General features: G+C 32.2%; 108 protein-coding genes, 9 pseudogenes, 2 riboswitches and 1 other annotated feature (2 of these 120 cut by a window edge). Of the genes and pseudogenes, 28 read left to right on the top strand and 89 right to left on the bottom strand.

The genetic code is table 11. The features are described 5' to 3' along the window. Window positions 1-1604 carry the 5' portion of an ABC transporter ATP-binding protein gene (locus AABL52_RS14155; RefSeq protein WP_341517728.1) on the bottom strand. Its footprint begins 97 nt before the window's first position, so only the first 1604 of its 1701 coding nucleotides appear in the window; its start codon is at window positions 1602-1604; its stop codon lies off the left edge, out of view. 10 nt (window positions 1605-1614) lie between these two features. Then, window positions 1615-2163 (bottom strand): ECF-type riboflavin transporter substrate-binding protein, encoded by a 549-nt coding sequence (locus tag AABL52_RS14160; protein WP_340420072.1) that lies wholly within the window; start codon window positions 2161-2163, stop codon window positions 1615-1617. 140 nt (window positions 2164-2303) lie between these two features. Continuing rightward, window positions 2304-2419: riboswitch (SAM riboswitch) on the bottom strand. A 150-nt stretch (window positions 2420-2569) separates the two neighbouring features. Here AABL52_RS14160 and AABL52_RS14165 point away from each other — a divergent pair. Beyond that, window positions 2570-3253 (top strand): aspartate/glutamate racemase family protein, encoded by a 684-nt coding sequence (locus AABL52_RS14165; protein ID WP_341517729.1) that lies wholly within the window; start codon window positions 2570-2572, stop codon window positions 3251-3253. Between the two features lie 49 nt (window positions 3254-3302). Here AABL52_RS14165 and AABL52_RS14170 read toward each other — a convergent pair whose 3' ends face one another. From AABL52_RS14170 to AABL52_RS14200, 7 genes are all read right to left on the bottom strand, one after another. Next, window positions 3303-4481: a macrolide family glycosyltransferase gene (locus tag AABL52_RS14170; protein ID WP_341517730.1), complete on the bottom strand. Its 1179-nt coding sequence runs from the start codon at window positions 4479-4481 to the stop codon at window positions 3303-3305. A 390-nt stretch (window positions 4482-4871) separates the two neighbouring features. Further along, complete coding sequence (locus tag AABL52_RS14175) at window positions 4872-6998, bottom strand: peptidoglycan D,D-transpeptidase FtsI family protein (RefSeq protein ID WP_341517731.1); 2127 nt, start codon at window positions 6996-6998, stop codon at window positions 4872-4874. Between the two features lie 221 nt (window positions 6999-7219). Further along, entirely contained in the window at window positions 7220-9007 is a 1788-nt protein-coding gene (locus tag AABL52_RS14180) for an ATP-binding protein (protein ID WP_341517732.1), read from the bottom strand. 413 nt (window positions 9008-9420) lie between these two features. Next, complete coding sequence (locus AABL52_RS14185) at window positions 9421-10272, bottom strand: Cof-type HAD-IIB family hydrolase (protein ID WP_341517733.1); 852 nt, start codon at window positions 10270-10272, stop codon at window positions 9421-9423. 204 nt (window positions 10273-10476) lie between these two features. After that, complete coding sequence (gene tnpB, locus AABL52_RS14190; RefSeq protein WP_341517734.1) at window positions 10477-11604, bottom strand: IS200/IS605 family element RNA-guided endonuclease TnpB; 1128 nt, start codon at window positions 11602-11604, stop codon at window positions 10477-10479. A 412-nt stretch (window positions 11605-12016) separates the two neighbouring features. Continuing rightward, entirely contained in the window at window positions 12017-12595 is a 579-nt protein-coding gene (locus AABL52_RS14195) for a cysteine dioxygenase family protein (protein ID WP_340420067.1), read from the bottom strand. A 112-nt stretch (window positions 12596-12707) separates the two neighbouring features. Continuing rightward, window positions 12708-13922: a cytochrome P450 gene (locus AABL52_RS14200; RefSeq protein WP_098259286.1), complete on the bottom strand. Its 1215-nt coding sequence runs from the start codon at window positions 13920-13922 to the stop codon at window positions 12708-12710. A gap of 140 nt (window positions 13923-14062) precedes the next feature. Here AABL52_RS14200 and AABL52_RS14205 point away from each other — a divergent pair, with 140 nt between their 5' ends. Beyond that, window positions 14063-14560, top strand: a complete 498-nt coding sequence (locus AABL52_RS14205; protein WP_341517735.1) for a PadR family transcriptional regulator — start codon at window positions 14063-14065, stop codon at window positions 14558-14560. 101 nt (window positions 14561-14661) lie between these two features. Here AABL52_RS14205 and AABL52_RS14210 read toward each other — a convergent pair whose 3' ends face one another. The 7 genes from AABL52_RS14210 to AABL52_RS14240 form a co-directional block, all read right to left on the bottom strand. Continuing rightward, the gene (locus AABL52_RS14210; protein WP_000046092.1) at window positions 14662-14817 is read right to left on the bottom strand and encodes a DUF1540 domain-containing protein; all 156 of its coding nucleotides are present in this window, start codon (window positions 14815-14817) and stop codon (window positions 14662-14664) included. A 70-nt stretch (window positions 14818-14887) separates the two neighbouring features. After that, window positions 14888-15520: a Vat family streptogramin A O-acetyltransferase gene (locus AABL52_RS14215; protein ID WP_341517736.1), complete on the bottom strand. Its 633-nt coding sequence runs from the start codon at window positions 15518-15520 to the stop codon at window positions 14888-14890. Next, the gene (locus tag AABL52_RS14220) at window positions 15510-16793 is read right to left on the bottom strand and encodes an MFS transporter (protein WP_341517737.1); all 1284 of its coding nucleotides are present in this window, start codon (window positions 16791-16793) and stop codon (window positions 15510-15512) included. Before AABL52_RS14220 ends, AABL52_RS14215 begins: the two co-directional genes overlap by 11 nt. Before the next feature lie 267 nt (window positions 16794-17060). After that, window positions 17061-18296, bottom strand: coding sequence for a cytochrome P450 family protein (locus AABL52_RS14225; RefSeq protein ID WP_341517738.1), 1236 nt, complete (start codon window positions 18294-18296; stop codon window positions 17061-17063). Window positions 18297-18454: 158 nt separating this feature from the next. Next, on the bottom strand, window positions 18455-18859 hold the full coding sequence (locus AABL52_RS14230; RefSeq protein ID WP_000282697.1) for a hypothetical protein: 405 nt from the start codon (window positions 18857-18859) through the stop codon (window positions 18455-18457). Between the two features lie 148 nt (window positions 18860-19007). Next, window positions 19008-19319: a hypothetical protein gene (locus tag AABL52_RS14235; protein ID WP_098873246.1), complete on the bottom strand. Its 312-nt coding sequence runs from the start codon at window positions 19317-19319 to the stop codon at window positions 19008-19010. A gap of 146 nt (window positions 19320-19465) precedes the next feature. Next, entirely contained in the window at window positions 19466-20467 is a 1002-nt protein-coding gene (locus AABL52_RS14240; RefSeq protein ID WP_340420062.1) for a DUF1835 domain-containing protein, read from the bottom strand. Between the two features lie 228 nt (window positions 20468-20695). On the opposite strand from AABL52_RS14240, the gene AABL52_RS14245 reads away from it, so the two are divergent. Continuing rightward, a complete protein-coding gene (locus AABL52_RS14245) occupies window positions 20696-20908 on the top strand; it encodes a hypothetical protein (RefSeq protein ID WP_048560963.1) in 213 nt (70 codons plus the stop codon). 247 nt (window positions 20909-21155) lie between these two features. Here the strand turns inward: AABL52_RS14245 and AABL52_RS14250 are convergent, their stop codons facing one another. The 5 genes and pseudogenes from AABL52_RS14250 to AABL52_RS14270 all read right to left on the bottom strand — a co-directional run. Then, complete coding sequence (locus AABL52_RS14250; protein ID WP_000878362.1) at window positions 21156-21359, bottom strand: hypothetical protein; 204 nt, start codon at window positions 21357-21359, stop codon at window positions 21156-21158. Window positions 21360-21498: 139 nt separating this feature from the next. Beyond that, a complete protein-coding gene (locus tag AABL52_RS14255) occupies window positions 21499-21915 on the bottom strand; it encodes a DUF3995 domain-containing protein (protein WP_098190388.1) in 417 nt (138 codons plus the stop codon). Window positions 21916-22036: 121 nt separating this feature from the next. After that, a complete protein-coding gene (locus AABL52_RS14260) occupies window positions 22037-22810 on the bottom strand; it encodes a DUF3959 family protein (RefSeq protein WP_341517739.1) in 774 nt (257 codons plus the stop codon). A gap of 209 nt (window positions 22811-23019) precedes the next feature. Continuing rightward, window positions 23020-25407: an RNaseH domain-containing protein gene (locus AABL52_RS14265; protein WP_341517740.1), complete on the bottom strand. Its 2388-nt coding sequence runs from the start codon at window positions 25405-25407 to the stop codon at window positions 23020-23022. A gap of 331 nt (window positions 25408-25738) precedes the next feature. After that, window positions 25739-25957, bottom strand: a pseudogene (locus AABL52_RS14270) (thiaminase II); the annotation flags it as partial. 376 nt (window positions 25958-26333) lie between these two features. Between AABL52_RS14270 and AABL52_RS14275 the strand changes: the two are divergent. The 4 genes and pseudogenes from AABL52_RS14275 to AABL52_RS14290 all read left to right on the top strand — a co-directional run bounded on the left by AABL52_RS14275 (window position 26334) and on the right by AABL52_RS14290 (window position 28154). Continuing rightward, window positions 26334-26834 (top strand): YxiF family protein, encoded by a 501-nt coding sequence (locus AABL52_RS14275; protein WP_199713912.1) that lies wholly within the window; start codon window positions 26334-26336, stop codon window positions 26832-26834. Between the two features lie 226 nt (window positions 26835-27060). Further along, window positions 27061-27324: pseudogene (locus AABL52_RS14280) on the top strand (pre-toxin TG domain-containing protein); the annotation flags it as partial. A 162-nt stretch (window positions 27325-27486) separates the two neighbouring features. Then, window positions 27487-27726 carry a hypothetical protein gene (locus AABL52_RS14285; RefSeq protein WP_232289217.1) on the top strand — a complete coding sequence of 80 codons (240 nt, stop codon included), beginning with the start codon at window positions 27487-27489 and terminating at the stop codon, window positions 27724-27726. Further along, the gene (locus tag AABL52_RS14290; RefSeq protein ID WP_341517741.1) at window positions 27726-28154 is read left to right on the top strand and encodes an SMI1/KNR4 family protein; all 429 of its coding nucleotides are present in this window, start codon (window positions 27726-27728) and stop codon (window positions 28152-28154) included. The genes AABL52_RS14285 and AABL52_RS14290 overlap by 1 nt, the downstream gene beginning before the upstream one ends. A 92-nt stretch (window positions 28155-28246) precedes the next feature. Here the strand turns inward: AABL52_RS14290 and AABL52_RS14295 are convergent. From AABL52_RS14295 to AABL52_RS14325, 7 genes and pseudogenes are all read right to left on the bottom strand, one after another. Further along, window positions 28247-28504, bottom strand: a pseudogene (locus tag AABL52_RS14295) (GH25 family lysozyme); the annotation flags it as partial. After that, window positions 28504-28929: a phage holin family protein gene (locus AABL52_RS14300; protein WP_341517742.1), complete on the bottom strand. Its 426-nt coding sequence runs from the start codon at window positions 28927-28929 to the stop codon at window positions 28504-28506. The gene AABL52_RS14300 and the pseudogene AABL52_RS14295, both read right to left, overlap by 1 nt. Before the next feature lie 74 nt (window positions 28930-29003). Beyond that, window positions 29004-29228, bottom strand: a complete 225-nt coding sequence (locus AABL52_RS14305; protein WP_151630523.1) for a hypothetical protein — start codon at window positions 29226-29228, stop codon at window positions 29004-29006. A gap of 879 nt (window positions 29229-30107) precedes the next feature. After that, window positions 30108-30302 carry a hypothetical protein gene (locus tag AABL52_RS14310; protein ID WP_080000129.1) on the bottom strand — a complete coding sequence of 65 codons (195 nt, stop codon included), beginning with the start codon at window positions 30300-30302 and terminating at the stop codon, window positions 30108-30110. A 220-nt stretch (window positions 30303-30522) separates the two neighbouring features. Then, on the bottom strand, window positions 30523-30675 hold the full coding sequence (locus AABL52_RS14315; protein WP_157639288.1) for a hypothetical protein: 153 nt from the start codon (window positions 30673-30675) through the stop codon (window positions 30523-30525). Window positions 30676-31229: 554 nt separating this feature from the next. Beyond that, the gene (locus AABL52_RS14320; RefSeq protein ID WP_000122592.1) at window positions 31230-31826 is read right to left on the bottom strand and encodes a hypothetical protein; all 597 of its coding nucleotides are present in this window, start codon (window positions 31824-31826) and stop codon (window positions 31230-31232) included. 445 nt (window positions 31827-32271) lie between these two features. Beyond that, window positions 32272-32421 carry a hypothetical protein gene (locus AABL52_RS14325; protein ID WP_170968880.1) on the bottom strand — a complete coding sequence of 50 codons (150 nt, stop codon included), beginning with the start codon at window positions 32419-32421 and terminating at the stop codon, window positions 32272-32274. A gap of 847 nt (window positions 32422-33268) precedes the next feature. On the opposite strand from AABL52_RS14325, the gene AABL52_RS14330 reads away from it, so the two are divergent. Together AABL52_RS14330 and AABL52_RS14335 are read left to right on the top strand one after the other, a co-directional pair. Beyond that, window positions 33269-34006, top strand: a complete 738-nt coding sequence (locus AABL52_RS14330) for a collagen-like protein (protein WP_341517743.1) — start codon at window positions 33269-33271, stop codon at window positions 34004-34006. 404 nt (window positions 34007-34410) lie between these two features. Then, window positions 34411-34857: a hypothetical protein gene (locus tag AABL52_RS14335; protein WP_033656246.1), complete on the top strand. Its 447-nt coding sequence runs from the start codon at window positions 34411-34413 to the stop codon at window positions 34855-34857. Window positions 34858-35120: 263 nt separating this feature from the next. On the opposite strand, the gene AABL52_RS14340 is transcribed toward AABL52_RS14335, so the two are convergent. The 7 genes from AABL52_RS14340 to AABL52_RS14370 all read right to left on the bottom strand — a co-directional run bounded on the left by AABL52_RS14340 (window position 35121) and on the right by AABL52_RS14370 (window position 42597). Next, complete coding sequence (locus tag AABL52_RS14340; RefSeq protein WP_341517744.1) at window positions 35121-35600, bottom strand: homoserine dehydrogenase; 480 nt, start codon at window positions 35598-35600, stop codon at window positions 35121-35123. 362 nt (window positions 35601-35962) lie between these two features. Beyond that, window positions 35963-36292 (bottom strand): heterocycloanthracin/sonorensin family bacteriocin, encoded by a 330-nt coding sequence (locus AABL52_RS14345; RefSeq protein ID WP_098201564.1) that lies wholly within the window; start codon window positions 36290-36292, stop codon window positions 35963-35965. A 449-nt stretch (window positions 36293-36741) separates the two neighbouring features. Further along, on the bottom strand, window positions 36742-37431 hold the full coding sequence (gene tenA, locus AABL52_RS14350) for a thiaminase II (RefSeq protein ID WP_000144497.1): 690 nt from the start codon (window positions 37429-37431) through the stop codon (window positions 36742-36744). A gap of 124 nt (window positions 37432-37555) precedes the next feature. Beyond that, a riboswitch (TPP riboswitch) is annotated at window positions 37556-37661 on the bottom strand. A 72-nt stretch (window positions 37662-37733) separates the two neighbouring features. Further along, window positions 37734-38648: a D-alanine--D-alanine ligase gene (gene ddlB, locus AABL52_RS14355; protein WP_341517745.1), complete on the bottom strand. Its 915-nt coding sequence runs from the start codon at window positions 38646-38648 to the stop codon at window positions 37734-37736. 4 nt (window positions 38649-38652) lie between these two features. Further along, window positions 38653-40101 carry a PLP-dependent aminotransferase family protein gene (locus AABL52_RS14360; RefSeq protein ID WP_341517746.1) on the bottom strand — a complete coding sequence of 483 codons (1449 nt, stop codon included), beginning with the start codon at window positions 40099-40101 and terminating at the stop codon, window positions 38653-38655. 123 nt (window positions 40102-40224) lie between these two features. After that, the gene (locus AABL52_RS14365) at window positions 40225-41268 is read right to left on the bottom strand and encodes a homoserine dehydrogenase (RefSeq protein WP_341517747.1); all 1044 of its coding nucleotides are present in this window, start codon (window positions 41266-41268) and stop codon (window positions 40225-40227) included. An 87-nt stretch (window positions 41269-41355) separates the two neighbouring features. After that, window positions 41356-42597: an esterase/lipase family protein gene (locus tag AABL52_RS14370; protein WP_341517748.1), complete on the bottom strand. Its 1242-nt coding sequence runs from the start codon at window positions 42595-42597 to the stop codon at window positions 41356-41358. Window positions 42598-42866: 269 nt separating this feature from the next. On the opposite strand from AABL52_RS14370, the gene AABL52_RS14375 reads away from it, so the two are divergent. After that, complete coding sequence (locus AABL52_RS14375; protein ID WP_242250537.1) at window positions 42867-43208, top strand: DUF3914 domain-containing protein; 342 nt, start codon at window positions 42867-42869, stop codon at window positions 43206-43208. Between the two features lie 65 nt (window positions 43209-43273). Here AABL52_RS14375 and AABL52_RS14380 read toward each other — a convergent pair whose 3' ends face one another. From AABL52_RS14380 to abc-f, 5 genes are all read right to left on the bottom strand, one after another. Beyond that, window positions 43274-43945 carry a lipoprotein BA_5634 family protein gene (locus tag AABL52_RS14380; protein ID WP_341517749.1) on the bottom strand — a complete coding sequence of 224 codons (672 nt, stop codon included), beginning with the start codon at window positions 43943-43945 and terminating at the stop codon, window positions 43274-43276. A 66-nt stretch (window positions 43946-44011) separates the two neighbouring features. Next, window positions 44012-45943 (bottom strand): ABC transporter permease, encoded by a 1932-nt coding sequence (locus AABL52_RS14385; protein WP_341517750.1) that lies wholly within the window; start codon window positions 45941-45943, stop codon window positions 44012-44014. Further along, window positions 45918-46688, bottom strand: coding sequence for an ABC transporter ATP-binding protein (locus AABL52_RS14390; RefSeq protein WP_341519723.1), 771 nt, complete (start codon window positions 46686-46688; stop codon window positions 45918-45920). The genes AABL52_RS14385 and AABL52_RS14390 overlap by 26 nt, the downstream gene beginning before the upstream one ends. Before the next feature lie 274 nt (window positions 46689-46962). Next, window positions 46963-47556: a GNAT family N-acetyltransferase gene (locus AABL52_RS14395; protein WP_341517751.1), complete on the bottom strand. Its 594-nt coding sequence runs from the start codon at window positions 47554-47556 to the stop codon at window positions 46963-46965. A gap of 20 nt (window positions 47557-47576) precedes the next feature. After that, window positions 47577-49205 carry a ribosomal protection-like ABC-F family protein gene (gene abc-f, locus AABL52_RS14400; RefSeq protein ID WP_340420036.1) on the bottom strand — a complete coding sequence of 543 codons (1629 nt, stop codon included), beginning with the start codon at window positions 49203-49205 and terminating at the stop codon, window positions 47577-47579. Between the two features lie 509 nt (window positions 49206-49714). Between abc-f and AABL52_RS14405 the strand changes: the two genes are divergently transcribed. Further along, window positions 49715-50704, top strand: a complete 990-nt coding sequence (locus tag AABL52_RS14405) for an aldo/keto reductase family protein (protein ID WP_341517752.1) — start codon at window positions 49715-49717, stop codon at window positions 50702-50704. A 72-nt stretch (window positions 50705-50776) separates the two neighbouring features. Here AABL52_RS14405 and AABL52_RS14410 read toward each other — a convergent pair whose 3' ends face one another. After that, complete coding sequence (locus AABL52_RS14410; protein ID WP_341517753.1) at window positions 50777-51676, bottom strand: LysR substrate-binding domain-containing protein; 900 nt, start codon at window positions 51674-51676, stop codon at window positions 50777-50779. Between the two features lie 366 nt (window positions 51677-52042). Here AABL52_RS14410 and AABL52_RS14415 point away from each other — a divergent pair. Next, a pseudogene (locus AABL52_RS14415) lies at window positions 52043-52668 on the top strand (DUF6518 family protein). A 470-nt stretch (window positions 52669-53138) separates the two neighbouring features. On the opposite strand, the gene AABL52_RS14420 reads toward AABL52_RS14415, so the two are convergent. From AABL52_RS14420 to AABL52_RS14430, 3 genes are all read right to left on the bottom strand, one after another. After that, the gene (locus tag AABL52_RS14420) at window positions 53139-54122 is read right to left on the bottom strand and encodes a sensor histidine kinase (RefSeq protein WP_000593187.1); all 984 of its coding nucleotides are present in this window, start codon (window positions 54120-54122) and stop codon (window positions 53139-53141) included. Then, window positions 54119-54826, bottom strand: a complete 708-nt coding sequence (locus AABL52_RS14425; RefSeq protein WP_341517754.1) for a response regulator transcription factor — start codon at window positions 54824-54826, stop codon at window positions 54119-54121. The genes AABL52_RS14420 and AABL52_RS14425 overlap by 4 nt, the downstream gene beginning before the upstream one ends. A gap of 126 nt (window positions 54827-54952) precedes the next feature. Further along, on the bottom strand, window positions 54953-55867 hold the full coding sequence (locus tag AABL52_RS14430) for an acetamidase/formamidase family protein (protein WP_341517755.1): 915 nt from the start codon (window positions 55865-55867) through the stop codon (window positions 54953-54955). 156 nt (window positions 55868-56023) lie between these two features. Between AABL52_RS14430 and AABL52_RS14435 the strand changes: the two genes are divergently transcribed. Then, entirely contained in the window at window positions 56024-56452 is a 429-nt protein-coding gene (locus tag AABL52_RS14435) for a cell wall hydrolase (protein ID WP_001128407.1), read from the top strand. 57 nt (window positions 56453-56509) lie between these two features. Here AABL52_RS14435 and lysS read toward each other — a convergent pair whose 3' ends face one another. Then, entirely contained in the window at window positions 56510-58063 is a 1554-nt protein-coding gene (gene lysS, locus AABL52_RS14440; RefSeq protein ID WP_341517756.1) for a lysine--tRNA ligase, read from the bottom strand. Between the two features lie 82 nt (window positions 58064-58145). Continuing rightward, window positions 58146-58402 (bottom strand) — a binding site (T-box leader). A 66-nt stretch (window positions 58403-58468) separates the two neighbouring features. Then, window positions 58469-58639: pseudogene (locus AABL52_RS14445) on the bottom strand (DUF2197 domain-containing protein). Window positions 58640-58781: 142 nt separating this feature from the next. Between AABL52_RS14445 and AABL52_RS14450 the strand changes: the two are divergent. Continuing rightward, window positions 58782-59684 carry an SMP-30/gluconolactonase/LRE family protein gene (locus AABL52_RS14450; protein ID WP_098342410.1) on the top strand — a complete coding sequence of 301 codons (903 nt, stop codon included), beginning with the start codon at window positions 58782-58784 and terminating at the stop codon, window positions 59682-59684. Beyond that, the gene (locus AABL52_RS14455) at window positions 59681-60382 is read left to right on the top strand and encodes a class I SAM-dependent methyltransferase (protein ID WP_098342411.1); all 702 of its coding nucleotides are present in this window, start codon (window positions 59681-59683) and stop codon (window positions 60380-60382) included. The genes AABL52_RS14450 and AABL52_RS14455 overlap by 4 nt, the downstream gene beginning before the upstream one ends. Before the next feature lie 158 nt (window positions 60383-60540). Here AABL52_RS14455 and AABL52_RS14460 read toward each other — a convergent pair whose 3' ends face one another. The 4 genes from AABL52_RS14460 to AABL52_RS14475 all read right to left on the bottom strand — a co-directional run bounded on the left by AABL52_RS14460 (window position 60541) and on the right by AABL52_RS14475 (window position 64666). After that, on the bottom strand, window positions 60541-62019 hold the full coding sequence (locus AABL52_RS14460) for a UDP-N-acetylmuramoyl-L-alanyl-D-glutamate--2,6-diaminopimelate ligase (RefSeq protein ID WP_341517757.1): 1479 nt from the start codon (window positions 62017-62019) through the stop codon (window positions 60541-60543). Window positions 62020-62296: 277 nt separating this feature from the next. Next, entirely contained in the window at window positions 62297-62929 is a 633-nt protein-coding gene (locus tag AABL52_RS14465) for a class I SAM-dependent methyltransferase (RefSeq protein WP_341517758.1), read from the bottom strand. A 235-nt stretch (window positions 62930-63164) separates the two neighbouring features. After that, complete coding sequence (locus tag AABL52_RS14470) at window positions 63165-63662, bottom strand: DUF421 domain-containing protein (RefSeq protein WP_341517759.1); 498 nt, start codon at window positions 63660-63662, stop codon at window positions 63165-63167. A 77-nt stretch (window positions 63663-63739) separates the two neighbouring features. Then, window positions 63740-64666 carry a zinc-binding dehydrogenase gene (locus AABL52_RS14475; RefSeq protein WP_341517760.1) on the bottom strand — a complete coding sequence of 309 codons (927 nt, stop codon included), beginning with the start codon at window positions 64664-64666 and terminating at the stop codon, window positions 63740-63742. 110 nt (window positions 64667-64776) lie between these two features. Here AABL52_RS14475 and AABL52_RS14480 point away from each other — a divergent pair, with 110 nt between their 5' ends. Then, entirely contained in the window at window positions 64777-65019 is a 243-nt protein-coding gene (locus tag AABL52_RS14480; RefSeq protein ID WP_088096447.1) for a hypothetical protein, read from the top strand. A gap of 27 nt (window positions 65020-65046) precedes the next feature. On the opposite strand, the gene AABL52_RS14485 is transcribed toward AABL52_RS14480, so the two are convergent. The 3 genes from AABL52_RS14485 to AABL52_RS14495 all read right to left on the bottom strand — a co-directional run bounded on the left by AABL52_RS14485 (window position 65047) and on the right by AABL52_RS14495 (window position 67165). After that, the gene (locus tag AABL52_RS14485) at window positions 65047-65250 is read right to left on the bottom strand and encodes a hypothetical protein (protein WP_088096446.1); all 204 of its coding nucleotides are present in this window, start codon (window positions 65248-65250) and stop codon (window positions 65047-65049) included. Window positions 65251-65426: 176 nt separating this feature from the next. Then, a complete protein-coding gene (locus tag AABL52_RS14490; protein WP_341517761.1) occupies window positions 65427-65774 on the bottom strand; it encodes a carboxypeptidase regulatory-like domain-containing protein in 348 nt (115 codons plus the stop codon). A gap of 11 nt (window positions 65775-65785) precedes the next feature. Further along, window positions 65786-67165: a PLP-dependent aminotransferase family protein gene (locus AABL52_RS14495; protein ID WP_098342414.1), complete on the bottom strand. Its 1380-nt coding sequence runs from the start codon at window positions 67163-67165 to the stop codon at window positions 65786-65788. Window positions 67166-67292: 127 nt separating this feature from the next. Between AABL52_RS14495 and AABL52_RS14500 the strand changes: the two genes are divergently transcribed. Together AABL52_RS14500 and AABL52_RS14505 are read left to right on the top strand one after the other, a co-directional pair. Beyond that, window positions 67293-68231 carry a DMT family transporter gene (locus AABL52_RS14500; protein WP_341517762.1) on the top strand — a complete coding sequence of 313 codons (939 nt, stop codon included), beginning with the start codon at window positions 67293-67295 and terminating at the stop codon, window positions 68229-68231. A gap of 17 nt (window positions 68232-68248) precedes the next feature. Next, window positions 68249-69940 (top strand): M3 family oligoendopeptidase, encoded by a 1692-nt coding sequence (locus AABL52_RS14505; protein ID WP_341517763.1) that lies wholly within the window; start codon window positions 68249-68251, stop codon window positions 69938-69940. A 14-nt stretch (window positions 69941-69954) separates the two neighbouring features. On the opposite strand, the gene AABL52_RS14510 is transcribed toward AABL52_RS14505, so the two are convergent. After that, window positions 69955-71043, bottom strand: a complete 1089-nt coding sequence (locus AABL52_RS14510) for a helix-turn-helix domain-containing protein (RefSeq protein ID WP_341517764.1) — start codon at window positions 71041-71043, stop codon at window positions 69955-69957. Between the two features lie 192 nt (window positions 71044-71235). Between AABL52_RS14510 and AABL52_RS14515 the strand changes: the two genes are divergently transcribed. Further along, window positions 71236-72183, top strand: a complete 948-nt coding sequence (locus AABL52_RS14515) for a phosphotransferase enzyme family protein (RefSeq protein WP_341517765.1) — start codon at window positions 71236-71238, stop codon at window positions 72181-72183. Between the two features lie 40 nt (window positions 72184-72223). On the opposite strand, the gene AABL52_RS14520 is transcribed toward AABL52_RS14515, so the two are convergent. The 4 genes from AABL52_RS14520 to AABL52_RS14535 form a co-directional block, all read right to left on the bottom strand. After that, window positions 72224-73018: a VOC family protein gene (locus AABL52_RS14520; protein ID WP_341517766.1), complete on the bottom strand. Its 795-nt coding sequence runs from the start codon at window positions 73016-73018 to the stop codon at window positions 72224-72226. Window positions 73019-73213: 195 nt separating this feature from the next. After that, entirely contained in the window at window positions 73214-73966 is a 753-nt protein-coding gene (locus tag AABL52_RS14525) for a class I SAM-dependent methyltransferase (RefSeq protein ID WP_341517767.1), read from the bottom strand. 59 nt (window positions 73967-74025) lie between these two features. Further along, window positions 74026-74889: a serine/threonine protein kinase gene (locus AABL52_RS14530; protein WP_226545321.1), complete on the bottom strand. Its 864-nt coding sequence runs from the start codon at window positions 74887-74889 to the stop codon at window positions 74026-74028. Between the two features lie 237 nt (window positions 74890-75126). Further along, window positions 75127-75465 carry a winged helix-turn-helix transcriptional regulator gene (locus tag AABL52_RS14535; RefSeq protein WP_226545322.1) on the bottom strand — a complete coding sequence of 113 codons (339 nt, stop codon included), beginning with the start codon at window positions 75463-75465 and terminating at the stop codon, window positions 75127-75129. A gap of 185 nt (window positions 75466-75650) precedes the next feature. On the opposite strand from AABL52_RS14535, the gene AABL52_RS14540 reads away from it, so the two are divergent. After that, window positions 75651-76367 (top strand): SDR family oxidoreductase, encoded by a 717-nt coding sequence (locus AABL52_RS14540; RefSeq protein WP_341517768.1) that lies wholly within the window; start codon window positions 75651-75653, stop codon window positions 76365-76367. 42 nt (window positions 76368-76409) lie between these two features. Here AABL52_RS14540 and AABL52_RS14545 read toward each other — a convergent pair whose 3' ends face one another. Next, complete coding sequence (locus AABL52_RS14545; protein WP_341517769.1) at window positions 76410-76985, bottom strand: NUDIX domain-containing protein; 576 nt, start codon at window positions 76983-76985, stop codon at window positions 76410-76412. A gap of 226 nt (window positions 76986-77211) precedes the next feature. Between AABL52_RS14545 and AABL52_RS14550 the strand changes: the two genes are divergently transcribed. Both AABL52_RS14550 and AABL52_RS14555 read left to right on the top strand, forming a co-directional pair. Further along, on the top strand, window positions 77212-78438 hold the full coding sequence (locus AABL52_RS14550; protein ID WP_098342420.1) for an MFS transporter: 1227 nt from the start codon (window positions 77212-77214) through the stop codon (window positions 78436-78438). A gap of 17 nt (window positions 78439-78455) precedes the next feature. Further along, window positions 78456-79112, top strand: coding sequence for a hypothetical protein (locus AABL52_RS14555; RefSeq protein WP_341517770.1), 657 nt, complete (start codon window positions 78456-78458; stop codon window positions 79110-79112). Between the two features lie 115 nt (window positions 79113-79227). Here AABL52_RS14555 and AABL52_RS14560 read toward each other — a convergent pair whose 3' ends face one another. The 5 genes and pseudogenes from AABL52_RS14560 to AABL52_RS14580 form a co-directional block, all read right to left on the bottom strand. Then, complete coding sequence (locus AABL52_RS14560) at window positions 79228-79860, bottom strand: type 1 glutamine amidotransferase family protein (protein WP_226545324.1); 633 nt, start codon at window positions 79858-79860, stop codon at window positions 79228-79230. Window positions 79861-79934: 74 nt separating this feature from the next. After that, complete coding sequence (locus AABL52_RS14565; protein ID WP_088096434.1) at window positions 79935-80897, bottom strand: helix-turn-helix transcriptional regulator; 963 nt, start codon at window positions 80895-80897, stop codon at window positions 79935-79937. A 63-nt stretch (window positions 80898-80960) separates the two neighbouring features. Further along, window positions 80961-81197: pseudogene (locus AABL52_RS14570) on the bottom strand (helix-turn-helix domain-containing protein); the annotation flags it as partial. 317 nt (window positions 81198-81514) lie between these two features. Further along, window positions 81515-82429, bottom strand: coding sequence for a phosphotransferase family protein (locus tag AABL52_RS14575; protein WP_336181619.1), 915 nt, complete (start codon window positions 82427-82429; stop codon window positions 81515-81517). Window positions 82430-82507: 78 nt separating this feature from the next. Continuing rightward, the gene (locus AABL52_RS14580; RefSeq protein ID WP_341517771.1) at window positions 82508-83677 is read right to left on the bottom strand and encodes an MFS transporter; all 1170 of its coding nucleotides are present in this window, start codon (window positions 83675-83677) and stop codon (window positions 82508-82510) included. A gap of 205 nt (window positions 83678-83882) precedes the next feature. Between AABL52_RS14580 and AABL52_RS14585 the strand changes: the two are divergent. Continuing rightward, window positions 83883-85312: pseudogene (locus AABL52_RS14585) on the top strand (IS4 family transposase). A 173-nt stretch (window positions 85313-85485) separates the two neighbouring features. Here AABL52_RS14585 and AABL52_RS14590 read toward each other — a convergent pair. The 11 genes from AABL52_RS14590 to AABL52_RS14640 all read right to left on the bottom strand — a co-directional run bounded on the left by AABL52_RS14590 (window position 85486) and on the right by AABL52_RS14640 (window position 99509). Next, window positions 85486-86295 carry a MerR family transcriptional regulator gene (locus AABL52_RS14590; protein WP_088096433.1) on the bottom strand — a complete coding sequence of 270 codons (810 nt, stop codon included), beginning with the start codon at window positions 86293-86295 and terminating at the stop codon, window positions 85486-85488. A gap of 115 nt (window positions 86296-86410) precedes the next feature. Continuing rightward, complete coding sequence (locus tag AABL52_RS14595) at window positions 86411-87862, bottom strand: serine hydrolase domain-containing protein (protein WP_341517772.1); 1452 nt, start codon at window positions 87860-87862, stop codon at window positions 86411-86413. Next, on the bottom strand, window positions 87862-88374 hold the full coding sequence (locus AABL52_RS14600) for a hypothetical protein (RefSeq protein ID WP_140392463.1): 513 nt from the start codon (window positions 88372-88374) through the stop codon (window positions 87862-87864). The genes AABL52_RS14595 and AABL52_RS14600 overlap by 1 nt, the downstream gene beginning before the upstream one ends. Continuing rightward, a complete protein-coding gene (locus AABL52_RS14605; protein WP_308015527.1) occupies window positions 88371-88676 on the bottom strand; it encodes a PadR family transcriptional regulator in 306 nt (101 codons plus the stop codon). The genes AABL52_RS14600 and AABL52_RS14605 overlap by 4 nt, the downstream gene beginning before the upstream one ends. Window positions 88677-89133: 457 nt before the next feature. Next, on the bottom strand, window positions 89134-92304 hold the full coding sequence (locus AABL52_RS14610) for an ATP-binding cassette domain-containing protein (RefSeq protein ID WP_341517773.1): 3171 nt from the start codon (window positions 92302-92304) through the stop codon (window positions 89134-89136). Between the two features lie 79 nt (window positions 92305-92383). Continuing rightward, window positions 92384-92863 (bottom strand): SRPBCC family protein, encoded by a 480-nt coding sequence (locus tag AABL52_RS14615; RefSeq protein WP_088096429.1) that lies wholly within the window; start codon window positions 92861-92863, stop codon window positions 92384-92386. A 93-nt stretch (window positions 92864-92956) separates the two neighbouring features. After that, a complete protein-coding gene (locus AABL52_RS14620; RefSeq protein WP_341517774.1) occupies window positions 92957-93694 on the bottom strand; it encodes a hypothetical protein in 738 nt (245 codons plus the stop codon). Between the two features lie 118 nt (window positions 93695-93812). Next, window positions 93813-94376, bottom strand: coding sequence for a class I SAM-dependent methyltransferase (locus AABL52_RS14625; RefSeq protein ID WP_341517775.1), 564 nt, complete (start codon window positions 94374-94376; stop codon window positions 93813-93815). Window positions 94377-94563: 187 nt separating this feature from the next. Next, window positions 94564-96798, bottom strand: coding sequence for an MSCRAMM family protein (locus AABL52_RS14630; protein WP_341517776.1), 2235 nt, complete (start codon window positions 96796-96798; stop codon window positions 94564-94566). A gap of 153 nt (window positions 96799-96951) precedes the next feature. Then, on the bottom strand, window positions 96952-97755 hold the full coding sequence (locus AABL52_RS14635; RefSeq protein WP_341517777.1) for a class C sortase: 804 nt from the start codon (window positions 97753-97755) through the stop codon (window positions 96952-96954). A 92-nt stretch (window positions 97756-97847) separates the two neighbouring features. Beyond that, window positions 97848-99509, bottom strand: a complete 1662-nt coding sequence (locus AABL52_RS14640; protein WP_341517778.1) for a SpaA isopeptide-forming pilin-related protein — start codon at window positions 99507-99509, stop codon at window positions 97848-97850. A gap of 574 nt (window positions 99510-100083) precedes the next feature. On the opposite strand from AABL52_RS14640, the gene AABL52_RS14645 reads away from it, so the two are divergent. Further along, a complete protein-coding gene (locus tag AABL52_RS14645; RefSeq protein ID WP_341517779.1) occupies window positions 100084-101310 on the top strand; it encodes an AraC family transcriptional regulator in 1227 nt (408 codons plus the stop codon). Window positions 101311-101602: 292 nt separating this feature from the next. Here AABL52_RS14645 and AABL52_RS14650 read toward each other — a convergent pair whose 3' ends face one another. The 6 genes from AABL52_RS14650 to AABL52_RS14675 form a co-directional block, all read right to left on the bottom strand. Then, window positions 101603-104257 carry a M4 family metallopeptidase gene (locus tag AABL52_RS14650; RefSeq protein WP_341517780.1) on the bottom strand — a complete coding sequence of 885 codons (2655 nt, stop codon included), beginning with the start codon at window positions 104255-104257 and terminating at the stop codon, window positions 101603-101605. A 199-nt stretch (window positions 104258-104456) separates the two neighbouring features. Beyond that, window positions 104457-104831 carry a hypothetical protein gene (locus tag AABL52_RS14655; protein WP_341517781.1) on the bottom strand — a complete coding sequence of 125 codons (375 nt, stop codon included), beginning with the start codon at window positions 104829-104831 and terminating at the stop codon, window positions 104457-104459. A 106-nt stretch (window positions 104832-104937) separates the two neighbouring features. Next, complete coding sequence (locus AABL52_RS14660; RefSeq protein WP_341517782.1) at window positions 104938-105786, bottom strand: GNAT family N-acetyltransferase; 849 nt, start codon at window positions 105784-105786, stop codon at window positions 104938-104940. A 102-nt stretch (window positions 105787-105888) separates the two neighbouring features. Then, entirely contained in the window at window positions 105889-106524 is a 636-nt protein-coding gene (locus tag AABL52_RS14665) for an SDR family oxidoreductase (protein WP_341517783.1), read from the bottom strand. Between the two features lie 15 nt (window positions 106525-106539). Next, a complete protein-coding gene (locus tag AABL52_RS14670) occupies window positions 106540-107280 on the bottom strand; it encodes an S-adenosylhomocysteine nucleosidase (protein WP_341517784.1) in 741 nt (246 codons plus the stop codon). Beyond that, window positions 107277-107537: a DUF3885 domain-containing protein gene (locus AABL52_RS14675; protein WP_016087788.1), complete on the bottom strand. Its 261-nt coding sequence runs from the start codon at window positions 107535-107537 to the stop codon at window positions 107277-107279. Before AABL52_RS14675 ends, AABL52_RS14670 begins: the two co-directional genes overlap by 4 nt. 133 nt (window positions 107538-107670) lie before the next feature. Between AABL52_RS14675 and AABL52_RS14680 the strand changes: the two genes are divergently transcribed. The 3 genes from AABL52_RS14680 to AABL52_RS14690 all read left to right on the top strand — a co-directional run bounded on the left by AABL52_RS14680 (window position 107671) and on the right by AABL52_RS14690 (window position 110711). Continuing rightward, window positions 107671-108366: a response regulator transcription factor gene (locus AABL52_RS14680; protein ID WP_016087789.1), complete on the top strand. Its 696-nt coding sequence runs from the start codon at window positions 107671-107673 to the stop codon at window positions 108364-108366. Then, window positions 108356-109513, top strand: coding sequence for a sensor histidine kinase (locus tag AABL52_RS14685; RefSeq protein WP_016087790.1), 1158 nt, complete (start codon window positions 108356-108358; stop codon window positions 109511-109513). The genes AABL52_RS14680 and AABL52_RS14685 overlap by 11 nt, the downstream gene beginning before the upstream one ends. 181 nt (window positions 109514-109694) lie before the next feature. Then, the gene (locus tag AABL52_RS14690; protein WP_341517785.1) at window positions 109695-110711 is read left to right on the top strand and encodes a D-alanyl-D-alanine carboxypeptidase family protein; all 1017 of its coding nucleotides are present in this window, start codon (window positions 109695-109697) and stop codon (window positions 110709-110711) included. Window positions 110712-110769: 58 nt separating this feature from the next. Here AABL52_RS14690 and AABL52_RS14695 read toward each other — a convergent pair whose 3' ends face one another. The 5 genes from AABL52_RS14695 to AABL52_RS14715 all read right to left on the bottom strand — a co-directional run bounded on the left by AABL52_RS14695 (window position 110770) and on the right by AABL52_RS14715 (window position 113572). Next, complete coding sequence (locus AABL52_RS14695) at window positions 110770-111228, bottom strand: DinB family protein (protein ID WP_016087792.1); 459 nt, start codon at window positions 111226-111228, stop codon at window positions 110770-110772. Window positions 111229-111230: 2 nt separating this feature from the next. Next, a complete protein-coding gene (locus AABL52_RS14700; protein WP_341519724.1) occupies window positions 111231-111878 on the bottom strand; it encodes an alpha/beta fold hydrolase in 648 nt (215 codons plus the stop codon). Window positions 111879-111963: 85 nt separating this feature from the next. After that, entirely contained in the window at window positions 111964-112524 is a 561-nt protein-coding gene (locus AABL52_RS14705; protein ID WP_341517786.1) for a hypothetical protein, read from the bottom strand. A 51-nt stretch (window positions 112525-112575) separates the two neighbouring features. Beyond that, window positions 112576-113097 (bottom strand): GNAT family N-acetyltransferase, encoded by a 522-nt coding sequence (locus AABL52_RS14710; RefSeq protein ID WP_341517787.1) that lies wholly within the window; start codon window positions 113095-113097, stop codon window positions 112576-112578. Between the two features lie 118 nt (window positions 113098-113215). Beyond that, a complete protein-coding gene (locus AABL52_RS14715; protein WP_000535579.1) occupies window positions 113216-113572 on the bottom strand; it encodes a hypothetical protein in 357 nt (118 codons plus the stop codon). A gap of 714 nt (window positions 113573-114286) precedes the next feature. Here AABL52_RS14715 and AABL52_RS14720 point away from each other — a divergent pair. Continuing rightward, window positions 114287-114544 (top strand): hypothetical protein, encoded by a 258-nt coding sequence (locus AABL52_RS14720; RefSeq protein WP_341517788.1) that lies wholly within the window; start codon window positions 114287-114289, stop codon window positions 114542-114544. 107 nt (window positions 114545-114651) lie between these two features. On the opposite strand, the pseudogene AABL52_RS14725 reads toward AABL52_RS14720, so the two are convergent. From AABL52_RS14725 to AABL52_RS14730, 3 genes and pseudogenes are all read right to left on the bottom strand, one after another. Continuing rightward, window positions 114652-114931: pseudogene (locus AABL52_RS14725) on the bottom strand (N-acetylmuramoyl-L-alanine amidase); the annotation flags it as partial. Continuing rightward, window positions 114924-115101: pseudogene (locus tag AABL52_RS27145) on the bottom strand (terminase large subunit); the annotation flags it as partial. The pseudogenes AABL52_RS14725 and AABL52_RS27145, both read right to left, overlap by 8 nt. Before the next feature lie 57 nt (window positions 115102-115158). Then, window positions 115159-115343: the end of a hypothetical protein gene (locus AABL52_RS14730; protein ID WP_341517789.1), read on the bottom strand. Its footprint extends 196 nt past the window's final position; 185 of the gene's 381 nt are visible here — the last part of the coding sequence; its start codon lies off the right edge, out of view; the stop codon is at window positions 115159-115161.

Genomic DNA, 115343 nt, shown 5'->3' on the forward strand with positions numbered 1-115343 from the left:
CTTTCCCTTAGGTTCGCTCTTTGTAACGTTTTTGAATGACCTAATACGATAGACGCAGTATTATTTGCAATAATTTCCCCTTCATGTAAAACGATTGCTCTATCTGCGTATTCTAATGCGAGATTCATATCGTGTGTGATAAAAATAAAAGATATTCCCTTTGCAGCTAGTTTTTTAACAAACGACATAAACTGTTTATAATGATAATAATCTTGTCCCGCTGTCGGTTCATCTAAAATGATCAGTTTCGGATTTGTTGTTAGTACAGATGCAATCGTTACTCTCTTTTTTTGTCCATAACTTAATGCCTGAATTGGCCAATTACGAAATGGATACAAACCACAAATTTTTAATGTGTCTTCCGCTCTAAGCTTAATTTCTTCCTTTGAAACCTTTTTTAATTTTAATGAAAATGAAACCTCTTCTATAACAGTGGGTTGCGTAATCATATGATTTGGATTTTGCATCACATAAGATATAATCTCTCCACGTTTACGAATAGACCAAGAATTAATATTTACTCCATCAAATAAAATCCTATCATTTTTTGTTTTGTTTATCCCTATAAGACTATGAGCTAGTGTTGATTTTCCAGCTCCATTATGACCTAAAAGTGCTACAATTTCCCCTTCTTTTATTGAGAAATTTACATTTTCTAATACTTTTTGTTTATTAGGATAGGAGAAAGACAAATTTTCTACTTTCAATAATTCTTTGTTTGTAGGAGTGCTTTTACAAAAAACTTGCTTCTCCATCCACTCAGTTATTGCGTTACTTACATTTTCTCTTTGAAGATTTTCAAGTGGATATATTATTGAATTATTACCACCAAAAGGTAATCTCTTTAATCCTTCTATGTACATAGGTTCTCTTAAGCCGATAGATGGTAATATATTTGACGTTAAAATCTCTTCTGGAGTTCCTATCGCAACAATTTCCCCGTCATCCATTAAAATGATTTTATCTAAATCTAGATTTAATATTTCTTCTATTCGATGTTCAATAATTACAATTGTTTTATTATATTGTTTATGTATACCTTTAATAAGTTCTACTGTATGTAAGCTACTTACAGGATCTAGATTCGCTAAAGGTTCATCAAATAATAATATATCGGCATTCGTTGTTAACAACCCTGCTAGAGAAACAGTTTGTTTTTGTCCCCCTGATAATTGATGTGGACTTTGTTTATGAAAAGAATGCATCTTTACCTTTTTTAATGAATCTGAAACAATTTTTTTCATAGTGTTTTGATTTACACATTCATTTTCTAAATAAAAAGCTACATCTTCTTCTACTGTAAGACCAATAAATTGAGCATCTTGATCTTGCAAAATTGTTCCTACCTGTTTACTCTGTTCAAAAATACTCCCTTTCCTCGGGTCTTTTCCGGCAATTAAAATATTACCAGTGCTAATCCCCCCATAAGAAAACGGGATTAGCCCATTGATACAATGAGCTAACGTTGACTTCCCTGAGCCACTACGTCCAGCGATTAATACTTTTTCCCCAGGATATATATGAAAAGTAATGTCTTTTACAGTAGTCTGCGCCGCATGCTCATATTGAAAGCTAAATTGTTCAAAAGATATAATTGGTTGCATGTTAACATCCCTACTTTTCAATTTTTAAATGTGTATGTTTCTTATTAGACTTAGCTAGACCTATTGTAATTGGTAACCCAAGTACTAAAAATACAATAACATCCGCAATTGTTGCTCCTAATACTTGTATAACAATTTTGTCAAACGGTTCTCCCATCACAATAATATCGAATGCACCAGCAAATATAATAGCAAAGACAATACCAAGTAATCCAGCGATAGCTAAATAAGAAATATCACCCTTATTATACGTCCCGTTTTTCACACTAAAGCCAACTCTTTTTTGTATGAGTCCCATTGCAAATCCGATAATGCCTGAACTAATAACCCATCCCCACCAAATACCCCAACCAGCGATTGTATCCGTTACGGTATGACCGATAACTCCTATTAACAGTCCTGCCACTGGGCCAAATAACGCTCCAAAAACAGTTAAAATAGCTAATGCAGGTTTAATAAATGTATTTGGTGCAATAGAAAATCCCCAAAGTCCTAATATCCCATATAATGCTGCTCCAATTCCGATTGCCACTACTAACTTCGTTGATAATTTGTTCATTACAATTCCCCTCTCATATTAGTCAACTTTTATTACTCTATATTTATTTTGAAAATGAATTATGCATCGACACTCCCTTTCTATACAACAAAAAAATGACCCCTTATATAAGAGGTCATTTTCTTTCACGTTCAAGAATCCTCTTATCTTCCAAAAAACACATCGTGTCCTCTGCGGAATTAGCACCTTCCTATAAATGTACATAGGGGTTGCTGAGGTTTCATAGGGCCGTTCCCTCCACCTCTCTGGATAAGTATTAATTTGTAATTCGTATTATGGCACTAAGAAGAATAAATATCAACACTTTTCTAATTATTTTTATTTTTTGTTAAATGCCACATTTAAATCATTGTATTCTTATCGGAATTATGAAATAATGAACTCAAAATTGTTTCAGGAGGTATATATGATGAAAGTAATTGGTTTAATTGGTGGACTAAGTTGGGAATCTACATCGTTATACTATAAACATATTAATACACTTACACTCTCTCAATACGATCAAAATGCAAAGCTTGTTTTATATAGCATGGATTTTGGTGAGGTAACTACCTTACTACAAAATCATCAATATGAAGAAGTGAAAAACGAATTGGTCACCGTTGCAAAAAAGGTTGAAAATTCCGGGGCAGAATGTTTATTAATGTGTTCCAATACAGTACATTTATTTGCTGAAGAAGTAGAACAGGCAATATCAATACCGCTCCTTCACATCGGTGATGTAAGTGCAAAGGAAGTGGTAGAACAGAATATAAAACGTATCGGACTATTAGGAACGAGACAAACGATGGAACAAGACTTTTATAAATCTCGTCTAGCGAATTATAACATTGAGACAATTATCCCAATTAAAGAAGATAGAGATTTTATACATCATGTTATTTTAAATGAATTAAGTAAAGGAATTATTTCAGAATCATCCAAAGAAAAGCTATTACAAATTGCAAAATCATTAATTCAAAATGGTGCAGAGGGTATATTACTTGGATGTACTGAAATTCCTTTGCTTATTTCTCAAAACGACCTTACTGTACCTGTTTTTGATACTGCTTTAATACATGCAAATACTGCTGTGCAGTTTGCGGGATAATAATATAAAAGCATAAAGGTAGCATCTCTATGCTTTTATATTGCCCAAACTATTTATTTAAAAGAGCTTTAATAACTTCGATTGCTTCTTTTGAACCACCGCATTCTAAAAAACTATCATTCAGTTTTCGTATACCATGTTTATACTTTTCATTTGAAAGAACGTCTATTACCGCTTCATTTAGAGTTTGCACATTAACATGCTCTTTCAATAATCTATGTGCTGCTTCCAGCTCAGTTAATCTTTGTGCTATCATTGGTTGGTCTTTATCATGTGGAATTATGACAAATGGGACATTAAAATAAATAGCATCGTGCACACTATTCATGCCACCATGTGTAATAAAAACATCTGCTTCACTTAATATTTCTGATTGGGGTACGTATGAAGCAATAATAAAATTGTCTGGCGCTTTCTTAATTTTAGAACGATCATTTCTATCACCAATTGCCATTACAACTATTCCATCAAAATCTGAAAAAGTATCAATGCAAGTATTAAAGAATGGTTCGAGTCCTTCAAGCAGTGTTCCCATTGAAATATAAATAACTTTCTTATCTTTAAGTAATTCTAGTGGAAACTCTACATTTGTTTTACGCTTTGAAATACTTGGCCCAATAAAAATATTATTTTCTCCGAACGCATCGCTATTAGGTTGAAAATAACGACTTGTGTACACGAGCGAAATATCACCCTTATTATGCATAAATTGAAGATTATTTTTGGGCTTTACTCCAAATTCGTTTTCTATTTGATATAATAACTTTTCAGAAAGTTCATCAGGTTGAAATTGTATTTCTGCATTTGGATGAAAAGGTAAAGTCTCTAAAAATTCTGGAGGAATTAAAAATATAGGAGAAGAAACTACGCCTGGAATTTGTAAATACTCCTTTACTAACTCTCCAGCACCAAATATATCATAAATTACGAAATCAAAATTTATTCTTTCACATAATTGTTTTGTAATTTTTAATATATATAAAGAAGTTTGAACATGTACATGAAAGAAAGAATTCAGCCCAGATGAAGTTTCATTATCAATAGAAATCTCCTTTAATAAATCCGGATGGGTATATACAGTCGCTCCCAAATCTTCAATTCTGCCTCTAAAATGTTCTGTTGTAATATAATGTACGTGATCACCCCGTTCAGTAAAGGCTTTGACTAAACTTAATGTAGGGTTTACATGTCCTTCTGCTGGAAAATTAACCACTAAAATATTTAGCACTTATTTCTCACTCCTTACATTTCAATGCTCTTATTAATCATACTGTAAATATTACCGTCAATCTTCACCTAATAGTCCTAATATGCTTGCTACTTAAGATTGATAAATAATTGTCAGTTATTAACATAAAAAAAGCATCTACATAAGTAGATGCCTAACCGTGATAAGGAGTGTTCTGTGAGGATAGAATAAGCTTTTCAGCTTGTCCTATGCTATCAATATATGATTTATTTTATAAAAGGTGAATAATTGATAGAATTATTTCACCCATTTTATTCAATTAAATAGATAATATACTATTTCTACTTTACCTATTATACCTCGTTTCTAATTTATTCCTATGAAAAAACGCCTCTAGTTCACATGATTGCTAGAGACGCTTCGTACATTTTAATTCTCTTTAGGATCATCTATTTTTGGCGATTCTCCACTTAAACGCTTGTTTTTCAATTCGAAATAAGCATCTAAAACTTCTTTTCCAATATCAGAGTTAATGCCAGATTTATCATTAATAACCCATGGTACAACTACAGAGAACGCTACTTCCGGATTATCATATGGCGCATATCCTGCTAACGTTAAATTATAACATTCCCTTCTCTCGCCTTTTTCATTTCTTCCGATATCACTTTCACCACCGTAAACTGTCTGTGCTGTCCCTGTTTTACCTGCTGGTTTATACGATGCTTTTTGGAACGCCCTTACTCCAGTTCCATCACCTTCTTGGAATACCCTTCTAAATCCTTCTTTTACTTGATTTATATATTCCTCTTTCATATCTATTTTATTTAAAACGATTGGCTCTACTGAATGTACCACTTTACCAATTTCATCTTTTTGCGACGTTTGCTCTCTAACCTCTTGAACAATTTGCGGCTTCATTCGATATCCACCGTTTGCGATTGTTGAAATATACTGTACAAGTTGAAGTGGTGTATACGTGTCATATTGACCAATTGAGTAGTCTAATAAGAAACCTGGTTGGTTATCTTTTTTACCAATTTGTCCAGCTGTTTCATTTGGTAAATCGATACCCGTTGGAACACCTAATCCAAATTGCCTAAAATAATACCTCATTTTATCAAAGTACTCCTGTTTAATATTTAATGAGCTATTTTTCACATAATCCACACCTGCAATTTTTAATGCTGTATGAAACATATAAACGTTTGAAGAAACTTGTAACGCTCTTAAATCATCAATATTTCCGAACTCTTTCCAAGATTTTTTTTCCTTAGTTCCTTTAAACTTCATTGGTGCATCATAAAAATAAGTACCTGGTGTTATAGCTTTTGTTTCAAATCCAGTTAAAACTGTCGCACCTTTCACTGTTGATCCAAGCTCGTATGAACTAGTCATTGTGCCTAATGCATAGTCTTCAACTTCTGTTTTCCCATCTTTTTCTACAAGTCTTTTCCCAGCCATTGATAATACTTGTCCGTTTTTCGGATTCATCATTACAACGAAAGCACGGTCCAACATCGATTCTGAACCTTTATATGCTTTTAATATTTTTTCAATACTTTCTTCTACTTTTTTCTGCAGCTCCATATCTATTGTTAAAGTTAAGTTCTTACCGCTTTTCCCCTCAGAAACTGTTTCCGTTCTAATTGTATTACCTTGTTTATCAGCAACGCTTCTTACTTCTCTTTTTGCCCCATGAAGTACATCTTCGTATTGCTGCTCGATATAACTTTTTCCAACCCTATCATTTCGGCTATAATCACGTACCAAGTAGTAATCTAATCGTTCACTCGGTAATCCTTCATCGGAATTAGAAACATTTCCAAGAACGGATCGGAATAATCCATCATTTACATACACTCTCTCCCAATCAACCGATACGTCTACTCCTGGAAGATTCGCTAAACCTTCACTAATTATAGTAAATTCTTTTTCACTAACATCTTTTTTAATAATTTGAGGAGCCATTTGATAGCCTGCAGTCATCTTACTTTTAATAGCTAACACTTTTATATCTTTATCTGTTAATTCCTGAAGATTTTTATTTGTAACTCGTTTTCTTTTTAACTCTTCTATTTTTTTATCTAGCTTCTTACCGCTAATATCCTTCTCTCTAAATGTATCTATTTCTTTTTTAGATACTAGATTTTCAGCCAGTTTCGGATTTAATTGCATCCAAAAATCTTTCTTATCTGTCTCAGTTAACTTAGCAATATCTTCTTGCGGCATTTCAATTATATCTGCAAGTTGTCTTGCAGTTTTTAATATATCTTCTGATTTTACACCTTTCATCTTTGTGTACGTGATCGTTCGTAAAGATTTATTATCAACAACCGGATTCCCTTCTCGATCAAATATTTTCCCGCGCGGGACGGAAAGACTCACAGTTGCATTTTCTCTCTTTTCTACTTCATTTTTATAAGTCTCTCCATCGAGAATTTGCACTTTCCCTAACTGTATAATCATTGCAGAAAATAATAAAAATACACAAAGAAATAAAATATTTAATCGCGTCGGTATTGCTCTACCACTTTTTTTCTCTTGCTTTTTCACTTTGTTATAATCTCCTCCTTACAGTATTACTAATAATAGAATCTATATATTAAAAGTAATGCACGTTTTCTATACAGTACTTTATACAAATATTAATATATCGATAAAAACTTAATAGAAATTAAAACAAAGGTAAAGAAAAGGTAAAGTTTATTAAATTAAATATAAAAATACCCAATGAAAAAAATTTAGCTTTTTTCATTGGGTATTTAATCATTTATTTAAGAATGAATGCTAGAACGTATCGGTATACATCTATCATCACAATGTGATAAAGATTCTTTACTTTGAACTTTCGGCAAGTAAATCGTTACTGTTGTCCCGACACCAACCTCACTCATAATACTTATATTTCCTTGATGACTCTCGATAATTTTATAACTTAACATTAATCCAATACCGGTACCTTTTTCTTTCGTACTATAAAAAGGCTCACCTAACCTCTTAATTCTTTCTTCAGGTATTCCTATTCCTTCATCAATTACATGAATAATGACACCATCATCGTTTATTTCTTTTATGTGAATTGTAATCTTCCCACCATTTGGCATAGCTTCGATAGAATTTTGCAAAATATTAATAAATACTTGTTTCAATTGATTTTCTGAGCATTCAATACTTATATCGTTGGATTCTGCATATAATTCGACTTGAATATTTGTCATAATTGCTTTTGTATTCATTAACGATACGACATTTTTATAAATTTGATAAATATTTTTTTGTTCTGTATTCATTTCATCTGTTTTAGCAATTGACAAAAATTCTTGGAGAATTGCTTCTATTCTTTCAATTTCCGAAAGCATAAGATCAAAATATTTTTCTTGATCCTCTTTATTAATTTGGAATAACTGTATAAACCCTTTAATGACAGTTAATGGATTCCTCACTTCATGAGCTACACCCGCTGCTAATTGACCGATCGCTGCAAGTGTGTCTGATTTATTTAGTAATTCTTCTGTCTTTTTCCGCTCTGTAATATCACGTACAATGATCATTATTTTATCCTGTAATAATGGTAAGCATCTAGCTTCAAAGAAATCAACACTCCCATTAATTGTAAGTGGATACTCAACAATTACATTCGTTCCTTTTTCCTCCACTTGATGAATTGCTTCCTGAAACTGCTGTGCTACTGGAGATGGTAATACTTCGAAAAACTTTTTTCCCATAAAAGCTTCTGCCGGTACGTAAAATTTCGAAGGGGATCCTGCTTTATAATCTATAATTGTGCCATCATCTTCTGTTAAAAAACATAAATCTGGTAAAGCCTTAAAAATTAATTCCAATTCAGACGTTTGTTGTTTTAACTGCTCTTCTATCGCTTTTAAATGTGTAATATCTACACCGACAGCCCAGTAGCTATACCCTGTTACAGGAAACTGTTCTGATATATTGGACCACATAATTGTTTTGATTTCACCATTTTTACATGTTAAGTGCATTTCCCAATCCCTGAAATTTTTTCCACAAGTTAAAAATTTCGTTTGTATTTGGTGACGATAATTATGATCTGGGTACAATAATTGAAGGGCATTTGGATTTCCGATTATTTCTTCGGCCGTATAACCTGTTACAATTTCACACTCCCGATTCCACAAAACAAAATCTCCATTATAATCAAGCGCATCAACCATAACAGGCATGTTTTGTAAAATCGTATGTAGTTCCTCCTCTTTTCGAGAAAACAACATTGTATTTTTACTTTGAAATACTTTTGTTGCTCCATCAATAATTAGATTTGAAAGCATTTCAAAGTATTTTTGACAATTGTAAATTTCGCTTTTGTTGGACCATACTACAAAAGATCCTAAATGTTGATTGTATAAAAAAATGGGGATTTCAATTTTGGGAAGTTTACATATTTTCGTCTCATTTATTCCAAAAGAAAATATACATTCTTTTTCAGCATCAAGAAGTTGATGTGATATGTTAGTTAATTTATAAAACTGTTCTGCCATGGTTTCTATTGTACTCACATCAATAAGTTCCATTAGCCGCGCATTCATTCCTTTTTCACCTCAATATGTAAAATTAATACAAATTCAAAATTTATACTTCTCCATTATACGAAGAATGTGCCTTTAGGTATATAGCTGTAGAATAATTATTCGAACAAATTTTATTTTTCAATTAAAAACAGAAAAGAATTCGCATGAAAAATGAACTTTTAATCCATTTGTATTTACTCACCTCATACATGGTTTTGAAATGAGAGTAATATACATCACCTTTAGTAGTATAAAAATACAAAAAATATAAAGTTCATAAAATTTTCACAATTAACTTGAAAAATATAAACATTTATTCCAATATATTCTATATAATAAAAAGTAATAAGGCTTCTATGAATCACATAGAATACCTTACCCCTAATAAAAAGAAAAAAAGAATCTATTTGGATTCTTTTTTTCTTTTTATATTATATTACATATTTATATAAGGCATGTGCAACACCGTGCTCTTCATTTGATAAGGTTTCGTATTGACACATCGCTTTTATTTCTTCCACCGCATTCCCCATTGCAATTGATATGTTCGCTTTTTCCATCATGGAAACATCGTTTAGCCCGTCACCAATTGCTACAGTATTTTCGACTGAAATATCCAGGTGTTCTGCTAATGTATATAATCCATTTCCTTTTTGAGCATCTCGATGATTAATTTCTAAATTATGCCAATATGAAGATGTAATTGCTAAATCAGTATTATGCAGAAACGCTGCTTTTAACTTTTTTAATTTTTCTATGTCATAAGAAAATGGTAGAAGCTTATGCACATGTATATCAGTTTCTACAATTGGTTTACAACTTTCTGCACTATGAAATGCTGTATGTTCAAGATATAATGCTGCAATCGTTTCTAACTCTTTCAAATCAAAATTTTCTTTTGAATTCTTCACATATTCGATCTCATTACGCACACTCTCTACGCCATAATCTGGTACATATACACCTTTATTAGTATAAAGCTGATAATATAAGCCATTCTCTTCAAGATAGTCTACAATCTCAAGTGCCTGCATATTTTCAATTGGATATCTCTTCATCATTTTTTTATCTTTATATATAAGCGCACCATTTTCCGCAATAATTGGACATTCTAAATTAACTTCTAACAACAATCTTTCAATATCAACGATAGAACGCCCTGTACAAATTGTGACAACATGGCCAGCTTCCTGGCATTTTCGAATTGCATCTGCATTCTCTTTACTAATCATTTTATTCCCCGAAAGAAGAGTTCCATCTAAATCAATTGCGATTAATTTCATTATTTCTTCACCACTTTCTTTAAATACACGAGTTCAAATTAAACAAAAGGTATCGTTTTCATACTGATCTCGTGAAGTACTCCTTATTTATAATTTATGAAAAGCGTTTCAGGTCAAGAAATAATTTTGAACTACCCCCACTTAACACTCTAACGAGTTGTTTGAAGTGGGGGATTCCTACGAACACCAAGGTATCCCTCAGTTTTATGAGTAGGCAATCCCCGTAATCCCTACGGTTAGGAGCCTTATGGCCTCTTTTCTCAGATTCTCCGCTGCATTCACATCTCTATCATGATACATACCACAAGAAGGACACTTCCATTCGCGCAGGTTCAGGTTTTTCACATCTTTATTTTTGTAGTCGCAATGCGAACAAGTTTGGGAACTAGCGAATGTTTTTGACACCACAATCACTTGTTTCCCATACCAGCATGCCTTATACAACAACATCGCTTTGAATTGTGACCATGATACTTCTTGAATCGCTTTCGCTAGTTTGTGATTCTGTAACATATTCGATACTTGTAAATCTTCTATCCCAATCACATCGTGGTTTTTGATGATCCTTGTAGAGAGTTTTTGCAAGTAATCCGTTCTTGCATTTTTGATTCGTTCATGAATACGAGCGACTTTCATTCGCTGTTTATGCCAATTCGCTCCGCCTTTTATACGTCTAGATAGAATACGCTGGGCATGAGCGAGTTTCTTTTCTAATACCCGAGACCATTTTGGATTACCGAATACCTCACCCGTTGAAAGAATAGCAAAGTTTTTCACCCCAACATCTATACCAACAGCGGAATCGGTCTTCGGCAATTCTTGTACTTCTGCTTCAGCAAGAATCGAGACAAAATATTTTCCACTTGGATTCCTTCTGACAGTAGCACTCAAAATTCGTCCTTCTATCTCACGACTTTTGACAAATTTGACAAGACCAAGTTTCGGTAACTTCAATTTATTATCTATAATCGCAATGTTTCCATTTGTATGTTTCGTTGTATAGGATTGGATTTTATTGTTCTTCGATTTAAACCGGGGTGCTTTGTTTTGTTTTTTGAAGAATCTTGCATACGAGTCAGCTAGGTTGTGAAGAGAAGATTGAAGAGCGATACTGTCCACTTCTTTTAGCCATACAAATTCTTTTTTGAGAGTAGGTAATTGCGAAGAACAAGTGCCATAGGATAACCCTTTTCCTGTTTCTTTATATCTATCATTCCACTTTTCCAAAAAGTAGTTAAATACAAATCGTGAACAACCAATTGTTTTCGTAATAGCCATTTTTTGTTCTACACTAGGATAGATCCGAAACTGATACGCTTTATGGATAAGCACCGCTTTTCACCTCACCCCCTTTTTTATTTGTTTACAATCTTTTTCACGATATGCATGAGAACGATATTATAATATAGCAAAAAAATACTAATCACGTATCATTTCTTCTTTTTTGTCGAAAGTCCTCTGTCCCTTTCAAAAAAATATACAAATGAAAGAACTTTTACAATGAAACCATTTCGTAGATGTAAAAATGCCTCGGAGCTATAACATTTTCTTTCTATAGGAACGAACTGATTAGAATACCGGTACCTCATACTGATTCTTCACCAAAAAGAACCTTTAGGCTTTTCCCTAACCGTCATTCAGCTCCCACCTACTCATTGGACCATGTCCTTGCCATTCCTTGAGGTGGAAGTTTTCTGACGGGAAATGATAAATAAAATCCAAAGCTTTTGCTTTGGATTTTAAACTATGAATTATAACTAATATATTTTGTCTCACACATGTACACATTTTTTTCTTCAGTTGGGACATATACTTTAAACTTTTCTAAACGTTTTCCGTAAATATGAATCGTGACAACGCTTTCGTTTTCAGCTATTTCAAGAATATGACAATCTGCTGGTGGAATAACTGTATCTGTTTCTCCTTCTCCCAAATAAAGATTTCCTGTATGCGTTAAATAAACAAGTGAATTTTCAAGCTGCTTAGTTTGTATAAAATTCTGCACCATTATCCTTCCTGTAAAAACACCTTCTACTCCCCATGTACCATCATGATCATGTAAAGGTGTAGATTGTCCATCTTTCCATACAAGAGCTAATACTTCAAATCGCTTTAAAGGATCTTCATATAATAAATGTCGTGCATATTGAGCCGAATTCGCCTTCTGTTTTTCTAGTGGAAGCCATGTTTTCTTTTCTAAAAGTTCTTCTAGTAATTTTTCAATCGCACAAACAATTTGATCTTCTAATAAATTACTATCAATTAAATCCGTTACAGCTTTAATAAATGTTTGAAAAACTTTACTTCCATTACACGTTAACATAAGCATCCTCCTCTACTCTTTTCACACACTTCCATACTAAATAGCCAGCTGAAAATTTACAATTGAGAAATAAAAAAGCAAGATACAATAATTTTGCACCTTGCTGATTAGGTTATTGAGTTGTCAAGCGAATAGGTAAGAATTTCAAAGTTTGTTCATTTTCCAATATACATTTTTCTAAATTGAAAGATGACGATAACTCTATTTGTTTAAAAGCATTAATAAAAGTTCTTAATGCAATCTCAGCTTCTAGTCGTGCAAGTGGTGCCCCTAAGCAAAAGTGAGGACCTTTACCAAAGGTTAAATGCTTTTCATTTCCAATTCGGTGTAAATTAAATTTAGAAGCTTGTGAAAACTTTTCCTCATCTAAATTTGCTGCACTTACCCATGCAACAATCATTTGATCCTTTTTCATAAAAGGTCCAAATATATTTGTATCCTCTGTAATTCTTCTAGCCAAAGTAACAGGAAAGCGATAGCGTAAAACTTCCTCAATCGCTTTTGAAATTAATGTAGGTTCTTTTCTTAACTCTTCATATGTTCCAGGTGAATCCACTAAAAAACAATAAAAGCTATTAATAATTAAATTTGTAGTTGTTTCATTACCTGCCGCTAATAAGCCTAAAGAAAAAGTAACTATTTCTTCATCGGTTAATCTTTCGCCTTCATATTCAGCTCGTATTAAATCTGAAATAATATCGTCGGTTAAATGGTATCTCTTTTCTTGAACGATTGGTAGAAGATATGCTTTAAATTCATTTAGTGCTATCCCCTTTTCCGCATCCAGATCATTAAATTTTTCTTTACTATACGGCATAAATAATATATCAGACCATTCTTTAATTTTTTTACGGTCAGTTGTTGGCACTCCTAATAAATCAGATATGACGGTAACAGGTAAAGGTGCAGCAAACTCTTCAACGATATTAACCTCACTATATTTCCCGATATGTTGTACAAGTTCATTTGCGATAGACTGTATACGAGGTTTCCATTGTTCTAAACTTCTTGGAGTAAATGCTTTAGAAACGATAGAACGTACATTGCGATGTTCTGGTGGATCAGTAGAGTTTATATTTATTCTAGTTTCTAAAGGTGGGATTGCGAATTGTCTTCGTTCCCTTCTACTTGAAAATAAGCGATAATCCGATAAAACTCGATTTACATCATCGTATAAAAAAACATTCCATACATCCTGCTCCTCATCATAATGAACCGGATGATTGTCCCTCATAAATTGATACCACACATACGGATTCCACAATTCTTCCTTTGTTTTCAGCTTTGAAATTTCATGAACTAAAATCACATTTTCAGGCGAAGCCATAGTTCTTTCCTCCCTTTTCTTTTACAATAAAAGTGATAGGTCGGTAGTTCAAAGTTGTATAATCTAACATATGTTATTTTAACATATGCTAAAGCGGATTTTTCATTTGAGAACTTGAGAAATATATAAGGGGGATTTTTATGTATGTTGACATTTTATTACTAGCAGAATTAACGACTGGACCAAAACATGGATATGAAATAAAGAAAAATGTTCAAAATCGGTTAGGTGAGAATTTCGAATTAAATCATAATACACTGTATCCCGCTCTTCGGCGCTTCGAAAATATGGGGGCTATAATTAAACAAATACATAAACAAGTCGGAAAGCCGAATCGAAATATGTACGACATAACTGAAACAGGAGAAGAAATTTTTTATGAAATGTTAAGAGAGTTTCCTGAAAAGATTGCGACAAATAACGCTGAATTCCTTGTGCGTATCGCACTATTTGAAAAACTTGATTACAAAGCTAGAAAAGAAATTTTAACAATACGCCAAGACGCACTACATAAACAGCTTACTGCTATTCAATCTTTACATGTTAGCTCATCTTTTATTACAGAAGTCATTGAATTTAGTAAATCGCGTATTGAACATGAATTGCTCTGGATTACATCACTTATGAAGAAAATATGAAAAAATAAAATAAAAGTTAAAAACAATGAATGAAAATGAGATTTATTATCAATACTATAATTAATAAAAGGGCAACCACGATTTGGCTACCCTTCAAAATTTTATATTTCTGGATCGAAAGTTTTGCAATCCGTTTCTTCAGTAGTTGATGCATGTTTCCCTTTATTACTTACTACATAAATTGCATCTGCACTACATTTATTGCCGTTAGCCCAGAATTTACAGTTGTTTACTTCACATAAAACGTCTTGTGCCATAGTATCACACCTCCTTGTTCTATTATCATTAACAAAATTCGGAGGTATGATACTCTTTAGGCTGCATTTTTTATTCCCTTTTTAGCTTTCTTAATGATTCAATATCTCCTTGTACAATCGCATCTATATTTTCAGTTATTTTTTCAATGTCAAAATGCCACCATTGAATTTGCAACAATTCTTCTATTATTGTATTTATAAATCGGTCCTTTATTTTATTTGCAGGGTTACCACCGACAATTGTATATGGTGCGACGTTTCTAGTCACAACAGATTTAGCTGCAATGATTGCACCATCCCCTATTTTTATTCCGGGCATAATCGTTGTATCCATACCTATCCAAACGTCATTTCCTATAACTGTATCACCTTTGTAGGGTAAATCAGACAAATTAGGTGTATACTTCTCCCACCCATTTCCAAATATATTAAATGGATATGCCGAAAATCCATCCATCCGATGATTCGCTCCGTTCATAATAAAGGTAACTCCATTTGCAATACTGCAAAACTTTCCAATGATAAGGCGATCTCCAAGAAATTCATAATGATGTAATACACGATCTTCAAATGTTTCTCCATCTTTCGCATCATAATATGAATAGTCTCCAACGAGTATATTAGCTTTTGTTATTGTATTTTTTATAAATTGGACATTTTCATTTCCTTCAATAGGGTACTTAACATTTGGATTAGGATTCATGTTGCACAGCACTTCCTTTACCGTTCATTTCACTTTCTACAGCTATTACTGGCTTTAAATTGTATATAGGTAAAATAAATAATAATCCAATTATAAATAGTAATGCTGTGCCTTCATACATCGTACTTAATGAGAACATTTCTTTTAATGAACCAGCAATACTCATTGTTACTACCATTGAACCGGTGAATAGTGGACTTAAAATGCCATTTACACGACCAATAAAATCAGTATCACTATTTTGAATAATGAGCGTATTAATACCTATTTGGATACATGGAAGAGCTAACCCACTAAAAAGTTGTGCTGTGAGTGTTACCCATAAATTTGTGGAATAACCTATAATACCAATGCCAATTGCCTGACCGAGCATCCCTACAATTAACATCTTTTGTGGAGCTACGTTTTTCGCAAATATCATCGCTAAAGCTCCACCAACAATCATACCCGCGCCATTTACTGTTAGTAACCATTGTAAGCTCTCTTTTGATAGCCCTAACTGTTCAGTTACAATAAATATACCTAGCGGCTGAATTAAACCGATACCTAGTCCTGCTGCCATAAAACAAAGTCCTAACAAAGTTAATGCTTTTTTCTTTTTCACATATTTAATACCATCCAGCATCTCCTGTAATAGTGTGATTTCTTTCATCTCATTATCATTCTCAAGATCTTTCGGAAGAAATAACAGCACAGCAGCTGCCAGTAAAAACGCAATACCTGTTATGATGATTGAAATATAAATTCCAAAACTATGAAAAATAAATGTTCCAAGAATCGGTCCTAGCACCATAAAAATCGCAAATATTGTTTGATATATAGACATCGCTAATTGGATTTGTTCCGTTGATAAATGCTGTTTAAACAATTTCATACCAGATGGTTGAGAAAACTGCGAAAGGATTGCAGAAATAAGTGTGACAAAAAACACAATTTTCCACGTACCAAACATAAGTGTAATTAATACAGCAAATACGGAAATAGAACTTAACGTTTCACACCATATCATTGTCTTCTTCGGCTTCCACCTATCAGCAAACGTTCCACCAATAAAAGAAAAGATGAAAATTGGGGCAAACTCAGCTACTGAAATCATTGAAATAGCAAAAGCATCACCTTTCGTCATTTCCATTACATACAGTAATACGGCAAAGTTTCGAACCCATATTCCAATTTGTAAAAATAATGCTGAAGCTAAAATTCCCTGTACAAATCTATTTTTCAATACTTGTGATACCCCATTATTTTGTTTCGTTACTACATTTGTCGACATAAAAAGGCCTCCTATTTCGTGTTCTGAACAGGAGGCAGCACAAATCATATAAAAAGACTATATATTCGCAGAGCGAAATACATCCCTTTTCTATAAATGTACAGACTAACCCTATTCAGAAGAATATTTCGTTTTTTAACGAAGATCTCTTACAAATAGAATTAGTTGATCATTGGGATATGTTCACCCTTCCGTTTCGAATTTAAATAACACATACATACTCTATGTAAATCATTTTCTATGTATGCATGTCTAAAAATAAATATTCTAGAATGTTAATGGTAATTCCTCTAAAGAACGCATTAAATAATTACCTTGCCATTTAATATCTTCACGATTCCCTTTTATTTGTAGTTCAGGCATTCGTTTAAACAACGTAGTAATAGCAATCTTTGCTTCCAACCTAGCAAGTGGAGCGCCTAAGCAGAAATGGCTACCATGTCCAAAGGCAATATGACGATTATTCTCCCGAGTAATATCGAATACTTCTGGGTTTTCAAATACTGTTTCATCACGGTTTGCCGAAGCTAATGCAATGACAACCATATCCCCTTTTTGGATTGTTTGTTCGTGAATTTGAAAAGGTTCAGCTGCCCATCTTGCAGTTGTAACCTCAACTGGAGAATAATAACGCAATCCTTCTTCAATTGCAGAATCAATTAATTTTGGATTATCTTTTAATAACTGTAATTGATTTTGATTTTCAAGAAGTGCTAATACCGTATTCGTAATTAAATTCACTGTTGTCTCATGTCCTGCTACGATTAATAGCATTATCATTGAATATAGCTCTGGAGCACTAAGTTTATGTCCTTCATTTTCTGCCAGTATTAGCGCACTAACCAAATCTTCTTTTGGATCTTTTCGTTTTACATCAACTATATATTGAAGATATGTAATAAACTCAGATAGTTGTTTTTCGGTTTCTTTTATTTCTTCAGGTGTTTCTGGCGATGCAATGACAGCATGAGACCAAACTCTAAATTTCGCTTGATCCTCTTTTGGAATGCCAAGCATTTCACTTATTACAATAATAGGTAAAGGGAACGAATAATCATCTACAAGATTTAAAGTACCTTTTCGCTCTATCTCACTTATTAAATCATCCGCTATTCTCTGAATTCTTCCGTCTAATTGTGTAATCATCTTTGGTGTAAAAGCTTTTTGAACTAAAGATCGTAACCGATTGTGATTAGGTGGATCTGAATTTAACATGTGCGTTGTTAAATGATCACTATTGTCAACGGAAAGATACATGTTCGTTGTATCTTGAGGAAACACATTTGCCGCATCTTTTTTTAAGCGATTATCTTTTAGAAGTGGCAATGCATCTTCATATCTTGTAATGAGCCATTCTTTACCGATTTCAACTTCATTTACAAATAATATCGGTTGCATTTTTCTTGATTCTTTATAAATTTCATATGCATCTTCTTTAAACTGCGCTGAAGCTAAATTAATGCCATCTTCTATTCTTCGGCCAACTTTATTTTTCATTGACATTGTATTCCCTCACTCTCATTTGTTTTTGAAAACCAACCAACATATGCATTATACTCTAATAAAAACATGAAAATTATAAATTTTCACTCCAAATCTTACTTTGTATATTGAAAAATAAAAAGTGAGAGAGTAAAATACTTCTACCCTCTCACTCTTATTTACGCAAAACACATGAAATTACTAATTTGTTGATAGCGATAACTTACTTTACGGCGGCGACCACCTTGCCAAGTGTAACCTGAAACCCCATTTCTCCTCACTTCAGTCGGAAAGAACCATAAGTCTCTCCCGAAAGGTCCTGGACGATGTAAACGTAAAAATCCCCATCTTCCTAGACAGTTACACATCCATGATTTCATATTTCCTGGTTGTGCTGGCGAAGCAAATGTGGATGGTAACGATGGAGCTTGAGATGGTGGTGGTGACGTTGGAGCATCCTCCGCATCATCTGGCCTATAATCTTCTTGTTCCATATCTCTCACTTCATTTACAGGTTCATACCCGTAGTTTTGTGGATTATAATACATCCCTTGATCATATGGATAATTTTGCTGGTTATACATATTAATAAATCACCTACTTTTCATTCAGTACCTTTAACATTCATATGTGAAAAGCGCTCTATAGGAAGCTTATGTATAGCCCAAATTCATATAAAAGTGTTACAAAATAAAAATAGAAGAGATCTATAATAAATCTCTCCTATTTGAATTAAGCAAAGCACATATAATTACTAATTTGTTTATATTGGTAATTTACTTTAAAACGATGGCCATCTTGCCAAGTATATCCTGATACATCACACCGCCGAACTTCTGTTGGAAAAAACCATAAATCTCTCCCAAAAGTACCAGGTATATTTAACCTTAAAAATCCCCATCTTCCTAAACAATTGCACATCCGTGATCTCATTTGGCCTGTCGGTATAGGATTAGCAAATGTAGAAGGTAAATCGGGAGGGTTAGATGGAGGTAGTAACTTTGGTGCATCATCTGATTGACATGAACAAAACTGATTGTTCAATGAACTATTCCTCCTAATTATTAGTAAACTCTATATAGTATATGAACTTTCTTTTTATATGAAACTTCCATTTAGGAAAAACTCTCTATTATCCAAACAAAAATCCCCTTCTAATTCTTTATTAGAAGAGGATTTTTGTTTAATTGCTATTTCAACTTCACACTATAAAAGCGCATTTCTTCTAATGAACCTTCAAATTCAAATACTTCTTTTTTTATTAGTTCTTTTAAGCGATATTCTAAAAACGTATCGCCAACTAACTGCTCTACAAGACCTAGCGCTTCACCAATTACTCTAGGAGCTTTTAAGAACTCTCGATCAGCACCCATACTTTTCGCGCATTCAATAATAAATTGATCAAAATAATCTTCTTGTACCGAATACACTTCATTTTCATTCCAAACTCTTAAAAACTCCGTACTATTCGATAATTTATCCCATTCATATTCATACTCCATTCGCTTTTCTTCCGTTACATACGGAAATGCTGCAAAACTTTTTTGCAATATAGCTAAACTGTCAGGCGATAATTCTCCTGTTCCACGAATAGCATACTCTTTTTTTAATATTTCTTTACTTGCTTCAGACGTATTAATAACGCGAATATTTTTCTTATCTTTTAATTGTGCCATTACAAAACATAGACCTACATGTTCATGTGCGTTATTGGCTTTCCAAATTGTAATAGGCGTTTCAATAGGAATAGTGTGTAGTTCTTCCATAGTTTCTAAAAACCTTCGTAAATACTCTTCTTCAAAATAATTATCATAAGCAGTTAAATTGTTTACTAACCATTCCTGTCTTGCAAGTTGTCCCTCATTCATATGTAACTTGTTTATCGGTCCAATTGAAAAGAATTCAGAAAAAGCGACGACCATCTCTTCCAATTGTTCTTCTTGACTAAGCATATATTTTAAACATCCAGCTGTTGAATCATCAAAAGAAATATGAACGTGTGAGCTTTCTTTTACATTTCTTTTATAAGATGTATTATTCGTTAGTTGTTTTGGAATATCCATTAAATTTTTAATTGTATCTTCACTATAGTTTTCTTCTAATAAATTTAACTGAATTAGAATACTTTGAAGTAAATGTTTTGCTTCATCTTCGTACATATCTTCTACAACATTTTTGATTTTATCTATCATACAAATCCCTCTATTCATTTCATAAATAACATATATTATAGTGTATCATTTTAGTATCATTCTTTTAAAGTTTTTTTAAGTAAAAGCATTTATTATTCAGATTGCTACAGCTATCCACATTTTCAACAAAATCTCTCCTACAAGTCTTAATTACTAAATATTCCTTTGTAAATCATTTTATTTAAATGTATAATTATATAGAAAATAAAAAATACAGGAGCTATATGTATGGAGAAAGCGATTACTACTTATAAACATTATTTAAAAAATTGGAGATTTATATTTATTTGTATATTACCTACTATCGCCTTATTATATGTTTTCGATGTCATCTTTGAACTACTATTTCATCAAGATTTCTATTTATCTAACTTAATTTTTGCTATTATATTATTTTTAATATTTATTAACATCAAAGATATGTTTAAAATTGAAAGTTAAAGAACGGGATAAAAAAGAGCACCCTACAATTGGATGCTCTCATGTGATAGAGGTTTTTTCTGAGTATTAAGTAGGAAACGAAGGTCTTGTCCTACAATATAATATATGCTTGTACTTATTTTATTGTGCATCTATTACACATCAAATGTATACGTATTGCTAAAAATCCTGTTCATATATTCATTGTACAATTATCATATTTATAAATAAAAAAACATCCATATGGATGTTTTTTATGTACCGATTTTTAAGCTTCCATAAACTTAGCCGGCACACCAATTTTTTCAACTACAGAAGATATATTAGTAGGATTAATCATTACATTTTCAATACTAACTAATTTATTTTCTAATAGTCCATTCTCTGTAGTAATAAGTTCTTCAAACCGATCTAAAGTCATCGAGAATTTGTGTTCACTTCCGCCATTCATACATACTTTTACATACTTCATAGTGTCACCGCCTTTCATAATAATCTATATTTCGATAAGAAGACGCTTACATCCTTTTTATTTCCTACTAGATTTCTCACTTTTACTCCTTGCTAATTCACGTTTATTTATTTTAGAAAAAGCAGTTACTATTTTATGTTCACGTTATAATTGCTAGTAAGAACGATAAAGATAAAAATGCACAAAGTGGTATATATAAAACAGTATCCATTTTAGCAAAATACGTATCTTTTTTTCGCTTAAAGATTCCAAAATAATGAAACTCACCAATTACTCTTATAAAAAAAACAATCATACAAATCCAGGAGCCCAATTGAACGATAATATTAGGAACTTCGAAATGAACAACATTTGTTTGTTGTAATAAAATTATTGCCGCCATACTTAATAATAAAGCAATGAACAATGTCATTCCTACACCTGGTATAAACGCCTTTTCTCCAGATTTTGTTGGAATGACACTATTTGTCGCCCACTTACCTCCGAAAGCCCAGTAAACATGTAAAAAACTAACTAAAAATAATATACAGACCGAAATATATGTAATAATAAGCATTTTGTCCTCCCATTATTTTATTTAAGTCCTCAACTTTAGAGTATGCTACAATTTCCACATTAGCAATCTATGTTTAATTACATAAAAAAACCCTTTAATGATACATCATTAAAGGGTTTTTTTATACATTATACTTATTCCTACGACGTTCCATCCTCGTTTGTCCTTGAGCAGTACCTTCTTTATATTGTTGTATTTGCTCTGTCATTTCATATGTTGCAGCTGAAGCTGGTTCTTCGTAATTATGCTCACGTATGTTTTCTGGCGTTTTTCGTTTTGATCCTTTCCCACCAAATTTAAATAATTTCATCTTAATTTTCGGTAATTTTGGAAGTGGAATCTTAAATGATAATTTTTTGCGTTTCTTTTTTTGTTGAAAAAGATTTATATTTTCTTTATTATCATTTTTCTCTCTGCGGTGAATTAACATCGCAAGTAATCCACCTACTATTAGTCCTCCAACTAACAATAGAAGATATAAGTAATGACTTGTCATTACACTCGTCATACGTTCAAGTATAACTAACGACTGTATTTCTTTAATATCCCAAAGTAAAGCGGCCCATAATGACAATAAACCTAAAGTTAGTCCATATGTACGAAAACGGAATAAACATGGAATTAAAGCGATACAAGCAGCAATTTTTGCATTCGCTATTATTGAGCTTGTTGAAATATCCTGATTCCAAATGACTAACAGTAGTGTTATAAATGGCGCGTACGCTATCCAACTACATATACGTGAATATATTTTTTTCGCAAAATAGCTACCGAAACTAGTAAAAAATAATAGGCCTCCAATATATAAAGATTGTTCAAGTGGGATTTGCTTCATAATTCCTGCAACTGGAAAGAGGCCGCTTAATAGCATTAATAACACATCTAATTTCTTCACAATTCCTCATTCCTTTCAAATTTCTTTTGAATCAATTCATATTGCTTTTCCATAGGATGTAGATTTTGTATTTCTAAAAAATATCTTAATCCTGTATGTGAATAAAGTAAATACATAAAAGAAAAGATACATGACAAAGGATATCCTTATTTACATGAAAAAATGACAAATCCTGATCAATATAACGAGCAGGATTTGTCTACTATTATTTAAAGCAGAATAATTGAATCTTTCTTTTCTCCCTTTATTATATCTACATCCAATTCATCATCAAACTCTTTAAACTCTCTTGCATCTATATCAGTCATATAGCCCTTTATTACTTTCGCCATATGCATGGAATACGGCATGTGTACATCCTTTTCCAAAAGCATACTTGAATTACAGCACATGTAATGTATCATTTTGGCGATATAATTCCTTTCTACAGATTTTACACCTAAAGGTAAAATTTCAAGTATGTATCGCTGCAATGTTCCACTATCATTAAAAGAATATTCACCAGTGCTATAATACATCCCTTTTTGATCTGTATATAAACTTGTGCCATCCGGAACATCATTACGTTCTATCACACCGTATTTTGGTGTATCAAAAGATGTATTTATTCTTATAACGTTTAAATTAGGAACCTTTAGCACATCAGGAACAATCTCCGGTAAAATATCTATATCAATATTTTTATTTTGTAACTCTTTTATCCAATGTTTTCTTAAATTCGCATCTATAATGAAATATACTTGTTCATTTTTCTCTTTTGCACGTTGTAAAATTCCCTTTAATGTTTCAAAAACAAATTGTTTAAATTGAATTCCCATATCATTTCTTTTTGAAGGCTGCGGTAAAAAGGTATTATGTTTATTTACATTTAATAATAAGCAATCAATCGTTTGCCACTCTGTATTCCCATATAATTTATATGAAATTTCTTTTCCTTTTATTTGTGAGATAATAGGTAAGAAATCAAATTTCGAGATTCGTTCAATTGATAAATTAACATATGCACAAGGTAAATTTATTTTATGCCAACTACGTTTCAAAAATCCTTTTTGTTCTAATAAACTAAGAATACAATTTATTATTGTTTTATGGGTTACACTTTGGCCTATAAATAAATTAATAAATGCTGAAATACGGTTTGTTCGTGCAAACCCTTCTCTAACGATTTGCTTTGGATCAATTTTTTCACGCCCATCACAATTTTCCATTGCGATTAACGCCAATGTCGCATCATTGCGCTCACCTGCAGTAGCATAAACCGCTTTCATAACATCCTCTATCAAATTTGTTTTGTATTTCTGACAATATTGCATTTTGTATGGATTTTGCAATACTTTTTCAATACTATATCTTACTATTTTTAACAATACTGGAGAATCTGCATTTAATACATATAATGACTCACCAATTTGAGCTAACACCATTTCACTTTCAAGTAACGCTTGTTCTACTTCCAACGATATTTTTTCAGACCATATTTCTAACGTTATAGCCTCTAATCCTTTTGGTGCAATTAAAGGGAATAATTCATTTTCATTATTTGTTGCTACCTTTTTACATTCTGGTAGTAATGTGAAATAAGAGAATTTTTGCTGGAACCCTTTAAATAGATACTCTCTTTCTTTTACTTTTATACCAGGTTTTATTTTAGTACCTTGAACTTTATATATTCTCTCATTGTATGGAAGCAACACCCTAATATTTGTTCCTAGCATATAATCTTTCGGATATTGAAGAATATGCTCTAATTCAACCTCTCCACCTATACGAAAATCATCTTTTAAATTTCTAAATATCTTAATCCATTTTATACCGGTTGTAGCCTGTTGAACTTTTAGTTTTACAAACCGTAATTTTTTTTTATTCGATGCAAATTCTGGAGTAGAAACCAATATCATGCCCCGTTTTCGTCTTAATAGCAAAGGAATATCTGGATGGTTATATTCTTGATAAAACCTCCGAATTCCTATTGAAACATTTAATAACGGAATATTTTCGCCCCCGCGCGTGATACATTCGAAACGATATACATAGGCGAAATAATCTTGAGTTTTTTCATCTTTAATAGGCTCTGACATTGCCTCACAAATATTTTGTGATCTAAGAGGAGAAAAATATATATCTTCTTCATTGATATTCTCTATTCGTACAGGTTGCTCACAAAAAATATGAGAAATTAAAGCAGGCACCCACTTAGAATATATTTCATTATCATGTAGTACTGTTAAGTTAGAAATTAAATCGTAATGCCATTCATATTTTGGCAATTCTATTAATTTATTAGGTTTCCAATCATGAATCACCTCATACCAACTTCGGAAAATATAATCAAGTTGTTCTTTTCTAATAGGTTCTTTGGATACAATCCATGGTGTATTTTCATTTAATACATATGGATTATGCTGAATAAACAATATATCAGAAAACATATCATATAATCTTTCATTCAATCGTTTCAACTTACTCGTTAATAAAAATGTCTTATAATGTATCTCTACAATATCGAGCCATTCAATAGGAAAATATATAAATGATACGCTTTCGCTTAAAAGAGGTTCTACTATATTTTCAAATGTTAACAACTTTAATTTTTCCATAAAATGATTACTTCCTTTCTTCATTTTTCTTGATCACAAAAAACTAAAGTATTATCACATAATCTATTTATTTAAAAGAACAACAAATACTACTTATTCGATTAACGTATTAATGAAATGACTCTTATAAAAGTTAAAAGAAATTATCATACATAGCCCCCTTATAAATCATAAATGTATTACATTAGAATTATACAATATATATTAAGTATTGTATTTATGATTTACAATAATTTTACAAAAGAGTATAAAAAGAGGTATTGACCATACATAAGTATAGCAATACCTCTTTCCTTTAACCTATTATATCTTTTACTTCTGTATCCACTGGTCATTTTTCTAAGGCATAAACCATCTCCCAAAATGAATATTCATATTGACTACTAATAATAAAATGCTGTTTCATTCGCTTGCGGTCAGACTCTGTCACTTTTTCAGCGATAATATCTAACCATGTAATTTGCTCTTCAACTAATGTACGGAATCAATCAAATCCGTAAATAGAAAGCCAATCATTTTAAATTGGCTCTTCTGGCTGACACTTTTTTAAACATTTATCAAATTAGTAAGTATACATTAGAAAATCCATCCATAGAATGGCTTTATTTTTCACTTCACAGCTAGAGCTACTGAAAATTATAAAGCTCATCTTGAGAGACAGGAAAAATTATTAACTAGTAATGGCTATCGTAAAGCTAGACGAAACGCTGGAATCCCAAACTCTACTTCATACCACAAACCTATACAAATCTTTGATGGAACTAGTGAACATAGGTGGGCTCTAATATTAAGAATGAAAAAGTATATATAATTGTGTATAGAGAAGATAAAATGGGAAGGGGTTCCCATTTCCATACTGCAGATGATGAAAAAGGAAGACCAATGGAAAAAAGGAAAACATTAAGAAACTAAAGGTGTGAAAAATTTTGAGTAATATGAATAAAAGCCGAATCGAAATTCTAAAAATGAAAGCAAAAAGAAACGCTAGTAGAAAAGAACTGATAGACGAACTTACTAATATTGTTACGATTTCTATGGACTCATTTATGGATGCAGAATCTAATGATTTATTTTGTAAAGAATTATTTAATACGCTAGAACAAAATTCAAACATAAAAAATTTTGGTAGCACTGATTATGAAGAAAACAGAAGACTATCAATAGCGCTGTTAAAAGAAACAGCTAAAACTATTCAATTTCCAGTTAATCAAGGAAGACTCTTTTTCTCTAAGGGTGGTAAATTTGAAGCAGTTAAGCTAAACATTGCTGAAGTATTTGATAATTTAGAAGAATTATCAACCATATCAAGATTTCTAACTGGGTATGCTGATTTTATATTAGTTGGTGATGATTTAGAATACGGCGTATGTATCGAAAGAACGGAATATCATTATGAATTCAGTATGTGGGGAATAACAAAAATCTAAATTATAAAACAATCCACCTTCAGACGATGTAAATCCAATCCTATTGGATGAAAACAATTGGCTTGTATCTAAAAATCATCATTTAGAAGGAATTGGTATACCTACTGCTACTTTAATTCAAATGAAATAGAATAGCGTTGAAGATAGATAAAAAGGTTCTCAGTTAAGAGAACCTTTTTCACTTCATATATACATAGCTTTCTCCAGTAGAAGGTGCAATGTGTGACCTTCTACTGGAGAAAAAGGATTTAATAGCGGTAAACTAGCTCGAAATATCTCTGTTGAATTAACTGGCGAGTATGATATTAAAAGAGTTTGGGATGGAGTTGACCCTTCTACTGAAGAAAAACTGTCAACCTGGGATAGAATTTTTGCAGGCGGAATAGTCGTAGCTAGTATTACACCAGTCTGGAAACTCGCTAAAGTGGGTAAAGGGGTAAAAATGACCACTGAGGCTGTTGAGGCTACTAAAGCTGTAACCAGTGCAAAACCAAATTTTGTATTATTTAATAAAATACATCGTGATTCAATGCCTAAGGACCGAGGGCCAAATAGCGGTGATTTACAATCTCATCATGGCTTACAGCATCAATAAGCAAAAGAAAATTTAGGTAAGTATGGATATGATCCAAAGCTCGCACCAACAGTAACTATTGAAACCGGAAAAGGATTACCTCACACCATTATTTCTAATACACAGAATCTAAGGCTTGATGAGCGTTTAAGTTCAGGCAATGGAAAATGGGGCTCTACTTTACAAGATGAATTAAAAAATCTAATATCTGACTTTGAACGCGCAGGATTCTCTAAAGAAAACATTTCAAAAACCTTAGAACAGCAATATAAAATGCTTGATAAATTAAAGGTAAAGTATGAAAGGATTGATTATTAATGAATATTCTAGAAAAATTAAATGATTCCTTCAAATTAGAAGCTCAGGAATCACCAGCGAGTAAAGAGGCCATTCAAGAATTACAAAAGTTCTCATCAATAGATGTACCAGTAGATTATTTAGAAGTAATCCAAAATTGTACAAATGCAGAGATTAATGTACAAAATGAACTTTACATACGTATTTTGGGTCCTACTGATTGCATAGAGATGAATGAAGCACATGATATTCAAAAATATATACCAAATTCACTGGCAATTGGTGATGACGAAGGCGGAAAAGCATTATTATATGTAGAAGGAAAAGAAGGATTCGGATTATATACAGTGGATTTTGGAGATTTAGATATTGAAGAAACAATTAAAATAGCTCCTTCATTAAAAGCATTGTTAATAGATGGTATCGGAGTTGAGGAATTGTTGTCATAGTTAAAAGATAACAGCCGACTCATTTATATCGAGTCGGCTGTTATTTTTGATTAAGCTATCCTTTTGTTTTATTTCAAATACTCATACCATCAATCTCTACGATCAAGATAATCCTTCATCGCATTTAATTGAGCATCTGAAGTTGGATCAGCAATGGAAACAAAGCGACAAAATGCATAGTTACCAAAAGGAATGTTGTGTTGCTTCATCGCTTGTACATTTCCTTTATACAATGGATCTACGTAATTTGAGCCCTCCTGTACACGAGCAATTACAAAATCTAAATACTGTTTTGCGACTGGCCAATTAATATCTCCGTTCCATTTTGAAATGTCTACGATTTGTCCCATTATTGATCCACTCCTTTTTTCTCCGTTTGTTTTTGTTTCCCATCTAAAATTTCAACCGTATTAGTTAAAGCTGATGGTAAAGGGATTCCGATACGACCTGCATTTTCTAAAAGTGAAAGTAATTCATTCCCAATGAAGAAGAAAATCGTCGCTTCACGAATTGCACTGTTTGTTCCCATAAATGCATCAGCTTGTGTGGCTGCTGCGACCAAAAGAAAAAGCACCACCTTTTTGGCGATGCCTTTAAAACCAACTTTACTTTTTAGCTCTCCATTAATTCCTGCTGCGAATACACCGGTAATATAGTCAATTGCTGCCAAAATAACAAGAACTTTCAACGTTGTATCCCGTCCTCCCAAAAAGTATCCGCAGAAGCCACCGAATAAAACTATAAATGCTTTCAGTAATACATCCATACGATCCATCTTTTCACTCCTTATTTATAATAAAAAAGAGAGACGCTTGTCCCTCTCTTAATAAGTACTTTTATTTTTATATTTTAAATCATCCCTTTTAATATTAAACCCAAAACTGACATAGTGATTGCGCTAATAATAATTCGCAAAATCCAAGTTGTATTCATGCTAATCTTTTCTAATTGCTTATTAATTGTTGCTATGTCTTTCTCATTAATTGTTGTGCGGGTTTCTAAATTACGAATATCTCGCATGATTTCTTTTTGTTCTGCTTTTAAATTATCAATTTTCACATAAACATCTTCCAATACATTCACATCCTTTTATCATCTTAATAAAGCAATCTTTACATGATATGAGACAACCTTATTCATGGTGAATTTATCGCAGGAAATCCCATACAAAATCCGTATTTTGTGCAAAATAAAAACAGCTTACGGCTGCTCTGATTTCTCATTTGTTAATTTTCGAACTAACTCTTCTAACGTTGCTTTCTTGTTGTTTATAAATGTAATCTCTTATAAATAAATTATGAATCGCCTTTAAATAAGGCGGTTTTTTATTTTTTAAAATCAATAACAATCACATAAAAACGTTACTATTAATCGGAAACAATAAATTTCTTAACTTGATGGTAATGGATCATTATGTTCCTTTGACGAATTACGCTTCTTTTTATGCCGTTTCTTCACTTACTCATATCTTCTATTTTATGTAACTAAGCTAAATACTTTATCACGGTCTGGACTACGCTGTCTCGCCATCTACATTTCACCTGTCACCTCACGTTCAAGTTTTTATATTTTCATGAGTTCACTACTTATGCTGATTGCTAAATAAATTTTATTTAAAAATATTTCTCGTTTATTTGTTACGAACTTCCTTTTGGTTTGTATATAGCAATGTAAGATAAAAAAGAGCTAAGGGAGTCGGGACATGAACCTTAAAATCAAAACACCAAACGGATTTAAATCAGATTTTTACATTTCACCAGAATTTATTAGCACTATCGGATTATCCATCTTATATCTCCACCTAGCAGGAATCATTTGATTCTTACTTTTCTTTTTCGTTCGTTTGTTTTGTTAAACGCTAAATCCAATTGAGACTGCGCCTTTCAAATTATTAAGTATTAAAAATCTTAATAAAAAAGAGTGCTATAAAGATATGCACTCTTTTAAAAGGCTTTACCAATCTCGACGATCATCACGATCACGGTCATGATTACGTCTGCGACGACACTCATCACAATCGCAGTCACGTCTACAATGACAGTCGTTAAAATCGTTTCTTCTGCGTCTACGACCGCATCCGCAAAATACTAAATCATCCCAAAATCTATTGCAATCTCGAGAATGTCCAAAATTATTGTTGCATCCCATAGATATGATTCCCTCCTCTAAAAATAGAATTCATCATATTCTATGAATAAAAGTTGAAAACAGCTTGTTTACTAGCCTATGTTTTTTGTTTTACACTAATAATATTCCAATTTGCAAGTCTGCCTCGCCCCTTATCTTTCCTTAACAACAAACAAGACACCAACCAGATCATGGCAGCGTCTACGATAATTGATATAGGTCTTATCATTCGGCATCATTCCTATTTCTTAAATAAAACAGAATCAACGATTGTTAAAACTACCCAAGCTATTCCGAGAAACACTGCAATTATTGGCGTCAACCAGAAGTAGTGATACCATTTTGTGTAACTACTCATCTTCCACCATTCATGGAGTGGATTAAGCCCTATCATTTATAACAACCCTCCCCCATTTTGTTCAATAAAAAGAGAGCACCTGCGCCAGTAGATGCTCTTAATGTGATAAAGAGTTTCTTATGAGTATTGAAATAAGGTAGATACAAGCGAGTGAGCCTGTCCTACACTCTTCAATATATGTAAAGGGGCAAACGAAAAAGAGCAATCCCCTATATATAATTAAAGCACCTGTATATCAAACGTTTATATCACCAATCAACCCAGCAAATATACCAGGCTCAATAAGAAACACAAAAGCCACGACACTCACACATCGTGGCTGACTATATAAATTCAATTGATCTTTTCGTCCTTCTTGCGGATTCTTACCGCCCTTGCCCGTTCTCCGGTAACGTTTTGATAAAGGGGCTACGCTATCCCCACACTATTCTTCTTTCAAAGAACTGTATAGATATAGAGTAATATTGATTCTGTTTTGAGAAATCCCCGGAAACGTTCCCTTTTTATCGAAAAAAAGCCCTGCATTTATGCAGGTCAAATATAAATTAGTGACTTTACTTAGATAAGATTACTGATGGATTTCATATCACTTATTCTGTTGGAGACGGAAATCTTGCAGCTTCAAAATGCGTACTATTTTCTACAGTAGAGATAACTCCAGCTACGCTACTTTGTGCAAAAACCTCGACTACATCCCCAGCATTCAATTGAATTATTGATGAAACGGCAACAACATTAGCAAAGTTTATTGGACCAAAAAAATCATTATCTATTGCAATTGCTGGATTTCCATTAACTCGAATTTCTACCCGCGCTCTATAGTTTACGTTTAGATTATTGGGAATGAACGCAATTGTTCCAATAACAGAATAAACACCTCTTGTCTTTGGTATAAAAATGGATGTTGCAGGGTTATATTCATTTGCTAAATCAAATTGTTCATTTTGGAATAAGACTTTTACAAAAGTATTTGCTGGCACAATCTGATTAACTGTGCTCACAGCTCTAAAAGCAGATGCTCTTACAAGATTGTATTGGTTATCATCAGAACAACAATTCACTTTTACATTAACCCAAGGCTTTTCATCATGTTTTTTATCACATTTGTCATAACTCTTACTACTTTTATGACAATCATGATATTTCTTTTTGTTATCCTTACAATGATCATAGTAGGAATAAGACATACTAGTTTCCCCCTTTTAAATTTATTACTACATACTATGTAAGATAGATTTAAAAGGTTTGGACGAGCTATTATTATTTTTAATAGAATTAAAAAACCCTACCAATTGGCAGGGCAGGGAAATAATATAACATGTAAAGCGGAACAACCTCATCTTAACCAATCTATACAACATTACAAAATATTAGAATCCCATTTCCGATACCTCAAAACTAAGTTTATATAATCCCCACAGCTGTAGCTATCAACTGAATATCACTTTTTTCCTTCTGATAAAACGGATCACGCTTTATCATTAATTCGTTGTACACAAACGAATCTTTAACCTTTCGATTCCCTAAGTACTTCATTTCAATTATCCTACGTTCCTCTTCATCAAGAGATGTTACAACGTCCGTTCAATTTGTTTAACACGTATCTCATGATTCTTTTCGTCACCTTTCATTTTAGGAAAAAGAACGATGCCCCCCCGCTCGAGCCTGTTCTTCTTGATTTTTCATCCGGACGCACAATGCTTTGTAGTTTTTCAGCTCCTTCACCACAAGTCTATGCATCTCCTTTTCATCGATGTCTTTAAAAAATGACAATTGATTCATACGATACGGTTCCCCTCCGTTCGATCTACTTACTTGAATGGTTCTCCTTTTTTGGCCAGACTATATTTATATATCTAGATTGTCACCTTTAGAACGAGCAGTTAGCTTTTGCTAGCTGCACTTTGTTTGTAAAAAAAGAACTCAATTGGACTGTACGCACATATAATATTCTGCGTTCCTTTCTTTATAAAATAGTCGTTACAAAATGAATCTCGTCACGAGAGCACTTTATTAAGTGCTCTTTTTTGATTTTTGAATACTTATCAATTGAAATTTTTGTTTAATTTATAAAATAAAACTGCTTGTCCATTTCAACCCATTCACCATCATATATTATCTAACCACTATGATCGTATAATTCTTCTTGCATTTTCCATTCACTTCGATACATTCTTTAATTCCTCTTAACAATCCTTACACTTCTAGATAATTGCATTCCAACTTCATGATTTGCTTTTTGCTACCTTTACCTCCTATGACGAGCAATCATAAGAGGTAAAGGAATGAATGAAGAAAATATTGTTTTACATGGAACTGCTATTAAATCAAGTTTAATCGATTCAACACTTCTATCTATTTTTCGTCATTCACTTTACCAACAGAAGCAACAGGAGAAACAGGTTCAACTGTATTGATTCAGGAATCGAATCTTCATATATATATTAAAAGATTTTTGGAGTGAACCCATGTTCCTTATATATTATGGAATGGGTTTATATTTGTGACATAAGGGCTTATTTTTTTATTTATTTTAATTTTCAAGGGCCTTTTTCTTATACTTGTGTGTTAACCAATTCATAAGTTGTAGTGTGTAAGTGGGTGAATGAGTGATAAGGATGGTGTAAAAATGAGTGAATTTAAAAAGAAATTTCATATTCCATGTGATTGTTTTCTCCCCCCTGTACCCCCACCTCAAGTTGGACCGACTGGGCCGACTGGGCCGACTGGACCAACCGGGCCGACTGGACCAACCGGGCCGACTGGACCAACCGGGGCTACAGGACCAACCGGGGCTACAGGACCAGCTGCTACGGCATGTTGCCCATGTACGAATGTTCTTGATAACCCTGGATTTGATGAACCTGCAACACCAGGTACTCCAGTTCCAGGATGGATTGTAACGGGAAATGTTTCAGAAGTAGGATTTCCAAATGCGCACAGCGGTCGTTTTCTTCCAAATGGAACCTTGAGTGCTTTAGCTGTTTCTATTGGACCTGGAGGAATTATGACCCAATCTGTTGATGTGGGCGAAGGTTGTTGCTTTACCCTTTCTTTTGCTGGGGATATAAGAGACGGAGCACTCCTTGTTGCTTCTGTATCGTTTCCAGAACTTGGTCAAGGATGTCCTCCTAACCCTACAACACTTGGACCATTAAACATTCCGCACATTGTACCTGTTGCACCTCAACAACAAGCTGCCTTCCAACATTATACCCTTGTTGTGTGTATACCTGCTGATGTAACTACAGCATGTATTAGTTTCCAAAACTTAGCTACGGGGGGAGAAGGCGCAACAGCTTTTGTTGATAATGTTGTATTCCAACCTACTGGTGGACCTTGCACTTCATGTTCACAAAATTTTTAATACATTAATATATCTGAATCTTTTCGTTTTTCTAGCGAATCCAATAACTATTTAAGAGGGCCCCCTGGCTCTCTTTTCACATTAGAAATCACTAAAATCCCGTTCCTCAACCATGAGCCTGCTCACTATATATATTCATTAATAAACATGGGTTACTCTTCATTTCATTCAAATATCTATTTTATATTAAATCCGCACACCCCTTAGAAGCATACATACGATATCATGTGGTATTCTTTTTCAATATTAGGTTTTATCCGAGTGCGCCTTGGATGGCGCTCTTTAATTTTCAAATAACATTTTCAAGTAATTACGAGAGCGAATTTTATAATTTTGTACAAGCACTACTTCGCTTTATTAAATAGACTATATAAACATCAAAAAGAAGGGAGCTATAAATTCATATGGCTGATTATTTTTATAAAGGTGGTAAAAAGTATTATAAAAAACAATCGTATTCTCACCATCAAAAAGATAACTGTTTTATCAAAACCCATACAATAACTGGTTCGAATACAGCTTTAAATTTCAACGTACCAGCTAACACTACAAGAACTGCTTTTGAAGATTTCACCAATAACCACAATAAAACATTAATTCAAATATCTGTTGCCAGTGATGTTAGCTCGATTGAAGTAACTATTCGAACAAGAAGGTCCCCCACACCAATTATCGCCACCCTTGTCCCAGATGAAACAAGAGTATTTCAAGTAGAAGATTTCCAAAGTCTTACCCTCACTAATAATACTGAAATCCTTGATTTTATTGATATTTTGGTCCAAAAAACTTTTTGCATCTGTTGCAATGATAAGAATGATTCGTACGATGAATATTACCATGAGTGCAAGTAATAGATTAAATCACCAGAAGAACTCTTTAAATAGAGGGTTCTTTTCTTTTCACTCCCCTGATCTCCCCTTATTTTATTAAAATAACTATTTTGTTCATTTTTTTGATACTTCACTTAACTCTTTTCGAAGAGCATCTTTTTCATCAAGAATGACATTTAATCGCTTATACAGCACCCCTAAAATCTTTATTTTAATACAATAACTTTACATTAAAACTAAAAAAGAATACCTTAAGTCGGTGCCCTTCTTGCAAATATCAACCTTTATGTAATTGAACATACAGATAAAACTAATCCCCCAAATGTAATTGCACCTAGTAATCCTAATACAAATCCAGTTATGCAAATACAATCAGCAAGACAAATGGAAGACTGTGATAATGGAACAAATGACCTACTTGTACTCGATCCATATTGTTTTATTTTCTCATAATTTATATCTAACATTATTTGTAGACATGCTATACCTTCCTCAATAGAATGAAGAGATTCTTTTTCTAATCGATCCAATAATTTACTATTAAAAGTAATTGGAAGAGGATACCGTTTATCTAATTTCATATTCTGATAAATTAATTGTAAACGAGATAATATATTATTTTTCTTTTTTTCACATGTTACTGTGTGTTTCATGTTATTACATTCATTTAATAACAGTGTTAATTCATCTCTGTTTCCGTATAAATCCCTTGCTATTTTTCTCTTTAGTTTGTAGGCATGGATCGTAGATTTAAGTTCAATCATTTTAATACACTTCCTAATAAAATTTTGCTTACCCTAATATTTTAAAAATAAACAGTACTTTTAAATCTCATTTAAAATACACTCAAGTATCTTTTTTTACTATCGATTAACATTACATTAACCTTACATAGTTGTAATAATTTCTTTTGCTACCCACTAACTAGAAGCAACAGACTTATTATTTTATGGTAAAAAATACAAAAAAAGCAATGATTAGACTTTAAATCTAATCATTGCTTTTTCTATCTTATCTTGATTTACACCTAAATATCATTCTTTCACTTGAGTGCTACATCAGTTTTTATCAAATTCTTTTATAAAAATTACATAATGCTTCACTAATGGATTCCTTTTTTCTCTTATCAATATTCATATGTTACAATAGTACCAGTTGTATCAGTAGTACCATTAAAACCACTAAAACAATTTGAACAACTACCACAGCCACCACAACCTCCGCAGCCGCCACAACCAAAACAGCCGAAGCAACCAATACAACGGAATCCACCACAACGAAATCCACCACAGCGACCTGCACATCCTCCACAACGACCACCACAACCTCCACAACGACGAACAGCATCTTCAATATAGTAATATGGATATTGGTTTTGTTGGTCCCAATACACGATATTTCCAGGCTGGTAATCATTAAGGCTTAATGCTTGTAGTTCTTGTTGAAACTTATTCATTTTCATGACCTCCGTTTATAAACTTCAACCTTTTCAATGCTTTCCTATCTTTCTGTTCGTTAAATCTAAGTAGAAATAGCGCTATAAAGTGAAACTTTAATCAGTGGGGGGGTTCATCCCCCACTGATTATTAGTTGAACCAATCGGACGTTTACGGACAGTTGATCTCCCACCTAACTTCTTTGCTCCAACTGAATTTTGAGGTGGGAGTTTTACTGTCCGTTAACGCGGGATAAACTAAGTTCAATACGTACACCTACAAAATATGACCTATTACTATATGATGCACCTTGTTCATATACTTATTTTTATATTATTTTTTCCATGGGCTCATTTTTATAAATTGAAAAAAGACGCACTTAGATTGATGCGTCTTTTTTCGATACTTCTTTTGTGGAATTATATACATAAGTTTTATTCATACCCGTGAATAGCAATACCTCTACTCATTATCCAATTACATCTTTTATTTCTGAATTCACTGGCCACTTTTCTAAAGTATAGGCCATTTCCCAAAATGAATATTCATATTGACTGCTAATAATAAAATGCTGTTTCATTCGATTTCGGTCTGCCTCTGTTACTTTTTCAGCTATTGCATCTAATCGTGTAATTTGCTCTTCAACTAATGTACGGAACCAATCAGATCCATAAGCAGAAATCCATTCGTTATAAATTGGCTCTTCTGGCTGACACTCTTTTAAACGTTCACCAATTTCATAATACAACCAATAGCAAGGTAAAATTGCTGCAATGATATCACCTAAATGTCCTTCATACGCAGCACGATACATATGTGACGTGTACGCATATGCAGTTGGAGCAGGGATAAAATTATCTTTTTCTTCTTGTGTAATCCCTAGTTTCTTCGCAAAATTCTCATGTAAAGATAATTCTGCTTCATATGTATTTTGAGCATGGTGTGCCATACGAGCTGTCGTTTCTAATTCTAGAGCCTTTGCAGCTCCTAAAGTTTGTACTCTAGCGAAATGACTTAAATAATATGAATCTTGAAGCACGTAATAGCGAAAACTAGCTAAATCTAACGTTCCCTCGCCAAGTTTTTTTACAAAAGGATGATGAAAACTAGCTTCCCAAATTGAATCTACTTCTTTACGTAATGATTGTGAAAAAGTCATTTAAATCCCTCCAAGTAATTTATTTATAATACGTATTTATCCACAGTTATTAACGCTTTAAAATAAAAAAACTTTCTTTACAAACGTAAAGAAAGTGAAATTGACAGTATTTATTGATGAAATAGTAATGTCTTTCCCACTTCCCTACGCTGGCATTAACCAGATCAGGTACTAAGAGTCTCAAATTCTCATTTGATCTCAGCCTATATTAGGCCCCCCTAGTGGATAAATATTAAATTTTCGTATTGTATTCATCATAACATACTTCATGTTACTGTCAAAAGTATTCATGATACTGCTACTTAAAATCCTTCTTCTTTTCTTACTCTCAATGACGTTTCAATAATCATATCTAATAGTTTACTATAATGTATACCAGCTGCATCTGCACTTTTCGGTAGTAAACTTGCTTGTGTCATCCCTGGTAATGTATTAACCTCCATTACATATGGAATACCGTCCTTCACCATCATATCTACCCTTGCATAAACGCTGCACTTTAATGCTTTATAACAAGCCAGTGACGCTTTGTTTACACGTTCCTTCAATTCAGCTGAAAGTTCGATAACTTCTTCAATTGTACTAACATCATCATATTTTGCATTGTAATCAAAGAACTCAGCTGCATGTCGGATTGAAATAATAGGTAACTGTTTTCCATCAAAAATTGAACATGTAATCTCATCACCTTTTATATACTTCTCTATTACTACTTCAGAATCCCATTCAAACACAGTTTCCAGCATTGAAATTAATTCATCTTTATCATTTACAATCTTTACCCCAACACTTGATCCACCAGAGTTTGGTTTTACCACTAACGGAAATCCTAACTTATCTAATTCATCAAGATTTAGATCCGCCATTTTTGTAAGTTCAATCCAATCTGGTGTTTCTACACCTTCATAACGTAAAATCTTTTTCGAAATATTTTTATCCATACATATACCGCTAGATAACATATTGCTTCCGCTATAAGGAATACCTAAACTTTCAAGTGTTCCTTGAACTGTCCCATCTTCTCCGTATTTTCCGTGTAATGCGAGCAGCGCGAAATCAATGTCCTTCGCTTTTTCGATTAAATCCATTTTTTCATCTAACGTAATTGGAACTATTTCATACTTACTTTTATCTAAATGTGCAATCATTTCATTTCCAGTCATAATAGATACTTGTTTTTCAGAAGATACTCCACCCATAATAACGCCAATTCTCATTTCCTCAACTCCAAATTTCATTTTTTATTGTATCACCAATTATTTCGATTCCCCGAACTATATCTTCTTCTTTCAGACGTGAAAATCCTAATCGAAAAGTGTTCGATCCTCCTCCATCAGAATAAAAAACATCTCCTGGAGAAAATGTAACCCCTTGCTCATAACACTTTTGCAAAAGCATACGGGCATGCATTTTTTCTTCTAACTCTATAAATAAATGGAGGCCACCATCACCGGTCATTCTTTGAAACGGAATGTACTTGTTACATGCACCAACAGCTAACTCATATTTTTTCTTATAAACTGATCTTGCCTTTTTTAAATATTTTTCAAAATATCCTTCATGTAAATATTGAAATAGAACAGCTTGATCTAACGTAGATGTGTGAATCGTCCTTGCTCTTTTTACACTTTCTAAATGATGAATTAGTTCTTTATCTGCAATAATCCATCCTACACGTAAACCAGGGAAAAGTACCTTCGAAAAGCTACTAATATAAATCACATTATTACCAGCGCCAGCAAAAGTTAATAATGGTGCTAAATGCGAACCTGAATAACGTAGTTCTTCATTAAATCCATCTTCTATAATAGGAATTTTATATTTTGAAAATAAGCTCATCAATTCCGTTCTTTTCTCTGAACTCGTAACAATACCGGTCGGATTGTGATAAGAAGGAATTAAATATGCAAAATCAAAATCCTTTTCACGCAAACTTTTTTCTACTTCGTTCGTATCGATGCCATCTTCATTCATAGTTATTCCATGCACTTCAAGTCCATGTAAACGGAAAAGCTTCAATGCAGCATGATGAGTCGGATTCTCACAAATAACCCGCCCCGACTTTTTGGATAACGAGGAAAGTACAATATCCAATCCTTCAGTAAATCCATTTGTAATTAAAATATCTTTGTTCGAAATATCTACACCTTTCATTTCCATATAATGAAGTAGATAATTCATTAACGGTCTATAACCTTTTGCGTATCCGTAATTTAATACGACATCCCCTTCAATGGACATGCGAGTAAGAAAAGCTCTTTTGAAATTTTCCACATCAAATAGCTTTTCGTCCGGAGCAATGCTATTAAAAACAATCATTCCTTTTTCCCAGCGGACACCATGTTTCATTAAATCTAATTCATCCGCTAATAAGGTAACTGTATTAAGTTTATTTTTCCAATCTATTTCAACAGACGAAGTGTTTGAAATATCAACCTTCGCAACAAAATTCCCTTTTCCTTTAACTGCATAAATGAGTCCTTCTTGCTCTAAATCGGCATAAGCAGCGAGTACGGTATTTCTGCTAACACTCAGTAATTCGCTTAGTTCCCTTGTTGAAGGGATTTTTTGACCCCCGAGTAAATGCCCTTTCATAATCATCTTTTTCAAATAATCTTTCAATTGAATATAAACAGGACGATCTTTGACAACTTTAAAATCTTTAAACAATTCCTTACCCCCTGCAATTATTTTTGCATATTTATTTCATTCTCAAAAGGTCCACTACATATGTATTTTTTATAAAGGGCGGTACGGTCTTATAAAGTAAAGGCTAATAATTAATGGATGATTTTACTCCTCGTTAATAAGGTGCAAATCTTTTCGGTATAAGTTAATAATATCTTTTAAAGCTGCTGCTGCGGCTCCGCGTGGATTTGATGCACCACCAATTGTAGTAACTTGCCCCATCGTATCTGTAAAGAACGTAATTCCTTTTTCTGTCCCATTTACATTTGCTAGCGGATGATCCTTATCTATTTCGTACGGTTCTACTTTAAAAGCTACTTTACCATCCTGATCCTTATATGCTGAAGCTATTAATTTAATATATTTATTATGTTCCTTAGCCTTTCGAATTTGTTGTTGTGTAACATGTTCGATTCCTTTTATATGTATATCTGCAAGCGTATTTTCTGTTCCCATTAAACTGTTTGTCAATAGTAACAATTTACATGCACTATCAGAACCACTTACATCTAATATTGGGTTCGTTTCAGCAATTCCTTTACGTTGCGCATCTTTCAGCGCTTCTTCAAACGTAATATCTTCCTCATTCATTTTCGAAAGAATATAATTTGTAGTCCCGTTTAATATTCCTTCTATTTTTTCAATATGGCAACCAGCTAAACTAAATTGACCAATATCAAATGTCGGTAATGCGGCCGCGGTTGCACCACTATATCGAATTCGTACATTTGCATTTTTTGCTGCATCATTTATTTCTCTCCAGTTTGTAACGAGTGCGCCTTTTGAAATTGCTACAATATCCATATGTTTCTCAATCGCTTGTTTTATATATTGTTTTCCTGGATTTCCATCTTTAAGGTTTGTAACTGTTGATTCCACGAGTACTGTACCACTTATGTTATCTGTTGCTCGTTCCTTCGGATTATACTCAATATATTCTTTAATTGCAGAGCTACCGCCACCATACTTTAATAAGTGATGAATAGATAATCCATCCTCATTATGTATTGCAACATTTCTACCTAAAACGCCACTTAAAACTAACTCTATACCATATGTTTCATATATATATGAATATTTTTCATTTAGTAATTTTATAAACTCTCTTCCTACTGTTCCATATCCTGATAATACAACTTTAACTTTCATACTATCCCCCCATATTTTTCTACCATATCCCTCTTTCAATATAATATAAAGCGCCCTCGAATTCCATGGAGAGCGCTTTATTATTACCTATCTCGGTAAACTTGATAGCTTTTCTGCAATTGTTCTATAAAACTCTTGAATATTAGAAAAACCTAACGTGTCTGAAACACTAAGTCCTACCATATCGAGATGGTCCCAATTTGCTTTCGTTTCAATATGATTCCATTTTCCCATCTGTAAAGTCTCATTATTATTTACCGCAGTATTAGAAGAAGGCGCGATCATAGAATTTGTATTTACTACACCATCATTTTGCCACCAAGAAGTATCAATTAATGGACGGTTTACTTCATATCTTGCATAGGAACCTAAGAAAAATGCATTACCCATTAACACTTTATTCATCGTTATATGAGGTAGATGTAAGCCTGTTATAGGTGCTGCTTGTGAGGCATGTCCACTATAGGATAAGTAATACACATCTGATTGCGTCTTTACCCAATTATTAAGCTCCTTTGCACCATCTGTACTTAAATCCCATTGACTTATATCTTTTGTATCTTTCCAAAGTGAACTATTTACAATACGATCAGTGTATTGGAAAAAAGACTCTCCAGTATTCTTCTTTATACCCCATTGATCCAATTTAAAATCATATAACGATAAATTATTATTCCCTCCAAAACTTGCAGCTGTAATGAGTAAATCTTTAACGAACGGTAGTAGAAGACTACCATCCGCAAGTGTAGTGCCATTGTGAGGAGTTGCTAATGTTGTCACACTATGAACATATGATTTCTTACCCTCAAATAGTGGTGATATATTCGTGTTCGGATGATTTTTCACATAATTTTTTTCTTCAAAACTACCTTCTTTTAATAGATGTACTAATGTTCTAATCGTTTGTCCACCCATGCTATGTCCAACTAAATGAACTTTATTTGTTTCACTCCAATTCGATGCAAAACCACTATAAGTTCTGCCAAAACGATTATGTCCATGTTTCTCAGCATGTGCGGCACCGTAGTCTACTGTACCACCATTAATTTGCGCATATAATTCACATGCGCGATCCCAGTTACTAGAAACAGGTCCAACAGCAGCAGTATGTACTGTATAGCCACTTCTTTTTAAATCTTCCTGTATATCATGAACACCACCCCAATATTTAACCCCTAACATTTCCTCTCTACCCCACCCAGCAAATCCATTCACTAGTATGATAGGATAATTATTTTGTTGCTTCTCTTCAGCGTATGTTGTTTTTACTGTGAACGAAAAAACAATCATTAGTGCGAAAAAACATATTTTTAAAATTAACTTCCCCATTCTTTCTCCCTCCTTAATAAAACGTTTACATATTTCTATTAAAAAAGAGTTCTTAACTTAAACATAATGTAAAGTATTTTATATACATTGTATATACAGAAAACATACACAAATGTTGATAAATATTAAATCAAGTAAGCATTTACTTTTTAGAATACAACTTGTAAATCTTATTATTTGAATTTATAATTAGATTTAGTTTCCTCAGGTTAAATAGCTTTAAAAATCATAAGAAAACTAATTCCATTACTTAAGGAGGAGGAAAAGGCATGCAAATCGGATTAAATATTCATACATTATCTCAACCTACTAAAATAACTCCATCTAACCTTGAACATAATACTATCTCTTCTACTAAACTTGAAGATAAAAAATCAAATGATCCCATCAAATTTGATATCCGTTCATCTGAAAAAGAGATGAAACAACCTGAGCATAAATTTAATGAATTAGATTTATGGAAGATGTTAAAAGATAAAGGTATTCCTTTATGGATTATACTTGAAATGCTACAAAAGGCCCGTAAAGAAAAGGAAGCTCAAGATAGTTCGGTTCAATATTCAAATGGTATTGAAGAAACGAACGAGACACGATTAAATGAAGTAATGTAAGTTGTTTAAATGGTATTAAAAAGAGTTCAAGGTTGATAAAGTTTCTATCAACCTCGAACTCTTTTTTAAGATTTTTCTCCAATCGTTATAAACTGGAATGACACCTCCCCTTTATAATCTTTAATTAACTTTTCTACTTTTACTGTTTCATTTATTAATGTATTATCTGTCGACATTTTAGGTTTTTCATCACCTAAAGACTTTTTCAAGTGGAGCAGGTGCATTTTCGTCTCTTTTGCATTTATTTCTTTATACACGCTATCTTTTGCTACAATTACATACCATTGCGTTTGATATTTACGAGTGTTACCTATCCAAGCATCACTTCCGTATTTAACAGCAATCGCCTTGCCTTCTAATTCAATACTTTTCATAGTCTTTTTTTCTTCTTGTGCAAATAATAGTGAGCCCTCTTTTGGGAAACTCGGTAACGTATCTATATGTCTAGAAGTGGATCCATTATCTCTTTTACGAAAAACCTTTGTTTTAATCAACGCTTGCGCTGTAGATTCATTTAAAATTAATACTTGTCCATTTCCAGATGTACCTGTTTTCACAGAAAACACTTCATTTTCTTTCGTAATTTCCTGATAACGATTCATAATTGATAAAGTATTATTTTCATCTCCAATAATTAATACACCGTTAGCTGGAAATCTGTTTTCATTTTTAGAGCATGCACTTAAAGTTATTAACATTAATATACTTAAAATGAAAATAGATAATATTTTCTTCATCACAGTTCCTTTCATAACTCAAATTGTTTTTACAAGCTTTTATGCAGTCTTACTTGCTGATATTCTCTACTGTTCCATAGTTTTATATAGCTTTTGTAAATAACGCCAACGAGTTATATAGAAATATAAAACTTGTATACAAATAAACGAAATTAAAATTACAATAGAACTATTTAAAATAGAGAAATCGACTAATTGTTGCAATGCCATATATGCAACCACTGTGTGAATTACTGCAATGATTATCGGTAAAAAGAACATTAATAATAACTGTCTCGTTACCACTTTTTTCAACTCTCGTTTACTTAATCCCATTTTCGAAATCATTTTATATTGTTGTTGATCGCGATCCAAATCAGTATATAACCGGAAGTAAATAAAACTAGCGGCGAATGTGAAAAAGACGATTCCAACTAAAACGCTTGCCATCAGTAATAATCCATTTGTTTGTTTTGCCTCTAACAAATTTAAAGTCAAAGCTTGAAAATAGAAATTACCTTCTCTTGCATCTTCATCGAATATACTATTTAATTGATTTGAAATGTCTTTCGTCTTTATCCAGTCATCTACAACAAATCCGTAAGTACGATTTTGAATAACTACATCATCTTGATTGGTATTAAAAGGAATACCATCATATACACGATCTTGAACTGCGATAAAAATACCGCTAGTATCATGTGGCAAAACTAAATTTTCTACAGCTTTTTTCACACGAAATATTTTTGTCCAATCTCCTTCAATGACTTCAATATTCTTTATATAATCACCATTTTTAAATTCTTGTTTTTGTGATACCATTCCAGGGATTAGTAATATTTCATCTTCTTTTTCAATTGTTTCTTGTTGATATCCTAGTGCTCTCGCAAGGTCGTTATATTCACTTAACTTCATTACATATACATTATTTTCTGTATATTTATAAGAAGATGAAGCCGTCCGATATGGAATATTCGCATCAGCAAGATGTTTTTTTATAATAGAGAGATGTTTATCCACCATTTTGTCTTTTTCAGGACCTACATAAAGAAACGTATACGGATTTGTCATCCTTACCAATTCTTTATTCCCAATAGCAGCTGTAGTGCCAATTGCTGTAAAAGCAACCGCTGAAATAATAGACACTATAAAAAACATCGTTGCATTATCTTTCATACGGTAAATTAATTCTGAAAACGTTAATATATTTGTTCTCTTTAAAAAGAAAGATTCACTCCTTTTCGCAAGATACAATATATAAACGCTACATTGTGTATATAAAAAGTACGTTCCTATAATTACAAAAAGTACACCCATTCCGAGCATAATAAAACTATGATTTTGAATAAAGCGAAATACTGAAATATATCCATACCCTATACTAATTAAAGAAAGTAACGATAATATTATTGAAGCTTTCGGTTCAGGCTTTGGCTTTTCTCCAGCTTGAATAAGTTCCACAAGTTCGGTTACTTTAACCGTTTTAAATGTAACTAACGAAACGATTAAAAATAAGACTAGAAACGTGAAAACTGTTAATAATACAGCCTGCACTGGTATATAAAAAGGTAAGCCATTACTAATCATTAATACACTGGCACTGATTAGTAAAACTAGTTTAGAAAATATGAGGCCGATGAGTATCCCAATACAAATTGAGCCAAGTCCAATTAACATATTTTCAATTAACAATAGCTTCTTAAGCTGTCTCATCGACATACCGTGCATCATTAAAATGCCAAATTCTTTCTTACGTGTTTTTAAAAACGAGCTCACTGAATATAAAATAAAGAAAAATGAAAATACAAAAATCAAACCTTGGGATACTTGAAATCCAAATGTACCAAATGTACTTATTGTTTTACTTGTCGATTTTAACTCCCCCTGTAAATCAGGATGGAATAATAAAAGTGCATACGTAAAGAAAATCATAATCGAAAATGCACTACTTAAAAAATGGGCAGCATATGTACGCTTATTTCGAAAAATATTATTAAATGCGAACTGACGAAAAGTCATGCCTTTTCCCTCCTAACAAAGAAAGGACATCCATAATCTTTTGATAAAAAGTTTGCCGACTTTCACCACGATAAATTTCGTTATATAGTTGACCATCTTTAATGAAAATTACTCGGCTACAAAAACTAGCTGCATACGGATCATGTGTAACTAACATCATCGTTGCCTTTTCTTCCTTATTAAGCGTATCCAGCATCTCCATTACATCATTTGAAGATTTAGAGTCTAAATTTCCGGTCGGCTCATCGGCAAGTAATAATTGCGGCTTATGAACAATTGCACGAGCAATTGCTGTTCTTTGAGCTTGTCCCCCTGAAATTTCAAACGTTCTTTTATTCAATATATCTGTAATATTTAATTTCGCTGCAATTTCTTCTACTCTTTTGTTCATTTCTCGCACAGAAACACCATCTAAAGTCATTGGCAATACGATATTTTCCTTTACTGTAAGTGTGCTAAGTAGATTAAATGATTGGAATACAAATCCTAATTGTTTTCTACGGAATAAAGCTAAATCTTCAGAGGATAACTGAAAAGGATTTGTCCCATTTATTATTATTTCTCCTGATGTGGGAGAGTCGATAGTAGATACCATATTTAATAACGTTGTTTTCCCGCTACCTGATGGCCCCATAATCCCTATAAATTCACCTTCTTGAATTGATAAATCAATATCTACTAATGCTTTAAAAGGTATTTTCCCTTTATATACTTTACTAATATTTTTCGCATGTAATATTTCCATTTCTATTCTCCCTTCATTTGCACTTCTTACAATAGAGTGTAAATGAATTGTCTTATAACTCATATTGATTCATCTTTCATTTATCTTACACGCTTGTAAGATTTCTAAAAAAACTGATAATAAAACTGTTTCCAAACTAAAATAAATGCATAACTATCTTATAATAATTATATAGTGGCAGGAAATACAATAGTATATCAAAACTTTATTATATAAATGCGAAAAGCTTAGAGTTATAGCTCTAAGCTTTTTTTGCACTGTATGATCATTCCCTTTAAAGAGCACTATTTTTTATCCATTCGGATTTACTCAATACATAATGATTATAAATTTGATTTTCTATCGTCTGTTGACCCAAATAAATAAATCCACATTTTTCAATAACTTTATTTGAGGGTACGTTGTTAATTAAAGCAATTGCGTTTAGAACTTCAACATTTGTATTTTCAAACAAATAATCGATCAAACCTTTTGTCGCTTTCGTTGCATAACCATTATTATGATATTCACTTGAAACAGCATACATAATTTCTCTGTTCGGTGAAGGTAGCTCATCTTTCATACCAGTGCAGCACCATCCAATAAATTCATTTGTGGTTTTCTTAAATATTCCTAGTCTTAATATATGATCATCTATGTTAGTCGTAGTTCTCACCGCATGAAGAAACGCTTTGTTTTCTGGTATTTCATCATTTGTAACCCAATTAACTCGTTGTTCTTTCGTTGATTTCCAGTCTGGTAAAAACTTTTCAATTTCCGGTTGATTTGATATTTTATAAATACTCTCTGCATCTTTAACCGTAAACTCCTGTAGGTATATATCACCACAATCTATTCTAAATAACTTAGTCAAACTCTCTTCTCCCATCTTTTTCCCCCTTCCTTACGTTAAAGTTCCTTAATCTGCTTCGTAAGTTCCATAAACCGTTCATCTAGTTCTTTATATTCTTTATCTTTAGAAGTTAAAAAGCTTAATTTCCCTAATACTTCTTGTCTTTCTGTTTCTAACGTTAAACGTAGCTCTTCAATTTCATCTCTAGTTTTCGTAGGTTCTTTGAGCTGTTTTTGTATCGTATTGTTTAAAAACAAGAGCTTCGCGTTAGTTGTTTTCTCTAGAAAATATCGATCGTGAGAAACGATAATGAGTGTTCCGTTATACTCAGCTAATGTATTTTCAAGCTGTTCACGTGAAGGTAGATCAAGGTGATTCGTCGGTTCGTCTAAAATAAGTACATCTTTTTCATCTAAAATATAAGCCATGAGCTTACATTTCACTCTTTCCCCCATACTCATATACTCAATTGGCTCTTTCCATTGAGAAGCTTGGAACCCTAAATGTCTCATTAAATTTTGGACTTTTCCTCTCTCCTCAAATGTCTCTTTATAAAATAAATCTTCTGGTGTTTTATCAAGCGGTAAATCAAATACTTCTTGTGTTAAATATCCAATGTTTGCTGATGGTGAAATCCATACTTCTCCTTCAGCAGTTTCTGTTCCCATAATCATCTTTAGTAACGTTGTTTTCCCACTACCGTTTGGTCCAATAATTGCAACCTTTTCACCGTGCTGAATTGTAAAATTAACGTTTTCAAATAATATCCGATTATTAAATTCTTTCCGCAATTGTTTTACTTCTAAGAAACGTTTTCCTACTTTTTTACTCGCTTGAATAGAAAATTCAACTGAATACTCTTCTTTCACACGTTCTACTTTCGTTTTCTCCAGCTCTTTTTCAAGACGTTTTCGTTTCGATTTAACTTGCGCGTCCATTCGCTTCGCCTTTACACGATAAAATTCTTTCACTCCTTCTTGTTTTGTAGACTGCGCATGTGCCTTTTGTGACCATGAACTTAATTCTTTTATATGAGTTTCTACTTGTTCTATCTTCTTTTGTTGTTTTTCATATTCACGCTGCTGCGTCATTCTTTTATGCTCACGTGCTTTCATATAGCTCGTATAATTCCCGCTATGGTCAATTAATTTCTTATCCTCAATTGACCATATTCTAGTTGCGACAACATCTAAAAAGTATCGGTCATGCGATACGACGATAACTGTACCTTTCATATTTTTGATTTGTTTTATGAGAAATTCCGTACTCATCTCATCTAGATGATTTGTCGGTTCGTCTAATATTAATACATTAGGGTTTTCAGCAAATCCTTTTGCTAATCGAACTTTTAGCTTTTCACCACCACTTAAAGTTAGAAAATCGTTCGTGGGCACGCCCCATTTTGCAAGAAGTTCCGCTTCTTTTGCAATTATATCCTTACTAACAAATGATTCTATTTCTTGTTCAACATATGCTGTTGTCATATTCATTTGCATCCATTCAACAGTACCTTTTGATGGTTCAATCTTCCCATTTATTAATTGAAGTAACGTTGATTTACCAGCCCCGTTTTTACCAATTAATCCAATAACATCCCCTTGTCTTACTGTCACATTCATTTTCTCTAACAACATATTTTCCTTAATTTCAACATAAACATCATTTAATTTTAATAGTTCTTTCATAATACCGATCCCTTTCATTAAGGGAGAATAAAAAAATCCTCCCAAATAAATTTGGCAGGATTAGTCGTTAAAATATTTATACCCAAATAAGATATTGCGTAACATAAATAGCAATACCGTTGTATGGAAATTGGGCAGACTAATCCTATTTTTTAGAAATTGAAATTTATTGAATTTCAACATTTAAAAATAAGATTAGTTAATCATCGTCCACCCATCATTCCTTTCCGTCGTTAGTAACCATATTGTACCATGATAGTACTGTATGAGTAAATGCAAATATATGTGCTATTATAAAGATTGCTTTCTTCTAGGTCTATTTATCATTTCTTAACTTCAAATTGAACAAGCATACTTTACATTTATTGTACTACCGATTTCCCTAATAATAACTTTCTAAGCACTCCCTCTTATATAATTTTTATATAACTGTATGATCAATTGTATATTATACATACTACATTTCAGTTCTTATAATAAAGTTATCATTTTTAAGGAGGGATTCTACAATGGAATTTAGCAAACTCGGAAACAGTGGGTTAACAGTAAGTAAGATTGCATACGGGAACTGGATAAACCATGGCGGAAAAGTAAATGAAGATACTGCAAATGAATGTGTGAAAGCCGCATTAGATGTTGGAATTACAACGTTTGATACTGCAGATGTTTATTCGGACACTATTGCTGAGGAGATACTTGGTCGCTCTTTGAAAGGAATACGCCGAGAAAGTATAGAACTTTGTACAAAAGTATGCCATCCGACCGGACCTGGAAAAAATGATCGTGGATTATCACGAAAACATATAATAGAAAATTGTAATGCATCGTTACAACGGCTACATACAGACTACATTGATGTCTATTATGCACATCGATTCGATACAACAACTCCTCTTGAAGAAACGATGTTAGCTTTCTCAGATCTTGTAAGACAAGGTAAAGTCCTTTATTTAGGTGTAAGTGAATGGACATCGGAGCAAATTACACGCGGTGCAGCACTGGCCCGAGAATTGAAAATTCCTCTTATTGCTAGCCAGCCCCAATATTCGATGTTATGGCGAGTGATCGAAACAGATATAATACCTACATGTCAACGTGAAGGACTTGGTCAAGTTGTATGGTCTCCCCTCGCACAAGGTATTCTCACTGGAAAATATCAACCAGGTAAACCGATCCCTGCCCAATCACGTGCTAATTCAGATGCAGGAAAACCGTTTTTTAACAAACTCGTACAACGCTGGATGAATGATAACGTACTTACTGCAATACAAAAACTTAATCCTATTGCACAAGAAAATCATCTCACCCTACCTCAACTCGCAGTTGCTTGGGTACTACAAAATCCAGCTGTTTCCTCTGCAATTATTGGTGCTTCCAATCCGCAGCAAATAAGAGAAAATGTAATTGCTTCTAATGTTACATTGTCACCTGAAATTATGGGCCAAATTGATAGTGCGCTAAAAGGTTTCATTGAATATGATCCAAGTAAAACAGGTTAAATCATCAGTGACTTCACAATAAATATAGTACCTTTCCATATTCACTACTGCCCATCCAATCAAGATGGGCCTTTATTTTTCAAATTTAAGTTGTGAAGTCTTATAAATCTCTCTAACAACTGCTAAGAAGTTCTCGAGCACGACAGACTTTTCATCCCGCCTCCATCCAGCGTATAAGTTTATCTCCGGTGTATGTTCCTGAATGTCTTTATACATAACTTCCGATTTTTTATAACTTTCTACCGATGATGGAACGACAGAAATCCCCATTCCTGCTGCAACTAAATTTACAATCGTCTGCATTTGAATTGCTTCTTGAACAATATTTAAACTTACTCCATGTTCCCAAAAGTAACTAATAATCAAATCATAAAAGTTAGTACCGAAATGACGAGGAAATAAAACAAATGATTCATCTACTAGTTCTTTAATAGGAATATTAGGTAACGAAACTAATGGGTGATCTTCATGTAAAACCAATTTTAAACGTTCTTTAGAACAAACTTCGGAAGACAATATTTCATTATTCTGCTTAGAACGAATAAATCCAATATGAATTTGTTTTTCATAGAGTGCTTTTATTTGCTGGTCCGTTGTCATCTCGCGTAATATAAGCTGAATTTTAGGAAACCGTTCTCGAAAGGTTTTTAATATGTTTATAACCGTTTCTGTAGAATCGACAAAACCGATGATTAAATACCCGATTTTTCCTTCCTCTACAAGCAGAGTTTCTTTAATAGTTCTTTCTACTTGAAGCAGCGTTTGTCGCGCACCTTCTAAAAATATTTTCCCAGCATCGGTAAGCTCAACCATTCTTTTTGTTCGATGAAAAAGTTGGACCCCTAATTCATCTTCTAATTTACGAATTTCTTGGCTTAAAGGAGGTTGTGCCATCATAAGACGTTCCGCCGCACGACTAAAGTTTAATTCTTCTGCCACTGTTATGAAATATTTCATTTTACGAATATCCATTACAATCCCCCTAACATTCACAACTAGCAAAAAAGCCCTCCTTCTAATAAATTATTAATAAAAACAGGAGGAAACTATATCAATCCCTTTTCGTTTCTTTTTTATCATAAATCATTTCATGAAAATACGAGAGATTTATACTAAGTTGAATTACATGTTTTGGGCAGTTTCATTACTTGCATATATTATTTGATTTACTATTTGGTTGAGTAACGAGTACTTGATATTTTATTCACCCATTTATAAAACAAAATACCATTCGTTACCCAACAATAAATTATTGTTTTTCGATAAATTTTTATTGATTACTCTCCTATAATAAGCTATTATATGTTTGTAGAAAATATTAATCTAAGGATTGATTTTATGGACAGGACATTAAAAATTACAAAGTTAATATGTTTTTAAGGATTTTTCTCATCCCGATTATAGTAGGGATAATTGTTGGTATACTAACTAAATTAGGGCAAGGTATACTTCCAGGACATTGGAATTCATTAGCTAATCTAGGAAGTGTTTGGTTAGTTCCATCCTTTTTTGTAGCTAGCTTTAGTTATTCTAAGCGTACAGCTATATTTTCTGGCACCCTTGCACTACTCGGTATGGTATTAGGCTACTATGGTTATGCAATAGTTATTAAAAATGTAGCTCACTCTATTTATTTTATATCTGTATGGATTGTATGTGCATTTATAGGAGGAACTATCTTTGGAATTGCAGGTTTTTTATGGAAAGATACTACAAATCCACTTCATAAATTCGGAAGTGCGCTTATTAGTGGAGTTTTTGTAACAGATGGACTTCACATTCTTTTAAATTTTGAAGACTATAGTCACATGTTACCTGTTGGATATACCGAAGTGATAGTCGGAATTATCTTGATTCTTGTATTAGAACGCTCTAATGCTAATCGAATTTCTTCTTTCTTAATGATGGTTCCTATCATTATTTTAGGATTAATTGGATATACATTATTAAGTTTGTTTACTTAATTACAATACTGTATCATTAAAAAACAAAAGACTAATTCTATTATAATCCACAAAACATATCACGAATTCGAACATTATACTTATTAATGTTGATATACTTATTCATAGGATGAATTCATGAAGCTATCTCTTTCAAAGGGGTGGCTTTTTTCTTACAAAAACTATTTATCAGCTTTTTATTAAATACTTCTAATTTAACAATCGTATTTATTGGCGTGTCATTATACATACTAAGATGACCTTTCAGTATTTCACATAATCGCTATAAAGTGAAATTTTAATAAACGGGGATTTTCTTCATCCCCCACTGATTATTAGTTGCACCAATCGGACTTTAATGGGCAGCCCGACCTCTACCTAACTTCTTTGCTTTCGCTTCATTTTGAGGTGGGGGTCTTACTGCCCATTAAAGCGGGATAAAATAAGGCTAAAAAAATTATCTCCAAATTTCTTTAGCCTAGATCACTTATTTACACATTAAAAAATATAATTCGTACAACGGTACCTTTACCAACTTCTGAATGGATTTCTACACTATGTCCTAATTGTTTCGTAATTTCATATACAAGATATAGCCCCATTCCAGTTGATTCTTTAAAATCTCTGCCATTTTCCCCTGTAAAGAAAGGTTTAAATACTCTAGGTAAATCTTGCTTCGGTATCCCTACGCCATAATCGGTGATTTCAAGTATAACGTTACTATCTTCCTTACAAGCATTTACTTTAATCTTCTCTCGACTACCAGATGAATATTTAATCGCATTCGATAGTATTTGTCCAATTAAAAATTGTAGCCATTTTGCATCACTTTCTACAATAATATCCTTATCAATTTTAAGCTCTGGATATACAAAATTCCGGATAAAAAAGCGTTTATGTTCATGCACAGAATCATTCACTATTTTATGTAGCTGTACTTTTTCGACATAAAAATCTTGTGTAAATGCTTCTAAACGTGCGACATACAAAGCCATCTCTAACCCTTTTTTCAATCTATCTGTCTCCTCATTTATACTTTCAAAACGTGGGTCGACTTCATCTTGTGTAATTAATTCTATTACAGATAAAGGTGTTTTCATTTGATGTATCCACTGATTCATAAAAGTTAAATGATCATTATTTTTTCTCTCTTGTATTTGCAGCTGGTTTTGATAATGTCGATATTGCACCTCAAGTAGCTCTTGAAGTTTAGTAGATAAAACTGCAAAATCTGATTTTTGCACAGAATCATCCAAAGAATGCAACGGATTTGCTAATCTTTCATAGAACGTACGATGAGTAAAGTAACGAAATACTAAATAACCTACCATAAAAAAGACACCTAAAAACATTGCATATAACGCCGTTGCAATATGGTTATGCCCATCAAACCAATATACAAGAAATATGGCTAGTAGCTGGATTACTGTAAAACAAATAAGTGGTATATGATCACGAATAAATAATTTTATCATTTCTCCATACCATTATCCCAAGTTATATGTAATCTATAACCGACACTACGAATCGTTTCAATTGCATCTTCAATCTGTAATGTTTTTAACTTTTTACGCACACGAGTTGTATTTACGCTTAAAGTATTATCATCAACATACGATTCGCTATCCCATAATTTATTTAATAGCACTTCTCTACCCACAACACGCGGATAATTTTTCATTAACATCTCTAATAAAATAGCTTCATTTCTTGTTATATCAATCTCTTGATTCTTAAGCCTCAATACAAGCCTTTCGGGATATAAGCAAAGACCTTGTTGCTCAACCATCCGTTCTTCTACTTTCGGTGCATAATCTCCGTAAGCGCGTCTTAAATGACTACGAATTTTCGCCATTACAACTTCGTAATGGAATGGCTTTGGAATAAAATCATCACCACCGTTTTCAAGCGCCATAACTTGATCCATTGTGCCTTCACGAGCCGAAATAAATAATATCGGACATGTAGAAACTCCGCGAATTTGACGACACCAATAGTACCCATCAAAACTTGGTAAATTAATATCTAATAAAACTAACTCTGGTTGTTCTTCTAAAAAAATGTTTAATACATTTTGAAAATCCGATACAATAATTCCTTCATACCCGTATTTCGCGACATGTTTTGATAATAATTCTGCAATTTTCATATCGTCTTCTACAATCATAATTTTAACCATGTGTTTACTCCTTTTTCGATCCACAATCTTATATTCAATTATATAAAATAAATACTACCTTTTTTTATATCATACGTAAATCAAAAAAGGATACTTTTATACAACAGCATCCTTCTTCTATTATTCTTATTTAATATGAAATTTACTCAAAGTAAACCCTAGTTTTTCCATATAATTCATACCTAATTCCATCCTAGCAGTCTTCAGTGGATCCACAACTTGGCAAATTTTTAAATTACCTGCTGCTGATAATAAAAGCGTTGCATCAGCTTTAGACATTTCTAATTCTTCATGTAAAAATGTCACCATATTTCGCACAGCACGATTCGCTGCATCATCTAATAATTTCTCTGAAGCAATCGTCATTACTTTTTCTTTTTGGATAGCCATTGGTAATGGCCATTTCTTTCCTTTTATAATTTGAACTGTTACAGTAACCTCACCAGCAACTTCTACGCCACTAACACCAATTTCACCATCACCCATCGCTGCGTGTAAATCACCTATTGCTAATAGAGCGCCAGGAACATTTACAGGTAATAGTAATGTCGTCCCTTCTTTTATCTCTTTACAATCCATATTCCCACCATGATCATGCGGAGTGCCACATGAAATGCTCTCTTCTTTCGGCGCAGTACCAATAACACCAATCATTGGATTAATCGGAATTTGTAATTCATTTGAAAATAAAACATGTTCATTATGTATTGGGACAATTTTCACTGTATTTTCATGTAGCTCTTCACCCATTACGCCAAGATTCGTTCCTGTAGTTAAAACACCTTGCTCTGCAATTTTAATCTTTTCAATCGATACGACTAAAATATCACCGGGTTCTGCACCATTAATAAATACTGGACCAGTGGCTGGATTAATACGGTTCCAATCTAATTCTTGAAACGCAACATCTTCAGAATCAATTTGATTTTCAAAGCAATCATATGTTTCAAATACAAGACGACTCCCTACTTCTACTTCCATACAAGGCTGATTATCTGGTGACATTGCGTAAACGATATGTTCTTTATGAATGCGATACATTTTATCTCTCCCCTTTTATATTGATCTACAATTACTAATTAGCTTTTTTCGTACAAGCTCCTGTTAAAAATTAATAAATTTACATATAGAAAAGCACCTAGCTTATTTTCATACATACACTCTTTACTATATCAGATAAAGAAAGGTGGTAGCACTATGCCCCTTATTCCATATAACGAAAGTGATGTTGATTTACTAGCTCGTTTAATTCGTGCTGAAGCTGAAGGAGAAGGTCGACAAGGTGAACAACTTGTTGGCTGCGTAGTAGTAAATCGTGTATTTTGTGATTGCTTAGATTTTAAACAGCTTCGTTCTGTACGTGACGCGGTATATCAAAGCCCTGGCGGATTTGAAGCAGTGCAATACGGATATTTTTATCAGCGTGCTCGTGATTCTGAAAAAGAAATTGCAAGAAAAGTTTTACAAGGTGAATGGCGCTGGCCAGCACGATGGGCTCTATGGTATTTCCGTCCAGTTGGAGCTTGTCCGCCTGAATGGTATAATCAGCCATTTGCAGGGCAATTTAAAAGCCACTGCTTTTATGAACCACGTGGTGATGAATGTCCAAAAATGTATTCACGATAGCATAATTTGAAACGCAAGTACTTAAATCTCTGAGTACTTGCGTTTCTTTTAGATTGTTTAGAAATCTAATAATGCGATGAACTTTTCAACTCCCACAACATGTATTAATAACGGTATACGCGGGCCGCTAGACTGATTCATAATGAGCCTATATATAATCAAAAACAATTGTTTTTGATTTTCTTTCATTATTTTTTTATTTTCATGATGACAAATTGAATACAAATTTTCCATTAAGTTAGAGTAATCTTTATTAGAACGAAGTATTTTGCAAACTTCTACTAACCATTCTTTCTGTCTTTCATCTAATGTGTTGTAAAACTCTGTATTTCTCTCTAGATTTACCGCAATTAATTTTTCAGATTGAAAGTTTCTTATCCAATACTCTGCGCGGTTACATATCGCTATCATAGCATCTAATGTATAACTTCTATCTATTTTTTCTAATGTAACTTGTAAAATAGATGAATCAAAATTTAATAGTGGTAACGTTCCTGCTACTTGGTTAAATTTCGGATATTCTTTAAACCCACTATCAACTCTAGAGAGTTTAATTGCATCAAATAAATCTTCATTTTTGAGCGTTTTATTCTCATAACTATCTTTCAATCGTTCATATTCTGTATAATTGCGAATCACATCTTCATCAAGACCGATATGAAAAGCTGCGTTTGGTCTATATTTAGCAAACATGAAAAGAATCACTTCTGGTAAATACACTTTTAACAACTCGCTAGGTGTAATACTATTCCCTGAAGAACTAGACATTTTTTCGTGATGCCCTTTTATTCCTATGAAATCATACGCAACGTAATGAGGAGCTTCACGATTAAATATTTCTTTTGCGATTTCCTTGGATACATTATAACTACCCGTTTCCGATGAATGATCTCTTCCACCCGGTTCAAAAATAACATCCTCTATCATCCACCTCATCGGCCAATCGATTTTCCAATTCAGTTTCATTTTATTTGTATTTAATACTGATAATTCATTTTGATTTCCACATACACATTCATACTGAACTGATTTTAATACTTCATCAAAATGTGTAATCGTTGTTGCATCTTTCCCGCATTTTTCACAATATAATGTAACTGGATAAAAGCTCTCTCGCTCTTCTTCACTACACTCTCCAGTTTTAAAACTCATTAAAATATCATATATTTCTTTTCTTTTATATAAAGACTCGAATATATTTTCGTTATACCTTCTGCTTCTATATTCAGCATGTTGATATATGAATTCCACTTCAATTCCAAATGCTTGAAGAGATTTCTCAAACTCTTTTTCAAAATGCTCTGCATACGAATTATGACAGCCATATGGATCTGGAATATCACAGTATGGCATACCAATATATTTTGCAAAAGATGGATCAATATTTTTAGGGACTTTTCTAAACCTATCATAATCATCCCATGAAAATATAAAACGAGTCTTTTTCCCTAAATCTTGAAGTGCTCTTACAACGAAATAAGTCGTTATTATTTCGCGAAAATTCCCAATATGAACAGAACCAGATGGACTTATTCCAGATGCACAAACAAATGTTTCTTTGTTTGGATGTTTTCTAATTAATTCATGTGCTACTTCATACGCCCAATGCATATATTACTCACCTCAATTATTATTTGTTTTCACATTTTCAAATTTATGCAATAAAAAAACTCCCACCCCCAAGATTATTCATCTTGAGGACGAGAGTTGTTAGCTTCGCGGTACCACCTCAGTTTGTCAATACGTCGCCATATTAACCTCTTCAGGTACGGCAAAATATGCTTATACCCTATCTCTATAACGGGAGAATCCGTCGCACCATCCCTAAACAAATTAGTTCCTTGCGCAGCTCCAAGTCTTTTTTCATTAAGATGTATACCGCTCTTTCTCAGCTACCAGAGCTCTCTGTACGTAATCTTTCTTAACTACTCTTCTCTTCCATGCCATTTTATATATTAGTTTTTTCATATGATAATTTATAATGCTTTTATTGTCAAACTTTTCCGAACGAAAAAGCTATCTAAATAAATGTTTTATCGCTTCTAATTGAATTTTATGACTACATTCATCACAACAATATATCCCTTTCAATTTCTCTTTAAATCGCTTTTATTTTTCACTTCCCTCGTAAACACGGAATATATTTTTACAAGAAAAACAAACAATTTCATAAAACATCATATGCATTTTCCTCTCCATGTTTATACATTTTTTTAATCGCTTAAGATAGTCAGTTTTCTACAGTAAAAATCTTAATATCCTCTGACTAAAAGGTTTACCTTCATTCTTATCGAATTATATAAATATCTTATAAATTGAGGTGAACATCTTGATCAGTAATATAGAATTGGTTTTAGATGCTAAAGCTAGTTTAGCTGAAGGACCTTGTTGGAATGAAAAAAAGCAACTTTTATACTGGGTTGATATTATAGAGAAACAATTATGCATACTTAATCCTACTGCAAATACAAACCGAGTAATCGCTCTCAATCAACAAATCGGCTGTGTTGTTCCATATTTAGAGGACATATTACTCTTAGCTATGGAAAACGGCTTTTATTCTATTAATGTAAATACAGAAAAACTGACACATATTTTTGACCCCGAACCACATTTAATAGAAAATCGTTTTAATGATGGAAAATGTGATCCCGCTGGTCGTTTTTGGGCAGGTACTACAGATACATACGGTATTAATGCTGCAGGCTCCTTGTATTGTTTAAATAACAATTTGAGTGTAGAGAAAAAAGTTTCACATGTAAATACTTCAAACGGAATCGCTTGGTCACCTGATCATACATACCTTTACTTTATAGATACACCTACTAAAAAAGTGGTTCGCTATCAAAATAATATACGTACTGGAGAAATTCATAATCCAAGTGATGTAATCATTTTCCCTGAAAATGATGGTCTACCTGATGGTATGACAATTGACGAAGAAGGTTGTTTATGGATTGCACATTGGGGAGGTTCAAAGATTACTAGGTGGAATCCTTTAACTGGAGAACAAATATTAAGTATTCCAATTCCTGCGTTATATGTAACCTCATGTACATTTGGTGGACCTAACTTAACTGATTTATATGTTACAACAGCCAGAACAAGAATGACGGATGACGAATTAAAAGAGTATCCACATGCTGGTGGTATTTTTCGAATTCAAACAAATGTTAAAGGCTGCCCCACCTATTCATTTTGTAATAAAAATATTGGAGCTGAAACTATATGAACCGTATTGATCACATAAGACACGAAGAAAAGAAATATCACGACCTTTGCTATGAACAATATAAACTATTTGAAACTGGTTCTTGGCTTTATAAACCGGTTAAAACAGTTATGAACTTACTAGATTACTTTGAAGGACAAAATAACTTGCAAGTGCTTGACCTCGGCTCTGGCGTTGGAAGAAATAGCATTCCAATTGCACAAAAAATAAAAAATGCTAGCGGTACTGTTACATGTGTGGACTTACTGGATTCCGCGTTAACAAAATTACAAACTTATAGCAAAGAACATGATGTATTTGAAGTTATAAAAACAGAACAAGCATCAATTGAAAACTACTACATCCAACCTGATACTTATGATTATATCGTTGCAGTATCAAGTTTAGAGCATGTTAAATCAGAAGAAGATTTAACAAACGTGCTCCATTCTATGAAAAGAGGTACAAAGACTGGTGGTATCAATTGTTTAATTATTAACTCAAACATACAAGAAATTGACTTACATACGAATGAAGAATTAGATGCTTTAATTGAAATTAACCTTCCTACTGATGATATGATACATCTATTAAAAAGTATTTATAAGGAATGGCAAGAAATAAAAGTTGAAATAAAAGAATTAGCTTATGATATAGTCCGAAACGAAAGACACATTCAATTAAAAACAAATGCTATAACATTTGTTTTTAAGAAATAAAACTATAAAAGGTAAGGTTTTCCCTCATATATTCCTAGAAACACCCTTACCTTTCAATTATAAATTCTTCAAAAAATTGCTTCGTTATTAGTTTTAGATTCATCTAAAACATTATTTTTATTAGCAATACTATTCAGCTATTAATTGAATTCATTCATTCATTTATTAATAATTGCTTGTCGAGCTTTTTCTTTATCATCAAAATGAATTGTTGTATCTTTTAAAATTTGATACGTTTCGTGCCCTTTCCCCGCAATCAAAACAATATCATTAGAAGATGCCATTTTTATTGCGTGATTTATCGCTAGTTCACGATCTACCTCTACTTTATAATTCAAATTATTATTCTGTGAAAATCCTTTTTCAATATCTTTCATTATTAACTGCGGATCTTCCGAACGGGGATTGTCAGAAGTAATAAAAACAAAATCGCTATAACTTCCAGCAATTTCACCCATTATAGATCGTTTTTTTGCGTCTCTATCTCCACCGCAACCGAAAACAGTAATGATTTTACCTTTTGAAAACTCACTAATTGTAGAGAGGACATTTTCTAACGCATCAGGTGTATGAGCATAATCCACTATTACAAGGAAATCTTGATTTGCGTCTATGATTTGCATTCTACCTTCAATGCTCTTTAAGTTAGATAAGCTATCACTAATGTTTGTAAGCGGAATATCTTCAACCAACGCCGCTGTTATTGCTGCTAATGCATTATATACATTAAAACGTCCTACTAGATTTAGGTTAACTTCTATTTCTCCATTAAAGGACGAAACTAAAAACCGAATTCCTTTTGAGCTTAAAGTTATGCTCTTCGCTTGAACATCTGCTCCATTATGCATCCCATAAGTGATAACCTCAGCTGAAGTAATGTTTTTAAAGTATTCTACCGATGGATCGTCTGCATTCAAAATAGCAACTTTTTTATCTGTAGTAGAAAAATCATTTCCTAATCTTGAAAAAAGAAGACCTTTTACATGCTTATATTCATCAAATGTTCCATGATAATCCAAATGATCTTGCGTTAAATTTGTGAAAACAGCTATTTTAAAGTTACACCCTTTAACTCTTCCCATATGTAAACCTTGTGACGTAACTTCCATAACACAATAATCTGCATTTTGATTTTTCATCATTTGCAAATTTCGTTGAAGTGTTGGAGGTTCTTGCGTATTAATATCAGTTGGATAACATTTTGAACCAACTTTGACTCCGTTATTCCCCATGAGCCCCGTGTGATATCCATAATCACTTAAAATTTTTTCAAGTAAATAGGAAGTAGTTGTTTTCCCATTTGTACCTGTAATTCCAATTAGCTTCATTTTATTAGATGGATAACCATAGAAATGTGACGCAATAACTGCCATAGCATACCTAGCATCTTTAACAATTATTTTAGGTATCTCAATATTTACATCTCTTTCTACAATTAGTGCTACAGCACCCTTATTCACTGCATCTTCAACAAATTGATGCCGATCTTCAAGAAAACCATCGATACCTGATACGCATATAAATAGATTTCCACTAGTTATCTTTCTAGAATCCATTTCCAAGCCCGTAATTTCTACATCCATATCCCCAATGGTCTCTTTAATCAATAACAAATTCGCCAGTTCTTTAAGTTTCAAATCCCCGTCCCCCTTATACATCCTCTTATTAATTTTACCATTTTGTTCAAAGTTTATGGTTTTAAATTCCATATTAATTAAACGAACTATAATCATCTTAAATAAACAAAAAATAAAAGAGCACTTGTTTCCGCAAGTGCTCTTTTTAGGGATTTTGAGATGCCCTATTAAAGAAAGTTAAAGTTACTTAAAGTTAATAGGTATTTCTATTATATGCTTGTCCTTTTTATTTGTGCATAATCAATATATAAACATCTTTAATAATTCTTAATAACTTTTAGTTATAGTTCTTTTTACATTTTATCATTAAGAAATTGATTGAAGGTTTATTTTCCATGTTTTTATTTGGTTCATCAATTTCCGAAACTTGTACTATTCCATATTTATTAAAATCTTGCTTTATAGAGGCATTATCATAGAAGAACATTTTTACGCCTTCCATGATTTCGAAATAATCTTGCTCCAACTTTTTCCCTTTTCCATACATGGGAGCTTTTTTAGAAACGGTTGTAAAAACCATATATCCACCAGGTTTTAACTGATTATAACAATCTTTAATAAATTTCTCTCTTTCCTTCTCATTCAACAAATGAAGAAGTGCATGACTAAATATTCCATCATAAAGTTTATTATCAAAAGGCATTTCGTTTACCGAACCGTGATATATACTAACATCTTCTAGTCCGTTTTGTTTCGCTAAATCAATAGCTGTTTTTGAAATCTCAATTCCAGTTACATTTAAACCATTATCGATAAACACCTTTGCGTTTCTTCCATATCCAATACCCGGTACTAATATATCTTTAACGTTCTTTTCCAGAAAAACATCTTTTGTCAAAATTGCAGATTCTGTAGGTTCAAATCCCCACATTGTTTGTTTCTCAATAAAACTTGATTCCCAAAATTCCATTTTATTTTTATCTCCTTATTCTTATCTCTTGTATAGCATCACATGAAAGACCTATTCATTTTAACGCTGCTTTTTTCACCACAGTCACTATAGGTCCATTGAATATAGCATATTAATAAGCCTATATCTATTTTAAAGATTGGTTGAATATGTATTCTAAATATTAATTTTTACATTTAGACAAAATAAAAAATACCAATACTTCTATTGTATATTGGCATTTTTACATAAGAAATTATCTTTTTATATTGTACTGATCTATTACTTTTTCTAACACTTCTAAAGTTATTGGTTGAGCTTTCTCTATTAATTGAAAACCAATACGCCCATTCGGTTCAGCTGTAACTTGTTGTAAACTCTTTAAATCATGAATTCCTTTTTCTCTTAATTGCATATATAGTTGTTGTTCCGACATTTTTGCTTTCATCAAATTCTCTTTTACAATTTCTCCGTTTTCAACAATAACAACACTACTGCCATTTAGGAATTGTTCCACCTTCCTTGATTTCAATTCAAAGAAATGAATGATAAGAAGTACGCTTGCAAATATTACAGCTGCAAATATAGATGGGACTACTTTCCTACTTAATACTGGTTCTACAATAATACGGCCGATTGATACTACTATAATTATTTCCGCTCTCGTCATTTGACTAACAGATTTACTACCTGTCATTTTTAATGCAATCATTCCAGTAAGAATTAAAATTATGCTTTCCAAAATCATATTCATAATAGCCCAATCCTTTAATGGTGAATGTTACTAGCATTCTCCATTAAAGGATGAATTATAAGCTATAAGTTGACCTTTTATTCATATGAAACGAATACTTTCAATGGATTTATTGTCCCTTTACTCAATTCTGCAAAACATTGCTCGAGTGTAGAATAATGAATTTCATGTTGAAAAATTTCTTCTATCCATGGTGTTTGTTCTATTTGACTAAAAAACCAATCTGCATGTTTTTGATAATCATAACCGTCACTTGAACCAATGATTTTCAATTCTTTCCGATAAAAGTCGGCGGTCAATGTTAGCTCTTCTATATTACCATCAGAAAGAATACTTATTTCCCCATTATTATTAATAGCCTTTTGTAATGTGTGAAACCCTCTATTTGTAGCAGAACATTCGAAACCGTAATTATATGTTTCTATTATTTGTTCTTCTGAATCAAATGTGTTTTTCACACCAAACTTCTTTGCAAATTCTCTTCTATTTTTATTTGGTTCAACAACATCCACTTGCTTAACACCTACATAGGATTTTAAGAAATAACAAGCGAGTAAACCGATAACTCCCATTCCAGTTATAAGCACCTTTTCATCTTGCCGTGGGTCTATTTTCAATACTCCTTTAGCGGCATCACATGAAAGAATAGATAATAAAGCCACTTTAGGCTTTATATAACTAGGTACTCGAATTACTTTATACCCCGTAACTATTCCTATCGTTTCATGTCCATAAAAAGAAACTACTTTATCGCCTACGTTTACATTTGTTACTTTATTACCAACTTGAATAACTTCACCATAACTTTCATATCCAGTTTTTCTTGGATAAATAGGATTTGTATCTGTAACGTCAGATCCACTATACTGCGGTAACTCTGCGCCAATACTTATTGCACCTGCGATTGTTTTAATGATAATTTCGTCGTGCTGTATAGGCTTAATTTCACACTTTTCCCACTTAAATTGTTTAGGGCCTTCTAAAACTAATTTATATCGTTCCATTCATATCCTCTCACTTTATAGAATTATATTCTCACTACATCCCCAAAAATGTATAATAGATTTATCTAAAATTTAAGCTATAACGTTGGCTAGCACCCAACAGTGATAATATGATAATTGAATTTGATGGATATGGAATTAATGAGTATGTTTTTGGCCGTAACTGTTCTCTTAACAAGTTAAAAATAATGTATTTAAATGTAAAAAATGAAGAAATGTCTAATGAAGAGCTTCTAAGCTTATTTTGTGTAAAGTATCATTATGAAAAAATCCCAAAGTTATTACAAGAGGACCTCATGAGCGATGTTGTCATTGATTTAGATACGGACTATATTTATGTTCCTAATAGATAACAGTAAACTAGATTGAGTGAATAGAAATTACGATTCAGCTAAATGTTTAATAAAATAAGTCATTGCCCAAATTAATGTCGCAAACTGAGTGACAAAATACATTGTCCATTCAAACCCAGTCAATTTTCTATCTCGCTTAACCTTCTTTAAGTATCTGTAAAATATAAATGTACTTAAAAACATAAGTAACAACGATAATTGTTGTAAATCATCGACTAAACGTACTCCCATAGACCCCATCACCCTCCTATTCAAAATAAATGCTACACTTTAAGGTTAACATTTATTGGTAGTTCATTTCCATTTAAATTGCTTATGTCCAAAATAAAAAGAGCACGCAGCTATTGAGTGCTCTAAAAAATATCAATTTAACACATTTTCCTTGTACTGGTTGCATGTAATTCCCCTTACTTTTTATAACTCAGTTCTATCACTTCCGGTATATGCTTACTATCATATTTCCTCGTATAGATTTCTCCATCTGGAGTAACTAATTGTAATACAATCTCACCACAAACTCCATTTAGTATTTTAAATTCGCCTTGTGTATTTGAAATACTACGTTCCTTACTTTCAATTGAATCTTCATAAATTTTCACATTAGATATAGGCTCGTTATTTTGATCTACGATAATACCTCTTGAATACTTACCAACTGCAATACATTGATCCTCTTCTTTATAATATTTAGTCACAATGATAGCTCCAATTATTATAACGATACACACAAACAAGAGAATTATTTTGCGTCTCACAACAAACCTCCTTATTTATTTTTTTCTTTTTTAAATTGAAAGGTTACCCGTCCCACTTGTTTGATTTCCTCAATCAATTTACGAATACCTTCTTCAATTTTATCTTCTTTTACATTCGATACGTTTAACTTTAGCAACTTTTCTTTATGAAAATCATTTAAATAATTTCTATCAACTGAATCGATACTAATTTGATTTTCTCTTGAATTTTTTATGATTGTTTCTATAGCTATGTTTTTTTCTATTTCTAAACAAGTGTGTATTCCCAATGTGTTTTTTCTATTATATGTAAATAATGATAGATTTTCATTTTGTACTTTTTTTAATGTTTCCGCTAATTTTATTGATCTATTGTAGTAGGAAGATTTAATTTTGTTTTTATGACGTTCAAACATACCGCTCTTTATATAAATTTCTAAAGCCGCTTGAGAAATCATCGGACTATCAATATCTAATATCTTTTTATATGTATGGAAATCATTTGCGATGGATGGTGGAATGACCGCAACTCCAACCCGTAAACCTGGAAAAATAATCTTAGAGTAACTTTTTAAATATATTACGTGATTACAATTATCCAAGCTATATAACGGATCTGCTTTTGAATCTGTTTCTAAATCTGCTAAATAATCATCTTCCACTATAAATACATTATATTTCTTAGCCAATAACACGATTTTTTCTTTCTCATCTTTAGAATAAGAAGTTCCAAGCGGATGATGATATCTCGGTATCGTATAAAAGAATTTTATTTTACCTGTTCGAAATATACGCTCCAATTCATGCAAGTCAATACCTTCATTCGTACGTTTAATACCGATTACAGGAATTTTATTTATTTCTAGATACTCAATATATAAATGATATGTTGGCTGTTCAATTAATATCGTTTCATTCTCATTTGGAAATGGTATAGAAGTTAGTATCGCTAGCGCTTGTTGTACACCTGACGTTATAAAAATATTTTCTTCTTTCGTGAAGACTTGATAATTTGCTAATTGTTTTTGAATGACCGGAATTAAAGACGGTAAACCTTTCGGCGTTCCGTATACGAACAAGTCATTTTTATACGTATCAATAGCCTTATTAATACAATGCTGAAAATCTAAATATGGGAAAACATCTGGATCTGGTGCTGAGGAAGCAAAATCAATTATCTCGTTATTTTCTATGGTATTCCCAGATTTTTTAACAACGTAGTACCCACTTTGAGGCACAGAATAAATAATATGACGCTTTTCTAATTCATGTAGCGCCCGTATAACCGTTGCCTTATTACACTCATATTGCGTAACTAGTGTCCGAATAGACGGTAGTTTCTTACCTTCTTTTATCTCCCCATTTTGAATCATACTTTCTAAGTCGTTGAAAACATGTAAATACTTATACATCATTACCACCTCATCATTTAATTTGTACCGGTACAGTTTGTGTTTGTTCACATTGTAGCACTAGATCAGAAAGTTTACTATGTACGTATACTGGCCAGTAAGAAATCAACTACTATGAGGTGAAATTATGAAAAATACAACAAAAGCATATATATCAGCATTACTCTATTCATTTATTATTGGATTTTCTTTTTTATTCGTGAAACTAACACTAACCATTACAAGCCCTCTTGATACTCTGGCTCATCGTTTTACAGTTGCTTTCATAGCAGCAAATATTCCGGTTATTTTTGGATTCATAAAGTTAAATATATCATTTAAAAATATACTTTCTCTTTTACCAATTGCGATTTTTTATCCAGCACTTTTTTTTGCTTTTCAAGCTTTTGGATTAGTGTATACAAGTTCATCTGAAGCAGGAATTATACAAGCGGTGATCCCAATATTTACGATGATCTTAGCTTCCTATTTTTTAAAAGAGTATACGAATACATCACAAAAAATCTCTGTACTCATCTCCGTCATCGGTGTCATTTATATATTTATAATGAATGGTCTAGGGGCTTATGAAACTAGTATCATCGGCGTTATTCTTATTTTGTTATCGGCATTATCATCTGCTTTCTATAATGTGTTAGCTAGAAAAATGACGAAGAAATTCAAACTAATGGATTTAACTTACACAATGACAGTAATCGGCTTTATTAGCTTTAATTCAATCGCGATCGCCAGCCATATAAATAAAGGTACAATAATGGTATACTTTAAACCGTTTACGAATGGAACATTTCTTATCTCCATTTTATATTTAGGGTTACTATCTTCCTTGCTAACGGCATTGCTATTAAACTATTCCTTATCTTATATTGAAGCAGCTAAAATAAGTGTTTTTAGTAATTTATCTACACTTATTACAATTATCGCTGGCGTTATTTTTTTACACGAGCAAATTTCTTATTTTCATATCATTGGTACAATAATGATTATTCTTGGTATAATAGGCACAAATTTTTGGGGTAAAAAAGGAATTGCAATGCAAAAGAAGAATATCTCCATGAATAAATAAAAAGTGAGGGATATTTCATGCAACACTTAAATACGATTGATATTAGTAACGTTCTAGAATTAGAAAATACTCTTTCTACTTTAGAAAATGAAGTGATTTCTTCAAAACTAGAACTTGAAAACTGGTTAAAAAAACAATCTACATTCATTTGGGAAATTGAAGAACAATTAAGATCGCACTATATCGCCTTTCAATGTAATACAGATAATAAAAAAATAAAAGATACTTTTGAACATGATCAACAATTTGTAAGGCCTCTTTTGAAACGTTATCAAAATTCATTTGATAATAAATATTTAGAGTCACCTTTTCGAATGGAACTTGATCCAAAAACGCATACCTTACTAGATAAAAAAATAAAGAATGCTCAGACTTTATTTTGTGAAAAGAACATTGATTTAGAGGTAACTGAAGACAAACTAGTAACCGATTACTTCGAAATTACAGGTGGTTTAACTGCACTATGGGATGGTGAAGAAAAAACAATTACTGAACTACAGTCTTACTTACAAGATCCGGATCGTCATATACGAAAAAAAGCAAAAACTCTCATTTCTGAAAAATTCTTATCTGTTGAAGATAATTTACAAAATATATTAAATGAATTAATCGTAATCCGTCACCAAAAAGCAAAAAACATTCAATTACATAATTATCGTGATTATATGTTCAAAAAACATGAACGTTTTGATTATACACCTGAAGATTGCTATGAACTTGCTGAATCTATTCGTAAATACGTAGTACCACTTATCGATAAAATATTTAATGAGAAAAAATCTGAACTTCAAGTAGATAGCCTTCGTCCATGGGATTTAAAAGCAACCGCACCAAATAAAAAAGCATTAAAACCTATCGAAGACGCGAGTGATTTAATCGAAAAAAGTTCTCTTATTTTACACAAACTAGATCCTGAATTTTCTACATTACTGGATCGTATGCAGAAAAATAATTGCTTAGATTTAGAAAGCCGTAAAGGAAAAGGACCCGGTGGATTTTGTGAATATTTACCTGCTTCTCAATTATCTTTTATTTTTATGAATCTCAATCATACACATTATGATGTTACTACATTCCTTCATGAGATGGGCCATAGTATTCATAATGAATATATGAAGCAGCTAGAGCTACAACAATATTTAGAAATCCCTTCAGAATCAGCTGAGCTTGCTAGCATGACAATGGAATTGTTTTCGATGGAGTATTGGGATACTTTTTATGAAAATAAAGAAGAATTTATAGAAGCAAAATTAGACTTCTTTAAGGATATTGTTAAGTATTTACCACAAATGCTTATCGTTGATCAATTTCAACATTGGATGTATGAAAATCCTAACCATACCGCTAAAGAAAGAAATGCAAAGTATTTAGAATTACATAACACTTACCAATCAAACGTCGTAAATATTGAAGGGTATGAAGATTGGATTGCAACTGGCTGGTTACCTGTATTACACATATTCGAAATACCGTTCTATTACATCGAATATGCTATCGCACAACTTGGTGCGCTGCAAATGTATAAACAATATAAAGAAAACCCTAAACAAGCAATAGAAAATTATAAAAAAGCATTATCGTTAGGTAGCTCTAAACCTTTAACTGAAGTATATGAAGCTGCTGGAATTCGTTTTGATTTTACAGGAGAAACGATTAAAGAACTAATGTTATTTGTAGAGAGTGAATTAGAGTTACTTGAACAATTGTAAAAAGAAAGCTGTTCCTATATTTTAGGTGCAGCTTTCTTCTTTATTTTATTTATCAGTTCTATGTACTGAGAATCCCCATATCCGATTGTTGGAAATAGCTGAAACAACTTTGTTAATAATTCTTGAGTTGATAAATCTTTATTTTTAGAGATAAATTTCATTACAGTATTATCTTGTTGTAGCATTTCTAAATATAAGTCTATAGACTGATACATTACTGGTGGTACCTTATGGGAAGCCTTTTTATGGTTTACTAATACTTCATTGTATACCGAAGAATAATTTCCCAATTCAAGTTCAATTTGATTTACTTTAAATTCATCTTCTCTGAAGCTATTTAAGTATACCTTCCCTTCATAAGAGGACTGTTCAAGGTAAGAAAGTATTGTAAGTAGGTTCATTTGACAGAACATATCTTCACCAAACCATAAAACAATGCATTTATACTTTTTTGTAAAAAGATTTTTTAACGGATCTATGACCTTTTTTGTATAACTTTCTACTGAACTGTTATGACCTTCTGCTCTTGTTTTAATAAACTCTTCATTAAAAACTTGTGTAGTAGCCTGGTTCACACACATTGCCTCATTAAATGGTGCGTATTCAGAATCACCCATTAGCTTTTCATTTTTAAAGTCTTCATACATCATTTGACCATTTAATATGTTTAGTACATCTTTATCAAACAGCTCTCTTTTCGCATTTCGTAACTGCTCAACCTCTAATTTTCTAGAAACATTCATTTTAAACTCCCCTTCTATTTTTAGTTTAATAAATGACTGAACAGGCATTTTGTTAAGTTGGAATTCTCTTGGATTCATTCCAAAAACATTCTTAAAAGCTCTACTATAAGCCTCTTGCGAAGAATAATCGTAATCCAATGCAATATGTATTATCTTTCTATTATTCGTCAAATCCTCCGTAGATAAATACAATCTTCTCAAAAGAATATAGCGTCTAATACTAATGCCTGTTACTTGGTGAAATCTAAAAGAACAGTAATACGGGGAATAACCCATATAACGAGATAATTCATTTAATGAAAATTCTTCTTTTAAATTGCTCTCAATCCAATCAATCATCTTCTGTATATGTTCATTCATTTTCTTCACTCCTTATTTATAAGTATAAAAGAGGTTCGTTTCTTTCTTTTGATTTTTCTTGTGTTTTATAAAATGAGCCATTCATTACATCATGCTTCATTTTAAAGGATATCAAAAATAAAACACGAATGTTGTAAATGAAGAATCTTTTCGTTCTCAAGTGAAAAATTAAAGTTTGGAAAGGACGTTACAATGAACGAGTTAGAAAAAGAAATACTCAAATTAATAAATGAACGATATCCATTAAATTTTATTAACATTAAACCAATAACGAATGAAATGTATCAATGTCTTACAGAACTAGATACATACTTCATTAGAATTACAAACTACAAAACATATGAAGAACAGTTAGAAGAAGTTACATATACGAACTTTTTATATGAAAATGGTTTAGCAGTTCCTCCAATAATACCTTCTCTTAATGGAAATTTATTAGAAAAGTTAACATTAGACAAGGAGATTTTTGCTGTATTATATAAAGCTGCTCCAGGTATACATTTACCAAGGTGCGAATGGAATTCTAATATATTTAGAAATCTTGGTAAACAAATTGGAAAATTACATCGTATTTCTAAAAGCTTTGAAAAGACTAAACCGGTTAAACATATAAACGATTGGTATGAAAATGAAGAATATAATTTTCTTAAGTATATCCCTAAAGACGAAACTACTATAAGAGAAATTGCCTCTGACGTTTTAACTTCTATAAAGGGGTTAGAAAAATCCACTTCGAATTACGGCTTAATTCACGGTGATTTATGGTTAGAAAACATTTTAGTTGAAAACAATTCAAACATAACAATGATTGATTTTCAAGACTGTGAAAAACATTTTTACCTATTCGATTTAGCAGTTCCTATTTATAGTGCGATTGAATATTCATTTGCTGGAAATGGGAATATCGTTGACTATGAGCATTCTATTACAAAAGCACTATTTGCAGGGTATCAAGAAGAAAATGAACTACCTAAAGAGATGATAGACAAGTTGCCTATGTTTATAAAATTAAAGGAGATTTTTGAATATAGCTTAATGCATATGTATTGGGATAAAGAAGAATTAACTGAGGAACAAGTACGGATAATGAATCTTTATAGGATGAAAATCGAAACTAAATATACCTATATCAATATTTAAGAGTGCTGTTGTTTAACTACATGGAAACCACTTTCTATCTTTAAATAGAAAGTGGTAACTTTAATTTATTAGGAATATCAGAAGGGAAATTTGGTGTATGCATAATTGAAAATGCATATCCTTGCTCAATAAATGATACTTCATTAGGTTTACATTGAAATGGGACACTATTTTTCTTAAAGTTAATTTGGATTTGCTGTAAAAATGCTTGATCTGGTGTTCCGAAAGAAACATGCACTTTCGGTGGTAAAGCTTTCATCGCAATCGGAATCCAAGGTCGTTGCCACCAAGTCGCAACAATATAGGCAGTGCCACCAACTACAAAGTTGAAAATATCCCCATCTTCCATCGTTTTCATATTTAGATTTGATTTCAACCATTCGCGAAATACGGGTACGCTTTTAACAGGAAGACCAATTTCCCTTACGTATAAAATATTTAAAGGTGACTGCGGAACTAATACATCTTCTTTCACATACGTATGTGCGATGATTTCGAGTAGATTTCCATCACCGTCTTTAAAGTATACATTGAATAGATCGTTCTCCTCACCAATTGTATTTCCATCTTTCCATTTCACAATAAGTAACCCAGACTTTTCAAGCCATTTTGCTGTTTCATGAAATTTTGAATATGAAATTTCAAAAGCAAAGTGTGCAGGTGCAATTGGCTCATACACTTCTTGAAAACTAATTGTTGTATAAGGTGTTACTTCAAATTGAATAAATGATGCAGTTTCTTTTTTTATTGGAAAAGATAATATGTCCTTATAAACTTGTTTTACCCCTTCTATGGAAACCGTTTGTAGTTTTATATCTGAAATATGTGTAATCACGTTACATTCCCCCTTGTTTCATATTATCTATTCGTATTGTATTACACTTATAAATAGATAAAATCAAACAGAAGGGTGGATTTTTTCATATAAAAGCTACAACTTTAGTATGAATATTTAAATTTATCCTGCATTGTTTCCATACAAAAAAGCTGCCTTTCCTCAAACGAAAAGCAGCTTCTACAATAAAATACATTATGATTTTACAGCAATAATCATAAATCTTTTTGAATTCGTACGAATCCCCTTTTCAGAACTATTTGCATCAATGAACATTTGTAAAATAGTAAAATCCTCTTCCTCTTCTCCAAATCTAGGAATAATAGGTGTATGTTTTAACAAGAAAATAAGATCTTCCGGCGTACTGTAATAATCAGTAACATCATATTCACGTACTTGCACGAGTTCAAATCCTGCATTTATAAGTTCACTCATATACTTTTCTTTTAAAGATCCATCTCTTTCACCTAAGCATTGTCCTCGTCCAAATGCTTCTTTAAGATTCAATTTATCATGTTCGCAAACTTGTTGCGTTAAGAAAAAAGCACCTTGTTTCATTACTTTTGCTAACTCAGATGCTATAAACGGTGCGTGACAATTAGAAGCGATATCAAAATAGGCATTCTGAAACGTTAACGTTTCAGAATCCATTTGAAGAAACTCAACATTTTGTATACCTGATTTTTTCAAGTTAGAATGTGCCGTTTCAATCATGCCGTTAGAATTATCAATTCCAATTAACAATTTAGCTGATGATGCTATGTGAAGTACATTCTCTCCTCCACCTGTACCAACATCAAGTAGGGTGTCTGATAGTTTACATTTTTCTTTCACTTCTCCATAAAAGTCCCATGTATCTCCTACAGTTTCACATTTTATTTTACTAAAATCCCATCCATTTACTTTTCCTACTTTATCATAAAAGTTTTTGTACTCTAATTCGTTCATTTTATTATTTCCCCTCAGTTGGTGTTTAAGTTTCTTAACGAAAATGAGCCATCAATTTTTCATTCTATATATGCAAGCCAATCTTCATAAAGAGCGTGAACAGTGCAATATCTTTTACTTTTTTCTCTATGCAACGCTTTTTTACATATATTATATAATTCTTGTGTACTTTCCCATTTTTCATAGCTTTTATCATTTTTCCCGCCGATAAAGGAAAAAGCAATTCCGGCTAACACATACACATTCGTTTCGCTTGTAATTTGTGCATGCAGTTCATATTCCTCCGGTGCTTTAAAGCGAGCTGTCCCCCAAAAACCCTCCCCAATTTCATTGAATACAGGTGTTTTTTGAAAGAAATCAATATCACAAATCGTCAGTTTTGATTGTTCAAAATTATATAAAATACTACCGTCATAAAAATCAACCATGACATATCCTAGTGACTCCACATATGCTGCAAACTCAAAAATTTGTGTCAATATGTTAAGTCTCTTCGACACACATAATTTTCTTAACTTCACAAAAGGCGAATTTGGTGCATGGTGCTTTTCAAACGTTGTAAAGTCCCAATGATTGTGCATGCATTCCCCATCAATCCAATGAAACCTTAAACAAAATCCATTTTTCATTTGAATCGAATTAATATATGGAACTAGTAAAGGATGTTGAATTTGTTCATATACTTCCTTTGCTTTCATTAATCGTTGAATTGCATCCTCTACATTACCTTTATACTCTAAATTACGTGCACCAGCATACTTCAAAAAATAGCGTTGTCCATTCTCAATAATACCAAAGCTAATATTTCCTGAATCTTGCTGATCAAAAACAGTAACTACTTCTACACCCTTTAACCAATCAAAATTATGTTCCTCAGCTAATGTTATTGGGTATTGATTTTTTCCTATTGTAATATTTATCATGCGCTGCTCCTAGCTTTGAGCGAACGTAGTTTATAGAGGCATGATACGCATACTCAAATTATTTTTACCTCATACCTGGTTTTCTTCTGTTTTTTCATAAAATATCACTCCTTTCAAATAAAGGCCCTTAATTTCATTCAATAACTACCAAAATATTCTTACTTTCTATTATATATTATAAAATACAAATTATAAGGAAAATATATTCCTTGTGCATAAATAGTTTACATAATAATTTTATAGTTTATTTCTATTTATATAATCTAAATGTCTTCTTCCCCAACCACACATACTATCTAACACTGCACTTACTGTTTTTCCATGCCCAGATAAACTATATTCCACTTTAGGTGGTATTTCTTGATAAATCTCGCGTTCTATTAGTTGATCTTGCTCTAATTCCCGCAATTGCTTTGCTAACGTCCCTTGAGATATATCTGGTATTAATCGCTTTATTTCACCAAACCGTTTTGTTCCATCTGTTAATAATATAAACAAAATGAGTGGTTTCCATTTCCCGCCGATTATTTGTAGTGTTGCTATTACTCCTTTTAACTTCGGTTCTTGTAAATCCATTTTTCACACCTCTCCTCTGACATCACAAATCTTTTTTCACATTGAATATCCGCATGAATAGTGATTAGTACGAAATATACGACTATGTACATAAAAAGTGCGTACTTTTCACTTGCTATCTTTTAGCGAATAATAAAGGCATAACAACATTATTTTAACGTTTTTATTAAAGGAGTGGCTTAAATATGCCTATTACTACATTAAAAGGTAGCCGTATCGTTATCATTGGTGGGAGTTCTGGTATTGGGTTTGCAACAGCACAACAAGCAATTGAACAAGGCGCACATGTTATTATTGCAGGAAAATCCAAAGAAAAATTAATGATTGCTCAAGAAGTAATTAATAACAATCATCTTCAGACTTATGTATTGGATAACCAAGACAAAAACCAATTAAAAGCGTTTTTCAAGAACATTGGGGATTTTAATCATTTGTTCACACCAGGAGCTTCTTACACACTCGGACCAATAACCACTACAGATGATATTGCCGAAAGTAGCTTTATCGGAAAGTTTTGGCCACAATATTATGCCGTAAAATATGCAATTCCTTTTCTTGTAAACTCTGGATCTATCGTATTAATGTCCGGTGCATTTAGTCAAAGACCACTTAAAGGAGCGCCTGCTTACGGAGCATGTAATGGTGCTATTGAAAGTTTAGGGAAAGCTTTAGCTGTTGAGCTAGCTCCAATTAGAGTTAATGTTGTTTCTCCCGGAACAATACAAAGAAAGAATGAACAAAATGAAAATAGACTAGCTGCTTATGAAACTTATAAATCTCTATCTCTTGTAAAACGACCTGGGCATAATGATGAAATTGCGCATACTGTACTATATTTAATGCAAAATAGTTTTTCTACAGGTAATGTATTGTTTCCTGACGGAGGATACACTTACCATTAAATTATTAGCAACAAAAGCCACTTATAAAGGTGGCTTTTGTTGCTAATTTAGAATCTGCTGAAGCAATACAGGATCCTTTTTTAAAAGTTCTGCTAAAAACATAAGTTGTGGAAAAGGTTGTAAGATTAAATCTTTATTTATTTTTTCTTTCAATATAGCCATTCCACCTTGTTTAATATAATCGTTTAGTGTTATTTCCTTACTACAAATAAGCCTAATATCATTTACTGAAAGTAATAAGAGCCCGTTCGTTTCAGAGGATGGAGTTGGTTCATTTTCTGCATGTGCCATATACATAGTAGATAAAGTTTCATCTGGACTATCAATAATTAATATTGGATTGATTTCATTTTCTACTTTTATTTTCTTAGGTTGCGCATTCCAGTTCTCTTTATAATATGTACTTGGTGAACTCAAAATAGTAATATCTATAGCAGCTTCTTCTCTCACTTCTCTTTTAGCAGTTTCTACCGCTGTTTCTTCGCCTTCTTTATGTCCACCAAGCCTTACTACACCTAATGTATCGCCTTTACTATTTGGTCCAACCTGAAAAACAAATAAATTTTTATACATTACATACGCACCAGATGTTCTTACATTCTTATCTATATGCATCAATATTTTCCCTCCTGAATTAACCATTTTACAAATTAGTTTACTATAATTTTATTATGTTCTTAAATTCTCTTCAATCCAAAATACTGCCTTCATTTTTATTTCCTCCTTAAAATTTAAAAATACATCTAAAAAGTAGGATTCACAAAAGAATCATAGAATTCTATACATAATAAATATTGGACGGATTATTTTCAAATTCCTCTATAATAAAGGTGGTTCAAACAGTGTGAAATTTATACTAGAACGCAAGCTTACCGTAAAGACAACTTTTTCGAAAGAATACAAGATATTTATTTTTGGTTTACTCATTTCACGAATCGGGGATTCACTGTATACTTTTGCGCTTCCATGGATTGCCTATCAATTAACCGGTTCAGCTGTAATTATGAGTTCTTTATTTGCTATTAATGTATTGCCAATTGTTTTATTTGGTCCTTTAGTTGGTGTAATAATTGATCGATACGATCGAAAAAAGTTACTTTGGATAGCGGATATTACCAATATTATTTTAGTAAGTCTTGTCCCCATTCTACATACATTACATCTATTAGAAATCTGGCATTTATACGTAATTACTTTTATCTTAGCAGTTATGTCTATGCTTTTTGATATAGCAACTGTTACAGTCATTCCACACATCGCAGGAGCATCATTAACGAAGGCTAATTCTTTCTATCAAATGATCAATCAATTGGCTAGTTTGTTTGGTCCAATGATAGCTGGGATTTTCATATCTTTTATTGGAGGCTTTCAAGTGCTTTGGATTAATGTTCTTTCATTTATTGCAACATTAGTTGCTGTGATGCTATTACCATCAATTAAAACTGTAGACAGCCAAAATAATGATAAAAATACACTTCAAAATGTTCTATCTGATTTGTTTAATGGGTTTAAATGGCTCAAAAATGATTGCTTAAATTTAGCTTTATCTCTTCAAGCTATGATTGGAAACTTTGGAGCAAGTGCGGTTTTAGGTGTATTCATGTATTATTTACTATCCACATTGCAACTTACCCCGGAGCAAAGTGGCTTTAATTATTCATTAATTAGCATAGGTGGGATTTTAGGAAGCTTGATTGCAGTTCCTTTAGAAAAGAGATTGCAGCGCGGCCTTCTAATTCCTTTACTCCTATTCGCTGGAGCAATTGGCTTAACTTTCGCACTTTGGAGTACATATTGGTTTGCTCCTGGCATTGCTTTCGGTATTGCAATGACTTGCAATATTGCATGGAATATAATTGTAGCCACAGTTCGCCAAGAAACCGTTCCATCAAATATACAAGGAAGGGTTTTTGGATTTTCACGTGTACTTACACGATTAGCTATGCCACTCGGGGCATTAGTAGGAGGTATTATTTCAGCCTATAATCCAGTACTTGTATTTGCTTTAGCTGCTTTCACGAAGCTACTTGAAGTTTTTATTGCACTATATAGTCCAATACGAAAACTATGATGGAAGGAAAGATAATTATGTATGATTGGTTAATTGAAATCGAAGAGCAAAAATATCCAGCACCTACTATAAATGAAGATTTTTATATAGAAAAGGCACCTCCTGTATCTTCAAATACTTCTCTCAGTCCAATTTGCCAACTTTTCAGTGGCATGGATGTCATACTTGAAGAGGACGTTTATACGTCCTTTCCCATTACAAATGACATTACTTTAAATATAGTTAAAAATGAATTAATCCCTCACTATAAAGATGTGAAACAAGTTTATATTAATAATGAATTACATGAAATTTTCATGATAGGTTTAAAGGAAGAATCAAAACAAACTTTAAAAGCACTTCTAACTAACGGTATATATCCCGTAGTGCCTGATTTATACCGAAGTTGTTCTTTTAATAGAATTGTCGGTAGAAGAACATTAAAATATTATTCTGTACTATTCGATTGCATTGCTCCGATGTTCTTAAAAGAAACTCAAGAAATAGCATATTTCCTCAAACATTCATTCTTTCAAAAAGAAGGTTGCATTTCTTTAGTACCAACAGGTTGGTTTTTAAAAGAGTCATTAAAGGATTCCATTACAATCCGCTCATTTTGTACATTTGCAAATAAAATTGTACTAGTAGTTGACGAATCGAATCAAGAAGTAATTTCTCTTGATATTTACGGATAAGTTAATAAAGGTGGCGCGTCAGGAAAATACGAATTTACAACGATAAGGAAACTCCAAATTAAAAAGCCCAACTTCTCTACTAATCAAAATAGAGAAATTGAGCTTTTCAGTTACTTCATTTATTTATTGAATTCATTAACTGGAAGAAGTATTCAGGTTTATGAGTCTTATTTAAGTTATACCATGAATGTAATGTATCTGGTGTAAATACATCTATTTTTTTCAGTACCTCCATTGCAAATTCCAGAGGAGCTATTCCTGATGCAGTAACTAAATTCGCATCCGCTACCGCAGATCCCAGCTCATAGAACTTTTCTCCTTTATAGTTAGGACATACCATTTTAGTATATTCTAAGTTATTACTTGTATGCTTTCTAGTATCTAAGTATCCCATATTCGCGAGGCCCTCAGTTGCACCACAAATTGCAGCAACAATAGTACCAAGCTTTAAAGCTTGGCCAATTCTTTCCAAGATAGGTTGATGAATTTCTTCACTCCAAGTAGTCCCTCCTGGTAAAATTAAAAGATCTTTACTCTCAAGAGTACATTCATCAAGGGAAATATCTGGTTTTATGCTCAGTCCTCCCATAGTAGTAATCATTTCTTTATTAGCTCCTACTGTAATTACTTTTAAAGGTGCTAAATCTTTTTTGAAATATCTTCCTGAGTTTAATTCAGCAATTAAATATCCATATTCCCAATCCGACATTGTATTAAATACATATAGAAAAGCTTTTTTTGTTTGCATCCAATAACACTCCAATCACAATTTATATAGCTATTATAATATAACTTCCCTGACAGTTAACGTCAGGGAAGTTATCATACTTGATGAAATTTTATTAATTCCGACAGAACTTCAACAAGTCTTTTCTTAAGACTGATTGGCTCAATAACTTTAATAGATTTATTGTACGGTAAAAGTAAATAAGGTACATATGTATGTATCATATCTTTTTCAAGAAGAAAAACTGCTTGATTTGAAGTCCGTTCTTGTAAATAATGTCCTAAAAACCAGTGTTGGCAAATATCAGCCAATACACTTTTATCCCCATTAATAACCAAAGAAATAATCCCCTCCTTATCTTCTATAGTTGGAAGAAGACCATTTATAAAAAAGTCACGTGCTGAAAATTTTTCTGGTCGGTTAAACTTATTTTCTGTTAGCATTAGACTTTCAGTTCGATCTACTCTAAAACTACGGATATCATTCCTAAGATGACAAAATCCAATCACATACCACTTATTATTCCAATAGATAATTTTGTACGGATCGACCAATCTATAATTTAATTGCTTTTCGCCACTTTTATGGTAAAGAATTTTTACTGAATACCCGTCAGCTACGGCCTGTTCCAACTCCTTCAAAAAAGGTTCCATAGAGAGCGAACTTAATCGACTTATTACTTCAAGACTAGCTAAATGTTGGTTTATCTTTGTTTCCTGCTCTTGATTTGAGTATTTACTTAGTTTTGAAATAGCCCTATTTAGTGCTTCACCTCCATAATATCCCGCTTCTTCTGCAAAAACAGCAGCGTGAAATAATGCAGTTTGCTCCTCAAAATCAAAAAAAAGAGGAGCCTCAATAAAATTGTTCAATAAAGTGTATCCACCGTTATGTCCTGGTTCTGAAATGATAGGTACGCCACTTGTTGAAATTGTATCAATATAACGATACACAGTCCTTATATTCATCTCTAACTTTTCTGAAATTTGTTTTGCAGTAATTTTTTCACCTGAACGAAGCATCCATAGAATTGCTAACATATTGTCAATTTTAGGCATATAATTCCACCTCTATATGAAATTTATTTTCAATTGTATATTTCCTATTTTTAGTATAACTCATCAACTGTTCCTTTCCGATAGCTTTCTATATAATGAGAACCTAGACACATTTGTAATTTCACAAATTTGATTTACAGTCATATCTCCCTCTTTATTAAGCTTTACTGCATGATGTTTATGGTACTTCTTTAACCGACCTTTAAACTTTCCTTCTTTCTTAGCCAGTTCAATTCCTTCACGCTACCGCATACGGATAAGATCACGTTCTGGTTGGTTTACACCCGCCATAACCGTAATCTTGCACCATATGTCACCTTTTTCTGGAAACATATTAATTTGCTAGGAGAATAACAGTAATCTCATTAGATTCTTTAAGACCACTGAAACTTTCTTAACATTGTTAAAAACGAGAGTAACGTCATGACAATAGGCTTAGCGTTGTAAACCCGCTTTTCCCTGACGGTACCCCATGCCCATCAAGTTAAAATCTCATATTACCCCTAGAACGAAAATTTTGTGCATTTTGCTCGTATTTATTGTTTTGGGGAAATTCATATTCTTAGCTTGATGACGATGTAGTGGGCCTCCTATGTCAAAGCATCTTTTATTTATTTTTATAAATATCTATGTATTTCATCATGAAGTGTTTTCACACGTTCTTTATAGAATATGCCTTTTTCCTCTATTTTCAGTTGCGCTATAAACAGATTTGCAAGCATTACCGCTGTATCAAGCTGATAAAATAAGCTGACAATACGAGGAATAGATTCAAAGATATCTTTATTCTTATATCCATCTTTAAATTCATACCAATCAATTTCATTAGTTTCAGCTATCCTCATAAGTTCTAACAGCGGGTGACCAACTAGAGCATTATCCCAATCAACCAACGCCTTAACTTCTCCGTTATATCCAATTAGATTTGCTGGTCGAATGTCCATATGTAATAATTTTTTTACATGATCTGCTTGTTTAAGAACCTCTTCAATTATCGATATATCAGGAAATTCAATATCGCAATGTGTAATTTTATTAAATCCTTCTACTCTTTTTACGAGACGTTCAGCTATATACTTGCTAGATGGTTTCCTATTCCTATGTTGGTAATTTAAATCTTCAATTGGCATATTATGGAGCTTATTAACTACTTCTCCTATTTTGTAAGCAGAAATTGGAATATGATCAGTAGCCAGGTAATCTGAAATTAAAAAATCAAGTTCCGTAGAAAGGTGCAGTCCGTGAACCTTTGGCACTGGAATGTCTTTAGAATTACAAAACTTAGAAAGCTCCGCTTCCTTTTGCAATGAGATTCGACTATTAAACAACCCTTCATTTATATTTTTCACTTCACGTTCCCAAGGTACTCGAAATGCTAAAGGTCCTTTTTCCGAATCCCCTCGGAACACAATATTTTGTACTCCATTTCCTATTACTTTTAACTCCTGAACAGCCAATTCTTTATATTCTCGATTCAATATAGTTTTTAATTTCGCCCTTAATTCTTCTGTTTTCGAACGTATATTAACCATTTTACCCCTCGATTCGCAAGTTATTTACAACCCGTAATAGCATCTCTGAATAATCTTCCAGATGTATTTCCCTTCATTTTAATACATGTGTTTTTTTATATTTCCAATCGTAATAAAGCTAGCCAATATTAAGATAGAAAATAAAAGTAAAATATTATTCACTCCCATATGAGTTATTAAAATACCAGTCGACAGAGCAGAAGATATCTTAACAAATGATGCTAGAATTGTTCTTAAGCCTATTACCCTGCCAATATATTCTGTTGTAGTATTCAACTGTATTAACGTTTGCACGATAATCAAATGCGACATGGTAAATAGCCCCATTATAAATATACAAATAACGGCCGTTGTTTTATAGTCATTCAAATATAATAAAAAAGAAGAGGTTGCCATACCCATCATCGTAATAAAAATAACTTTATGTTTAAACTTTTTAAAAAAATAGATAGCAATCAAGCCTGCTATAATTCCTCCTACTGAAAATGCTATCTCAAATATTGAGTAAAGTCCGCTACCTCCTTCAAACTGTTCTGCAAGAGGTAATAATAAAGTTGTTGTCATTTGTATACTAATGCTATTCAAAATGGATAAAAACAGTAAGTACTTCATTCCTTCTGTTTGATTAATAAAACGCCATCCCGATATTAATTCTGCAAGGTAGGATATTCTTGTATTTTTTACTTTTTTAGGGTTCATTCTTTTTATAGAAGAAAAGAAAATGGCCGCAACTAAAAATGTTACAGAATTAATAAAGAAACTAGTGGCTAAAGAAAATTTAACTAGAAATAACCCAGATATACCAGTTCCCACTAGTAATGCTGCTTCATTTAATGAAGATGCTTTTGATATAACAAATGGTATATCATGATTACAGAATGCTTCCTTAATAAATGCAGAAGATGCAGGTTTGTAAACAGTGTAGCAAACTGCTAATAAGAATTGCATAATGTAAAAAATAAATACTGATTCAAATTTTATGAAAATAAGTATTGCCATGATTAAAACAAGTACAAATCGAATACTATCTGTTAGAACAACAATATTTTTAGAATCATGATGATCTACATAAACAGACACAAAAGGTGTTAAAATGATACTTGGTATATAATAAATTGCAATCATTAATCCGATAGAAGTTGCTTGTCCTGTTAAATGAAAAATATACCATAGCAAGGCAATTTGTTGAATTCCATCCCCAAATCCGGTAATGCTAATCCCTAATAAATATTTCAATTTATTATTCATAAAATTACCCCTTATATAATTGTTATCTTCATTTTAGGTGCATCACTTCAATAGAGTAAATTACAATTTATTTATCTATATTTATAATTTATTCTTATAAGGTATCTCACCACTTGCCCGTCAAGCGAAGTTAAAATCATATCCTCAAAATAGAAAAACGCTATTGCTTATCGTAAGAAGTTTATGAGAAAGGATGGTGTTTTTAATGAATCCTATTATTTCAAATGAGCTGAATCTTTTCGCACAAGAGCTACAATACTTTTTATCTCCAGTAGTCCTACAAGATATCGCCAAACAAGTTGGCTTTGTACAGCGATCTAGTAAGTATCAAGCGAACGAACTCATTGCCCTTTGCGTATGGCTCAGTCAAGAAGTCGCCAGCGCATCACTTACAATTTGTGCAGTCAGTTAGAAGCTTCAACTGGAGTACTGATGAGCTCAGAAGGATTGAATCAACGCTTTAATCCAGCAACTGTCGCATTTCTTCGAGAAGTCTTTACTTCTCTTCTCAAACAAAAACTCTGTTCAAATCACTCACTTTCTGCACACATGATCTCTACTTTCAATCGTATCCGTATTTTAGATGCAACAGTGTTTCAACTGCCTGACCATTTCGCCACTGACTATCAAGGTTCAGGTGGAAATAGTAATACGGCAGGCGTGAAAATCCAATTGGAATATGATTTACTTAGTGGTCAATTTCTTAACGTGCAGCTTGGGCCAGGAAAGAATAATGATAAAACATACGGTACCATCTGCCTTGAAACCGTAGAGGCGGGCGATTCGTGTTTACGTGATCTTGGTTACTTCGATTTAGGAGACTTACAAACTATTCATGATAAAGAGGCTTACTATATCTCGCGGTTGAAGCTGAATACACGCATTTATATCAAGAATCCTGAGCCAGAATACTTCAACAACGGCACGTTAAAAAAGCAAACAGAATACATACAGCTTGATATGACACAAATAATGTCGAGCCTAATCCCTGGTGAAACAATAGAAATTTCCGAGGCATACATTGGACAAAATCAGAAGCTTCCAGCACGTGTTATTATCCATCGTTTAACCGATGATCAAACGCAAACACGCCTGAAAAACCAAGCGATACGTGAAAAGAAAAAAGGCATTGTCATGAAGGATAAAAGTAAACGTTTAATGGGTATGAATGTATATATCACGAACACATCTCTAGAAGGAGTACCAATGAACTACGTGCACTCACTGTATTCACTTCGTTGGCAGATTGAAATTTTGTTTAAAACGTGGAAGTCATTTTTTGAAATTGATGAATGTAAAAATATTAAAAGAGAACGCCTAGAGTGCCATTTATATGGACAACTCATCGGCATTCTCCTCTGTTCTTCTACGATGTTTCAAATGCGACAGTTTCTGCTTGAAAAAACAAAGCAGGAGCTGAGTGAATACAAAGCGATTTATATGATTAAAGATTACTTTCCGTTACTGTTTCAAGCGATAGCCGGTGGCACAGAAGAACTTTTGAAAATTTTGCATCGTCTTTATCTACTGCTCAAAAAGAACGGTCGTAAATGTCATCGGTATAAGAAAATGACCGTCTTTGATATTCTAGGGATTGTGTATAAAACGACGGTGAAGCATAGACAATCTGCCTAGCGAAAAAATCAGATTTTAATATGCTTCTTTAGTATGCCTACTTTTCTATCAATTATTAGTTTTGAACCAAGGATCGTTCCATATCTAGTAAGTTACTTGGTTAGCTTGATGGGCATGTGACGGTAGCCCATAAAGAAAAAAAGGCATATAATTAATGCCTTTTTTCTTTGTCATCATTTTACTGGATAACAAACTTCTGTAACCCACTTATTAGGATCCGATTCCATCGCTGGGCTCACATGATAAATATTAAACATCGGGCCTGCTAATTCGTAACCTTCTGTCTCAATCCATTTTGCCGCAGCTTCATTTACAGCTGTCATTTGTTCATAACTTCCATTAACCGTTATGGAAGCTACATTAGTGGATTCAATCTTTTTAAATGTAACATCTTTTGTATTTTCATGCTTACCTAAAATACTTAGCTGTATTTCTACATCTACATCATTTTCTTTGTATTCACGATCATGGAAAACCGCAATACTATAATTCGGATGTGCAATACTACTATTTTTCATTTGTATTTCTTGCATTAATATATCCCATAAATCCCCTTCGCGATTATAAGATGGAATAATCTTTCTAACACTAGCTACATTTCTTTCTGGAATTTCTTTTATTGAAACATGATAGTTCATCTCAACAACATCCTCTCTCATCGTTTTTATTGAGGCTTCGAGAAGACGTAATTGTTTTTGGAGGTTATTCATGTCTTCCTTAATTTGAGCACTACGATTTAAAAATTGTTCCTTTATACCATCTATATTATCGGATTCTACTATTTCTTTAATACTAGCAATATTAAATCCCATACCTTTTAACATTTGAATTCGATTTACTTTCTTTAATTGGGCTGCTGAATAGTATCGATATCCACTTTGCTCATCGACTTTTACTGGTTGTAATAATTCCACTTTATCGTAATGTCTCAACATACGTATACTAATGGAAGATAGTTTTGAAAAATCCCCTATTTTAAACATGATTTCCTCCTAAAATTCACATCTACTTCGAAGTTCAACTTTATCTTAAACAATGACATCGTGTGAGAGTAAACTGTTTTTAACACTTGAATTATATTTCTTTAATTATTTCCCATTATACTTTCTTCCTTCTTAAGGCTATAAGAATTGATATTAGTCCGTTCACAGCTAATAAAGTTACAATAATACTTGTAATTAAAGCTACGTCTGGCGCAAATATTTTAATCGTACGCCATGGTGAACTTGTACTATAAATAAGCAGTGGGATGAAAATAATAGATAATAATAGGGATAGATTCCCTACGAATAACCAAGTTAGTTTTTTAACAGTTTTCTTATGTTTATATTTTTTAATTAGCATAATTGATGAAATGAAAAGCGCGAGTAAAACTGTAAACATAACAATTTGTGTAAATGGTATGTTTCTATGGGGATCAACCGGTTCTTCTCCATTCAAAATACTAATAATTCCCTTTTTCAATACTGATAGTGCGGTTTCTTCTAATACATGATTTTTATTCGTTAAAATCACACCACTCCAGCCACTTTTATTTAAAGTAAATATTTCTGCACGACCATCAGGCGTTGATCCTGAATGCCAAATCATCGTTTCGCTTTCATTTATATTTGTTGTTCTTAATCCAAAACCATAACTTTTTTCTGAATTTATTTTATAAAGTGGGGACAGATAAAGATCCATGTTTTCTTGCTTTAAAAATTGAGCATCCTCTGGCCGATTCAAAAACATAATATATTGAATCATATCTTCTAAATTTGCAGTAATATAGCCATACGGTGCCCCTGCATTATCATAGGACACTACACTTTTTCTTGGTATGCCAAACCACGACTGATAACCTGTTAAATAACCTTTTTCATATGCAGTTTCTTTACTTGCTGCCGCACCATTCATATTTAACGGCTGAAAAACATACTTTTCCATATATGATGAATATGTTTCATTTGTGACGGCCTCAATAAGCGCACCAAGTATTATATAATTCGCATTACTATATTGATATTTTTCACCTGGTGGAGCAGTTAATTTTACATTTGATAGTTTCATTACATTTTCTTTTATAGCTGAAGAGCTTTTAGATTGTATATCTGATAATGCCAAACCTTCGTATGTGTTTATTCCGCTTGTGTGAGTTAGTAGGTGTCGGATTGTCATAGTGGAGGTTAATTGATTGTCTTTTTGTTTAAACCAAGGAAGGTGTTGTTGAACTGAATCCTCTAATTTTATTTTTTTATCTTCAATTAATTTCAATATAGCTAAAGCTGTTAAAGATTTACTTATTGAGCCGATTGCAAATGGTGTTTTACTAGTTATCTTTTTTTCAGATTCTCCAGTAATCCCCATCATTTTTGTGAAGAATACATCCTTATTATGTACAATTGCAACAGAAGCTCCCGGAATGTTCTGCTCCTTTATAAATTTTTCAATATACTTATCTAATGTAACTTTAACATTTTGCTGAGCGTAAACTTTTGAAGGTATGATACATAATATTAATATATTACAAAGAATATAAATTAGAGACAGTTTATAGATCGTATTCTTCATTATACTTTAAGATGCTTTCTTTTTTTATAACTTACTAAACTAATAAATACTACTACAGAGAGCGTAAAACTAATCATTATCAATAAAGCATTCCACCATTGATTCTCTGAAATGCGATATAAAATATTATAATTAAATGCATTTTTTCTATTAGTTGAATTAAATGATTCAGTTAAAACTAATGAAAATGTAGTTTGCGAGATGAGGTAAGTAATAAATGCGATGAATATGCCATGTAAGATAAATGTGTTAAATTTTCTCTTTTTATTTTGAAGTTGTTTCATTTTAACCTGTAAATCAATTTCATTTATTTCTATAAAATCTTGAACAAATAATTGAGGTGTACCTAGATCCTCTATACTATCTTCACCATGTTCACGACATTCTTGAATATGTTCTAATATTTGTCGCTTAATATTTCCCCTTTCTTCTAAACTAATATCGTATTGCTTCAATTCCTTAAGTACGTCTGTTAAAAATTGCTTTTCTTTACCTATTAATCTATTCCTCATTTCAAAAGGTCTCCTTTCAAACCGCTTTTTAATAATGTTTGAATATCCGATTGCAATTCTAACCACTCATTAATTTTCTTCTCAAGACGTATTTTCCCATTTTCATTAATCTCATAATAAATTCTAACTTTACCACTGTCTGTTACTTCTTGATAAGTATTAACCCACTCTTGATTTTTCAACTTAGTTAAAATGGGGTAAATACTTCCTACTCCTTTCAATTTTAGATTGTTTACTTCAAGTTCTTTCATAATCTCATAACCATAACTTTTCTTTATCGACAAAATAGATAATACACACATTTCTAAATGACCTTTAATTAAACTTGTTCTATCCATAGGATAAATTTAACAGAAATATATACTTCATTCAAGTATATATTTCTGTTAAATTCGAAAAATCAGACAACAAAACAAAAAGATTAATAAGTACAAATATCACTTATGAACTGTTTTTAACCCTTAATTATCACTTTTATAATATAATTATTACATAATATATCAACTTTTTATCCCTTTTAGCTTTTCATCTCTCCTTACTTACTTACCTTCCTCACTTCTTTCCTTAGTGAGAAATATTGTATGCAGGACATAAAAATAAAAAGATCCAACTTCTTAACTTTGACATTAAGAAGTTGGATCTTTTTTATTACTTTAGATTAATTATACTGAGTTAATACAATTTTCATTAAAAAATTATGTTTTATATAAGTTGTGTTAATTAAGTTAGTTATTTAATAACACATAAGCTAATAAAACTTTAATGATTACACTCAAGACATTCATAAACCGCCATCATATCTCGTTTATCCAATTCGCGAATGCGATTAAAAATTGGTATTTGCGAAACAGCTTTTGTTAATAAACTCTCATCCACAATATCACTAACTTTTCCAGTTAACCATGTTTGTATATCCACAGCCTCAACAACTTCTTTTAGTCCTTCATCACTAATACCAGTTGCATTACAAGTTACACATGGGATTGTTAATTTAAACACGCCGTCATGTAGATTATCTTCTGTTATAACTTTCTTTCCTTTACAAAATGGACATGGATTATTTTTTCTAATTTTATTAATTTGGGTAACTAATTTTTTGTATCCAAACGCCTCGTATACATACGTAAGTTTTTTATATTTACCGTTTGTGAAGTACTTATCTATAATGTTTTCTCTCGTTTCATATACATTAGGGAAATCACAAATAGTTACTTGATTATTAACGCTAATGGATTCAATACTTCCTTTTATTTCGTCCCAAAATGGTAAAACATTTTGTAACACTATTTCATAGTTTGAAAAGCTTGCCTGTTCTAATTCCAACATTTTCAGTGCAACTTGTGCTTTCCTTGGCAATAAAGAAACATCTTCTGTCAATTTCATATCGCCACCAACTATAGACTTCAATTTATGAAGCGCAGGTAAATCACCGATTATTTTCAACACTTCATCAACTGGTTGATTGATAATTTCACGAATATCGAAGTTACCAAATTTAAGTGGTTTATGATGATTTAAAACCGTCCCTTCACAAATTGGACATGTCATCATTTCTTTAGAAGTCTTAATTTCTTCTTTAATAGCTGCTTTTGAAATAACAATATATCCACCAATAATCGTATTAAATCCTACCCATGTTCTGCGTGTCTTTCCTTTTTTATCATAAAATGATTTTTCAAAATATCCGTACCAAAACGTATGCTTTTCTTCTTCTGACATATCATTATAGCTCTTTGATAAATCGTGACCAAGCTCATTTTTAATTTCTTCAAATAGGAATTCTATTTTTTCATATTGATAAAATTTTAATACTTTCATGATTTCCGGATCGAATAAACCGTCCCAAAATGGAACATTTTTATCTTGAATTGTAATATCTTTATCGAAAACTTCAATTTGAAGACGTCCAGAACAAGATGGACAATGATTGTCCTGTGAATAGAAATCAAAACTTCTCGTATCTTTATTAGTTGGATGAGCAGCTACAATATGATTAATTAATCCACCAATTTCATATAAGAAACTATATTGACTATATAAATGTCTTTCAAGATCAATAGCAACAACAGGAGCAATTGTATCAGATTTATATTCACCATAAATTAAACGGGCCATTGATGATAAACTTTTTAAAATACCACCCTTATAAACATTTTCGGCATTTTTAAAAGAGTTAATATGATTTCCTTCTAAATAGTGAACGCCTTCTTTATGCTTAAGTGCTGAAGAAATATGTATTTGCTCAGCATGATTTACGCTGCTTTTTTGACGATAATATTCTTCATGACTTAGTACATCAAGATGCTTTATAGATTCAAGCTGTCTTTTCCCGAAATCTACAATATAATCAGAGCTTTCTAACATGTAGCTATTATGTTCAATCATGATGATAGAGACTGATTCATCTTGCAATATCCCTCTAACACTATCTATAAATTGATTTAAAATATTTTGTGATAAACCTTTTGAAGGCTCATCAAAAATAAATAATGTATGTGTATTTCTAGTATTTGCAAATAACTCCGAAACTAAATGAACACATTGAAACTCACCTGTTGATAATGTTTGTGTTTTTCGTTCTAACGTTAAATAACCAAGTCCTAATTTAATTAGTAGACTCAAGCGTTTATACGCAATATCTTCATTTGGAAGTTCATCAATAATATCCTCAATCGAACGCTCAAAAAAATCATCAATATCTTCGCTATATTTTGTTAATTTCTTTTTAATATCTAGGAAAGTGGCTACAGTTGATCGACTTGTAATGGATTGATTTCGATCTTGTCCTACCATAACTAATTTATCTTTTTGATATCGTTTCATGAAATCTGTAGCTAAACATTCATTGACAAGTGTAGATTTCCCACATCCAGATTCTCCTGTAACCGTTACAAGCCTATTTTTAGGAATTTGAAACTCCACCATTTGGATATTACGGCAATATAATTCTTGGAATGTATAATATTCTGTTGGCACTTCTTTATTTAAATCCGACAGTATTGGTTTTGGTCTTGGTGACTCTTTCACAATTTGCCCACCATATTTTCCGCTACCAGGTCCAAAGAACAATTGCTCATCTGTTGTATCCAATACTGTATCTGAATGATCAATGAGCCAAATTTGATTTTTACACCCTAACTGCTTAATCTCTTCTAATATTTGTAATAATGTTTCATGATCAAGTCCGACTGAAATCTCATCAATAATAATTACAGCATTTTCACTTACTGCCATGAATTCAGCCAAATATAGTCTTGTTAACTCTCCACCTGACAAAGTACCCATAATTCGATTTAATGTTAAATAACCAATGTTCATATTAATTATATTTTGCAGTATATGTTGTTTCGCTTCACTAATATTTAACTCTTCCGCTAACGAAAGAATAGACTCAACACTTAAATCATTAATATTTGAAATTGTATGTGGTTTAGCAAATAAATCTATCGTATGTTGTTCGATTTCTTCACTATAACGTTTTCCCTTACATTTTTTACACTCAATATTTTTAGTAGTGCCTCGGCCTTTACAACCAGTACACCAGCCTAACTGATTATTAAACGAAAAAACCTCAGGGGAAAGATGAAATACTTCAGCAAGTTTTTCGCGAACTTCAGTAAACACACCAGTATGAGTACCTAACGTTGAACGTGGATTGGAAGAAATCGATGATTTTCCTAGAAAAAGTACTAAAGGCATATTCTCCATCTTAATAGCACTAAAATTTGTTTCCATGATATTAGGAAATAAATATTGATATTCAGCCTTTGGCAATAAAGAAACTAATCGTTTTTTTGATTCTTCGCCAATTGTTTGACAAAAAGTTGTTTTACCTGATCCTGATAAACCAGCGATTCCAAACGACTTATTAAATGGAATAGCTGTATCTAATTTATTTATGTTATTAGCAATTAATTGATTTACTTTCATATTAACCTCTATTCTTATTCTTCATAAAAGACATTTTTACGATATAATAATTACACAATAAATATAATCTATTACGTAATTACCCTCTTACTTCAAGAAACTTACCTTTATATATTTCAAACCACTGTTGCCATTCATCTTTAGAAAATTCTTTTTCTTCTCCTTCTAGAACGGAAGAAAAAAGATCTAAACAAATATGCCAACCTGCTATGTCTTTCGGTGTATGATCTGTTAATTCATGAATGTATTCTTTAAGAAGTAAAAGAGTACCATTTTCCTCTTTATGTATTTCAAATCGGATACGATCTTTATCCCAAGTAAATTCAAGCACTGCGTTTACTTGACACTCTAAAATATCAATATTTATAAATGAACCGTCCATCATGTCAAACTTGATTATGCCACCTGTTTTAAGGCTTTCAATCTGTAAATTAGACATCCATTTTTTAAGCTTACTGTTTTCTGTTAATACAGGCCAAACCTCTTCTATTGAATATGAAAAATGACGATCAAATTGTACTACGTATTCATTATCTTGTTTATCTATTACAGCGAACATTATTAATTAACCCCCTTTTAAAATAAAACGAATATACGTTCTATTTTACATGATTTCATTAAAAAAAGAAATCTCAATTACCCCCCACTTAGTTTAAGGATTTTTTGTTAGATTCAAAATTGATTGACTTATTACACATGAAAGTTCTAATCTGGTTGACCATGCTTTTATTGGATTAATAATATTATCTTGATTAAGACTATTGACGTATTTTAAACCATCTACTGCAATATACCCGATTTTAAAATCTGTAAATTCTTTTATAATCATCGGCCATTCCCCATCAGTCATTCTGCATTTAGAATATTTTATTATGTAATCAACTGCTTGTTTTGAAAACCCACATGAACCAGCTGTAATATCTACTTGTTTCCCTAATTGTAATGACATAATTTTATTTGATACTGTTTCTGTAACTTGCCATTCTTCAGGGTGTGTCTGAAAAGCTTTCTCCGTTCTGCCAATAATTAAGTAATCTACATCTACTATATTCTGAATGAACGAATTAAGCTCAGCTGGATATTCTTTAATCCAAGTTAGCAAACGATCAAAGTCACAATAGTGATAGTAATCATGATCATGGTTACTAATAAACTTCAAACAATCCCTACGTGCGTTCGCTACCCCTGATTTTTCTACTATATTTATATGGAATTCACATTCCTCTAGTTCTTTTACAATTTCTTTAGTTGTTACATTACTAATTGTTATATATTTTTTATCATACTTTAAATTTATTAATTCCTCTTTTAGCTCTTTTATTGTAGATAATAAGCTCCCTGTTGGATCATGAGTAATGCATGTTAATGCCACTTGTTTTATAGGTTGCATAGTATATTCATCCCCTTTGCAAAATAAAAAGCAGAAAGAATACTTTCTGCGATTTTTATAATAAAATAGTATAAACAAATAAACTCCACTACAATTCATAAATTAATATTATAAGCACTTAATTTAGTTTAATCGCATCGACAATTAGCAATGGAAAACCAAGTTTATCGCCTTTATTTCTAGAATCATACTTTTTAGAACGGAAAATAACACCATCGTTTGCATCCCATTCGTTGTAATAAAACTGACCATTTTCATCACAATATTCAAGTAAAACTACCTCAAACCCCGCAGTTTCAAACATTTTCGTTAAGGTTTTATAATTATGAACGATTTTATGACTTGCTGCTGGATGATCTTTCGGACCTGGTCCGCCTATTTGAACTATATTTTGGTACGCTTCATCTTGGAAAAACGCATCAGGAACACCACACCGAATGTGTCCTGCTGGCTTTAAAAATTCATAACAAATTTCTGCTGCCCTTACACCTTCTTCAAATGTAAGGTGTTCCCATACATGCTCAGCTAAAATAGCTGAAATAGAATTGTATTTAAATCTTTCTTCCCACGTTGCTTTATCTAGTAAGTTAAGTTCATCTTCTTGCGTTTGTATCCAACCTGGATTATTATCAAACACCCCAGCTCCGACTACTACTTTAATTTCGTCTTGTTTTATTGCCATCAGTTTCACCTCATAGACATTTTAATTTATTAGTATATTCTATGTTTACTGTTATCCTTCCTTCTTCGACAAATTTAATAGCATAAGTCCAGTACAAAGCCGAACTCCTACCCCAAAAACTATCTAATGCAGCGATTTGTCTAACTTTATAAAATTAGTTCATAATATACAACGGTTTTTATACTATTTATATACGATTTTTCACACATAAACATAACACACCAAACATTAACATAAAACCAATCACGTAAAAACTTGTTGTTCCGCTGCCACCAGTATTAGGGATTATCCAATTATTTTTCACATTTTCCACTGTTAGTTTCTGTATCCTTACCGCTTCTGTAATTTCTATTTCTATTGGATCTCTAAGTAACATATATCCATTTGGCGCTTTTATTTCTTTAATCGTATACTTTCCAAGTGCTAATTGGTTGGAAATCACCTTTCCTTTTTCATCCGTTGTTAATCTAGTAACTTCTTTACCTTCTTTATCTAAGACTTGAAATACAGCACCTTTTAGTTTTAGATTAATATCCTTATCATCAACTTTCTCAATTTCAAATTGCCCAGTCGGATCTGGTAATTTCTTATTTCCTATTTTAATTTCTACTACTGTATCTTTTTCTATTTTTACAGCTATTTTATCTTTTAATAATTCATAACCTTTAGGTGCTTCTACTTCCACTAGAGTATAGTTACCTATTGGCAATTCTTTTGATATCGCTTCTCCTTCTTCATTTGTTACTAGATCTCCAACTACTTTTCCTTTTGAATCTTCAATTTTAAACTTTGCTCCTACTAACTTTATATTTTTATCTCCCGTATCTACTTTCACTAGCTTCATTTTCCCCATTGGATCTGGTAATTTCTTATTTCCTATTTTAATTTCTACTACTACATCTTTTTCTACTTTTACAGCTATTTTATCTTTTAATAATTCATAATCTTTAGGCGCTTCTATTTCCACTAGAGTATAGTTACCAATTGGTAACTCCTTTGATATCGCTTCCCCTTGTCCATCTGTTACTAACTCACCAACTACTTTTTTATTTGAATCTTCAATATGAAACTTTGCTCCTACTAACTTTATATTTTTATCTCCCGTATCTACTTTCACTAGCTTCATTTTCCCCATTGGATCTGGTAATTTCTTATTTCCTATTTTAATTTCTACTACTACATCTTTTTCTACTTTTACAGCTATTTTATCTTTTAATAATTCATAACCTTTAGGTGCTTCTACTTCCACTAGAGTATAGTTACCAATTGGTAACTCCTTCGATATCGCTTCCCCCTGTCCATCTGTTACTAACTCACCAACTACTTTTTTATTTGAATCTTCAATATGAAACTTTGCCCCCATCAATTCTTTATTATCATTATTACTATCTACTTTTTTTACCTTTACTTTTCCTGTACTAGGCTTGTTCCAATGTTGCCAGTTAAATTTAAAATTGTGAAATTCAAATCCACCAGTTTGTTGTACCGTACCGACAAATGCTTGTCCATTAATCGAACCTCCTTTTGTTTCTAATACAGCATTTGGAGCAAACACACTCCCAACGACACCATATCCCTCTGTTGTGATCTTTTTTGCATTAGGAAAAACCCAAATCACTTTCCCGTATAACTCAGTAAACGGTGAATTAGGAGAATAGGGTTGTGATGTAGGAATTATATCTGTAGCCCTACCAATATTGTTCGTGTCATATAAGATAGCACCATTTTTAAATGTAACCTCTATTGCATCCGAATACATAACGATAAAATCTTTTCCTTTCGCATTAGGTAAAAAGACATCTCTTATATCTAAATCGATTTTCCCTACCAATTCTGATGAAACATAAATATTAGGATTGTTTATATCTTTTCCAATTCCATAACTCATATTTGGAATTGGGGTATTCGTTTTATATTGACCTGCATTTTTACTGACTTGGTTCACTATGTTGTGAAATTCATTAAATTTCGCGTCAATTTCTAGTTTTTCTTTATAAACGATACGATCATAAGAAGATTGTATGATACGATCTGGATCACTCTCTTTTGTCATTACGACTATTCCGTTTTGAATAATAAAAGATTCCTCTCTTGATTTTTTAAATTTTCCAGACAATAACAAGGATGGATATCCTTCATCATCCCATTTCTCCCCAACTATATTAGATGTTCCCGCTGCTGCACCTACAATCGTATAACCAGATGCATCCATATCACCTTGAACTGCAATTGCTCCTTCAATGTCGCCACCTACTGCTTTATGGTTACCAAAGACAACAGCATTATAACGCGATATATCCCCTAGACCTTCTAAGTTAGTCGTGGATCCATATATTTCTTTTGGTGCATATACGACAAAACTTACACATAACATTAACAAAACCATAAAATGAATACTTACCAACTTTAATCGTAACCTCAATTCCTTTATTCCCACCTTTACCGTATTTTTTCTACAGTCAAATAAAGTGAAACTTTTTTCAGTGAGGATTTACTTTACCCTCTATATACCTTCTTTGCTTATCTCTGGATTTTCGGTCCCACTGCCCATTAATACAGGATAAATAAATTCATTCTATCGAGTTAATTTTTTCTTATAAATTACGACTAGAAACACACATAATAATAGGATTAAGACTACTACGGTCCACTTATTAAACATAAATATCTCTTTACGCATTTTTTGTTTTTCTTTCTCATTAAACTCCACACGCTCACCTCGAATCAGTAATCTATTTGTATTTACTCCATAAGGCGTACATGTAATTAATGTAATATAATCTTTATTTTCCACAATTTTTAAATCGTCCGTTTCGTGTGGTAACACCACTTTAATTTGATCTACTTTATAAGCAAGAACTTTGTCTAAAGAATGAATATAAAAAAGATCTCCTTCACTCAACTTATCTAAATCTGTAAATAATTTTGCTGATGGTAAACCACGATGCCCTGTTAAAATAGCGTGCGTATTTTCTCCACCTACTGGAAGTGAAGAATAATCTAAATGACCTACCCCGCGACTCAATATTTCCTCAGAGGTCCCTTGATAGATTGGTAGTTTTATATTAATTTTCGATATTTCAATATACCCCATTACATCACCTAAATTTAACGCATCGGCATACGCTTGATGATTATTTTTTTCTTCAGAAAATGGATCTGCAAATGTTTTCATGGAGGTTTTAACTTGTTTATTATATTCGGCTGCTTCTTTCTCCCTACGTTCGACTTCTTTCTTTTGTAGTGCTTTAATCTTCTTATCGTAGGAGCTAATCTCAGAATAATGTGCACGAGTCGCCAACCAATTACTAATAGTAGGATATAAAAAAATAGCTAATCCAAATAAAAAAATACCTCCTAAAACAAGATTTCGTTTCATATTTCCACCTCTGTATATACTAAAATATCGAAAAGAGGGAAGCATTTTGCTTCTCCCCTTTTTACATCACTTGGTTACATGGTCCTAAAGCCTTAATTATTAGCAAACTTTTTTCTAAAGAAAACAAATACCGCTGTAGCCATTAAAGCAAGGCCTAGTACAGTAAATAGAGTCGTTCCGATACCACCCGTTACAGGAAGAATCCATCCACTTTTATTATTTTCAATCGATAATTTAACCGTTTGATTATTTTCGCTAATTTTTACATCAATAGGATCCTTTAATAATTGATATGAAGCTGTTGTACCATCTTCTTTTGTATAAGTTGGTGCTTTCGTTTCAAAAATTTGATAGTCTCCATACGGAATGTTAGTCCATTTAATAACACCATTTTCATCTGATACACCTGTGACTTCTTTACCTGCCACAACAACTATTTTTCCATTTTTATCTTTAAGTACAAACTCCGCACCTTTTAATTTCTTCTTATCAGCACCATCAACTTTTGTTAACTCGATAATTCCAGTTGTCGGAACAACAACTACAGGCTTAGATTCCTTTTCTCCAATTACATCATTTTTATTTATAAAATCAATTTTTGCTGTATTTAAAATTTCTGAACCAGATAGTACTCCTTCTTTTACTTGTGATTTAATTTGTAAATGAAATTCTTTTTTACCATCTAACTTTGTGAAATCTTTTACTGTAGCTGTTACTTTTTGGCCTTCTACAGCGACCTCTACAATGCTTGCATTTACTTCCGCTCCATCAATTTTCACGATTGGTTTTCCTTGAATCATTAAACGATTGTCTAATGTATCTGTTACTACATATTTTTTGTATTCTTTAATGTCTTCTGGAATTAATGTTTTGATATCATAATTGTAATTAGTTAACGGATTAATTGGTAACGCTTCCAAATTTCCGTTAATCTTTTTATCAATATTTGGTTCTTCATAGTTTTGCACTTCTACTTTAACTACTGTACCAGAAGTAATTGTTCCATCTTCATTAATAGTTCCGGAGGTCTTTATAAAAAACTCGTGTTTAGTCGGATCTAGTACATACCCTTTCGGCGCTTTTGTCTCTTGGAAATAGTATTCCCCATACTCTAATCCTTGCACGCGAATATGCCCATTACCATCTGTTGCTAACTCTTTTTTCACTTCTGTACCATCTTTTTTAAATAAAGAGAATACTGCACCTGCTAATGCTTTTTCATTTGCACCACTCTTTACTAAATCAACTGCACCACGTTTAATCTCATTTTTCGGATACATATGAACATCATAGTTTAGCACCTTACCCTCTTTATTCGTTAATGGAATATCCACTGTATACGTATTTGGATTTAGGTTAACATGCGGAGGTCCTGCCACTTCTTTCACTTCATAACGTCCTAGCGGAAGATCTTTTAATACAGCTTGTCCGTTATCATCTGTTACTACTTGAGTTGGAGTTGCTCCCATTATAGGCTTCACATCTTCTTTCACGATTTTCCCATCGTTTGAATTTTTTTCAAACGACGCAACCCTTTTCACTTCAAACGTTACACCTTTTAACGGCTTCGCATTTGTTGGTACCTCTTGATTTGCAGAGCCATCTCCTTCTATCCCCTGTGCGCCATCTTTTTCTTGTTCATATTTATGGATCGTTAAAGTACCTTTGGATGGTGAAACTGCCTTTACTAATACACTAGACCATGTAGAAAATGTTAAGAAAAATACTAAAAGCACACTAAATATTTTTTTCATTCCTCTTATCCCCTTTACTACTTCTATCATTTTAAAAATCTCTTTATTACTATTACCCTCTTAAAAGTAATAGTGTGCCAAGTACCAGATTTAAACGAGTAACCTAAAACATAGTCGTCCAACAATCCATTGTTTACAATCACTTATTCACTCTTCTTATTTTCTATTATTACGTTGTCTCTCCGTATGATATATGTAATTTTCCCCCTGAATTACACTTATATCTCTACTTCAAAAATCATTACATATTAACTTCTATCGCAAATTCCCATTAATTACTTAACTTAACTTCAATTCATTAATCTCTCCCTTCCTATCCCTATTTAAAATCTAATCTTAATCACTTTTGATACATATAAGCAATGAACAACGAATAAGTGTGACAATTCATATTTTACGTTACTCCCTAAAACTATTACCTGTATATTCAAATAATATGTGCTATCCATGTTAAATTATGGTATTATTCTTAGAAGTTTATAATTTTTATAGATAAAGTTTTTCCGTTTCTACTTATGAAAAAAGGGAATATATAAACATTCAACTATTACACACAACTGTAAGGAGGAATAATATGACTAAAAAGCTCAGTCTAGTTGAGATAGAGTACATTTGTAATATGTTTTTCCAATCTTTTGAAATTCCAGTTTGTTTTTTAGATTGTAACAAAAATATTCTTTTAGAGTTTACATCAAAAGATGATTCACATTCTTTCTATAAATCAAAAATAGAACAGTTACATGTACTTTTTCAAAAAAATGATTCAAATAATTCACCTATCTTCAGAACTCACCAATATTTAGGGCACTTCATTTTAATTCACATAAAGAGCCATTATATGGTGAACGGTACTGTTATTATTGGGCCCTTGACACATGTAAATTTTTCTACAAGTAAAGCGGATAGTAACCTTAATTTTATTTCGAATTATAAAAGAACAAGAGATCATTATTTTTCATTGTCAGTCAAAGATCAAAATTTCTTTGTAAATATAGCAATATTGTTCTATAACATTCTCTATAAAAAAAATTCAAATGTAAGTACCTTTTCAAATAACAGTGACTCATTTCATGTAAGTCATAGCTGTATCTTAAACGAGGATGTATATATTTCAATGCAAAAAAACGAATCTATCTGTCATAATTTGCATATAGAGAACCAACTACTTGGAGCTATAGAAAACGGGGATAAAGAAAGCGTACTCAAATATTATTACGAATTCCAACAAGAGACTCTTTCATCCTTATCTTCATTCCATCAATTAAGACGTCATAAAAACATTTGTATTTCATCCATCACACTTGCTACTAGATATGCTATAAAAGGAGGACTTCCTTCCGGGATTGCTTACAAGATTTACGATCTACACATCCAAAAGACAGAGGATTTAAAAGACACGGAATCTGTTTGGGATTTATTAAGAAATGTTTTCTGTACTTTTGCAGACCGTGTAAAAGCACAAAAAGTACAGAAACACTCAAAGACTATCGCTATTTGCAAAAACTATATTTTTAAAAACATTTACAATCAAATATCTGTTAAACAACTTGCTAAATTTGCAAATGTAAATTCAGATTATTTATCTATATTATTCAAAAAAGAAGTCGGTATCTCATTAATTGAGTACATTCAACGTGAACGAATCGAAGAAGCAAAAAAATTATTAACTTTCACAACCTATCCCTTATCAGACATATGTGCTTCGCTCAACTTTAGTGATCAAAGCTATTTTACTAAAATTTTTAAAAAATTCACTAACGAAACACCTGGTAAATACCGAAAATCTCATGTTGTCATATAGAGTTAAACTTTCATTAAAACAAAGTGTTTTTAGTAACTTATCAATGGCAGATTAAAATTACTTCCACATTCATGACCTTTTGAATTTAGGCTATTTTTAAATCAAAAAAACACGTTACTATTCTTTTATTTGAATGAGAATAGTAACGTGCTTTATATGTAATGTAGGTCTCTAGGAAAAATAGCGTCCAAATGCAAAGTTTTATAGAAGCAAAATACACCACTTAAATACTAAAATCTTATTAAATAAAAAATTCATCTAATAATTATTGTGTGAGAAATAATTCCTACTATTATTTTTGTATCTTTCTAAATTTACGAACTAAAGTGAGTACTGTACCTGCAATAAACATCCATATGCCCATTGTTGCACTGTTAGTTGTACTGGCACCCGTGTTTGGAAGTTCTTTATATGTAGATTCTTTTTTATCGGAATTACTGTTATTAGTAAGTCCATTAGCTTTACTAATGTCTTTATCTTTCACCAATACTTTTTTTATTGTATGTACCTCATTACTTACAGAATCTTTGACACTATATATTATTTCAAAAGCACCAGCTTTAGAGGTATCTACAGTTCCTTCATACGTTACTTTAGAATTCAGGTCACCGTCCTCTTTATCAGTAGCTGATACACTTACCATTGGATTGAATTGGTCCCCCTCAGTAATTATAGTTGTAGCAGGTACTTTTAGTATTGGTATTTCATTTTTAACTTCTTCTTTAACTTTGACCGTTACAGTTTGTCTCGCAGTTACTTCATGTCCTTTAGAATCTGTCACTGTGTATGTTAATACGTAAGTACCGGATTTAGAGATATTTACTTCGCCTTTAACTTTTACTTTAGAAGTAAGATCACCGTCTTCTTTATCAATAGCTACTACTTTTGCCATTGGATCGAATGAATCTCCTATGTGGATTGTCGTTGCAGTAGGCACTGTTAATGTAGGGTTTAAATCTAATGTTTCTTCATTCCCCTCTACAATTACCTTCTGTGATGCCGTTGCATTGCCCTCTTGAGAGTCAACGACCGAGTATTCCACATTGTATGTACCTGGTTTAGAAGTATCTACATCGCCTTTATGTTTTACTTTATTTGTTAAATCACCATCTTCTTTATCAACAGCTTTTACATTACTCATCGGGTCAAACGTATCACCTACATGCAGTGTACTTGTAAGTGGTACAGTTAATTCAGGGACTTCATTTTCTACAGTTTTTTCGTTTTCTTTCACTGTTCCTTTAATTTTTGCTGCATCAAATGCTTTTTGAACCGCTTCAACCTCAATTGAGTTCACCCCGTATTTATTTGTTGCAACTTTAAGACACGCTAATCTTAATTCAGTGAAATTAGAAGTCATGTTCAATTCATCTGTATTTGCATAATAGAAAATATCAAACATTTTATCTTCACCAATACCATTTACAGGTACACCGTTATGAGTACCACCTTGTGCAATTAAGTACGCGACTTTATTAATAATACTTGAGTTGAAATGAACGCCCTCATTATCTTCTCCGTTTAAATCACTGTATTTGCTATAATCATCTGGATACGGTACTCCATCAAAAAAATTGATTGAAGATGGATTTTTCATATTACGGAGAACTGATCCGCTTTGTTCTCCTATTGTCCAATTAAACTCCCCATTATTTATATATTTCTCAATAGCCGTTCCCATAATATCAGATAACGCCTCATTAATTGCGCCAGATTCTCCAAAAAATTCAAGGTTAGATTCACTAGATGTAACCGCATGTGTAAATTCATGACCTGCTATGTCGAACGCTCTAACCATTGGATCACCATATATAAGCATACTAACATTATTAATATTAGCACTAAATGCATTTCCCCAATTTTTAGGATCATCTGTTTCTCTAGAATCCCATGCATGTACAACTGAAACTACTTTTTCCCCCTTATTATCAAAACTATTACGCTTATATTTTTCTTTATAAAAATCATATACGTTTGTTGCTAAGAAATGAGCACTTACCGCTTTTGGATCAATAAATGTTGTTGATGTGCTAGTTGCTAATATTCCAGGATAACTTTTTTCTTCAAAAATAATATCTCTATAATTTACATCGTACGTCTCAATTCCTTGTCCTCTTGTGTAATCAGCAAGCGCATATTTCCCATTACTTTGTTCAGAAATACCAAATGTGCGAATTATACCTAAATCATCTTTACCTGTTCCGGTTAATGATTTGACATTGCTTTTTTTACTCTCCTCAATAGATTTAACATACTCTTCACTTATTTTTATATCTGACTCTTGCACCATATTTTTCAACATATCTCCATTATTAGCATTCACTAAATAAGTTCCAGATACATAGTTTGGTGTTACAGCTGTAAATGTAACTTGATATGCATTGCTAGCCTGCCCATTCTTTTCATTAACAAAAACAACTTCCTTAACTTCTGGTTCAGAAATAAATGTAATATCGTTCCCGTACTTCGTATAAATAAATTGTTTTGCCTCTTCTTTTGACAAGTTAATGGGATTCTTTAAATCTTCTTGTGTTAAATTTTGTGCACTTTCTCCTGAAACACTTTTAATAATCCCCTTTTTATCTACATGAGCAGTCAATTGGTGTCCGTATACTTCTTTTCCTTCATATATTTGTTGCATACGAACAAGTGTAGTCCCATCATAAGCCCCACGTTTTTGAAGAACCTTGTAATCTACCCCTTCGTCTCCACTCACTTGTTTTGAAGACAAAGCATGCTCCGTCTTTTCCATAAGTGCATCTTTCACTACGTTCTCAGGCGTCTTTTGTGATGGTTGTGTAAGTTCACCTGTACGGAACGATTCCTCTTGAATTTCAATTTGCATTTGATTCTTTTCCTCTGCATAACCTACTCCATATGGTGTTACAGTTGTTAAGGCTAATCCTGTTGTTAAGGCAACCATAGCTATCTCTTTTTTATTTTTCATATTATCTTCCTCATATAATTTATTAAAATATGAAACTGCTTAAATGTATTCCTATCAAAAAGAAAAAGTACATCACATTACGAAAAACTGTATTATAAAAAGATGACTTCTGTCATCAACAAAAGTCACCTCTTCAATATGTCATATCCCTAATATGTTTTTAATGCATACTTTCTATATGAAAAAGAAAAAGTATTCTTTAACGAGCGTTTTGCAATACTTTTATTAGGTCATTTATATTTTCAACTTTTTGCTGAAACTGATCAAATCTGCTATGTAGCAATGACGGATTCTTGTCTTCAGTTGAAATAACTTTTTTTAATTCCTCTTCTAATTTATCATATGTATCAAAGAAATTATCAAATTCTACACTTACAAGTTCTTCATTTTCACGATAAAATCTTTTTGATTCTATATATGTCATATATGATTTATTTAAAAATCCTAATGAAATTAAATATTTAGAAGTGTTTTCTTGATAAATAGCAATATCACATGCTATTTTAATATCTGAATAAGTCTTTTGAACGAAACAATGCAATTCAAAAATCTTAAACTTTAATACATTATTCATTTCATCCCCTCCATCCTATCTATTTTACAAAAAAAAAGAATATTATACAAAGTAAAATATCAATATAGTACAAAAATAAAAAGCGAAAGAATAAATCCTTCCGCTTTTATAGTAATACATACATTTCATATTGTGCTAAAGAATTCTTTTCAAATCCAATTTTCTTTAAAAATCCTTCTAGTAAATTGTTGTTTGGAAACCCAATTGATAAACTTGCCACATTCAACTCATCTCTTGCTACTTGTAATAATTTTGATCCAATACTACGATTTCTATAGTCTTTGTCTACGAAAATAAAACTAATTTTACCTTGTTCATTCATACATATTGAACCTTTTAAATCATTATCAACATATGCGCCGTAAAATGTATTATTTGTTTTTTCGATATACTCCATATCATTTTGCCAATTTATATGGAAGTGTAACCATTTCTGAATTTCAAGTTTAAAAGATGGAAAATCTAATTGCTTTACTTCAATTCCCTTACACTCTTTATTTATTATTTTAGTCATATCTTTTAAATTATAATAAGATAGATCATACACTTTTTCATAGCCTAATTTCGTATAAAAATGAATCGCACGGTCATTACCTACAATAACTTCCAGAAAAAGTTGCTTACAATCATTTTGAAGCGCCTCTTCTTTATGCAGTTCAAATAACTTTTGACTCACACCAATACCGCGGTAATTTGGATGAACCGCTAATGTTCCACAGCGCATTGTTTTTATGTTTTCATAATCTTTTATCCCACCCAGTATTACCCCTACAGATTTGTTACCGTCTAAGGCAAGAAAGGAATGTTTTAGTGAATTCCCTTCTTGCCCAAAAAACCTTTTTATAAAATCTTCTTTTGAAACTTCCATTTTTATGATGTAATCTGAAAACCCATCTTTAAAAGCTTCATATACTAAATCTATACTTACTTCACTGCATCTTTTGTATTGAATCATATAAAATTATCCCCCATTTACTCGTGTTAAACTTAGCATTCAAATACATAAAATGTACTAGTGCCAATCTACCCATCATTCTTTAACTTTTAAATATGCCATTTAATTTGAAATAAACGGGCACTTGCCTACATATCTCTCACTATTAATTTGTTTTATAACAAACGGTGCAATATCACTATTTTGAATCTTGATTCCTGGCATATCTACTAAACTCTCTTTTATATTTCCAATGCTCTTCCCTTCCATAACAAATGGTAGTCTAACAATTGTCCAATCTACATCACTATCTTGAATAGCTTGCAATTCTTTATATTTATCTTGCATCATCTTTGATAAAAACACTTTAAACAAGGTAGCTCCTATTTTATTTATAATTCTCTTCTGATCTCCCGTAACATCTAAAGACCCTCCAGAAATTAAAATATATCGTTTTATTTCAAATTCTTTCATTGCTTCTAAAATATGCTTTGATACTGTGCTAAAAATATAAGATTCATTTTTTGGTTGACCTACCGCATTAATTACAGCTCGACACCCTTTAAGTAATTTGCGTATTGAAGAAAAATCACGTGCATCCCCATCAATAATCTCTACATTTTCATTAGTTATCGTCATATTATTAGAATTTCTTGTTAATATTTTTACTTGATATCCCTTTTCTAACGCTTGCTTTACAAGGAATTTCCCGGCTTTTCCGTTTGCACCCAGAATAGCTATTTTATTTGTACTTTCCAATATTAACCCCTCTTACTATCTATTATTTACTACATTAATCTCATACAATCGTAAAAAAGCAATTAAATGCTCGCACGCTCGTTCACAAGCTAACATTTTAAAGATTTTTTGTTCCTCTTTCGTTTTATCATTTGCTTGATCTGAAGCAGCTTTTAAACATAGAAAAGGTTTTTTATTGATTTGGCACACATAAGCGAAAGCTGCTACTTCTTGATCAACCGCTAATGCTCCATATACAGTATGGAGTAAATATCTCATTTCAGAACTACGGATACGTTGATCTCCAGATAAAAATGTACCAAAATGAATCGGATCATAAGATCGTATCTTTTTTATTCTTCTTACAATTGACTTTGTTGTTTCAATAGGCGCTGTTCTACCATTGTATAAATTAAAAACATCTTCCCCCGAACCAGCAGCAGTAACATCGTGTTGTATTGCATTAAGAGCTACTACAATATGACCATTTTTCACCTTATTTGATAAACTTCCGCATATCCCTGTCATAAACAACTCATCTGGCTGAAACTCACTAATTAATAATTGTACACAACTAGCGCAGCTTACTTTGCCTACTCCAGTTATAACCGAGATAATTTCCAGATTATTTATATAATGAAAATGAAATTCCCAAGCTGCTCTTTTTTCAATGCGTTCGCTTGGATAATATTGATGCAAATACGTAAGTTCAGGTTCCCATGCGGCTACGATTGCAATACGTTTCATTACACGCTTCACTTCCCCCATTGTTGTCATTTAAATAAGTTATCTATACTTTCTCGTTCATAATCTAGAATCCATTTTTTATATTTCTCATATAAGTTTCGTATTGTTTCTTTATTCTTCGCAATTACTTCACATCCTCTATCATCATACATAAACATGATAATATCTTTTGTTGCATTTATGAGAAATACATCTGGATAAGAAATTTCTTTTAACTGCCAAAATGCTTCTTCTAGCCAAGGATATATAACTTTCAATATAACGCAGTATTTAAATATCCCTTTCATTTGTATTCGTTACGAATGTTTTAATCCCCTTTTTATACGTTACATGAAATTTTATGGAGAATCATTGCTACAAAATACATAAATGTTTGATATTATAGTAATGTTAATGATTTGTAAGGAAAGGAACTACATAATGAATAAAAACATATTAATTATTGATGATGATAAAGAAATTGTTGAGTTACTTGCTGTTTATTTGCGAAATGAAGGCTATAACATTTATAAGGCATACGATGGCGATGAGGCATTGCAAATGATTTCTACGTATGAAGTTGACCTTATGGTTTTGGATATTATGATGCCAAAACGAAATGGATTAGAAGTTTGCCAGGAAGTTCGTGAGAATAATACTGTACCTATTCTTATGCTGAGTGCAAAAGCAGAAGATATGGATAAAATATTAGGTCTTATGACAGGTGCGGATGATTATATGATTAAACCATTTAATCCATTAGAATTAGTAGCTAGAGTGAAAGCTTTGCTACGAAGATCATCTTTCCAAAATGCTACTACCCAAAAGAATGAAGATGGTATGATTCGCATTCGTTCTGCTGAAATACACAAACATAATCATACCGTTAAAGTAAATGGAGAATATATTAAACTTACATCTATTGAATTTGATATTTTATATTTACTTGCGAGTAATACTGGAAGAGTATTTAGCTCCGAAGAAATTTTTGAACGCGTTTGGAATGAAGATGGTTATGGTTCAAATAAAACTGTAATGGTCCACATTAGTAATTTACGAGATAAACTTGAAACAGTAATGAATGGAGAGAAGTTTATTCATACTGTTTGGGGAGTAGGCTATAAAATTGAGAAATGAAGCATTTGATATATTAAAAGATATCCCAAAATGGAAGATGATTTTTTGGTTCTTGTTAGCTATCACACTTACCCCTATTACTGAATTAATTATATATCGTCTTGTTACAAGTGTAATTGAAAGTTCACTTACGTTAAGCGAACTTGGAAAAGAGTTCATTAGAATTTTTGGGTATGAAAAATATAAAGGAATAAAGGAATCTCTATGGTTGATGATTGTCTCTTATTTATTTTTATTTTCTATTTTCTCATCCTACCTATACATTTTTTATCGTCACGAAAGAAAGCTTTACTATGAAACTTGTATTAAAAAAATGATAGAAGAGATTCGTTATATTGCAAATGGAAACTTCAATCATAAGGTTTCTATCGTAAATCATAATTATCTGGAAGAGCTAGCGACCGGGGTTAATCAAATTATTGAACAATTGAAAGTCTCAATTGATGAAGAAAGACAGGCAGAACAAGCAAAAAGTGAACTTATTACAAATGTATCACATGATTTACGTACCCCTCTTACCTCTATAGTTGGATACGTGAATTTAATCCACCATGATAATTATAGAGATGAAGTGGAATTACGTCATTATATACAAGTCATTTACGATAAAGTAACCCGTCTTAATGCATTAATGAATGACTTGTTTGAATATACACGTGTTCAAAATAAAGAGTTAAGTTTATATTCTGTCCCCATTGATATTGTAGAGTTACTTGGACAATTAACTGTTCAATTCCGCATACAAGTTCAAGAAGCAAATATAGAATGTCGACCTTCTTTCCCATCTCAAAAGCTCATGGTATTAGCTGATGGAGACAAATTAGTACGTGTGTTTGAAAATCTTATTATAAATGCCATCGCTTATGGAAACGACGGTGGATATATCGACCTTGCTGCCTATGAAAGCAATAATATGATTACTATAGATATAACAAATTACGGCCAACCTATTCCTAGTACAGATTTACCTCATATTTTTGAACGTTTTTATCGCGTTGAAAAATCACGCTCTACAAACACTGGTGGATCTGGACTCGGATTGGCAATTGCAAAAAGTATTGTCGAATTGCATAAAGGAACAATCGAAGTATATAGTGATGATAAAAAAACAACTTTCACTGTAAAACTACAACCATATAAATGTTAATACAGCTTAATTTCAAGTCCAATTTCTTACCAAATAAGAAATTGGACCTTTTATTTTCCATTAACATCCAAAATTTAATAATCCTTTATAATTCTTTAGAAATTCTTTACCTTTTCTTTCTTCCTAATTAAGCATTCTTTTTTACAATAATATTATTGATGTCATAGTAGGAGGATCACTTATGCAATTCTTGAAAAAGTTCACAATTTTATTATTATCTTTTGTTATTACAGCACTAATCGTTTTATATTTTTACCTTTATGTAAATGGTCCAATTATTCAAGCTAAATCAGCTATTTTAATAGATGCTAATTCAGGTGAAGTTGTTTATAAAAAAAATGAAGAAACTCCTATACAATCAGCTACCTTATCTAAATTAATGACAGAGTATATCGCACTGGAACAACTGAACGAAGGAAAAATACAGTTAGATGAATTAGTAAAAATAAGTAACGAAGTTTTCCGAGCAGAAACGAGTCCTATACAAGTAACTTCGAAAGATAAAACGACGGTTCGTGATTTACTTCATGCTTTGTTTTTGACAGGGAATAATCGTTCCGCACTTGCCCTTGCAGAACACATTGCTGGAAACGAAGATAACTTTACACTTTTAATGAATGAAAAAGCAAAACAACTAAAGTTATCACAACCTTCCCCGTTTCTAAATGCTACTGGAATGAATAACGATACGAATAAACAATCAACTACAACAACGATAGACGTAGCTAAACTAGCAACACAATTAGTAAAAGACTTTCCAGATGTATTGAATATTACGAAACTAACCTCTTACCAATTTACCTTCAAAGATTCCAAAGTTTTCAATACCAATAAAATGATATATTCCCTTAATAAAAACATTAAACTCCAAGGTGTTGACGGCTTACAAACTAGTTTTTCAACTAATGGTAATTATAGTTTTGTCAGTACAGCAAAACGAGGAGATACTAGACTTATTTCAGTAATATTAGTCGCCGATGATGAAAACAGTACTTTTATTGAAACAAAAAAGTTACTACAGTACGGTTTTGATCCTTCTTCGTACTCTGCATTCCAATCTTTTAAAGATGCTGTTACATCTTGGACAGTTTTGCTTCAGTTTAAAAATTTGATCATACAAACATTGTTGATTTTCTTCATTATTACAATTTTAATGTTTTTACATATACGTCAGAAAAAATCCGAGGATTTCAACTAAGAAATCTTCTTATATATAAAAACCGGCTTGCCTTTACAGTGCAAGCCGGTTTCTAAGTCTATAGTCCTCTTCCAATTAAATTCGCTGAAATAGGTTGAAGATTTAACTCCCTCGCCCATATAGATAGTTGACCGATATGGTGAATTTCATGTACAATTACGTGCCTTAAAACCTCACCATATGTATATGTTTTATCTGTCCACGAAGCTTTTAATATTTTACCTTCTAAGTTAGCTGACCATACTTGTAAAAAATCTTCTAATTCTCGTTTATATAAATCAGATAACGCTTTCACTTTCTGGATTGATTGATACTCTTTAAACTGCGGTGCATTATCTTCTTTTCCTTGAAGCGCACTAATCCAGCTATATTCAACATCTACAATATGAAACAATGTTTCTAAAATACTCCCAACACCACCAACACGTTTGCTGAGTAATTCTTCCTCTGAAAGTTGCTCACACCACTTAAACCAATCATCTCTTACCTGCCAATTGTATCGAAATAAAGTGTACATATTTATCTCTCCCCTACTCCAATTATCCACTTAACAGCATCTATTACATAATGTGGCTCATCTTTTTGAATATAGTGACCGCTTTGTTCTGCAATTACAAATTTATTATTGCTTGATAATCGTAATAATTCTTCTTGCAACTGTAACCACTTCAGTTGTGCAGCTTGCGAATAAAAAGCTTTTTTACCAGCAGCTAACACGACAAGTGGAATATTTCTCGTTGACTGACAATGTTTATCTGCTTCGCCTAGACTAAACATAAACTCTTCATAAGAACTTTCATATACAAATTGTTTATAGTAAGCTTCTTGAAATTCTGGGGACATGATTGGTAAAAAATCTTCTTTATAATTTTCTGGTGTCGAATCCACCAAAACGATTCCCAGCATATCTTCGGAATAAAAAGCCGTAAATAAACGTGCATTTATACCACCAAAAGAATGTCCTACAAAAATATAAGGTGGTTTCAATTGTAATCGCTCTAAGCAACTTCTTAAATCTTTTACCATTTCAGAACTAATACGTTGCTTGGAACTCTTCCCACTTTTTCCTAATCCAGCTCGATCATATGTAATTACCGTCCCAAATTCAGTCAGCTCTTCAGCAATATGCTCCCATGCCTTGGAATAATCTCCATAACCTGCTTCCATTATAATAACAGGTTGCAACTGCTTTCATTGGAATACTTTTGAATACATTTTAAAATCATCAACTTGTACATATTCCTCTATACATTTAACCATTGACGATCACTTCTCTCTGATTAAGTTCCTCTTCAATTTGATTAATTATTTCATCGACAGATAAAGATCCATCCAAAACAATATCTGAATTTGGCTTTACGGTATGAAGTGCCTCCAAATAGGCTTTTCTAGCATATGTTATATAATGTTTTAAATCATTATGTATTTCACTCATTGTATCTTCCTTAAAATCTCGCAAAATTCTTCTAGCCATCGCAATATCTAAAGGCGTATCGATAAATATAGTTACATCAATAAATTGTCGCATTTCACTATTTAAGTATGCAAAAGGATAATCTACAATAATATAATCTACATTACTATCCCGTATAAGATGCTGAATATCCTTAATTAATGGTGTGAGTACCCATTCATCATAATTTGCTCCATCATCAATCCATTTACAAATATCTGCAGGACAGTTTTCAAAGTTATAGCTATCAAAATATAGTGCTTTTGAATTTATTAACTTGTGAGTTAATCTTTCTGTAACAGTAGTTTTACCTCCTCCTGAAACAGCTGCAATTGTAATGATTTTCTTCTTGTTATTCATAATTTCCCGCCAACCCCCTTTTAATTAACATAACATAATTATAGAAAACAATTATTTTCTAGCGCTCCATTCATATTCTAACATACTCATTTCCCATAAATTCCAATATGTTTTCCCTACTTTTTTTGACTCTCTTAGTAAGCCTTCTTTTACAAATCCTATTTTTTCATAACATGAAATAGCTGACGTATTAAAATCATAAACACCTAGAGTAACTCTATGTAGTTTTAATTCTTCAAATGCAATTTGCAGTACTGCTTTCATCATATGTTTCCCTATAGAACGCCCTCGCATTTTCGTATCACCAACTAACACTTTTCCAATCCTTGCAGATTTATTTATATTGTCAATTTGTCCAAGTGAGATATGACCAATTACTTTTTTAGTCTCTTCATCTATTACTTTGAATGCAAGTGTATTTGAGCTTTCTATATATTTTTCTAATTGCTGTTCATTTAAAGGGTATGCAAATGCATTTCCTGACCATTGTATTAAAAATTCTTCGGAATCAATCCAATTTATTAATTGTTTGAAATCCGTTCTTGTAAATTGTTTCAGCTTGATCACTCTCATTCTCCTTTCACACAATCTTTTATACACCTTCAAATTTATTTCTATATGAAAAATATATTCCCTTTTAAACAAAATAAAAAGCCATTCATAAGAATGGCTTAGCATCAATAAAGCATAATTACTCTTTATTTGCTACGTCAACACCGTTAAAATCAAACTCATCAGCAACAGTTGTAGCAGGTGGTAAAATTGCTTCAATTTTACAAAGAGATATAATTGCTGCAACTGAACCAGGAATAGCAGCTAGCTTAACAACATCGCAAGTTACAGAAGAAACAGTACCTATATAAGTACGTCCTTCAGTGTTAATTCGCACTGTTTTATTAATTAATTTTTTAAGTTCGTCTCTAATTCCTTGTACACAAGAGCTGTCACATTTCTCATGCTGTTCTTTTTTACACTCTTCAAAAACATCCCAACAATCATCATGTTTACACGTACATTTTTTTCTACAATTATTAAATCGAGAACCCAAATCCTCACCCCCTAATCCTTTCTATTAGTAAAGTATGTCCAATAGCTTAAAAGTGTACGAGACAAAAGCATAGAAACAAAAAAACAAACACTTGTACTAAACTTTTTTTTATATATTAAAAACGAATATACTACTGTATGAATACTCAACTCATATACTCCAAATATGTAGCATTATTAGTATAAACGTGCTTTCAACGACAATAACATTCTTTTCTTTATTAATAACAAAACGGACCTCTAACAATTAAAGGCCTGTTTAATGAGTGGACTTGGATTTAATTCTGCTGAATTTAAAATTTAGACAACCTCTTTCTCAAACGAACCTGTTTTTCTTTTAATAAGCCGGCTCCTTTAAGAGGGACCAGCTTTTCCTATTACTTCACATATACATAGGCTTTGTTTGCAGTAATATAGTATGTTTTGCCTTTGCTGTTGTGAAATATACATTAAGAAAAGCGTACTCCAAAATAAGATACTATTTAAAATCAGAACGTTTTCTTCAACAAGTGTTTGTTGATCAATATCATAACCAGCAGTTCTCTCCACTACCTTTTGAAAATTAAGCATAGTTTGTATGAATTCTATATTTAATAGAAAGCACTCTATCATATAAAGGTAAAACAATAGGTTAATAAACAAGCCATTTTTTTACTAAAACATAGAATAATATGAACCCTAATTGAAGGGAGGTATAAAAAAATGTCCTGGAAAAATGATTGCTGGAGTTCTAAGAAAAAGCATTGTTGTGATGACTGGTGGAAATCTAAAGAACAGCACCATTGTGATGATGATTGGCGGTCTAAACGAAATAAGTGTCGCTGTAAATGTTTCTTTATTTGTTGTCATTGTAAAAGAAAACATTGGTAATATATTAAATGTCAACTTAAAGGAAAGAATATGTCTTTTGGGACCGATAAATACTAGAATATATAAAAAGCTGACTAAATATAGTCAGCTTTTTATATATTAACACATAGAGCTTTAAACTGGCATCTATAATTACTAGTTGAGTGGAGTAATGAAAAATAAGCTGACTCTTATTAATCGACTCTTTAATTACTTCACATACAAATAAGCTTATTTACAGCAGTATGTTTTTCCTTTACTATTGTGCACCTTGTATTGTAGTGTTCCTTTAACACTTACTTTTGCATCAATAACAAACTCTAATCATACATTAACAGAACCAGCAACGTCTTTATCCTACCAAGTTGGTGAATCATAGAAACGTAAATTATTCCTTTTAGAAACACCACGTTTTCCTCCAATAGATGAATCTACTGTACTTTTTTATCGAACTTCACATAAAAGAATCGTATTTAATCTATTGCTCTTCGCCAAGATTCAACCAGCCATCTATGAGTTTTAAAAATGTACGCACCATTTTGTCTAACTAAAAGACCACATACACCAAAATCCCGAACACTCGCAAATTCTAATGCTCCTATAAATTTTTGAGCATATAAATTAGGGAATGCACGATTTGTAAGCAAGAATTTCTGACCATTTCGCAATGGAACATTCTAAAATTAGTATTATTATGGAATTTCCTCATATTTTATTAACTTCCTTATTAGAAAAAGATTATTTTATATAGATTACTATAAGCATCCATAAAGCCAAGGCGCCAATGATAGCGAGCACTATACGTGTAGATAGTACCCTTACTTCAAAGTCTGTTTTCTTGGAAGGTTCAGGATATACAATTATGTAGATTCCCTTTAATAATGCAAGCCATGCAATAAAAGTTAGGAACCCCTGCCAGTTGA

Source organism: Bacillus paramobilis, assembly GCF_038096195.1.
Classification (GTDB): Bacteria; Bacillota; Bacilli; order Bacillales; family Bacillaceae_G; genus Bacillus_A; species Bacillus_A mobilis.

Bases quoted from the DNA above. Each gene is read 5' to 3' on its own strand.
- AABL52_RS14160 (WP_340420072.1), bottom strand. From the start codon at position 2,163: ATGAACAAATTATCAACGAAGTTAGTAGTGGCAATCGGAATTGGAGCA.
- AABL52_RS14165 (WP_341517729.1), top strand. From the start codon at position 2,570: ATGATGAAAGTAATTGGTTTAATTGGTGGACTAAGTTGGGAATCTACA.
- AABL52_RS14180 (WP_341517732.1), bottom strand. From the start codon at position 9,007: ATGAATGCGCGGCTAATGGAACTTATTGATGTGAGTACAATAGAAACC.
- AABL52_RS14185 (WP_341517733.1), bottom strand. From the start codon at position 10,272: ATGAAATTAATCGCAATTGATTTAGATGGAACTCTTCTTTCGGGGAAT.
- AABL52_RS14195 (WP_340420067.1), bottom strand. From the start codon at position 12,595: ATGTTAACGTGTAATGGAAGTAAAGTTTTTCAAACATTTATTAAAGCT.
- AABL52_RS14200 (WP_098259286.1), bottom strand. From the start codon at position 13,922: ATGGCTTCGCCTGAAAATGTGATTTTAGTTCATGAAATTTCAAAGCTG.
- AABL52_RS14205 (WP_341517735.1), top strand. From the start codon at position 14,063: ATGTATGTTGACATTTTATTACTAGCAGAATTAACGACTGGACCAAAA.
- AABL52_RS14210 (WP_000046092.1), bottom strand. From the start codon at position 14,817: ATGGCACAAGACGTTTTATGTGAAGTAAACAACTGTAAATTCTGGGCT.
- AABL52_RS14215 (WP_341517736.1), bottom strand. From the start codon at position 15,520: ATGAATCCTAATCCAAATGTTAAGTACCCTATTGAAGGAAATGAAAAT.
- AABL52_RS14220 (WP_341517737.1), bottom strand. From the start codon at position 16,793: ATGTCGACAAATGTAGTAACGAAACAAAATAATGGGGTATCACAAGTA.
- AABL52_RS14225 (WP_341517738.1), bottom strand. From the start codon at position 18,296: ATGTCAATGAAAAATAAAGTTGGCCGAAGAATAGAAGATGGCATTAAT.
- AABL52_RS14230 (WP_000282697.1), bottom strand. From the start codon at position 18,859: ATGTATAACCAGCAAAATTATCCATATGATCAAGGGATGTATTATAAT.
- AABL52_RS14240 (WP_340420062.1), bottom strand. From the start codon at position 20,467: ATGATAGATAAAATCAAAAATGTTGTAGAAGATATGTACGAAGATGAA.
- AABL52_RS14245 (WP_048560963.1), top strand. From the start codon at position 20,696: ATGGAGAAAGCGATTACTACTTATAAACATTATTTAAAAAATTGGAGA.
- AABL52_RS14250 (WP_000878362.1), bottom strand. From the start codon at position 21,359: ATGAAGTATGTAAAAGTATGTATGAATGGCGGAAGTGAACACAAATTC.
- AABL52_RS14255 (WP_098190388.1), bottom strand. From the start codon at position 21,915: ATGCTTATTATTACATATATTTCGGTCTGTATATTATTTTTAGTTAGT.
- AABL52_RS14265 (WP_341517740.1), bottom strand. From the start codon at position 25,407: ATGGAAAAATTAAAGTTGTTAACATTTGAAAATATAGTAGAACCTCTT.
- AABL52_RS14290 (WP_341517741.1), top strand. From the start codon at position 27,726: ATGAATATTCTAGAAAAATTAAATGATTCCTTCAAATTAGAAGCTCAG.
- AABL52_RS14300 (WP_341517742.1), bottom strand. From the start codon at position 28,929: ATGGATCGTATGGATGTATTACTGAAAGCATTTATAGTTTTATTCGGT.
- AABL52_RS14310 (WP_080000129.1), bottom strand. From the start codon at position 30,302: ATGGGATGCAACAATAATTTTGGACATTCTCGAGATTGCAATAGATTT.
- AABL52_RS14315 (WP_157639288.1), bottom strand. From the start codon at position 30,675: ATGATAGGGCTTAATCCACTCCATGAATGGTGGAAGATGAGTAGTTAC.
- AABL52_RS14320 (WP_000122592.1), bottom strand. From the start codon at position 31,826: ATGTCTTATTCCTACTATGATCATTGTAAGGATAACAAAAAGAAATAT.
- AABL52_RS14325 (WP_170968880.1), bottom strand. From the start codon at position 32,421: ATGAATCAATTGTCATTTTTTAAAGACATCGATGAAAAGGAGATGCAT.
- AABL52_RS14330 (WP_341517743.1), top strand. From the start codon at position 33,269: ATGAGTGAATTTAAAAAGAAATTTCATATTCCATGTGATTGTTTTCTC.
- AABL52_RS14335 (WP_033656246.1), top strand. From the start codon at position 34,411: ATGGCTGATTATTTTTATAAAGGTGGTAAAAAGTATTATAAAAAACAA.
- AABL52_RS14340 (WP_341517744.1), bottom strand. From the start codon at position 35,600: ATGATTGAACTTAAATCTACGATCCATGCCTACAAACTAAAGAGAAAA.
- AABL52_RS14345 (WP_098201564.1), bottom strand. From the start codon at position 36,292: ATGAATAAGTTTCAACAAGAACTACAAGCATTAAGCCTTAATGATTAC.
- tenA (WP_000144497.1), bottom strand. From the start codon at position 37,431: ATGACTTTTTCACAATCATTACGTAAAGAAGTAGATTCAATTTGGGAA.
- ddlB (WP_341517745.1), bottom strand. From the start codon at position 38,648: ATGAGAATTGGCGTTATTATGGGTGGAGTATCTTCTGAAAAACAAGTA.
- AABL52_RS14365 (WP_341517747.1), bottom strand. From the start codon at position 41,268: ATGAAAGTTAAAGTTGTATTATCAGGATATGGAACAGTAGGAAGAGAG.
- AABL52_RS14370 (WP_341517748.1), bottom strand. From the start codon at position 42,597: ATGGGGAAGTTAATTTTAAAAATATGTTTTTTCGCACTAATGATTGTT.
- AABL52_RS14375 (WP_242250537.1), top strand. From the start codon at position 42,867: ATGCAAATCGGATTAAATATTCATACATTATCTCAACCTACTAAAATA.
- AABL52_RS14380 (WP_341517749.1), bottom strand. From the start codon at position 43,945: ATGAAGAAAATATTATCTATTTTCATTTTAAGTATATTAATGTTAATA.
- AABL52_RS14385 (WP_341517750.1), bottom strand. From the start codon at position 45,943: ATGACTTTTCGTCAGTTCGCATTTAATAATATTTTTCGAAATAAGCGT.
- AABL52_RS14390 (WP_341519723.1), bottom strand. From the start codon at position 46,688: ATGGAAATATTACATGCGAAAAATATTAGTAAAGTATATAAAGGGAAA.
- AABL52_RS14395 (WP_341517751.1), bottom strand. From the start codon at position 47,556: ATGGGAGAAGAGAGTTTGACTAAGTTATTTAGAATAGATTGTGGTGAT.
- abc-f (WP_340420036.1), bottom strand. From the start codon at position 49,205: ATGAAAGAACTATTAAAATTAAATGATGTTTATGTTGAAATTAAGGAA.
- AABL52_RS14405 (WP_341517752.1), top strand. From the start codon at position 49,715: ATGGAATTTAGCAAACTCGGAAACAGTGGGTTAACAGTAAGTAAGATT.
- AABL52_RS14410 (WP_341517753.1), bottom strand. From the start codon at position 51,676: ATGGATATTCGTAAAATGAAATATTTCATAACAGTGGCAGAAGAATTA.
- AABL52_RS14420 (WP_000593187.1), bottom strand. From the start codon at position 54,122: ATGATAAAATTATTTATTCGTGATCATATACCACTTATTTGTTTTACA.
- AABL52_RS14425 (WP_341517754.1), bottom strand. From the start codon at position 54,826: ATGGTTAAAATTATGATTGTAGAAGACGATATGAAAATTGCAGAATTA.
- AABL52_RS14430 (WP_341517755.1), bottom strand. From the start codon at position 55,867: ATGTATCGCATTCATAAAGAACATATCGTTTACGCAATGTCACCAGAT.
- AABL52_RS14435 (WP_001128407.1), top strand. From the start codon at position 56,024: ATGCCCCTTATTCCATATAACGAAAGTGATGTTGATTTACTAGCTCGT.
- lysS (WP_341517756.1), bottom strand. From the start codon at position 58,063: ATGCATTGGGCGTATGAAGTAGCACATGAATTAATTAGAAAACATCCA.
- AABL52_RS14455 (WP_098342411.1), top strand. From the start codon at position 59,681: ATGAACCGTATTGATCACATAAGACACGAAGAAAAGAAATATCACGAC.
- AABL52_RS14465 (WP_341517758.1), bottom strand. From the start codon at position 62,929: ATGGAATTTTGGGAATCAAGTTTTATTGAGAAACAAACAATGTGGGGA.
- AABL52_RS14470 (WP_341517759.1), bottom strand. From the start codon at position 63,662: ATGAATATGATTTTGGAAAGCATAATTTTAATTCTTACTGGAATGATT.
- AABL52_RS14475 (WP_341517760.1), bottom strand. From the start codon at position 64,666: ATGGAACGATATAAATTAGTTTTAGAAGGCCCTAAACAATTTAAGTGG.
- AABL52_RS14480 (WP_088096447.1), top strand. From the start codon at position 64,777: ATGATAATTGAATTTGATGGATATGGAATTAATGAGTATGTTTTTGGC.
- AABL52_RS14485 (WP_088096446.1), bottom strand. From the start codon at position 65,250: ATGGGAGTACGTTTAGTCGATGATTTACAACAATTATCGTTGTTACTT.
- AABL52_RS14495 (WP_098342414.1), bottom strand. From the start codon at position 67,165: ATGTATAAGTATTTACATGTTTTCAACGACTTAGAAAGTATGATTCAA.
- AABL52_RS14500 (WP_341517762.1), top strand. From the start codon at position 67,293: ATGAAAAATACAACAAAAGCATATATATCAGCATTACTCTATTCATTT.
- AABL52_RS14505 (WP_341517763.1), top strand. From the start codon at position 68,249: ATGCAACACTTAAATACGATTGATATTAGTAACGTTCTAGAATTAGAA.
- AABL52_RS14510 (WP_341517764.1), bottom strand. From the start codon at position 71,043: ATGAATGAACATATACAGAAGATGATTGATTGGATTGAGAGCAATTTA.
- AABL52_RS14515 (WP_341517765.1), top strand. From the start codon at position 71,236: ATGAACGAGTTAGAAAAAGAAATACTCAAATTAATAAATGAACGATAT.
- AABL52_RS14525 (WP_341517767.1), bottom strand. From the start codon at position 73,966: ATGAACGAATTAGAGTACAAAAACTTTTATGATAAAGTAGGAAAAGTA.
- AABL52_RS14530 (WP_226545321.1), bottom strand. From the start codon at position 74,889: ATGATAAATATTACAATAGGAAAAAATCAATACCCAATAACATTAGCT.
- AABL52_RS14535 (WP_226545322.1), bottom strand. From the start codon at position 75,465: ATGGATTTACAAGAACCGAAGTTAAAAGGAGTAATAGCAACACTACAA.
- AABL52_RS14540 (WP_341517768.1), top strand. From the start codon at position 75,651: ATGCCTATTACTACATTAAAAGGTAGCCGTATCGTTATCATTGGTGGG.
- AABL52_RS14555 (WP_341517770.1), top strand. From the start codon at position 78,456: ATGTATGATTGGTTAATTGAAATCGAAGAGCAAAAATATCCAGCACCT.
- AABL52_RS14560 (WP_226545324.1), bottom strand. From the start codon at position 79,860: ATGCAAACAAAAAAAGCTTTTCTATATGTATTTAATACAATGTCGGAT.
- AABL52_RS14565 (WP_088096434.1), bottom strand. From the start codon at position 80,897: ATGCCTAAAATTGACAATATGTTAGCAATTCTATGGATGCTTCGTTCA.
- AABL52_RS14575 (WP_336181619.1), bottom strand. From the start codon at position 82,429: ATGGTTAATATACGTTCGAAAACAGAAGAATTAAGGGCGAAATTAAAA.
- AABL52_RS14580 (WP_341517771.1), bottom strand. From the start codon at position 83,677: ATGAATAATAAATTGAAATATTTATTAGGGATTAGCATTACCGGATTT.
- AABL52_RS14590 (WP_088096433.1), bottom strand. From the start codon at position 86,295: ATGTTTAAAATAGGGGATTTTTCAAAACTATCTTCCATTAGTATACGT.
- AABL52_RS14595 (WP_341517772.1), bottom strand. From the start codon at position 87,862: ATGAAGAATACGATCTATAAACTGTCTCTAATTTATATTCTTTGTAAT.
- AABL52_RS14600 (WP_140392463.1), bottom strand. From the start codon at position 88,374: ATGAGGAATAGATTAATAGGTAAAGAAAAGCAATTTTTAACAGACGTA.
- AABL52_RS14605 (WP_308015527.1), bottom strand. From the start codon at position 88,676: ATGTGTGTATTATCTATTTTGTCGATAAAGAAAAGTTATGGTTATGAG.
- AABL52_RS14610 (WP_341517773.1), bottom strand. From the start codon at position 92,304: ATGAAAGTAAATCAATTAATTGCTAATAACATAAATAAATTAGATACA.
- AABL52_RS14615 (WP_088096429.1), bottom strand. From the start codon at position 92,863: ATGTTCGCTGTAATAGATAAACAAGATAATGAATACGTAGTACAATTT.
- AABL52_RS14620 (WP_341517774.1), bottom strand. From the start codon at position 93,694: ATGCAACCTATAAAACAAGTGGCATTAACATGCATTACTCATGATCCA.
- AABL52_RS14625 (WP_341517775.1), bottom strand. From the start codon at position 94,376: ATGGCAATAAAACAAGACGAAATTAAAGTAGTAGTCGGAGCTGGGGTG.
- AABL52_RS14635 (WP_341517777.1), bottom strand. From the start codon at position 97,755: ATGAAACGAAATCTTGTTTTAGGAGGTATTTTTTTATTTGGATTAGCT.
- AABL52_RS14640 (WP_341517778.1), bottom strand. From the start codon at position 99,509: ATGAAAAAAATATTTAGTGTGCTTTTAGTATTTTTCTTAACATTTTCT.
- AABL52_RS14645 (WP_341517779.1), top strand. From the start codon at position 100,084: ATGACTAAAAAGCTCAGTCTAGTTGAGATAGAGTACATTTGTAATATG.
- AABL52_RS14650 (WP_341517780.1), bottom strand. From the start codon at position 104,257: ATGAAAAATAAAAAAGAGATAGCTATGGTTGCCTTAACAACAGGATTA.
- AABL52_RS14655 (WP_341517781.1), bottom strand. From the start codon at position 104,831: ATGAATAATGTATTAAAGTTTAAGATTTTTGAATTGCATTGTTTCGTT.
- AABL52_RS14660 (WP_341517782.1), bottom strand. From the start codon at position 105,786: ATGATTCAATACAAAAGATGCAGTGAAGTAAGTATAGATTTAGTATAT.
- AABL52_RS14670 (WP_341517784.1), bottom strand. From the start codon at position 107,280: ATGACAACAATGGGGGAAGTGAAGCGTGTAATGAAACGTATTGCAATC.
- AABL52_RS14675 (WP_016087788.1), bottom strand. From the start codon at position 107,537: ATGAAAGGGATATTTAAATACTGCGTTATATTGAAAGTTATATATCCT.
- AABL52_RS14680 (WP_016087789.1), top strand. From the start codon at position 107,671: ATGAATAAAAACATATTAATTATTGATGATGATAAAGAAATTGTTGAG.
- AABL52_RS14690 (WP_341517785.1), top strand. From the start codon at position 109,695: ATGCAATTCTTGAAAAAGTTCACAATTTTATTATTATCTTTTGTTATT.
- AABL52_RS14695 (WP_016087792.1), bottom strand. From the start codon at position 111,228: ATGTACACTTTATTTCGATACAATTGGCAGGTAAGAGATGATTGGTTT.
- AABL52_RS14700 (WP_341519724.1), bottom strand. From the start codon at position 111,878: ATGGAAGCAGGTTATGGAGATTATTCCAAGGCATGGGAGCATATTGCT.
- AABL52_RS14705 (WP_341517786.1), bottom strand. From the start codon at position 112,524: ATGAATAACAAGAAGAAAATCATTACAATTGCAGCTGTTTCAGGAGGA.
- AABL52_RS14710 (WP_341517787.1), bottom strand. From the start codon at position 113,097: ATGAGAGTGATCAAGCTGAAACAATTTACAAGAACGGATTTCAAACAA.
- AABL52_RS14720 (WP_341517788.1), top strand. From the start codon at position 114,287: ATGATTGCTGGAGTTCTAAGAAAAAGCATTGTTGTGATGACTGGTGGA.